Annotated in this window: 109 protein-coding genes (1 of these 109 running past the window's edge); 53 read left to right on the top strand and 56 right to left on the bottom strand. The window is 32.4% G+C overall.

Annotation, left to right across the window (positions count from 1 at the left end):
- The 3 genes from TD29_RS02150 to TD29_RS02140 all read right to left on the bottom strand — a co-directional run.
- A protein-coding gene (locus tag TD29_RS02150) for an outer membrane beta-barrel protein (RefSeq protein WP_040278588.1) crosses the window boundary here: on the bottom strand, nucleotides 1–82 show its 5' portion. 539 nt of this gene lie to the left of the window's left edge; 82 of the gene's 621 nt are visible here — the first part of the coding sequence; it begins with the start codon at nucleotides 80–82; the stop codon falls past the left edge of the window.
- Between the two features lie 191 nt (nucleotides 83–273).
- On the bottom strand, nucleotides 274–876 hold the full coding sequence (locus tag TD29_RS02145) for a porin family protein (protein WP_040278587.1): 603 nt from the start codon (nucleotides 874–876) through the stop codon (nucleotides 274–276).
- A gap of 157 nt (nucleotides 877–1033) precedes the next feature.
- Nucleotides 1034–1912: a hypothetical protein gene (locus TD29_RS02140; RefSeq protein ID WP_052466945.1), complete on the bottom strand. Its 879-nt coding sequence runs from the start codon at nucleotides 1910–1912 to the stop codon at nucleotides 1034–1036.
- Between the two features lie 40 nt (nucleotides 1913–1952).
- Between TD29_RS02140 and TD29_RS02135 the strand changes: the two genes are divergently transcribed.
- From TD29_RS02135 to TD29_RS02095, 9 genes are all read left to right on the top strand, one after another.
- Nucleotides 1953–2291, top strand: coding sequence for a TM2 domain-containing protein (locus TD29_RS02135; protein WP_040278586.1), 339 nt, complete (start codon nucleotides 1953–1955; stop codon nucleotides 2289–2291).
- Nucleotides 2292–2358: 67 nt separating this feature from the next.
- Nucleotides 2359–3267 carry a site-specific tyrosine recombinase/integron integrase gene (gene xerA / locus TD29_RS02130; RefSeq protein ID WP_040278585.1) on the top strand — a complete coding sequence of 303 codons (909 nt, stop codon included), beginning with the start codon at nucleotides 2359–2361 and terminating at the stop codon, nucleotides 3265–3267.
- Between the two features lie 116 nt (nucleotides 3268–3383).
- Complete coding sequence (locus TD29_RS02125; RefSeq protein WP_040278584.1) at nucleotides 3384–4529, top strand: sensor histidine kinase; 1146 nt, start codon at nucleotides 3384–3386, stop codon at nucleotides 4527–4529.
- 262 nt (nucleotides 4530–4791) lie between these two features.
- The gene (locus TD29_RS02120) at nucleotides 4792–5952 is read left to right on the top strand and encodes a sensor histidine kinase (RefSeq protein ID WP_084203370.1); all 1161 of its coding nucleotides are present in this window, start codon (nucleotides 4792–4794) and stop codon (nucleotides 5950–5952) included.
- Nucleotides 5953–6145: 193 nt separating this feature from the next.
- Nucleotides 6146–6574 (top strand): DUF6146 family protein, encoded by a 429-nt coding sequence (locus TD29_RS02115; RefSeq protein WP_040278583.1) that lies wholly within the window; start codon nucleotides 6146–6148, stop codon nucleotides 6572–6574.
- A 30-nt stretch (nucleotides 6575–6604) separates the two neighbouring features.
- A complete protein-coding gene (locus TD29_RS02110) occupies nucleotides 6605–7102 on the top strand; it encodes a DUF6787 family protein (protein ID WP_040278582.1) in 498 nt (165 codons plus the stop codon).
- Nucleotides 7102–7437: a hypothetical protein gene (locus tag TD29_RS02105; RefSeq protein ID WP_052466944.1), complete on the top strand. Its 336-nt coding sequence runs from the start codon at nucleotides 7102–7104 to the stop codon at nucleotides 7435–7437. The genes TD29_RS02110 and TD29_RS02105 overlap by 1 nt, the downstream gene beginning before the upstream one ends.
- Before the next feature lie 40 nt (nucleotides 7438–7477).
- On the top strand, nucleotides 7478–9877 hold the full coding sequence (locus TD29_RS02100; protein ID WP_040278581.1) for a TonB-dependent receptor: 2400 nt from the start codon (nucleotides 7478–7480) through the stop codon (nucleotides 9875–9877).
- A gap of 29 nt (nucleotides 9878–9906) precedes the next feature.
- A complete protein-coding gene (locus TD29_RS02095) occupies nucleotides 9907–10461 on the top strand; it encodes a hypothetical protein (protein ID WP_040278579.1) in 555 nt (184 codons plus the stop codon).
- Nucleotides 10462–10536: 75 nt separating this feature from the next.
- Here the strand turns inward: TD29_RS02095 and TD29_RS02090 are convergent, their stop codons facing one another.
- Complete coding sequence (locus TD29_RS02090) at nucleotides 10537–10833, bottom strand: hypothetical protein (RefSeq protein WP_040278578.1); 297 nt, start codon at nucleotides 10831–10833, stop codon at nucleotides 10537–10539.
- A gap of 54 nt (nucleotides 10834–10887) precedes the next feature.
- Nucleotides 10888–11484: a GTP cyclohydrolase I FolE gene (gene folE, locus TD29_RS02085; protein ID WP_040278577.1), complete on the bottom strand. Its 597-nt coding sequence runs from the start codon at nucleotides 11482–11484 to the stop codon at nucleotides 10888–10890.
- Nucleotides 11485–11699: 215 nt separating this feature from the next.
- Between folE and TD29_RS02080 the strand changes: the two genes are divergently transcribed.
- Both TD29_RS02080 and TD29_RS02075 read left to right on the top strand, forming a co-directional pair.
- Nucleotides 11700–14201 (top strand): DUF5916 domain-containing protein, encoded by a 2502-nt coding sequence (locus TD29_RS02080; protein ID WP_040278575.1) that lies wholly within the window; start codon nucleotides 11700–11702, stop codon nucleotides 14199–14201.
- Between the two features lie 50 nt (nucleotides 14202–14251).
- Nucleotides 14252–14914: an ABC transporter ATP-binding protein gene (locus tag TD29_RS02075; protein WP_040278574.1), complete on the top strand. Its 663-nt coding sequence runs from the start codon at nucleotides 14252–14254 to the stop codon at nucleotides 14912–14914.
- Nucleotides 14915–14962: 48 nt separating this feature from the next.
- On the opposite strand, the gene TD29_RS02070 is transcribed toward TD29_RS02075, so the two are convergent.
- Complete coding sequence (locus TD29_RS02070) at nucleotides 14963–15418, bottom strand: hypothetical protein (protein WP_052466943.1); 456 nt, start codon at nucleotides 15416–15418, stop codon at nucleotides 14963–14965.
- A 103-nt stretch (nucleotides 15419–15521) separates the two neighbouring features.
- Here TD29_RS02070 and TD29_RS02065 point away from each other — a divergent pair, with 103 nt between their 5' ends.
- Nucleotides 15522–16286, top strand: coding sequence for a TIGR02757 family protein (locus tag TD29_RS02065; protein ID WP_040278572.1), 765 nt, complete (start codon nucleotides 15522–15524; stop codon nucleotides 16284–16286).
- 58 nt (nucleotides 16287–16344) lie between these two features.
- The gene (locus tag TD29_RS02060) at nucleotides 16345–17532 is read left to right on the top strand and encodes a sensor histidine kinase (protein WP_040278571.1); all 1188 of its coding nucleotides are present in this window, start codon (nucleotides 16345–16347) and stop codon (nucleotides 17530–17532) included.
- 89 nt (nucleotides 17533–17621) lie between these two features.
- Here TD29_RS02060 and TD29_RS02055 read toward each other — a convergent pair whose 3' ends face one another.
- On the bottom strand, nucleotides 17622–19511 hold the full coding sequence (locus tag TD29_RS02055; RefSeq protein ID WP_040278570.1) for a M61 family metallopeptidase: 1890 nt from the start codon (nucleotides 19509–19511) through the stop codon (nucleotides 17622–17624).
- A gap of 100 nt (nucleotides 19512–19611) precedes the next feature.
- Here TD29_RS02055 and TD29_RS02050 point away from each other — a divergent pair, with 100 nt between their 5' ends.
- The 6 genes from TD29_RS02050 (at nucleotide 19612) to TD29_RS02025 (ending at nucleotide 25597) form a co-directional block, all read left to right on the top strand.
- Nucleotides 19612–20619: a glycosyltransferase family 2 protein gene (locus TD29_RS02050; protein ID WP_040278568.1), complete on the top strand. Its 1008-nt coding sequence runs from the start codon at nucleotides 19612–19614 to the stop codon at nucleotides 20617–20619.
- Nucleotides 20620–20765: 146 nt separating this feature from the next.
- Nucleotides 20766–22691 carry a BatA domain-containing protein gene (locus tag TD29_RS02045; protein WP_040278567.1) on the top strand — a complete coding sequence of 642 codons (1926 nt, stop codon included), beginning with the start codon at nucleotides 20766–20768 and terminating at the stop codon, nucleotides 22689–22691.
- On the top strand, nucleotides 22688–23941 hold the full coding sequence (locus TD29_RS02040) for a dihydroorotase (RefSeq protein WP_040278565.1): 1254 nt from the start codon (nucleotides 22688–22690) through the stop codon (nucleotides 23939–23941). The genes TD29_RS02045 and TD29_RS02040 overlap by 4 nt, the downstream gene beginning before the upstream one ends.
- A 4-nt stretch (nucleotides 23942–23945) precedes the next feature.
- On the top strand, nucleotides 23946–24275 hold the full coding sequence (locus tag TD29_RS02035; RefSeq protein ID WP_040278564.1) for a membrane protein: 330 nt from the start codon (nucleotides 23946–23948) through the stop codon (nucleotides 24273–24275).
- Nucleotides 24276–24281: 6 nt separating this feature from the next.
- On the top strand, nucleotides 24282–24923 hold the full coding sequence (locus TD29_RS02030; RefSeq protein WP_040278563.1) for an alpha/beta hydrolase: 642 nt from the start codon (nucleotides 24282–24284) through the stop codon (nucleotides 24921–24923).
- A 146-nt stretch (nucleotides 24924–25069) separates the two neighbouring features.
- Nucleotides 25070–25597: a GNAT family N-acetyltransferase gene (locus TD29_RS02025; protein WP_052466942.1), complete on the top strand. Its 528-nt coding sequence runs from the start codon at nucleotides 25070–25072 to the stop codon at nucleotides 25595–25597.
- 26 nt (nucleotides 25598–25623) lie between these two features.
- Here the strand turns inward: TD29_RS02025 and TD29_RS02020 are convergent, their stop codons facing one another.
- The 3 genes from TD29_RS02020 to TD29_RS02010 form a co-directional block, all read right to left on the bottom strand.
- Nucleotides 25624–26118: a hypothetical protein gene (locus tag TD29_RS02020; protein ID WP_040278561.1), complete on the bottom strand. Its 495-nt coding sequence runs from the start codon at nucleotides 26116–26118 to the stop codon at nucleotides 25624–25626.
- 14 nt (nucleotides 26119–26132) lie between these two features.
- Nucleotides 26133–26636 (bottom strand): hydrolase, encoded by a 504-nt coding sequence (locus TD29_RS02015; RefSeq protein ID WP_241485196.1) that lies wholly within the window; start codon nucleotides 26634–26636, stop codon nucleotides 26133–26135.
- Between the two features lie 96 nt (nucleotides 26637–26732).
- Entirely contained in the window at nucleotides 26733–27494 is a 762-nt protein-coding gene (locus TD29_RS02010; protein ID WP_040278557.1) for an MBL fold metallo-hydrolase, read from the bottom strand.
- 95 nt (nucleotides 27495–27589) lie between these two features.
- Between TD29_RS02010 and TD29_RS02005 the strand changes: the two genes are divergently transcribed.
- Nucleotides 27590–29041, top strand: a complete 1452-nt coding sequence (locus TD29_RS02005) for a hypothetical protein (RefSeq protein ID WP_040278556.1) — start codon at nucleotides 27590–27592, stop codon at nucleotides 29039–29041.
- A 107-nt stretch (nucleotides 29042–29148) separates the two neighbouring features.
- Here TD29_RS02005 and bcp read toward each other — a convergent pair whose 3' ends face one another.
- Nucleotides 29149–29604, bottom strand: coding sequence for a thioredoxin-dependent thiol peroxidase (gene bcp / locus TD29_RS02000; RefSeq protein WP_040278554.1), 456 nt, complete (start codon nucleotides 29602–29604; stop codon nucleotides 29149–29151).
- A gap of 35 nt (nucleotides 29605–29639) precedes the next feature.
- Between bcp and TD29_RS01995 the strand changes: the two genes are divergently transcribed.
- Nucleotides 29640–30296 carry an endonuclease III domain-containing protein gene (locus TD29_RS01995; protein WP_040278551.1) on the top strand — a complete coding sequence of 219 codons (657 nt, stop codon included), beginning with the start codon at nucleotides 29640–29642 and terminating at the stop codon, nucleotides 30294–30296.
- Between the two features lie 3 nt (nucleotides 30297–30299).
- Nucleotides 30300–30917, top strand: a complete 618-nt coding sequence (locus tag TD29_RS01990) for a hypothetical protein (RefSeq protein ID WP_040278550.1) — start codon at nucleotides 30300–30302, stop codon at nucleotides 30915–30917.
- Nucleotides 30918–30990: 73 nt separating this feature from the next.
- Here the strand turns inward: TD29_RS01990 and TD29_RS18670 are convergent, their stop codons facing one another.
- Nucleotides 30991–31134 carry a hypothetical protein gene (locus TD29_RS18670; RefSeq protein WP_162835815.1) on the bottom strand — a complete coding sequence of 48 codons (144 nt, stop codon included), beginning with the start codon at nucleotides 31132–31134 and terminating at the stop codon, nucleotides 30991–30993.
- A 57-nt stretch (nucleotides 31135–31191) separates the two neighbouring features.
- On the bottom strand, nucleotides 31192–31776 hold the full coding sequence (locus TD29_RS01985; protein ID WP_040278549.1) for an RNA polymerase sigma factor: 585 nt from the start codon (nucleotides 31774–31776) through the stop codon (nucleotides 31192–31194).
- Between the two features lie 230 nt (nucleotides 31777–32006).
- Here TD29_RS01985 and uvrA point away from each other — a divergent pair, with 230 nt between their 5' ends.
- A complete protein-coding gene (gene uvrA / locus TD29_RS01980; protein WP_040278548.1) occupies nucleotides 32007–34790 on the top strand; it encodes an excinuclease ABC subunit UvrA in 2784 nt (927 codons plus the stop codon).
- An 11-nt stretch (nucleotides 34791–34801) separates the two neighbouring features.
- Here the strand turns inward: uvrA and TD29_RS01975 are convergent, their stop codons facing one another.
- Entirely contained in the window at nucleotides 34802–36001 is a 1200-nt protein-coding gene (locus TD29_RS01975) for a DUF3667 domain-containing protein (protein ID WP_241485195.1), read from the bottom strand.
- Between the two features lie 155 nt (nucleotides 36002–36156).
- Between TD29_RS01975 and TD29_RS01970 the strand changes: the two genes are divergently transcribed.
- Nucleotides 36157–36837 (top strand): hypothetical protein, encoded by a 681-nt coding sequence (locus tag TD29_RS01970; protein ID WP_040278546.1) that lies wholly within the window; start codon nucleotides 36157–36159, stop codon nucleotides 36835–36837.
- Nucleotides 36838–36918: 81 nt separating this feature from the next.
- On the opposite strand, the gene TD29_RS01965 is transcribed toward TD29_RS01970, so the two are convergent.
- The gene (locus TD29_RS01965; protein ID WP_040278545.1) at nucleotides 36919–37533 is read right to left on the bottom strand and encodes an aspartyl/asparaginyl beta-hydroxylase domain-containing protein; all 615 of its coding nucleotides are present in this window, start codon (nucleotides 37531–37533) and stop codon (nucleotides 36919–36921) included.
- 174 nt (nucleotides 37534–37707) lie between these two features.
- Between TD29_RS01965 and TD29_RS01960 the strand changes: the two genes are divergently transcribed.
- Nucleotides 37708–38838, top strand: a complete 1131-nt coding sequence (locus TD29_RS01960; RefSeq protein WP_040278543.1) for a hypothetical protein — start codon at nucleotides 37708–37710, stop codon at nucleotides 38836–38838.
- Between the two features lie 255 nt (nucleotides 38839–39093).
- On the opposite strand, the gene TD29_RS01955 is transcribed toward TD29_RS01960, so the two are convergent.
- From TD29_RS01955 to TD29_RS01935, 4 genes are all read right to left on the bottom strand, one after another.
- Nucleotides 39094–40551 (bottom strand): lipopolysaccharide biosynthesis protein, encoded by a 1458-nt coding sequence (locus tag TD29_RS01955; RefSeq protein WP_040278541.1) that lies wholly within the window; start codon nucleotides 40549–40551, stop codon nucleotides 39094–39096.
- Nucleotides 40551–41828 carry a glycosyltransferase family 4 protein gene (locus TD29_RS01950; protein ID WP_040278539.1) on the bottom strand — a complete coding sequence of 426 codons (1278 nt, stop codon included), beginning with the start codon at nucleotides 41826–41828 and terminating at the stop codon, nucleotides 40551–40553. The genes TD29_RS01955 and TD29_RS01950 overlap by 1 nt, the downstream gene beginning before the upstream one ends.
- A gap of 457 nt (nucleotides 41829–42285) precedes the next feature.
- Complete coding sequence (locus tag TD29_RS01940; RefSeq protein ID WP_040278536.1) at nucleotides 42286–44751, bottom strand: YfhO family protein; 2466 nt, start codon at nucleotides 44749–44751, stop codon at nucleotides 42286–42288.
- Between the two features lie 134 nt (nucleotides 44752–44885).
- Complete coding sequence (locus tag TD29_RS01935) at nucleotides 44886–45167, bottom strand: DUF4834 family protein (RefSeq protein WP_040278535.1); 282 nt, start codon at nucleotides 45165–45167, stop codon at nucleotides 44886–44888.
- 102 nt (nucleotides 45168–45269) lie between these two features.
- Here TD29_RS01935 and TD29_RS01930 point away from each other — a divergent pair, with 102 nt between their 5' ends.
- Genes TD29_RS01930 through TD29_RS01920 form a run of 3 tightly spaced genes read left to right on the top strand, consistent with a single transcriptional unit; the run spans nucleotide 45270 to nucleotide 48696 of the window.
- Nucleotides 45270–46259: a transporter gene (locus tag TD29_RS01930; RefSeq protein ID WP_040278533.1), complete on the top strand. Its 990-nt coding sequence runs from the start codon at nucleotides 45270–45272 to the stop codon at nucleotides 46257–46259.
- A gap of 9 nt (nucleotides 46260–46268) precedes the next feature.
- Entirely contained in the window at nucleotides 46269–47387 is a 1119-nt protein-coding gene (locus TD29_RS01925; protein WP_040278532.1) for a GNAT family N-acetyltransferase, read from the top strand.
- Between the two features lie 22 nt (nucleotides 47388–47409).
- On the top strand, nucleotides 47410–48696 hold the full coding sequence (locus TD29_RS01920) for an APC family permease (RefSeq protein ID WP_040278530.1): 1287 nt from the start codon (nucleotides 47410–47412) through the stop codon (nucleotides 48694–48696).
- 59 nt (nucleotides 48697–48755) lie between these two features.
- On the opposite strand, the gene TD29_RS01915 is transcribed toward TD29_RS01920, so the two are convergent.
- From TD29_RS01915 to TD29_RS01905, 3 genes are all read right to left on the bottom strand, one after another.
- Nucleotides 48756–50015 carry an aminotransferase class I/II-fold pyridoxal phosphate-dependent enzyme gene (locus tag TD29_RS01915; RefSeq protein ID WP_040278529.1) on the bottom strand — a complete coding sequence of 420 codons (1260 nt, stop codon included), beginning with the start codon at nucleotides 50013–50015 and terminating at the stop codon, nucleotides 48756–48758.
- A gap of 211 nt (nucleotides 50016–50226) precedes the next feature.
- Nucleotides 50227–51264: a PLP-dependent cysteine synthase family protein gene (locus tag TD29_RS01910; protein ID WP_040278527.1), complete on the bottom strand. Its 1038-nt coding sequence runs from the start codon at nucleotides 51262–51264 to the stop codon at nucleotides 50227–50229.
- A gap of 74 nt (nucleotides 51265–51338) precedes the next feature.
- On the bottom strand, nucleotides 51339–53399 hold the full coding sequence (locus tag TD29_RS01905) for a S9 family peptidase (RefSeq protein ID WP_040278526.1): 2061 nt from the start codon (nucleotides 53397–53399) through the stop codon (nucleotides 51339–51341).
- A gap of 96 nt (nucleotides 53400–53495) precedes the next feature.
- Here TD29_RS01905 and TD29_RS01900 point away from each other — a divergent pair, with 96 nt between their 5' ends.
- Nucleotides 53496–53819 carry a YbaB/EbfC family nucleoid-associated protein gene (locus TD29_RS01900; RefSeq protein ID WP_040278524.1) on the top strand — a complete coding sequence of 108 codons (324 nt, stop codon included), beginning with the start codon at nucleotides 53496–53498 and terminating at the stop codon, nucleotides 53817–53819.
- A 240-nt stretch (nucleotides 53820–54059) separates the two neighbouring features.
- Nucleotides 54060–54782, top strand: a complete 723-nt coding sequence (locus TD29_RS01895; RefSeq protein WP_040278523.1) for a T9SS type A sorting domain-containing protein — start codon at nucleotides 54060–54062, stop codon at nucleotides 54780–54782.
- Between the two features lies 1 nt (nucleotide 54783).
- Here the strand turns inward: TD29_RS01895 and TD29_RS01890 are convergent, their stop codons facing one another.
- Nucleotides 54784–55800 carry a threonine aldolase family protein gene (locus TD29_RS01890; RefSeq protein ID WP_040278522.1) on the bottom strand — a complete coding sequence of 339 codons (1017 nt, stop codon included), beginning with the start codon at nucleotides 55798–55800 and terminating at the stop codon, nucleotides 54784–54786.
- Between the two features lie 3 nt (nucleotides 55801–55803).
- On the bottom strand, nucleotides 55804–58212 hold the full coding sequence (locus TD29_RS01885) for a zinc-dependent metalloprotease (RefSeq protein WP_040278521.1): 2409 nt from the start codon (nucleotides 58210–58212) through the stop codon (nucleotides 55804–55806).
- Nucleotides 58213–58381: 169 nt separating this feature from the next.
- On the opposite strand from TD29_RS01885, the gene prfB reads away from it, so the two are divergent.
- The 4 genes from prfB to TD29_RS01865 all read left to right on the top strand — a co-directional run bounded on the left by prfB (nucleotide 58382) and on the right by TD29_RS01865 (nucleotide 62894).
- A protein-coding gene (gene prfB / locus TD29_RS01880) for a peptide chain release factor 2 (protein ID WP_152611444.1) occupies nucleotides 58382–59492 on the top strand; the annotation gives its coding sequence in 2 pieces (ribosomal slippage) (nucleotides 58382–58444 and nucleotides 58446–59492; 1110 coding nt in all).
- A gap of 36 nt (nucleotides 59493–59528) precedes the next feature.
- Nucleotides 59529–59870, top strand: coding sequence for an arsenate reductase (glutaredoxin) (gene arsC, locus TD29_RS01875; RefSeq protein WP_040278518.1), 342 nt, complete (start codon nucleotides 59529–59531; stop codon nucleotides 59868–59870).
- A gap of 10 nt (nucleotides 59871–59880) precedes the next feature.
- Nucleotides 59881–60303, top strand: coding sequence for a hypothetical protein (locus TD29_RS01870; protein ID WP_040278514.1), 423 nt, complete (start codon nucleotides 59881–59883; stop codon nucleotides 60301–60303).
- A 161-nt stretch (nucleotides 60304–60464) separates the two neighbouring features.
- Complete coding sequence (locus tag TD29_RS01865; RefSeq protein ID WP_040278512.1) at nucleotides 60465–62894, top strand: TonB-dependent receptor domain-containing protein; 2430 nt, start codon at nucleotides 60465–60467, stop codon at nucleotides 62892–62894.
- Nucleotides 62895–63215: 321 nt separating this feature from the next.
- Here the strand turns inward: TD29_RS01865 and TD29_RS01855 are convergent, their stop codons facing one another.
- Entirely contained in the window at nucleotides 63216–63398 is a 183-nt protein-coding gene (locus TD29_RS01855; protein WP_040278509.1) for a hypothetical protein, read from the bottom strand.
- Nucleotides 63399–63663: 265 nt separating this feature from the next.
- Nucleotides 63664–64137, bottom strand: a complete 474-nt coding sequence (locus TD29_RS01850; protein ID WP_040278508.1) for a hypothetical protein — start codon at nucleotides 64135–64137, stop codon at nucleotides 63664–63666.
- A gap of 442 nt (nucleotides 64138–64579) precedes the next feature.
- On the opposite strand from TD29_RS01850, the gene fumC reads away from it, so the two are divergent.
- The 5 genes from fumC to TD29_RS01825 all read left to right on the top strand — a co-directional run bounded on the left by fumC (nucleotide 64580) and on the right by TD29_RS01825 (nucleotide 71342).
- Complete coding sequence (gene fumC, locus TD29_RS01845; RefSeq protein ID WP_040278507.1) at nucleotides 64580–65977, top strand: class II fumarate hydratase; 1398 nt, start codon at nucleotides 64580–64582, stop codon at nucleotides 65975–65977.
- A 78-nt stretch (nucleotides 65978–66055) separates the two neighbouring features.
- A complete protein-coding gene (locus TD29_RS17780) occupies nucleotides 66056–68014 on the top strand; it encodes a T9SS type A sorting domain-containing protein (RefSeq protein WP_052466941.1) in 1959 nt (652 codons plus the stop codon).
- Nucleotides 68015–68086: 72 nt separating this feature from the next.
- Nucleotides 68087–69499 (top strand): T9SS type A sorting domain-containing protein, encoded by a 1413-nt coding sequence (locus TD29_RS01835; protein ID WP_040278506.1) that lies wholly within the window; start codon nucleotides 68087–68089, stop codon nucleotides 69497–69499.
- 60 nt (nucleotides 69500–69559) lie between these two features.
- Complete coding sequence (hutI, locus tag TD29_RS01830) at nucleotides 69560–70795, top strand: imidazolonepropionase (RefSeq protein ID WP_040278505.1); 1236 nt, start codon at nucleotides 69560–69562, stop codon at nucleotides 70793–70795.
- The gene (locus tag TD29_RS01825; RefSeq protein ID WP_040278504.1) at nucleotides 70779–71342 is read left to right on the top strand and encodes a hypothetical protein; all 564 of its coding nucleotides are present in this window, start codon (nucleotides 70779–70781) and stop codon (nucleotides 71340–71342) included. The genes hutI and TD29_RS01825 overlap by 17 nt, the downstream gene beginning before the upstream one ends.
- A gap of 66 nt (nucleotides 71343–71408) precedes the next feature.
- Here the strand turns inward: TD29_RS01825 and TD29_RS01820 are convergent, their stop codons facing one another.
- Nucleotides 71409–72290 carry a chromosome partitioning protein ParA gene (locus TD29_RS01820; RefSeq protein WP_040278503.1) on the bottom strand — a complete coding sequence of 294 codons (882 nt, stop codon included), beginning with the start codon at nucleotides 72288–72290 and terminating at the stop codon, nucleotides 71409–71411.
- A gap of 117 nt (nucleotides 72291–72407) precedes the next feature.
- On the opposite strand from TD29_RS01820, the gene TD29_RS01815 reads away from it, so the two are divergent.
- Complete coding sequence (locus TD29_RS01815) at nucleotides 72408–73430, top strand: formimidoylglutamase (protein ID WP_040278502.1); 1023 nt, start codon at nucleotides 72408–72410, stop codon at nucleotides 73428–73430.
- Nucleotides 73417–73884, top strand: coding sequence for a GNAT family N-acetyltransferase (locus TD29_RS01810; RefSeq protein WP_040278501.1), 468 nt, complete (start codon nucleotides 73417–73419; stop codon nucleotides 73882–73884). Before TD29_RS01815 ends, TD29_RS01810 begins: the two co-directional genes overlap by 14 nt.
- A gap of 80 nt (nucleotides 73885–73964) precedes the next feature.
- Here the strand turns inward: TD29_RS01810 and TD29_RS01805 are convergent, their stop codons facing one another.
- From TD29_RS01805 to TD29_RS01755, 9 genes are all read right to left on the bottom strand, one after another.
- On the bottom strand, nucleotides 73965–74459 hold the full coding sequence (locus TD29_RS01805) for a hypothetical protein (RefSeq protein WP_040278500.1): 495 nt from the start codon (nucleotides 74457–74459) through the stop codon (nucleotides 73965–73967).
- Between the two features lie 175 nt (nucleotides 74460–74634).
- Nucleotides 74635–75285 (bottom strand): hypothetical protein, encoded by a 651-nt coding sequence (locus TD29_RS01800; RefSeq protein ID WP_152611443.1) that lies wholly within the window; start codon nucleotides 75283–75285, stop codon nucleotides 74635–74637.
- A 505-nt stretch (nucleotides 75286–75790) separates the two neighbouring features.
- Nucleotides 75791–77488, bottom strand: coding sequence for a hypothetical protein (locus TD29_RS01790; protein ID WP_040278497.1), 1698 nt, complete (start codon nucleotides 77486–77488; stop codon nucleotides 75791–75793).
- Between the two features lie 74 nt (nucleotides 77489–77562).
- Nucleotides 77563–78105, bottom strand: a complete 543-nt coding sequence (locus tag TD29_RS01785; RefSeq protein WP_040278495.1) for a hypothetical protein — start codon at nucleotides 78103–78105, stop codon at nucleotides 77563–77565.
- Between the two features lie 126 nt (nucleotides 78106–78231).
- Entirely contained in the window at nucleotides 78232–79467 is a 1236-nt protein-coding gene (locus TD29_RS01780; RefSeq protein ID WP_040278493.1) for a DUF6638 family protein, read from the bottom strand.
- A 60-nt stretch (nucleotides 79468–79527) separates the two neighbouring features.
- Nucleotides 79528–80109 (bottom strand): NUDIX domain-containing protein, encoded by a 582-nt coding sequence (locus TD29_RS01775; protein WP_040278491.1) that lies wholly within the window; start codon nucleotides 80107–80109, stop codon nucleotides 79528–79530.
- A gap of 2 nt (nucleotides 80110–80111) precedes the next feature.
- On the bottom strand, nucleotides 80112–82073 hold the full coding sequence (locus TD29_RS01770; protein WP_040278490.1) for an AAA family ATPase: 1962 nt from the start codon (nucleotides 82071–82073) through the stop codon (nucleotides 80112–80114).
- Between the two features lie 126 nt (nucleotides 82074–82199).
- Nucleotides 82200–83228 carry a hypothetical protein gene (locus TD29_RS01765; protein ID WP_084203367.1) on the bottom strand — a complete coding sequence of 343 codons (1029 nt, stop codon included), beginning with the start codon at nucleotides 83226–83228 and terminating at the stop codon, nucleotides 82200–82202.
- 437 nt (nucleotides 83229–83665) lie between these two features.
- The gene (locus TD29_RS01755; protein ID WP_040278487.1) at nucleotides 83666–85015 is read right to left on the bottom strand and encodes a coiled-coil domain-containing protein; all 1350 of its coding nucleotides are present in this window, start codon (nucleotides 85013–85015) and stop codon (nucleotides 83666–83668) included.
- Between the two features lie 174 nt (nucleotides 85016–85189).
- On the opposite strand from TD29_RS01755, the gene TD29_RS01750 reads away from it, so the two are divergent.
- The 3 genes from TD29_RS01750 to TD29_RS01740 all read left to right on the top strand — a co-directional run bounded on the left by TD29_RS01750 (nucleotide 85190) and on the right by TD29_RS01740 (nucleotide 86549).
- The gene (locus TD29_RS01750) at nucleotides 85190–85987 is read left to right on the top strand and encodes an MBL fold metallo-hydrolase (RefSeq protein WP_040278485.1); all 798 of its coding nucleotides are present in this window, start codon (nucleotides 85190–85192) and stop codon (nucleotides 85985–85987) included.
- Between the two features lie 131 nt (nucleotides 85988–86118).
- Nucleotides 86119–86349 (top strand): hypothetical protein, encoded by a 231-nt coding sequence (locus TD29_RS01745; RefSeq protein ID WP_040278484.1) that lies wholly within the window; start codon nucleotides 86119–86121, stop codon nucleotides 86347–86349.
- A 2-nt stretch (nucleotides 86350–86351) separates the two neighbouring features.
- Entirely contained in the window at nucleotides 86352–86549 is a 198-nt protein-coding gene (locus TD29_RS01740; protein ID WP_040278482.1) for a hypothetical protein, read from the top strand.
- 43 nt (nucleotides 86550–86592) lie between these two features.
- Here TD29_RS01740 and ettA read toward each other — a convergent pair whose 3' ends face one another.
- The 6 genes from ettA to TD29_RS01710 form a co-directional block, all read right to left on the bottom strand.
- On the bottom strand, nucleotides 86593–88284 hold the full coding sequence (ettA, locus tag TD29_RS01735; protein ID WP_040278479.1) for an energy-dependent translational throttle protein EttA: 1692 nt from the start codon (nucleotides 88282–88284) through the stop codon (nucleotides 86593–86595).
- A gap of 41 nt (nucleotides 88285–88325) precedes the next feature.
- Nucleotides 88326–88508, bottom strand: a complete 183-nt coding sequence (locus TD29_RS01730) for a CAL67264 family membrane protein (protein ID WP_040278478.1) — start codon at nucleotides 88506–88508, stop codon at nucleotides 88326–88328.
- A 99-nt stretch (nucleotides 88509–88607) separates the two neighbouring features.
- Complete coding sequence (locus tag TD29_RS01725) at nucleotides 88608–89330, bottom strand: pirin family protein (protein ID WP_040278477.1); 723 nt, start codon at nucleotides 89328–89330, stop codon at nucleotides 88608–88610.
- A 33-nt stretch (nucleotides 89331–89363) separates the two neighbouring features.
- On the bottom strand, nucleotides 89364–89801 hold the full coding sequence (locus TD29_RS01720) for a MarR family winged helix-turn-helix transcriptional regulator (protein WP_040278475.1): 438 nt from the start codon (nucleotides 89799–89801) through the stop codon (nucleotides 89364–89366).
- Between the two features lie 57 nt (nucleotides 89802–89858).
- Nucleotides 89859–90389 carry an NADPH-dependent FMN reductase gene (locus TD29_RS01715; protein ID WP_040278474.1) on the bottom strand — a complete coding sequence of 177 codons (531 nt, stop codon included), beginning with the start codon at nucleotides 90387–90389 and terminating at the stop codon, nucleotides 89859–89861.
- Between the two features lie 5 nt (nucleotides 90390–90394).
- Nucleotides 90395–90751, bottom strand: coding sequence for a DoxX family protein (locus TD29_RS01710; RefSeq protein WP_040278473.1), 357 nt, complete (start codon nucleotides 90749–90751; stop codon nucleotides 90395–90397).
- Nucleotides 90752–90897: 146 nt separating this feature from the next.
- Here TD29_RS01710 and TD29_RS01705 point away from each other — a divergent pair, with 146 nt between their 5' ends.
- The 4 genes from TD29_RS01705 to TD29_RS01690 are packed head-to-tail and all read left to right on the top strand — an operon-like array spanning nucleotide 90898 to nucleotide 95538.
- Complete coding sequence (locus tag TD29_RS01705) at nucleotides 90898–92526, top strand: acyl-CoA carboxylase subunit beta (RefSeq protein ID WP_040278472.1); 1629 nt, start codon at nucleotides 90898–90900, stop codon at nucleotides 92524–92526.
- A 3-nt stretch (nucleotides 92527–92529) separates the two neighbouring features.
- Entirely contained in the window at nucleotides 92530–93369 is an 840-nt protein-coding gene (locus TD29_RS01700; protein WP_040278471.1) for a hypothetical protein, read from the top strand.
- Between the two features lie 10 nt (nucleotides 93370–93379).
- Entirely contained in the window at nucleotides 93380–94261 is an 882-nt protein-coding gene (locus TD29_RS01695) for a hypothetical protein (RefSeq protein WP_040278470.1), read from the top strand.
- Complete coding sequence (locus TD29_RS01690; protein ID WP_040278469.1) at nucleotides 94258–95538, top strand: MFS transporter; 1281 nt, start codon at nucleotides 94258–94260, stop codon at nucleotides 95536–95538. Before TD29_RS01695 ends, TD29_RS01690 begins: the two co-directional genes overlap by 4 nt.
- On the opposite strand, the gene TD29_RS01685 is transcribed toward TD29_RS01690, so the two are convergent.
- From TD29_RS01685 to TD29_RS01670, 4 genes are read right to left on the bottom strand one after another with little or no spacing between them, the layout of a single operon-like run.
- On the bottom strand, nucleotides 95528–96589 hold the full coding sequence (locus TD29_RS01685; RefSeq protein ID WP_040278467.1) for an AMP-binding protein: 1062 nt from the start codon (nucleotides 96587–96589) through the stop codon (nucleotides 95528–95530). The genes TD29_RS01690 and TD29_RS01685 overlap by 11 nt on opposite strands.
- 23 nt (nucleotides 96590–96612) lie before the next feature.
- Complete coding sequence (locus tag TD29_RS01680) at nucleotides 96613–97782, bottom strand: CPBP family glutamic-type intramembrane protease (RefSeq protein ID WP_040278466.1); 1170 nt, start codon at nucleotides 97780–97782, stop codon at nucleotides 96613–96615.
- A 5-nt stretch (nucleotides 97783–97787) separates the two neighbouring features.
- On the bottom strand, nucleotides 97788–98840 hold the full coding sequence (locus tag TD29_RS01675) for an o-succinylbenzoate synthase (protein WP_040278465.1): 1053 nt from the start codon (nucleotides 98838–98840) through the stop codon (nucleotides 97788–97790).
- Between the two features lie 29 nt (nucleotides 98841–98869).
- On the bottom strand, nucleotides 98870–99559 hold the full coding sequence (locus tag TD29_RS01670) for a DUF2490 domain-containing protein (protein WP_040278637.1): 690 nt from the start codon (nucleotides 99557–99559) through the stop codon (nucleotides 98870–98872).
- Nucleotides 99560–99670: 111 nt separating this feature from the next.
- On the opposite strand from TD29_RS01670, the gene TD29_RS01665 reads away from it, so the two are divergent.
- Both TD29_RS01665 and TD29_RS01660 read left to right on the top strand, forming a co-directional pair.
- The gene (locus TD29_RS01665; RefSeq protein ID WP_040278464.1) at nucleotides 99671–100573 is read left to right on the top strand and encodes a sterol desaturase family protein; all 903 of its coding nucleotides are present in this window, start codon (nucleotides 99671–99673) and stop codon (nucleotides 100571–100573) included.
- Between the two features lie 82 nt (nucleotides 100574–100655).
- Nucleotides 100656–101447, top strand: a complete 792-nt coding sequence (locus TD29_RS01660; protein ID WP_040278462.1) for an SDR family oxidoreductase — start codon at nucleotides 100656–100658, stop codon at nucleotides 101445–101447.
- A gap of 120 nt (nucleotides 101448–101567) precedes the next feature.
- Here TD29_RS01660 and TD29_RS01655 read toward each other — a convergent pair whose 3' ends face one another.
- The 4 genes from TD29_RS01655 to TD29_RS01640 form a co-directional block, all read right to left on the bottom strand.
- A complete protein-coding gene (locus TD29_RS01655; RefSeq protein WP_040278461.1) occupies nucleotides 101568–102245 on the bottom strand; it encodes a metal-dependent hydrolase in 678 nt (225 codons plus the stop codon).
- Between the two features lie 28 nt (nucleotides 102246–102273).
- The gene (locus TD29_RS01650; protein ID WP_040278459.1) at nucleotides 102274–103767 is read right to left on the bottom strand and encodes a hypothetical protein; all 1494 of its coding nucleotides are present in this window, start codon (nucleotides 103765–103767) and stop codon (nucleotides 102274–102276) included.
- 183 nt (nucleotides 103768–103950) lie between these two features.
- On the bottom strand, nucleotides 103951–104856 hold the full coding sequence (gene menA / locus TD29_RS01645; RefSeq protein ID WP_040278458.1) for a 1,4-dihydroxy-2-naphthoate octaprenyltransferase: 906 nt from the start codon (nucleotides 104854–104856) through the stop codon (nucleotides 103951–103953).
- A gap of 15 nt (nucleotides 104857–104871) precedes the next feature.
- Nucleotides 104872–105711: a 1,4-dihydroxy-2-naphthoyl-CoA synthase gene (locus TD29_RS01640; protein ID WP_040278455.1), complete on the bottom strand. Its 840-nt coding sequence runs from the start codon at nucleotides 105709–105711 to the stop codon at nucleotides 104872–104874.
- Nucleotides 105712–105764: 53 nt separating this feature from the next.
- On the opposite strand from TD29_RS01640, the gene TD29_RS01635 reads away from it, so the two are divergent.
- Nucleotides 105765–106871 (top strand): C1 family peptidase, encoded by a 1107-nt coding sequence (locus tag TD29_RS01635; RefSeq protein ID WP_040278453.1) that lies wholly within the window; start codon nucleotides 105765–105767, stop codon nucleotides 106869–106871.
- Between the two features lie 171 nt (nucleotides 106872–107042).
- Nucleotides 107043–107471 carry a hypothetical protein gene (locus tag TD29_RS01630; RefSeq protein WP_040278452.1) on the top strand — a complete coding sequence of 143 codons (429 nt, stop codon included), beginning with the start codon at nucleotides 107043–107045 and terminating at the stop codon, nucleotides 107469–107471.
- On the opposite strand, the gene TD29_RS01625 is transcribed toward TD29_RS01630, so the two are convergent.
- From TD29_RS01625 to TD29_RS01605, 5 genes are all read right to left on the bottom strand, one after another.
- Entirely contained in the window at nucleotides 107460–108296 is an 837-nt protein-coding gene (locus TD29_RS01625; protein ID WP_040278451.1) for a CvfB family protein, read from the bottom strand. The two genes, TD29_RS01630 and TD29_RS01625, sit on opposite strands and share 12 nt — an antisense overlap.
- 185 nt (nucleotides 108297–108481) lie before the next feature.
- Nucleotides 108482–108823 (bottom strand): DUF2853 family protein, encoded by a 342-nt coding sequence (locus tag TD29_RS01620; RefSeq protein ID WP_040278449.1) that lies wholly within the window; start codon nucleotides 108821–108823, stop codon nucleotides 108482–108484.
- An 88-nt stretch (nucleotides 108824–108911) separates the two neighbouring features.
- The gene (gene menD, locus TD29_RS01615) at nucleotides 108912–110672 is read right to left on the bottom strand and encodes a 2-succinyl-5-enolpyruvyl-6-hydroxy-3-cyclohexene-1-carboxylate synthase (protein WP_040278448.1); all 1761 of its coding nucleotides are present in this window, start codon (nucleotides 110670–110672) and stop codon (nucleotides 108912–108914) included.
- 157 nt (nucleotides 110673–110829) lie between these two features.
- Nucleotides 110830–111963 (bottom strand): chorismate-binding protein, encoded by a 1134-nt coding sequence (locus tag TD29_RS01610; RefSeq protein WP_040278446.1) that lies wholly within the window; start codon nucleotides 111961–111963, stop codon nucleotides 110830–110832.
- A gap of 6 nt (nucleotides 111964–111969) precedes the next feature.
- Nucleotides 111970–112392 carry a PaaI family thioesterase gene (locus TD29_RS01605; RefSeq protein WP_040278445.1) on the bottom strand — a complete coding sequence of 141 codons (423 nt, stop codon included), beginning with the start codon at nucleotides 112390–112392 and terminating at the stop codon, nucleotides 111970–111972.
- Between the two features lie 50 nt (nucleotides 112393–112442).
- Here TD29_RS01605 and TD29_RS01600 point away from each other — a divergent pair, with 50 nt between their 5' ends.
- Nucleotides 112443–113084 carry an alpha/beta hydrolase gene (locus tag TD29_RS01600; protein WP_040278636.1) on the top strand — a complete coding sequence of 214 codons (642 nt, stop codon included), beginning with the start codon at nucleotides 112443–112445 and terminating at the stop codon, nucleotides 113082–113084.
- A 75-nt stretch (nucleotides 113085–113159) separates the two neighbouring features.
- Here the strand turns inward: TD29_RS01600 and TD29_RS18450 are convergent.
- The coding region (locus TD29_RS18450) for a T9SS type A sorting domain-containing protein (RefSeq protein WP_040278444.1) at nucleotides 113160–115343 on the bottom strand (2184 nt) is incomplete at its 5' end.

Below are 115343 nucleotides of genomic sequence, written 5' to 3'. Positions count from 1 at the left end.
TGAAAGTTGGTTGCTCATCTTGAGCGTTTACATTTGATAATCCGAAAACTGCTACTGCAGCCATAAGTAATAATTTTTTCATAATAATAATGTTTAAATAATTTGAGATTTGATTTTTTTAATGGTCGGCAAACTTATATCTATTTTTTATAACACACAAGTTAAATAACATAAATTTAAGCGCTTTAACGATAAAATAACACCTTTTATCGATTTTAGCAAAAAAAAAAGGAAACCGTTAAGTTTCCTTTTTTTAATGAATATTTTTACTTATTAGTTGAAGAAATACCCAACTGATATTTGAAAAACGTTGTTTTGAATACTGTAATCATCAGACTCTTCTCCATCTGCAATATTAGATAAACCTAATACATATCTAGCAGAGAAATTTAATCCACTATCCATTTTGTATCCAGCTCCAATACCAAATCCAAAGTCTATTCCTTTAAACCCGTCTTTAACATCTTCTTCACCAGACTCTCCACCACCTTCAAATTCTTCATTTGCAGATAATAAAAGACCAATCTGTGGTCCTGCTTCTACACTAAAACCTTCAGCTACATAATATTTCGCCATAATTGGAATATTAAGATAGTCAAGCTTTAATTTAGATTCAAAAGTAATACCTTCAAATGTTTCTTCATTTTTAGCACCTTGAGCAGAATATACTAATTCTGGTTGTACCGAAAATTTATCAGAAATCACAATCTCTGCAACACCACCTAAATGAAAAGATGTAAGACCATCTAAATCATCAGCATCTCCACCGATATTAGACATATTAAGACCAGCTTTGGCTCCAAATTTCACTTCCTGAGCATTTACACTCGATAATCCAAATACTGCAACTGCAGCTAATAACATTAATTTTTTCATAAAAAAAAGTTTTAAAATTGATTAGTACAAACTAAACGCTTTTTTTTCAGACTATCAACAAATCCCCACAACTTATTAACAATTTTATAAACATATTTTATCAAACACTCTATTTTTTAGGGATGTACAAAATATAGTTATTAACAATTTGAATATCTCAATGTCTCTTTAGTATATGGATTAACGTAGATTGATTTTTCTCAAGATTAGTCATAGCTTTTATTTTATTTTTACTATCCTGGATTTCTAAAACAGCCGTGTTGGTTGTTACGCTACCCACTCCATCTGCAATTATCTCGATAACTGTTTTTTTTGAAGTAAGTGGTATTGTTAATACTTTGATCTCTTTAGAAATTGTATGTCTTCTAAGTATGATGTTGCCATTTACTTTAATAGATATCATATCTCCATCTTCTTGTCCGCCATCATATATATGTAAAGACACCTTTTGATCGCTAGAAAAAACACTTGTCACTTGAGAGGTCTTTAAAATATTCATATTGAGTTTTTCCAAAATCTTTAACTCATTTGTTTTTTGTTTTATACTATCTGGTACACGGTTGGATCTATTGATTTTTTTAGTCATTTTTTCCATGCGTTTTTCAACATTCTCTGCCGAATTAAGAAATAGTTCGCCACTTATACACTCTTCACCGTCTGAAAACTCACCTTTAAAATCACCTTTAAAATATTTTGTTTTACCTGGTTTGAAATACGTAGGTTTAAAATGCACGAAACAAAAATCATCATGAATAACATCAGATTTGGTGTATATAATATCATATTCATTAAAAGACAACTCTCTGGTAGCAGAATTGTAAGTTCCCGTTATTTTTGACTTTGTTTCATGATCTCCTCCAAAATCTGTAACAGAATATCCTTCAACTTGATCATAATTAATATCAAACTTAACCTTATAGGTAATGATTGCAGAATCATTTAATTTTATAGCTCCAATATATTCATTCGATTCTTGCCCAATGAGTTGTAAACTTGATAATAAAATAAAGAGAATTCTTACACTATAATTTGCCATATTTTCATATTATTGTTGGACAAACTTAAACCAATATTATATGAAATTTAAATTTTTACTTTCGTTTTTACTCTTTTTTGGGGCAATATCTTTGTCTCATGCTTCATTTCCTGTTAAAAGAACTGTTGCTACCGTAACTACAACTAACATCTCTACATCAAATGATGCTGGAGCTAGTGATTTATACTCTCCAGCTGCAAAATCTGGTAAGGATAAATGGGTTGGAGTTGCCTTATGGTTTTTCTTAGGTGTATTTGCTGCACATAGATGGTATTATAAAAAACCTGTTGGTTGGAATATTTTATTTATTGTAACTTTAGGAGGATTAGGTGTATGGGCAATTATTGATTTAATCAATATGCTTACAGATAATTTCTAAAACTTTTTTCAAAATAATCTTAAAACCATTCTATCTTGTATAGAATGGTTTTTTATTTTTATATCATATGAAATGGCAAAATGCCCTTAACGATTACAAATACTATCTTAAAATTGAGCGAGGTTTATCAAATAACTCTATCGTAAACTATGCATTAGATGTAGAGAAGCTTATGAGTTATCTTGAAACAAATGATATCATTGTTTCTCCTGTTAAAATTGATCACGATCAAGTACAAGCGTTTATATACGATGTTTCAAAGCAATTAAATTCGAGATCACAATCTCGAGTCATTTCGGGTTTACGAAGCTTTTTTAATTACTTAGTTTTTGAAGATTACCGTGAAACAAACCCTTTAGATCAAATTGAATCTCCTAAAATAGGTAGAAAATTACCAGACACCTTATCTATAGACGATATTGACAATCTTATTAATGCTATTGACCTTACTAAAACCTATAATGGTGTTCATATTGGAGAACGTAATAGAGCCATTTTAGAAACGTTATATAGTTGCGGACTAAGAGTAAGCGAACTCACAAATTTGAAGATTTCAGATTTATTTTTTGATGAAGGTTTTATTAAAGTAACAGGTAAAGGTGACAAACAGCGCTTTGTCCCAATTGGACTTAATACCCAAAAATATATTAATATTTGGAGAGATATGAGAACTCACATTACTGTACATCCTGATTATACAGATACACTCTTTTTAAACAACAGAGGCAAACAGTTAACAAGAGCAATGATTTTTACAATTATAAAGGATCTTGCAAAAGCAATTAATTTAAATAAAATAATTTCTCCTCATACCTTTAGACATTCATTTGCGACGCATCTTTTAGAAAATGGTGCCGATTTAAGAGCCATTCAACTTATGCTTGGCCATGAAAGCATTACCACAACTGAGATTTATATGCATGTTGATAGATCGCATCTTAAAGATGCACTCATGCAATTTCACCCTAGACGATAGAAAAACTTAATTTATCTTGCTGCTTTACAGTTAATTAACTATTTTTAATCCCATAACTAAATTAATTAATAAATAAAGAATTAAAGTCCCTAACGCTATTCTTATAATACACTGTTATGACTTTTTTTAATTTGGAACTTCACAATGGTTTTAAAAATCTTGACTACAAAGAAGATTTAAAATCTAAACTTGCATTAGAATACTCTAGCATAGGCGTTTGGGAATATAACGCTCAAGAAAACCGCGTATATTTCTCAGAAGGCTCCATACAAATAATTGGAATTAATGATCCAGATTTTGGCAAAAACCCTCAAGACTGGAATAATCGTGTTCATCCAGACGATCAAACAAAATATTTTCAAGATTTTCAAGACCATTTAAATGGAAAAAAAGCGATGTACGACAATGTGCATAGAGTAAGATGTGAAAACGGTAAATATAAATGGATTAGAGATCGAGGGAAAGTTATCGAGTGGTTGCCAAATGGCAAGTGCAAAAGAGCTATTGGCACACATACCGATATTACCATACTTAAAAACAATGAGAAGAAAATTAACAACGCACTCACTATAGCCTCAGAACAAAATAATCGACTTAAAAATTTTGCTCACATAGTAACACATAATCTCAAACAGCACACAGGTAACCTAGAAAGCCTACTAGACTTTTACCAAGAAGAAACCAACGATAATGAAAAAGCAAACATTTTTAATCACCTGTTAACACTCTCTAGTTCATTAAGTAAAACCATAAAAGATTTAAACAATATAGTCTCTGTACAAACCAATAAAAATAAACGTGTAGAAAAAATATATATCTCAAATGAAGTAGACCGCATTCTCAATACATTAGACTATGTAATTAAAGAATCTAATGCTATAATCCATAATAATATCAATAAAAAACTGTACATACTTTACAACAAATCTTATTTTGAAAGTATCGTTCAAAACCTGCTTACCAATGCATTAAAATACAAACATCCAGATAGAGATCCTGTGATACATATAGACAGTACATTTAATCATAAAACCATTGAGTTAAGCGTGGCAGACAATGGTACAGGTATAGATCTAGAAAAATTTGGAAAAGACATTTTTGGCCTCTATAAAACGTTTCATCCCAATAAAGACTCTGAAGGTGTTGGCTTGTACCTCATTAAAAATCAAATAGAAAGTTTTAATGGTCAAATTAAAGTTGAGAGTACGTTAGGTAAAGGGACTACCTTTAAAATTATAGCACCTAATTTGAGAGAAAATTAAATAATTTCTAAGTTTTTTTTCTTCGGAAATGTTAAAACTACACCTCAATCGCATCCTAAATAAAACTAAAAACACCTATCACAAAACACGCCAACTATCTCGATACAAATACATTAACAAAACAGTTTTAAATATAGCATGGATTACCTTTAAAAAACAACAATCTCATAATCAATGATATCGTATTGTATAAACAAAAAATGATATATTTTTGAGTGACGTTTTTAAAAAAAAAGTGTCCAAATAAAAAAAAAGCCTCAGCATGTTTTGGAAAAAAAAAGAACCAAATCCTCAACCTAAAATTGAGAATCAAGATTCTATTAATGATAAGAGATGGCAAATAGCATTAGAAAACACTAATGTTGGTCTATGGGATTATGACATCATTAAAAATGAAGTGTATTATTCTAAAGAGTCTAAAATGCTTCTTGGTTTTGAAGAACACGAGCTATCCAACTCTGTAACAGAATGGGATCGTAGAGTACATCCTGAAGATTCTGAAACCTATTTCAATGATTTTAATGCACATGTAAATGGATCGTTAGATACCTATAGAAACGAACATCGCATCCTTTGTCGTGATGGCCAATACAAATGGATTTTAGATAAAGGTAAAATTATTGAAAAAAATGCTCAAGGCAAACCAACACGTATTATTGGTACACATACCGATATCACTTACAGAAAGAAAAAAGAAGTACAGTCTGAACGTTATCTTCAGCTAATCACAAGTCAAAATGAACGCTTACATAATTTCACCCATATTGTATCTCATAATTTAAAAACACATATTGGAAATTTTAAAAATATTCTAGAATTTTATGACGAAGCAGTTTCCGAAGAAGAAAAACATGAACTTATTGATCATCTCAAGACGATTTCCGGAGCACTCTCAACAACAATTGTAGACTTAGATGATATCATTAGTATTAAGTCTAAATCAAATGCTAAAGAACTCAATGAGCGTGTAAGTATATACAATTGTGCAGAAAAAGTTATTCATAGTTTAAAAATGGATATTGCGCATAATAATATTGCCATTTACAATTCAATTAGAAAAAATGATATTATAAACGTAAATAGTTCTTATTTAGAAAGTATACTTTACAATTTGATTTCAAATGGCATCAAGTACAGAGCAGATGATCGTAATTCTAAAATTATGTTACAATCTTTACATACTAAAGACGAACTTAAAATATTAATTTCAGATAATGGTATAGGGATTGATACCAATAAATATAAAAATCAACTTTTTGAAATTTATCAAACCTTTCATGGTACTAGTAGAGACGATTCTCGTGGTGTAGGATTGTATATTACTAAAACTCAAATGGAGACCATAGGCGGCACAATAAAGGTAGAAAGCGCTTTGGGTGAAGGCTCAACATTTATTCTTACATTTAAAAAACAGACGACATGATGGTTAACAAACCTGTTGTTATATTGTTTACACATTAAAAAAACCACATAACTCATTCATAAGTGCGGTTCACTCATTACAGTTTTATCAAGTTAGATTTACATTATATTTTTGGCTTATTATAACAAAAAAATGATTTTTGTGGCTATTTGCTTCAGAATGATTTTTGTAACTTTAAAACATATATAGCATCATGACACGTATTACTCAACTTTTTATCATAACACTACTTTTAGTAAGTTGTGGATCTTATCAAACAACTCCAGAAACCAATTTAACAAATGTCCCTGAAGAAGATATTGTTAGAATTGCGAATGACGATATAGAATATGAAATTATCATCATAGAACCTGGTTTTAATACTTGGTTAGCCTCAATGGCAAGACCAGAAGGTTACTACTCACAATCTTATATGGAAGCTAGAAACAATGTAAATGTAAAAGAATGGAACAATAGAGTGTTACAACCACATCAATACGATTCAAACCTTTATGAATTGCGCATAGATTACAATCCTAGTATAGATTATGGTTACGATGTTAATTATAAACTATTTAACTATTTTACTTACTTTCAAATCACTTATAAGCAACGATTATCGTCTTTTGTTCCTAGAATTTAAATTACTTTTGCAGTTAGACTCTTGTAATCTATGTTAAAAACGTTTAAACAAAATTGGGAGATACAACACAATTGGCAATTACTATTTCCTATTCTTGGTGTTTTAGGTCTAGCTTATAGCAGCTATAAACTTGCATTTAACTTTGCCAAAAACCTCCCTATAGTTCTCAAAATTAGCTTAACCCTTATTGTATGCTTCATACTATTAAAAGTCTCTTTATTTCTATTTAAAAAACTAGAAAAAAAATGGATTGTAGAGCAACGTTGGGAAATGATTAGAATTTTTATCGTTTTTGCTGTTACTGGATCATCTTCTCTTTTTGTTGGCAAACCAATTATTAGAGCTATAGGAATTACTAAAGAAAACTTAAACCCTATACTTTATTGGGTTTTATTCATTATCATTGGCCTTATTTTTTACCAAATTCTCTTAGTAACTTTTGGATGGTTATTTGGCCAGTTTAAATTTTTCTGGGAATTTGAAAAGAAAATGTTACGACGATTTGGTCTCGGTAGATTTATAGAGTAATGCAAAACAACAACTTACATCCTATGTTAAGGCTATTCACAGCATTTGTGATAGTGGCTTTATTGATGCCAATTGTTGTAAAATCTACTTTTATTTTTGAAGAGCATCATCATGATATTTGTATTGATGATCTTACAGATTCTCATTTCCACACCAAAGATTTACACTGTGAACTTTATAAATTTACAGCTTATAACAACTTTGTAACGTTTCAAAATTATAATGAACTTCTTATACAGGAGTTTACTCAACAAAGTATCAATTCAAATTATTATTTCTTAAATAATCATCGGTCTTTATCTTTTTCTCTTAGAGGACCACCACGTTTAATTTAAATACTCGCATCAAAGATATTTAATTAAACAAATTAACTAAATGAAGTTTTTTGTAACGCTATGCGCTATATGCTTTTCTGCTGTAGTAATGGCTCAAAATTGCAATTCTAAACTCAGTGGTACAATAGATGATTTTCATGACGGTAGCAAAATTATTGGAGCGTCCTTGTATATTGAATCACTAGATGTTTATGCTGTTACAGATTTAAATGGAGATTTTAAATTCTCAAAACTCTGCGACGGAAATTATAACATAAAAGTCTCTCACATTGCTTGTGAAACTAAAATCTTAAACATAGAAGTTAAAGGTAATACAGTATATAATATTACTTTAGAGCATCATGTTGAAGAACTAGAACTAGTTAATGTAAAGGGTTCTGCTATAAAAACACAAACGCATTCTAGCCAAGAAACTGTGCTTAAATCTAAAGATTTAGAAACTTACAGCTCTGGTAGTTTAGGCGATGCTTTAAAGCAAATAAGTGGTGTTAACTCGTTAAATACTGGTAATACAATAGTAAAACCAGTTATTAATGGTTTACATAGTAGTAGAATTATTGTGATGACTAATGGTGTAAGACTTCAAGATCAAGAATGGGGAATTGAACATGCACCAAATATTGATATCAATTCTGCAGAAACGATCTCTGTTATTAAAGGCTCTGGCGCTCTAGCTTTTGGAGGTGATGCACTAGGAGGAGTAGTCGTAATGAGTCCGCAACGTGTATTTTTAAAAGACTCACTATTTGGAAAAACCATTGCAACAACTCAAAATAATGGAAGAGGATTTAGTTTATCTAGCAAGCTCACTAAAACGTATACTGAAGGATGGTATGTTTCAGGGCAAGGAACTTTAAAAAAATATGGAGATTTTAAAGCTCCAAATTACAGCCTTACTAATACTGGTTTAAATTCAAATGGCTTTTCAATACATGCTGGATTTAAAACATTTGAGCAAGGATTTAATGTCTTTTATAGTTATCTAAATAATGAAATTGCCATTTTAAGATCATCACATATTGGTAATATTGAAGATTTGGTAAATGCAATTAATAGTCAACAACCATCAATAGTCGAAGATTTTAGTTATGATATCAATGCGCCAAGACAAGATGTAACTCATCAAATTTTTAAAGCAGAATTTTACAAACGTTTCAAAAAATTTGGACGATTAGAAATTCAGTATGATTTTCAAAATAATCAACGATTTGAGTATGACATTCGTGTTGGTGATGACAGAGATAAAGCTGCCATAGATCTAAAATTAAAAACACATAGTATAAAAACAGCCTTAAAATTAGATAGCAATCACGGTAACACTTATGAAATTGGATTAAGTGCCAATTATCAAAATAATTTTGCTAATCCTAATACTGGTGTTCGTCGACTTATCCCAGATTATGATAAATATGATTTTGGTATTTATGCCATCACAGATATTACAATCAATGATAATTTACGATTAGATTTTGGAGTACGTTATGATTTTAATTATTATGATGCTCAAAAATTTTACCTAACATCACGATGGGAAGAACGAGGTTATGACGTAGATTTTGCAGATTTAGTTATAGACGATTTAGGCACACAACTACTAGTCAATCCAAAATTTAAGTATCATAATATATCTGCATCTGCAGGTACAACGTATAAGATAAATGATGAACATAGTATTTTGTTTAATTATAGTTTATCTAATCGCGCGCCAAATCCGTCAGAGTTATTTAGCGACGGTTTACATCACTCTGCTGCAAGAATTGAATTGGGAGATTTAAGGATTGATCAAGAAACCTCAAATCGTTTTGCGCTTTCTTATCTTTTTTCTTCGGAAAAGTTGATAGTTAACATAGAAACGTTCTACAACCATATAACAGATTTTATTTATATAGAACCAACTGGTACAGAGCAAACCTTAAGAGGCGCCTTTCCTGTATGGAGCTATAAACAAACAAATGCATCGTTAATTGGTTTAGACTTTTCTCTTGATTATAACATTTCAAAAGATTGGTCATTTAAAAATAGGTCTTCGGTTTTAAGAGGACGAAACTTAGAATTAAATAGGCCATTAATAGATATGCCTTCTAACAAAACAGTAAATAGCTTTCAGTATTCAAATAAAAAGTGGCTCAATTTTAACGCGTCTATAGAAAGTGAATTAGTATTACGTCAAAATGACTTTCCTAATAACAATTTTGAAGCGTTTATACCAACTACAAATGAAACTGTTTTAGTAGATATTAGTACACCTCCTCCAACATATCACTTATTACATTTTAATAGTGATATCACATTTGCTTTAAATCACAAAACAAATTTAAATGTTGGTCTAAGTGTACAAAACGTATTAAACACCTCTTATAGAAATTATTTAAATCGATTAAGATATTTTGCCGATGATCTTGGACGAAACATAATGCTTCAATTAAAATTAAATTATTAAACAAACAAATAACATTAAAATTATAAATAATGAAAAATTTAAAATCAATATTCGCCATAGCTTTAATATCAATAGCTTTTGTATCATGTTCAAGTGATGATGATGCTCCTGCTCCTGTTAATGAAGAAGAAATAATCACAACATTAACCGCTACTCTAACTACAGCAGGAAGTACAATTACATTAACCTCTCAAGATTTAGATGGTGATGGACCTGATGCACCAGTTATAAATGTATCATCGCCTTTAGTATCAAACACGACGTATACTGGTAGCTTAGATCTTTTAAACGAAACTGAAAATCCTGCAGAGTCTATTACAGAAGAAATTGAAGAAGAAGATGATGAACACCAGTTTTTCTTTTCTAGTGGTTTAGTGAGCACAACCTATGCAGATATGGATGAAGATGGTAACCCAGTTGGATTATTATTTACTGTAACAACAACAGATGCAGGAACAGGTAATTTAACGATTACTTTACGTCATGAGCCTGCAAAATCGGCTGAAGGTGTAAGTAATGGTGACATCACAAATGCTGGTGGAGAAACAGATATTTCTGTAACATTCCCAATAACTGTGCAATAAAACATAGGTTACTCTATTAAATTAAAACGCTCAACTTTAAAAAGTTGAGCGTTTTTTATTATTTAATATTAATTTTTAATTAAGATCGATAACGGTCTCGCCTTTTCCTTTTTCCGAAGAAAAAACAAACGTGTATAACCACATGAGCGTAAATGTAGGTACAATATCTAAAAATGGTAAGGCTTCTTCTACAAACGAAATTGCTGCAGCTATTTTCCCCTTTTTCCCTTTATAGAGCTTGGTCATTAACCAAGCCGATGCTGGTGCCCAAACAAAATCAAATGGTGGAAAAATAAATGAAACATAACCTAAAGCATCAAATAATATACTTAAAGCTAGTTTTTTTGTTTTGGATGTGTTTTCTAATGTCATAAAATGAATTGTAATTTACTTATAGTAAAGCAAATAGTATTCCAAAAAATAAAATTAAGACAACTTTGCGTTAATAAGGTTTAGAAATTCGGTTCTAGTTTCTATGTTTTCAAAAGCACCTCTAAATCCTGAGGTTGTAGTTACCGAGTTCTGCTTTTGTACACCTCGCATCATCATACACATGTGAGAAGCTTCTATCACGACTGCCACTCCTGCAGGTTTTAGTGTATCATTTATACAATCTAAAATTTGATGTGTTAAGCGTTCTTGTACTTGAAGTCTTCGAGCAAAAACATCTACGATTCGTGGTAATTTACTTAAACCAACTATATGTCCATTAGGTATATATGCAATGTGCGCTTTTCCGAAGAAAGGAAGAATATGATGCTCACAAAGTGAATACAGTTCAATATCTTTTACTATAACCATATCATTATATGATTCTTTAAACATGGCTCCTTTAAGTATCTCAGCAGCATTTTGGTGGTAGCCTTGCGTTAAAAACTGCATAGCTTTTGAGGCACGTTCAGGTGTTTTTAACAAGCCTTCTCGTTGAGTATCTTCTCCTAACTCTTCAATTATTTGCTTATAACGTTGCTTGACGTCATCTGTAACTTGCATGTTATATTCTTCAAAATTTTTATAAGGCATGGTATGGGTCTATTAATTTTTAATAAAAATAAGTAAAAAAAATCACACAAAACACAGGCTCCAATTGCATAATTGACAATTATAAGCTGCTTTTTAACGTTTGTTTATGAAAAAAAAGGGCTCTCATTGCTAGATTTGTAACGCCTAACTGTAACACGCTAAATTTATTGGTGTCTTTATTTTAATAAAGTCACTAATCATCAATCAACAATCCAATGAATTTTCAAACATTCTTTGCTGCCTTATTGCTGCTATGCAACTACTCATACGCGCAAGAGAAAAAACAATTACAAATAGAACGCACTACAACTCCTCCAAAAATTGATGGTATTTTAAATGATGCGGTTTGGCAAACTGCAAAAGAAGCAAAAGGGTTTACTCAATTTAAACCAGATGCAGGTGTTAAAGATTCTCTAGAAAATCGCAGCATTATAAAAATGACCTATGACGACAAAGCTATTTATGTCGCTGCATATTTATATGATGATCCTACTAAAATAATGAGTCAATTAACAAGTAGAGATGATTTTGGTCAAGCCGACTTTTTTGGGCTCATCCTGAACCCAAATAACGATGCCCAAAATGACACAGAGTTTTTTGTATTTAGCTCTGGAACTCAAGCAGATGCTCTAGCAACGCCTAGTAACGGTGAAGATTTTGGATGGAATGCTGTTTGGGACAGTAAAGTTAAAATTAACAATGATGGTTGGGTTGTAGAGATGGAAATCCCGTATCGATGCCTTCGGTTTTCTAACCAAGATATACAAACTTGGGGCATCCAATTTCATAGGCAATTTAGACGTCATCGCTCTCAATATACCTGGAATCCTATAGACATCACCATAGGAAACACGAGCTTATATCATGGTGAACTCACCGGAATTCAAAATATAGAACCTCCTACTCGACTGGCTTTTTATCCGTTTTCTACAGGAATTATAAACAGTTTTGATGGCGTAACAGAAACCGATTTAAAATTTGGCCTAGATGTAAAATATGGAATCACAGAAAATTTCACACTTGATATGACTTTGGTACCCGATTTTAGCCAAGCTGGTTTTGATAACTTATCATTAAACTTAGGGCCTTTTGAACAAACGTTTTCTGAGCAGCGACAATTTTTTACCGAAGGTGTTGACCTCTTTAGTAAAGGTAACTTATTTTTTTCTAGACGTGTAGGTAGTAGACCTAGCGGAAATGTAACACTCAATGATAATGAAGTCATTATTGATAGACCTCACACTGTAAAAGTATTAAATGCAGCTAAAATTTCTGGACGAACAAAAAACGGTCTTGGAATTGGGTTTTTTAATGCAGTAACAGAAAAAACATACGCTACATCGAGAGATACAATTACTGGAGACCATAGAGAACAACTTATAGAACCGCTCTCAAACTATAATATATTGGTTTTAGACCAGCAGTTTAATAAAAACTCATCAATTAGTTTGGTGAACACAAATGTAACTAGAGATGGTCATTTTAGAGATGCAAATGTAACAGCTTTAATTGCAGATCTCACCAATAAAAGAAACACGTATAACATATATGGCCAAGCAAAAATGAGTCATGTTAATCATGTAGAAGGTACAACGTCTGGTTATAGCACATTTGCTCTTATTAGCAAAACCCATGGAAATTATAGATATAGTTTTGATCACAGTTATGCAGATACTAAATTTGATATCAATGATTTAGGATTGCTTAATAGAAATAACTACAATAATTTTGGAGTTGATTTTAGCCACAGAATTTTTGAACCTACCAAAAACTTTATTAGTAGAAATTGGAGCACTTATATTAACTACACACGATTAGCTAATCCTGATGAGTTTACTGGGTTCGGTTTTGGAGGAAACATCAACTTTCAGCTTAAAGATAAACTACATGGTTTTGGTGGTAATTTAAATTTGCTAGCAGGCAAACAATATGATTATTTTGAAGCTAGAAAAGATAATCGCTTTTTTGTATATGAAAATCGTGCAAATGGTAGCCTATACTTCTCATCAAATTATAATAAAACCTTTGCTTATGATATTAATGTTGGAGGTGTGTTGTTTTTTGAAGATGGTAGAGACACCAAAGAATATTGGCTTGGTCTAGACCCAAGAGTTAGAATTAACGATAACTTTTTAGTGATCTATTCATTTGATATTAATAAAGTTTATAAAGATCGAGGCTTTGCAAATAACTCTAACAGCTTAGATGATGAGATTGTGTTTGGACAACGAAATCAAACAACCATTGTAAATCAAGTACGTGGCACTTATAACTTTAACCCATTTCACGCATTAGGATTAACCTTTAGAAATTATTGGTCTACAGTAGAATATGAAGACAATGTGTATTTTTTAGAAGAAAATGGCCAGCTTCAAAACACAGGCAGCACTTATGACAGTTTAGGCTTAGATAGCTCTGACATAAATTTTAGTACATGGAATTTGGACCTAAACTATACCTGGCAATTTGCTCCAGGAAGTTTTTTAACAGCTTTATATAGAAATCAATTATTTAATAGCGATAGAGAGGCTTCTAGACGTTATAGTCAAAGTTTAAACACTCTTTTTGAAGAGCCAATTTTACACTCGTTTTCTTTACGCTTACAATATTTTATAGATTACAATAATTTAAAAGGGATCTTTAAAAAGAACGACAAAAACATTGATAAACTAAGTAGTATCTCCCAGTTTAATCAAAGCAGTTCTCGCTATTTATAAATTACAATAAGTCAGATTAAAGTAGTATTTTCGAGATTCATTCTAATAACATGATTAAAGCAAAAAACATACATAAATATTACGGAGATCTACAGGTTTTAAAAGGTGTAGATTTAGCCATAAAAAAAGGAGAAGTTGTGTCTATTGTTGGTGCTTCTGGAGCAGGAAAAACGACACTACTTCAAATAATTGGTACTTTAGATCAAATTGATAAAAACACAGCTAGTGAGTTAGTGATTAATAATGTATCAATTCCGCAATTAGGAGACAAGGCTTTAGCTAAATTTAGAAATGAACATATCGGGTTTATATTTCAATTTCATCAATTATTACCAGAATTTACAGCTTTAGAAAACGTGTGTATTCCTGCTTATATCTTCGGAAAATCGCAATCGCAAGCCGAAACTCGCGCCAAAGAATTATTAGACTTTTTAGGACTTTCTCATCGATACCATCACAAGCCTAATGAGCTCTCAGGAGGCGAACAACAGCGCGTTGCTGTAGCAAGAGCTTTAGTTAATAATCCCAGTTTAATTTTTGCCGATGAACCTTCAGGAAACCTAGATAGTGAAGCTGCCGAAAATCTTCATAATCTCTTTTTTAAGCTGCGTGATGAATTTGGACAAACTTTCGTAATCGTTACACATAACGACGAATTAGCTGATATGGCAGATCGTAAGTTAACCATGGTTGACGGTAAAATTATGGGATAATGATTATCAGGTAATACCACAAAATTATCCCAACACCAGTCTTAATACTTACTCAATTACAATGAGACTTCTATTTTCTATTTGAACACGTTTTCCAAAGGTGAAATCAAAATAGCCAGCATCACCCTTAATTTCATTAATTTCTAATTTAGCACGACCTGTTTCTAGTCCGTTTTTATCATAAACTTTTATTCTAAGTATCTCATTAAAATCTCTATTAAAAATAAGGTATAACGTTAGTAAATTATCTTTACCTCCTAATGGGTTATCAGTAATCTCAAACTTTCCTGTAGCCAATCCGTTTTCTACTAAAAGAGGTGATAATTTTATTTTGGCCTCTAAGGTTTCATCTATACCTTCAGATATACCCTCAACAAACTCTGTAGCAGATTTCCCAACAACTTCACCTCCAGCATTTATGGTTTCATGCGTCTTATTTTTAACACGCTCACAAGAGAACAAGAGCAAAAATGAACAGGCGAATAGGTATATTAAAGATTTCATAAAAATTAGTTTATATGGCAAAAATACAAGAATTTTAAGTCTTTATTGATGTTAATTTATGTTGTAAAGAAACATAAATTTAATAAAAAAACGTTATAAACACTTGAACAAAAAAGATCTCAAAGAATTTCTAGACACTAAAGTAGAACAATACAATCATCCTAGATTTATTGAGAGTGATCCTATTCAAATTCCACATCAATTTTCTAAAAAGAAAGATATTGAAATTTCAGGGTTTTTAACGGCAACTATTGCTTGGGGAAATCGTAAAAGCATCATCAATAACGCTAGTAAAATGATGAATTTTCTCGATCAATCGCCTCACGATTTTGTTATAAATCACGAAGACGCAGATTTAGAAAAACTCTTGCCGTTTGTTCACAGAACTTTTAATGGTAATGATTTTATTCAGTTTATAACCAGTTTAAAACATATTTATACGAATCATAACGGATTAGAATCTGTGTTTTCTAAAAATTTAAAAACGCAAAATCTTCAAGAAGCCATTCATGATTTTAAAACTATTTTTTTTGAGATTAATCATTTAGAACGTACTAAAAAGCATGTAAGTGATCCGCTTAAAAATTCAGCAGCCAAACGCATTAACATGTATTTACGTTGGATGGTAAGACAAGATAATCACGGTGTAGATTTTGGAATTTGGAACAGCATATCTCCTGCTCTTTTATCATGCCCTTTAGATGTACATTCAGGAAATGTAGCTAGAAAATTAAAACTATTAACACGTAAACAAAATGATGGTAAAGCCTTATTTGAACTCGATTCAGCCTTAAGAAAACTAGACCCTAAAGATCCTGTAAAATACGATTTTGCCCTGTTTGGATTAGGGGTTTTTGAAGGATTTTAAATTACAAAACCAATAACATTTATATTACGTACATATTTCACCCAAATTAATTAACGACATGCAAAGCCCAAAAGTACCAGAAAATGAGCTACAGCGTTTAGATGCAGTAAAATCTTATAATATTTTAGACTCACTTCCTGAAAGTGACTATGATAATATTACTAAATTAATTGCCAATATTTGTGATGTTCCTATTTCATTAATCACAGTGCTTGATGAAAACCGAAACTATTTTAAGTCACATTACGGCATTCCTTTTAGAGATTCTCCAAGAGATATTTCTTTTTGTGGACATGCTATTTTACAAGATGACATCTTAATAGTTCCTGATGCTCGCTTAGATGAACGTTTTATAAACAATCCTTTAATTACAGACCTAGATGCTATTTTTTATGCTGGTATGCCTTTAATAAATCCGGAAGGTTATCAATTAGGCAGTCTTTGCGTTTTTGATCACAAACCTAGAGTACTTAGTACGACCCAAATTGAGGCTTTAAGAACTTTAAGTAAACAAGTGATTAATCTTTTTGAACTACGAAAGAAAAACACAGTACTTGAAAAAGCGAAACAAGAATTAGAAAAACGAAATAGTAAACTTAATTCATTTGCAAGTCATGTGTCTCATGATTTAAAATCACCTTTGGCAAATATTATTTCACTTACCGATTTACTTCGTGATGACGATGCAAACAAATTATCTAAAGAATCTATTGAGTATATTAAATACATTGAAGAATCCACTAAAGTGCTTAGTGATTATATAGATGGTATTTTATTACATTATAAAGCCGATGACCTTTTAAAATCAAAAAGAGAAGATGTTAGACTTGATGAACTTTCCGAAGATATAAAACAAATACTCATCTCTAAAACTGATGAATTAATTTTTCCTAATGATTTAATTGTCTATAATATTAATAAAGCGGCACTGTCTCAAATATTAATAAACCTCGTTGACAATGCTCTAAAATATAACGATAAACCTAATCGTTTGATTGAAATCACCTATACATCTAATTTGTTTAAGCACAAGTTTAGTGTTAGGGATAATGGTATTGGCATTCCAAAAGACAAACAAGAGGACATTTTTGAAATTTTTAAAACGGTTAAAAATGACTTCGGAAAATCAAGTACCGGAATTGGTTTAAGTACTGTAAAAGATTTAGTTGAGAAATTGGGTGGTGATATTTCCGTAGAATCCACAGAAGGTGTAGGAAGTACATTTTCATTTACTCTTGCTAAATAACTATTGTTGAAATAGTTGATTTTTAAGAAACCAAAAGCCGATAAACAGTAATGTCTATCGGCTTTTCAATAATTAATAATGATAAGTTATTAGCCCTTTAACCAAGCTTTTCTTAACTCAATTTGTTTAGCAGTTGCGTTTTCCATTTCTACTAATTTCACAACCATTGTATAAGCTTGAGTTAATGTTGTTTCAATAACCACTTCACTTCCATCTCTATCAAGCACAACAGTAATGTCTTGACCAGGAGCCCATTGATACATTGCGCCAATCACAGCTTGAGCATTAACTACTGTTAACGCTTCTCCATTCACCGTTTTTATAACATCACCTGGCAATACACCTTGGTCTGACCAAAAACTATTATTCTTTACTCCTTCAGAAAAGAAAATCACCATTTTTTCTCGATCTCCATCAAAAATAAATCCGTTACCATCTTGTATAAAAGAGGTTTCTACATTCACATCTTTATATTGCAAACCTGCCTTCTCAAAATACATACTATAATCAATTGGAGTTGTACCAACCACATGCGTATTTAAAAACGCTCCTACTGATGGGTAAGTCATTGCAGTAATTTCTGCAATCAAATTATCGTCTACAAATGGTTTTTCTTTACCATATTTAGCAGATAATTCTTTCATTAGTGATAACATACTTCTATTACCATTACTCTCTTCACGCATTAAAATATCAATACACATACCAATTAATGCTCCTTTTTGATACACATTATAATAATTAGATGCATATGGCTCATCAATAACATTTTCACTCATTGTTGTGAAACTCATGGTGTCATCCATTCGTAATGAACCTCTAATTTTTTGATCCATCGTATTATAAAAAGTCTCTGCATCTACTAATCCTTCATACACTTGAAAATGCTGAGCAAAATACTCGGTTACACCTTCATACATCCATAAATGTTTAGAAAAAGTAGGTTCATAATAATCAAAATAATGCACATCTTCAGAATGAACAGATAAAGGCGTTACAATATGAAAAAACTCATGCGCAACAACATCTATAATTGATGCAGCTAATTGATCTTTTGTCGATTGCTCTGGCAATACAACAACTGTAGAGGTATGATGCTCTAAAGCACCAAAGCCTTTAGGTGCACCTTGGCTACCATCAGATAAATATAAATAAATGTCATAACGAGGTGTCGTGTTTACATCGCCTAAATACGATTTTTGAGCCTCCATCATATTAAAAACCGTCTCCTTCATACTTACTGCAGTATGCATGTTATTTGGTGAATACACACTCAACACAATGTTGATATCACCAACCATAAACTCTTCAACATCTAATTTCCCATACATCATTGGGTTATCGGTAATATCAAAATAACGTGGAGCCACATAAGATGTAGTAATTTGAGTACCATCACTACTAGAGGTTGTATTTGTAGTTTGTAACGCAGATGTACGTACAAAATTTGCTGGAGCGGTCACATCTAAAGTATATTGTGCATTTTTTAAAGAATCAAAATATCCAATAAACCCATGAAGATTAAGCACATAATTATCGGGTTCTATATTAGTTCCTGAAGGTGAAAAAGGTTGTTCACCTCCAATGCCTCCAACAGCTTCTTGATCAAACGTATCGTTAACTAAATATTCTATTTTATCAAGATTTTTTGCATCAGCTATCGTCCAAGTGTTGTCATCTACACGAGTTACTGTCATTTCATTACCGTTGTAATCTAAGGCCTTAAAACCATCTATATATTTACCAAAATTACTAATAGAGTACGTTCCTTGAACAACTTTAGGCAACCTATAGGTTACTGTCTCTTCAACAAATCGACCTGGATTTATGGTCACAGGTGCTTTATCGTCTTTAACAGATGATAGGTGTATTGCTGTAGAAATTGGGTTGGCTGTCGCCAAATCATTTACAGTAGATTTTGATCCTCCACAAGAGAATAATAAAGCGCCTAATGCAAACGTTGATAAAATGTGTTTCATTATAAAATAATTAATTTTTGTTTTTATTTTAGTCACGCAAAACTACAATCTGTTACTACTATTTTAGCTAAGGTTTTGTTAAATATGGTACTTTTGTAACATGGAAAATCCTCTTATTAGCATCCTTACACCTTTTAAAAACACATCACAATTTTTAACAGAATGCTTAGAATCTATTGTGAATCAAAGCCATACCAATTGGGAGCTAATTATTGTTGACGATCACTCTACAGATGACAGTTATGCTATTGTTTTCGCTTTCGCGGAAATGGATAAACGCATAAAACTGATAAAAAATTCAGGAGCAGGCATTATTGATGCATTACGTTTAGCATATTCTAAAAGTAACGGAACGTACATCACAAGAATGGATAGTGACGATATCATGCATCCAAACAAATTGAGCATTATGCTCAACGATTTACAAACGCATGGACCTAAACATATAGCATTAGGGTTGGTGAACTATTTTAGTAAAGCTGGTATTGGAGACGGTTATGCCAAATATGAATCTTGGTTAAACGCATTAACCTCGAAAGGTGATAACTACTCAGAAATTTATAAAGAATGTGTCATACCCTCACCTTGTTGGATGTTACATCGCAATGATTTTGAGTTATGCGGAGCCTTTACACCTAACCGTTACCCTGAAGATTACGACCTAGCTTTCAGGTTTTATAAAAATGAAATGTGCTGCATACCAACCACATCTGTTTTACACTATTGGAGAGATTATAGCACAAGAGCATCAAGAACCGATGACCATTATGCCGAAAATCATTTTTTAGAACTCAAAGTCGATTATTTTTTAGAACTCAATTATGAACCTTCGCGACCATTAACCATTTGGGGAGCAGGACAAAAAGGTAAAAAAGTAGCAAAACTTTTAAAAGAAAGAAACGTTCCTTTTATATGGATTTGTGACAATCCAAAAAAAATTGGTAAACATATATATGATGAGCTACTCTATAGTTTTGAACATTTAAACACCTTAAAACATCCTCAAAGCATTGTAAGTGTCGCCAATACTGAAGCTCAATTAGAAATTAAACAGTATTTAAAATCATTACAAATGGCATCCATGATGGATTATTTCTTTTTCTGTTAACTAAATTATGATACCAAGACGTTTTTACCAAAATAAAAGTCATAACGAAAAAATAACTAAAAGTTAAATTTCTCAAAACCAAAACCTACAAATCCCTCATCATTTTCTATATTTGAGCATTATCAATAACAATCCCAAAAACAGGAATGCAGTTTAAACATCCAGAACTACTTTACGCTTTACTTCTGCTCATTATTCCTATTATTGTTCACTTATTTCAACTTAGAAAATTTAAAAGTGTTGCGTTTACTAATGTTCAGTTTTTAAAAGAATTGACAATACAAACACGTAAAAGCTCACAACTAAAAAAATGGCTGACCTTAATAACGAGAATGTTATTATTGGCTTTTGTGATTATTGCATTTGCACAACCTTATATATCAAACTCTAATAGTTTTAATACCAAAAGTGAAACCGTTATTTATCTCGATAATTCGTTTAGTATGCAATCTCCTAGTACTAATGGGAGTTTACTTAATATAGCTATCCAAGATATAATTGAGAATATTGATGAGAATGAGCCTATATCCATTTTCACTAATGACGCTAATTTTAATAAAACAACGGTAAAAGCTATTAAAAATGATTTAATTCAACTCAAGCATTCTCCAAACCAATTGGCTTATGATGCAGCCGTTTTAAAAGGAAAAAAGCTGTTTTCTAATGATGAGAGTGCTATTAAAAATTTAGTTTTAGTCTCAGATTTTCAACAAAAAAACGAAAGTCTTACAGCTACAAATGATAGTTTAATTAAGCTTAAATTAGTACAACTTAAACCAGTAAACCAAAATAATATTACTGTTGATAGTGTTTACATTAGTAAAACAACAGTAGAAAATTTAGAACTTACAGTTCATGTTAAAAACCAAGGTGATGCTATTGAAACCTTACCTGTATCACTTTTTAACGATGATAAGCTTATTGCAAAAACTGCAGTAACTATTACAGATGAAGCCACAACAAGCTTTACAATACCTACAAATTCGGTGTTTAATGGTAAACTAGTTATTGAAGATCGTAATTTGCAATATGATAATACACTCTATTTTAATATAGATCAACGCGAAAAAATTAATGTGTTAGCCATTAACGAAGTTGATGATACATTTCTTCAAAAAATTTATACAAGTGATGAATTTAACTATACAGCATCAAAGTTTAGTGCTTTAAATTATAACACGTTAGAACAACAGAATTTAATTATTTTAAATGAGTTGGTAGATATTCCCAGCTCATTAACTACTGCTTTAAAATCGTTTACTGAAAATGGAGGGAAATTACTAGTAATCCCTTCAAATAACATTAGAGTTAACACCTATAATCAACTTTTTAATGGTTATGGGTTTTCTCAATTTAGCACACTAAATACGGTAGAAAAGAAAATTACGACAATTAATTATGCGCATCCATTATTGTCTAATGTTTTTGATAAACAAGTGTCTAATTTTCAATATCCAAAAGTAAATGGCTTTTATACAAATATCACGAGCTCTGTGTCTTCGATTTTAAGCTATGAAGATGGCACATCCTTTCTCGCTCAAAGTGGTAACGCCTTTAGATTTTCCGCAGCTATAGATACTAAAAATTCTAATTTTAAGAACTCACCTTTAATCGTTCCTGTGTTATATAATATTGGAAAACAGAGTTTAAAAACCGGAAATTTATACTATACTATTGGAGAAGAAAACACCATTGATATCGCTACACAACTACAACAGGACGATATTTTGACTTTGGTAAATGGTGAGAATTCTGTAATACCGTTGCAACAAACCTATGATAATAAAGTAGAACTGATTACGAATACGTATCCTGATGTTGCCGGAATTATTTCAGTAAAAAATAAAGACACCTTTCTTAAAAATTTGAGTTTTAATTTTAATCGTAAGGAAAGTCATCTCAATTATTTTGATACTCAAAGCATCACAAATGTGACTATAGACAATTCTGTAGCATCTGCAATAAGTGAGATTAAAAGTGCTACAAATGTTAATGAACTATGGAAATGGTTTGTTATTTTTGCAGTGATTTTTTTAATCATTGAAATGCTCATCTTAAAATTTCTAAAATGAACGTACTTGTAAAATCTGCCATTATAGTTGACCCTAAAAGCGATTTTCACAATCAAACCGTTGATATTCTAATTGAAAAGGGATTAATTTCTCAAATATCTAAACACATTCAAAATCCAAAAAACTATAAAGAGATTACACTAGATAACCTTCATGTATCTCAAGGTTGGTTTGATAGTTCGGTAAGTTTTGGTGAACCAGGTTATGAAGAACGTGAGACGATTGAAAACGGACTTAAAACTGCTGCACTTTCTGGATTTACTTCGGTTGCTGTGAATGCTAACACCAATCCTGTGATTGATAGTTATGCCGATATTGCTTTCTTGAAATCTAAATCGGCAAAAAATGCTGTCCAATTATTACCCATTGGTGCATTAACAAAAGATAGTGCAGGTGTTGACTTAGCAGAGTTATTTGATATGACATCAGCAGGAGCTGTAGCATTTTATGATTATCAAAAACCAATCACTAATCCAAACTTAATGAAAGTTGCCTTACAGTACGCAAGCAATTTTGGTGGTTTGGTGTGCTCATTTCCGCAGGAATCAAAAATTAGCGGTTTAGGTGTCATGAATGAAAATGTGACAAGTACCTCTCTAGGTTTAAAAGGAAATCCTGCTTTAGCCGAAGAATTACAAATTGCTCGAGATCTATTCATCTTAGAATATACCGAAGGTAAATTGCATATCCCAACCATATCTACTGCAAAATCGGTAGAATTAATACGAGCAGCGAAACTTAAAAAACTAGATGTGACATGTAGCGTTGCCATTCATAATTTGGTGTTTACAGATGAGAATTTAACAACATTTGATACCAATTTTAAAGTGTTGCCACCTCTGAGAACTCAAAGCGATATCGAGGCATTAATTGAGGGTCTTAAAGATGGAACTATTGACATGGTCACAAGCGATCATAACCCGATAGACATCGAGCATAAAAAGATAGAATTTGATTACGCCAAATACGGAACCATTGGTTTAGAAAGTGCTTTTGGAGCCTTAAATTCTATATTCACCATTAAAAAAACTATTGAATTACTCACCAAAGGAAAAGAGCGTTTTAATATTGAAAACACATCTGTTTCAATAGGAAACGAAGCAAATTTAACTTTGTTTAATCCAAATGACACGTCTACTTTTTCTTCGGAAAATATCTTATCTACATCCAAAAATTCTATGTTTTTAGATAGAGAATTAAAAGGAACGGTTTACGGCATTTTCTCTAACAATCAATTGATATTAAAATAAATACATGCAACATACAGCTGAAAACAACAACGACAACTTAGCAATTATAGCCTATATAACGCTTATCGGAACTCTAATTGCCTTTTTTTTGAATCGTGATAAACCAAACCCTTTAGTCTCTTTTCACATTCGCCAAGCCTTAGGTTTATGGTTACTACAAATGCTATTAGGGTATTTTATTGGCGCATTTAATAGCTGGATGATTTCAATGTCATTTTGGATATTTTTTATTGCCCTTTTTATCTACGGAATTATTGGAGCTGTAGGAAAAAAAATGAATGAAGTTCCAATTTTAGGACCATTGTTTCAAAAATGGTTTTCTAACATAGGTTAATAAAATATGACGTTACACCACATCACAAGACCTTCGTCTTTAAAAGAAAATGCACCATTACTCATCATGTTACATGGATATGGAAGCGACGAGAACGATTTATTTTCGTTTGCTCAAGAATTGCCAGAAGAGTTATTTATCATTTCTGTGAGAGCTCCTCACCCAATGCAACCCTACGGAAATGCTTGGTATGCTATTAATTTTGACGCCAATCAAAACAAATGGAATGATGTTGAACAAGCTCTAGAATCTCGTGATAACATCGCCAAATTTATTGATGAAGCTTGTGCAAAATACCCAGTAAATAAAGATAACGTGACGCTTTTAGGATTTAGTCAAGGTACCATTTTAAGTTATGCTGTGGCACTCACCTATCCTGAAAAAGTGAAGAACATTATTGCACTAAGCGGTTATGTTAGTGACGATATGCTCAACGATAATTTAGCAGATAACGATTACTCTCATCTAGATTTTTATTGTTCTCATGGTAGCGCAGATCAAGTGATACCTATAAGTTGGGCTAGAAAAGCACCTGAGTTTTTAAACAACTTAAATATTAAAAATACATTTTCAGAATTTCCTGTTGGCCATGGCGTTGCGCCTCAAAACTTTTATGAGTTTAAGAGTTGGTTGGATACGAAGATATAGATTTATTGTAATTGAGTAAGTAGTGAAAATTGAAAACTTCTACATTAGATTCTTTGCTACGCTCTGAATGACATTTAAACTGCTATTGTCATTCCGAGGGACGAGGAATCTCATTGTATATTCTTAAATTGTCTGAAAATTAACAGATGAACCTTCTTCTTACAGATCAAGAATCTAATCGATTACAATTTAGACGCGTTAAAAAAGACGATTACAATTTATGGTTGCCTTTATTTAAAGAAAAAAATGTAGACAAATTTCTAGGTATGCCAACTGGTTTATCCCAAAAAGAACAATGTGATTTTTGGTTTAATAAAGTTTGGCATCGTTATGAAAACAATCTTGGAGGAATGAATGCCCTCATTGATAAAGCAACTGGTCATTTTATTGGGCAAGCAGGATTATTAATACAAACCGTAGACCATGAAAAACGCCTAGAAGTTGGTTACTCTATACTGCCTGAGTTTTGGGGACAAGGTTACGCTCAAGAAGCAGCCAAAACATGCAGAGATTTTTGTTTTAAAAACGAATTCTCAAATCATCTTATTTCTATGATGCATGTAGATAATATAGCTTCGGAAATGGTCGCTATTAAAAATGGTATGTCACTTGAAAAACAAGTAGACGAATTTAAGGTGTTTAGTATGACAAGAGCTGAATGGTTGCTGCTTTAATATAAATAAAAACAACAGCATTACCTTTAGGACTTACGATTAGCTTTCCCTTTTAAAAGGGTTTCTAAAGCTTCAATCCCTTTTTTCTTTTCGCTATCAAAGCCGTAATTCATTAAACCATAAGCAAAAACAATCATTATCAATGGACCAAACGCTGCTATTGGATTTAAGTCTTGCCTTAAAACTGCGTATATTGAAACAAAAAAACCGAAACAAACCATACCAAGCCAAATCAAAATAAAAGTGATTACAAAATGATTCATTTTAAGCGATGCGCTTAATAGAGTACCATTATTATGACTTTTAATATCACCTTTTATGTATGGTTTAAATGAATTTCTCCCTCTAATAATGCGTTGTATCTCAAAAGTATCTTGTTCTATAAAACCTTCAAAAATCTTATGATTTTTAGAAAATTTAAATTTCATTTTTGGCTCAATATTATGAGCTAAAAGCTCTCTAATTTGATCGATAGAAAGCGAAGATTTAATTTCAATAGTTTCTGAAGGAATTAATTTCATAGAGATGATAGTAACTAAGGCTGATACAAAATAGATTCAACAACCTTAAACTTCAAATTCTCTTTGTTTTCAATGTCATAAGCTAATAGCATTTCTCCCCAATATGTACCATCTGTAAAGCTTGCGATAATCCATTTATGATTTAAAATTCTAATTTGTTCAATAAGCATTTTTTTACCAGTCATTGAAGCATATGGCACTAAAGGATGATCTTCGGTTTCATAAATATTAAGACTCATAAGTTGGTCTTTTAAAAAAGGCACAAACTCAGAGATACGATAGCCTTCATTTTCCCAATAGGTCATGGCATCATCATTTGTATCAAATCTAAAGGTGTATAAATCTGTTGTTAAATTATCTTCAATTGAGGTAATAGAATCCTTTAACTGCTTATTTTTTTCTATATAAGTTGTGAGTTTCTGATCGTAATTTTCAATAATGTTTTTTGAATTTACGAATTGAAAAATCACAAGTAATAACGTGAAAATAAACAGGTACATAAACAATCTTTTTTTCATCTGATAGTTTTATTTTTTGAGTTGTAATAAGGTTTAGTTAATAATTGTTTTTAATAATAAACGTCTAAACTATAGCGTCTATTTTTTATAATTTTTTTATAATTCTATGACTAAATTATCGTAGGCTAATTTAACGTTTTCTGGTAAGGTTTGTTGCACGACATCATGAAAACCTAAATAATGACTTATATGTGTTAAATACGCCGTTTTTGGTTGTACTTTATTAATAAAATTTAAAGCTTCTTTTAGGTTGAAATGTGATAGATGTTCTTTTTCTCGCAATGCATTAACTACTAATACTTTTACACCTTTAAGCTTTTCAATTTCCTCTTTGGCTACGGTTTTCATATCTGTGAGATAAGCAAAATCACCAAAACGAAACCCAAAAACCTGAAGTTTATGATGGTAGCCATTTATTGGTAATACCGTTACATTTCCGAGGAGAAAAGGTTCATTTTTTATTTCATGCTGAATTACGCTAGGCACTCCAGGATATTTTTCTTCTTTAGTAAAAATATAGTCAAATCGCTTTTGTAACTCACCAAATACACGTTTATGTGCATAAAACGGAATATCACCTTGACGAAAATAAAACGGACGAATATCATCTAAACCTGCTGTGTGATCTGCATGTTCATGAGTAAAAACAATACCATCAATTTTATGGCAATTTGTTCTCAGCATCTGCTGTCTAAAATCGGGTCCGCAATCAATTACAAAAGCATAATCATCCCATTCTATTAAAACAGAAACTCGTAGACGTTTATCCTTTGGATTTGTACTCAAACACACAGGATGATCGCTTCCAATTACTGGAATTCCTTGAGATGTACCTGTACCTAAAAATGTTACTTTCAACCTTGAATATGTTTAGAACAAAAATAAAACTAATTTTTTTAGTTTGACCTGCTAATTTAATACCTTTGTGTAGTTGATAAAACCCAGACTATAAAATGGAAATAACCTTAAAAGGAGATAGAGAGTTTGATGAAATTCCGTCGTTGAGGACGAAATGCCTACGCATCAACTTAAATGAAAACATCTACGGAACCTTCGCCGAGATTGGTGCAGGTCAAGAAACTGTACGTCAGTTTTTTAGAGCTGGTGGTGCATCAGGTACGATTGCAAAAGCAATGTCGGCTTATGATAAAGCCTTTAGTGATGCCATTTATGGTATTGAGGATGATAAACGCTATGTAACCGAAGCGCGACTTAGAAAAATGCTAGATCACGAAGTGAACCTCGTTGAAGAGCGTATTAAAAGAGAAACGCATCCCAATAAAATGTTTTTTGCCTATGCCAATACAGTAGCCACAATTGACTTTGCTAAAAAATATAAAGGTCATGGTTGGGTAGGAATAAAATACCAAGTTGACCCAGATCAAGGCTATAACGAAATTGTTTTACACCTAAGATTTAAAGAAACAGATGCGAGATTACAGCAAGAAACATTAGGTGTTTTAGGTACTAATTTAATTTATGGTGCTTTTTATAAGTATAATGAACCTAAAAAATTGTTACGCTATTTATATGATCATCTAGATAAAGATCAAGTAGAAATTGATACCATTAATTTTGAAGGTCCTGTTTTTGATAATGTAGATAATCGTTTAATGAGCTTGCAACTGGTAAAAAATGGAATGACAGATGCTGTCATGTTTGCTCCAGATGGAAACAACGTATTACCGGCTAGAGTGCTTTATAAAAAGAATATTTTAGCTCTACGTGGTAGTTTTAGACCAGTTACGAAAGTCAATATGGACATGTATAAGAAATCTTATGAAATGTTCATTAAAGAAAATAAGGTTGATCTAGAAAAAACTCAAGTTATTTTTGAAATTACACTGTCTAATCTTCGTGCCGAAGGAGAAATAGACGAACAAGATTTCATGGATCGTGCAAAACTATTGTGCTCTTTAGGTCAAACTGTTTTGATTTCAAATTTCCAAGAATATTACAAACTTGTTGAGTATTTCTCTCAATATACTAGAGCTCGTATGGGATTAGCAATGGGTGTAAATAACCTTGTTGATATTTTTGATGAGAAATACTATCGTCATTTAAGTGGTGGTATTTTAGAAGCTTTTGGTAAATTATTCTACAAAGATTTAAGAGTATACTTATATCCAATGAAAAATGAAGATGGCACGCTCACAAACAGTGAAAACTTAAAAGTACATCCTCGTATGAAAGAACTGTATAAGTTTTTCAAATACAATGGTAAAGTTGTAGATATTGCAGATTATGATGAATCTACATTGTCTGTATTCTCAAGAAAAGTATTAAAAATGATTGCTCAAAGTGATGAGGGTTGGGAAACCATGTTGCCAGAAGGTGTATCAAACCTTATAAAAGAGAAAAGCCTATTTGGTTGTGAAACCGAACAAGCTTATTTAGGAGAATAATCTTTATGATTAGATATTTAAAAAACCACATGACATTCATGTGGTTTTTTTATTTTAAAGCATTACTTCTAAATGTTGTTACTTCGGAAATCGTCTAAGCTTTGAAATTACTCTGATAATATTTGATTGGTATGATCTTTAGTTTTTACTTTGGTTATTACATTTTCAATCACACCGTTTTCGTCGATTACAAATGTAGTTCTATGAATACCATCATATTCTCTTCCCATAAACTTCTTTGGTCCCCAAACGCCAAATGCTTCAATGACAGCTTTATCTTCGTCTGCTAACAATGGGTATTGAAATCCGTATTTAGTTTTAAAATTAGTTTGACGTTTTTCACTATCTGCACTAACACCCAAAATCTCATAACCTAACGATTGAAAACGCTCAAAATTATCGTTTAAATTACAGGCTTCAACAGTACAACCTGGCGTACTCGCCTTAGGATAAAAGAAAACAACCAATTTTTTTCCTTTATAATCGTTTAAAGAAATCGTATTACCTTGTTCATCCTTTGCTGTAAAATTTGGAGCTTGATCTCCTGCTTTTAATTGTGTCATATTTGTTAACTTTGATTTTAGTAAAAATACAACTTATGACTAAGCAAGAAAAGGTAGATTTTGTTATTAATACGTTAAAAGAATTATATCCAACGATTCCTATTCCGTTAGATCATAAAGACCCTTACACCTTATTAATTGCAGTATTAATGTCTGCCCAAAGCACAGATGTTCGCGTTAATAAAATCACTCCTCTCCTATTTGCAAAAGCAGATAATCCTTATGATATGATTAAATTATCTATAGAAGAGATTAGAGAGATTATCAAACCTGTAGGGTTATCTCCAATGAAAAGTAAAGGTATACATGGCTTATCACATATTTTAATTGATAAACATAATGGAGAAGTACCTCAAAATTATGCCGATTTAGAGGAGTTACCAGCCGTTGGACATAAAACAGCTGCTGTTGTGCTATCGCAAGCTTTTGGAATTCCTGCTTTTCCTGTAGATACACATATTCATCGATTAATGTACCGTTGGAATCTCACTAACGGAAAAAATGTGGTACAGACCGAAAAAGATGCAAAACGCCTATTTCCGAAGGAATTATGGAATGATTTACACCTTCAAATCATTTGGTACGGACGAGAATACTCGCCTGCCAGAAGTTGGGATTTAGAAAAAGATGTCATTACTAAAACCATTGGAAGATCCACTGTATTGAAAGATTACTATGCGAAGAAAAAGTAAACTATGACCATATTTAGGACTTGCACAACTGTTGTATTACTCCTCATCATTTTCTCATGTGCTAAAAGAGAAGATGATAATAGATATGAGATCTACTTAGCGCATTATCAACGCTCCGTTTCTATTAATTTACCAAAGCAATATGACACTCTCAATATTTGGAATAATTACTCTGATAATATCATGGATGATAGAAAATATTATAGAGTTCAAAACTCAAATTTACCACTATTAATGGAATCTGGTTTCGCTTTTTCAACCGATATTACTCAATTTGAACAGTTCACTATTTCAGAACCATTATCATTAGGCGACGAAAAATTTTTCCCACCATTTGAATCAAAAACTTGGGCTTCAGAAAAAAAACAAATGTTAGAAGAGGAAAAAGTAAATATTGAGGTAATTATAGATTCCATAACCATAAATAATACTGACTTTGGCGTTTTAAAGGTCATTTCACCTTATAGCGATAGTATTGAAAAGATCATCATTTTTGCTACAAATTTGGATAATGAGCGCATTGAATTCACTTTTTTCACTAATTTACCTCAAACAGATCACTTCTTTCAAGAAAGTTTAGCTGCAATGAAAACGTTAGAAATATATGAAGATAGAATTTAAATGTTGTATTAAATACTATTTCTTTAGACATAAAAAAAAGTCCCAAAACCTAATGTTTTGGGACATTTTAAATTTAGTTTTGAAGTGCTTCAAACTTCAAATTATTACAATGTATAACACTTAAAGCCTTGCTATAATTCAAAAGAAAATCCACTGTCTCTTCTTTTGGGTTGAGTTCGTATTGTTTTAGGGTGCATTCTGAGTAAAGTTTTGCCATTTTACGTTTTTTAGTTTGTTATAAACTCAATAACGCAATAAAATATACTTTATTATATCAGTTTGTTAAAACGATATTATTTTGATCTATCACCTTTCTTAAATTAATGAGTGCATAACGCATTCTTCCCAAAGCTGTATTGATACTCACACCTGTACGCTCAGAAATTTCCTTAAAACTCATATCTTTATACATACGCATAACCAAAACCTCTTTTTGATCATTAGGTAGTTCTTGTATAAGTCGTCGTAAATCACATTCTACTTGATCTTTAATTAACCGCTTTTCTGCATTTAGAGCAGGATCACCAAGCACAGAAAAAATATTAAAATCTCCAGTATTATCAAATTTTGGCATTCTATTATTTCTACGGAAATGATCTATAACCAAATTATGAGAAATACGCATAACCCAAGGTAAAAACTTACCTTCTTCGTTGTATTTACCTAATTTTAAATTCTTAATCACCTTAATAAAGGCATCTTGAAAAATATCTTCAGTGATATCTCTATCAAATACTTTTGAATAAATAAAACTGTAAATGCGTTGTTTGTGTCTGTTGATAAGGATTGATAGAGCGCTTTCGTCTCCATTCATGTAGTTCTTAACTAAAACAGCGTCCGTGATAAGCTCGTGTCTCATAATAATTACTTTAATGGCAAAGAATTTAATCTTAGCTTGGGGTTAAATGTTTAAAGTAATATTATTTTATAAGCACTCTGTTTTAATAGTTTATGTTCCCAAATATAACAACAATCATTCCGTAATTCCAAAAAAAACGATCAAACTTTAACATTTTTGTCAATAATAATCCATTTTTTAGGCATTTATAAAAGACTTATCTTTGCATCTTTATATTCGCCAAAACACCTATGAACATTAATATTCTAGATCTTAATCCAAAAGAAAACATCATCATAAAAGGTGCAAAACTGCACAATTTAAAAAATATCGATGTGGTTATCCCAAGAAATAAATTAGTGGTAATCACTGGTTTATCAGGATCTGGAAAATCTAGTTTAGCGTTTGACACTTTGTATGCAGAGGGCCAACGACGTTATGTAGAAAGTTTATCTAGTTATGCTCGTCAATTTTTAGGCCGACTTAATAAACCAAAAGTTGATGTTATAAAAGGAATTGCTCCTGCCATTGCTATTGAGCAAAAAGTGAATAGTACAAATCCAAGGTCTACGGTTGGTACCACAACAGAAATTTACGATTATTTAAAACTGTTATTTGCTAGAGTAGGAAAAACATACTCTCCTATTTCGGGTAATATAGTCAAAAAACATCGCACTAAAGATGTTTTAGAATTAGTAAAGTCATTTGACGAGCGGGAAAAACTCTTACTCCTATCTCCCATTATTCTTGAAGAAGGACGAACAATGAAAGACAAACTCAATGTTCTTAAACAACAAGGATATGCTAGAGTTCAATACAAAAATGATGTTTTAAGAATTGATGATGCTATAGAGAAAGACATAAAAAAAGATGTTTTTTTAGTGGTTGATCGAATTATCGTTAAACACGAAGAAGATTTTTATAACAGGCTAGCAGATGCCATTGAAACAGCTTTTTTTGAAGGTAAAGGAACAACCATTATAGAAGTACTTTCTAATAGACAACGAACAGAATTCAATAATAAATTTGAATTAGATGGGATGACGTTTTTAGAACCTAATCCGCATTTATTTAGTTTCAACAACCCTTATGGAGCATGTCCAAAATGTGAAGGTTATGGTGATGTTATAGGTATTGATGAAGAGTTAGTCATCCCAAATACAGGATTATCAGTTTATGAAAATGCCATTTTTCCATGGAGAGGTGAAAGTATGAGCTACTATCGTGATCAATTAGTAAATAACTGTCATAAATTTGATTTCCCTATTCATAAGCCATTTTTTGAACTCACCACAGAACAAAAACAATTGGTTTGGGATGGGAATCAATATTTTGAAGGACTTCATTCTTTTTTTTCAGAACTAGAATCTAAAGCCTATAAAATCCAAAATCGCGTAATGTTATCTCGCTATCGCGGAAAAACAAAATGTACGGTTTGTAAAGGTAAACGCCTACGTGAAGAAGCTAATTATGTGAAAGTTGCCAATGTAACAATTACAGATTTGGTTGAAATGCCTCTAGATCAATTAGCGTCATTTTTCAAACAATTAGAATTAGATGATCATGATACAACCATTGCCAAGCGCTTATTAAAAGAAATTAATAATAGACTCACATTTTTAAGTAATGTAGGTTTAGATTATTTAACGCTTAATAGAAAATCAAACACACTTTCTGGTGGTGAAAGTCAACGAATAAATCTAGCAACATCTCTTGGTAGTAGCCTTGTTGGTTCAATGTATATTTTAGATGAACCCAGTATTGGTCTACATCCAAAAGATACCGAAAAATTAATTAAAGTGCTCATTGCGCTTCGTGATTTAGGCAATACTGTAATTGTTGTTGAGCATGATGAAGACATCATGAAAGCTGCAGACGAAATCATAGATATTGGTCCTAAAGCTGGAACATTAGGTGGCGAAGTTGTCGCTACCGGAACGTTTAAAGACATTCTAAAATCTAAATCATTAACAGCACAATATTTAAATGAAACGCTTCAAATTGAGCTTCCGCAGAAAAGAAGAACCTCAAAATACCAAGTCGAGATTGTTGGTGCCAAAGCTAATAACCTTAAAAATATAGATGTTATTTTTCCGTTGGAAATGTTAACGGTCATCACAGGTGTTTCTGGTAGTGGAAAAAGTACGCTAGTTAAAAAAATATTGTTTCCAGCCATGCAAAAAAAGCTAACTGGTTTTGGTGATAAACCTGGTCAGTTTACAGAACTTAAAGGCAATTTCGCGAATATAAAACATATTGAATTTGTTGATCAAAATCCAATAGGACGATCATCTCGTTCTAATCCTGTGACATACATTAAAGCATATGATGATATTAGAGCGTTATACGCCAAACAAAAATTAAGTAATATTAGAAACTACCAGGCTAAACATTTTAGTTTCAATGTTGATGGTGGTCGATGTGAAACTTGTAAAGGTGATGGTGAAGTTACCATAGAAATGCAATTTATGGCAGATGTGCATTTAACTTGTGAAACTTGTCATGGTAAACGTTTCAAAAAAGATGTGCTCGAGGTAACTTTTGAAGGCAAAAACATTGATGATATTTTAACCATGACCATTGATGATGCTATTGCATTTTTTGACACTCATAATGTCACAAAAATTAAAAATAAGCTACAACCTCTTCAAGATGTTGGTTTGGGTTATGTGGCTTTAGGGCAAAGTTCTTCAACGCTTTCTGGTGGTGAAGCCCAACGTATTAAATTGGCTTCTTTCCTCGGAAAAGGGAGTAAAAGCGATAATGCGCTATTTATTTTTGATGAGCCAACTACAGGATTACACTTTCATGATATTAAGAAACTTTTGAAATCATTTCAAGCCCTCATCAAAAAAGGTCATTCTATCATTGTTATAGAACATAATTTAGATTTAATAAAAAGTGCCGATTATATTATTGACTTGGGTCCTGAAGGAGGAATTCGAGGCGGACAGCTTATGGCTCAAGGTACACCAGAAGACATTGCTAAAAACAAAAAGTCAATTACAGGTGTTTATTTAAAAGACAAATTATAATCTAAAACCTTTTAATACATCATAAAAGATAATAAGCCAATAATCATCACTGCTGTTGGTACCACTAAGGTCATAAATGTGAATGTTGCCACGCTACATTTAAAGAAACTCAAAAACCAACCTTGACCATAAAACCGTTTGAGCGCTATAAATAAGTAAAAAAACGTTGAAAGCGCTATTAACCAATCTATTCCGTCTGGCACATCCCAAAAAATGTTTATTCCAAAAATGAAACTAAATACCATAAAAAGGAATGAGAAGTAATAAAAGCTAAACACGAGGTGATGAGCATACCTTCCTTTTCTAAAATATAAAACTTTTAAAATGAGTGCAAAAATTGGTAATAAGAAGAACATTGCTAGTGGTACGGTATCATAAAACGCTTTTAAAATATTACCTCCATCTCTAGCTTTATAAAATTTTAAAGCTTGTGCATACAATTTTCTTGTCATCCAACCATCATCTGGTTCTAATCCCATGGCTGTATAAATCTCCTTATCTGAAGCATTTATTGCTATTAGAGAGTCCATATCTTTAGTTGCAAAATCAAAATGTGTGGCTTTATTTTTTCTATAATCATCTCTAGTCACAATGGAATCTATTTGCTTTTCATCCATACCTGTGAGCCATTTATTATCCACTAATGCCTCTTTAACTTGGGCTCGTCCAATAGAATCTTTACGCCTAGCTTCAACCCTATTTAACGAATCCTTTTTGCGTTGCTTTAATGAATCGGTGAATACAACAGCATTTTCATTAGACAGTTCTTTTTTTAATTCTCTATTAAGGGTTTCGGTTTGGTTACGTACTGTAAAAGAAAATATAAAGAAAAAAACAACAGTAATAAACAAATACATTTGAGCAGGATGCAGATACAATAAACGTTTACCTTCAAGAAATTTTCTAGCTAAGTATCCTGGTCTAAACATTAAAGGAATAAAGCTTTTTAAAAAACGAGCATCAAATGAAAAGTAGTTACTTATGGTATTATAGAATAAAACGCCTAAGGTGAGATCTTCATTTACTTTTTGTCCGCATTTGGGACAAAATTCAAATTCTTCTTTAATCTCAGATTCGCAATTCTGACATGTGATTAATTGGCTTCCCATTACTATAGATTGGTTGTTGCCATAAATGTAATAAAAATGATGGTTTTGTGTATGAGATATTTCCGAAGAAAAAATAAATAACCCTAAATAAAATAATATCATACCGATAAAGGCAGTTATTTGACAAACAACAACAAATTGATTATTAACTATTTATGATTTTTGGCACACAAGTTGTTTTATTCCTTTCAAATAGCGTAAGTCTGAAAGTTTCTAAAAGAGTTAGAAATTAAGACGAAATCTAAAAACCTATAATTATGAAAAAGCAAGTACTTTTTATTGCAGCCGTGTTAATAGGATTAACATCTGCACAGGCAACTTCAACAGGATATGTTGTGAGTCATGGGGAAGATTTAAATAATACACGCTATCGTTTTGCCGAACCAATTGTGTTCATTGAACGTGGTGTAGAATTTTTAATTTTTCCTGATGGAAGCTTTGATTTCAATACAGAAATTCAAAACAATGTTTCCCAAATGTATTACAGATCATCTCCAACTAGACGAAGTTCGGTAAATACAACTTATGGAGCTCCAGGAACTGTAAATCGAGTTCGTTTTTCTACACCAAGACCAAGAGGTGTAATTATTACACATGATCGTAATGGTAAGGTACGTAGAATTGGAAATGTATTTATCAATTATGATAGAGAAGGTAGAATTAAACGTGCAGGATCTGTATATATGAGTTACCAACGAACTACTGGGTTAATTCGTCAGGTTGGCGGATTAAAAATTAATTACAACAATTGGGGAGAAATTATTCATGCTACTGGTGTTGTAAACCATAGTAATGCCAACCATAATTATGGTATTAATCATGGAGATAACGTACAACATTATGATGGTTATGATACTAATTATAATACTAATGAAGACTATTATTACTATCGTAAAGATGGTCATGTAAAAAAGCAAACAAAATATAAAAGAAGTTAAAATGTAGTAGTTAGGTTGATTGTTCACTTTTTGGTGAACAGGACTAAAATCCCGAAGCGTTTCCACAAACCTTCGGGATTTTTATGTTATCGTTATTGTACCACAAAAACTTTCTTCAATTAATTCTTTAATATTTTTATTTGGTATCATATCCATGGTTAAATTTACCCGCTCTGTATCTCCAGAGTTTACAACACGATGTGCATCGGTTAATTTTAAATACCAACATTCACCAGGTTGCATATTTACAGGACTATTATTTAAATAAAAAGTTGTTTCATTAGTGCTTAAAATTGGTATTGTTAAACGTATTACAGACTCTTCAATTTCTAATCCAAGGGTTGGGTCTTTGTGTTCTTTAACTTCAGATTTTGGAGCTAGACGAAGCAGTCTCACTAATGTGACAGTAGTAATCTCTTTGAAACTATCTACTATACTTTTCAAATATGGAGATGCGTTTAACTCATCTGTATCTAACCAATTTGTCCATGATCCATTTGCATAATCTTTTGCTGGTGGCGGAACTGGTAATGACGTATCTACCATATGTGCTGGAGCTCTTAATTGTATAACGTTATAATATTCAAATGCATTGAGCTGTAACTTTAAATAGTCTTCCTGCATAAGAGTTGCATCAAAATTAAAGGGTAGTTTAATACGATCTTTTTCTAATATTATCTCCTGTAACGTTTTCATATAAATTGTATCTCATATTTTAGTTTGTACAATTTAATTATCTATCGGCTTCCATTTATAGGTAAATACACCTGATTTTACAAAATACTAGAAGTCAACACAATAAGTATTGTTTTCGATTTTTGGCACGCTAATTGTTTTATATACAACGTAATCAAAAAACACTTTACAATTATGAAAAAGATACTATCAATATTTACCCTTTTGCTCCTAGCAGGAACAACGGTAAGCGCAACAACCACCAACACGGCAAAATCTAATACTACAAACAACTATGTTAGAGGTTATGGCAATTCTTTCATATTTGTTGAAGGAGGTGTTGAGTTTTCGGTGTTTCCTGATGGGCAATTTGATTTCTACATGCAAAATTACGGTCCAGATGTAACTGTCGGAATTAATACACCAGGACTCTCTATTAGTTTTAACTCTGGTTTTGACTACAATCCTTATGTACAATATGACGATTTTGGAGCCATCATACAAGTTGAAAACACAGCAATTTATTACGATCATTATGGTCGAGTAACTCAAATTGGCAATGTGAATATTAACTATAATTCGTTTGGACGTATCACTCGATTAGGAGGTTTGTATGTACATTATAATAGAAACAGAGTTTATACGCATTATACTGGTTTTATAAATGCATATAATAGAGCTTATGTATATAGACCATGGCATACTTATTATGTGGTTCCACCGGTAAATTACTGTGTTGTATATGCAAGACCATATAGACAATATTATACACCTGTGAGACATACATATTACAGACCTTACAGAGATAATTTTAGACAACCTGTAAGGGTGAATAGTAGACGTGGTACAGTTGCTACAACGAGTCGTAGACAAACTACAATGAATAATCGTTATAGACAAGAAGCAACGCCTAGACGCACTTCTAATAGAAATGTAACGTCCTCTCCAAGAACGTCAACTAGAAATAATAGAGCAACAACATCAACACGAAGCACGTCTCATAGACAAACATCTACTCCACGAGTACATAGAAATAACACAAAAGTAACTCCTAGAACATCAACACCTAGAACAGTTACTCCTAGAACATCGACACCAAGAACTCCAAATGTGACCAAATCACCTAGAGCAGTGTCTAATAAAAAAACGAGTGTTAGAAAACCAAATACAACTAATTCTCGTATATCTAATAACAAGCGAAGTACAACTTCAAGAAGTGCGACACAATCTAGAAGTACGCGTAGCTCGCAAATAAAAAAATCAAGTTCAAGAACGTCTTCTAATTCTAGAAGTTCTGGAACGAGCAGATCGAGATCTCGCTCATAACATCATAAAGTTTTGGTTGGTTAGTAGATCGTCCCATAAGCGTATGCCTCAAAGCACCTTATGGGACTTTCTCATTTATAATCACAAATGAGTATCTCATTTTAAACTTAACACATAACGTCTTGTGGAATTTTTAAGAGAAGTGATTTAACTATTAAAGCTTACCCCTTTCGTGTTTCGTTTGAGTAAACGTAATCCACCTTTCCTCGAGAAGGGAAACCTATTATTCTAGATGATTAAAGAATCTTACTCACATCATTTAAGTTTCAAATATTTTCTAATAGCTTCGGAAATATCTACAGACACATTTAATTTAAAAATTAACAAGCCATAGACGATACTAATTACCAAAGATTTTAGAGCAATATTCATATAGGCATTAAACGGAAATTCCCAAAAATAGAACCCAACTACCAATAGTATCAAAAGGATTGTGATTTTTAAAGTTTCCGAAGTAAAAGGAAGCATTTTAAATTTTTGCTTCACAAATATGATTTTAATCGTATTGTAAACCACAATGGCAATAAATGTGGCCAATCCTGCACCATTAATACCAAATCTAGGAATTAAAATCAAATTAAGAATAATTGCCAATACAGCCAAAATAACACCAAAAACCAATACCATTCTATAATAATCGCTATTAAATAAAATCGCGTTGTTATTTCCCAAGAGGTTGTCATAAAGCTTAGCAATACTTATGAGAAAAACAACAACTAAGCCACCACTAAATTCCGAAGGAATAATGACATACAGTTGATTGATATTTAAAACGATTAACAGAAAAATTAATCCGCTAATGATATAAAGTGTTAGTGAACTTCTTTGATACAAATTTTTAAGCCCTTCCTTGTTGTTTTCATTCAAAAACTGAGCTGTGAGCGGTAATAATATTTGATGCATTGCGCGTTGCGGAACCGCAATTACCGTCGCAATAAAAACAGCGACACTGTAGTAAGCAACCTTCTCGATATCTATATAATTATTAAGCATAAATTTATCAAGATCTAAGATGATTGTTGCAATAGAACCTGCAATAATAATTAGTGATGAGTATTTTAAAATAGCACTTAATTTATCAATTCTATTAAATCTAAATACAGGAAGTCTTGTGCTAAATGCATAACACATCATAATGAGCGCTCTTAATATATACACACCTACTATACCCAACATAAATTGATCTATATCTATAAATTTAAAGTAGATTGCAAATAACAATAACATGGCTCCTACACGATGAAATATTTCTTTCATAAAATTACCAAATACAGTTTGCATTTGTACCTTCATCCAAGCATAGAACACTTCAAAATACGCCATAGATAAGGCAGTAAGAAAAATATACCATAGGTAATCTCTAACGATTTCGTTTTTTGTTGTTAAAGCATCTGCAATCGTATCATAAGCCACATAACCAACAAATGCCAACGGAATTGACAACACTATTGGTAAAAAAAGCATCAATGTTAAAAAACTATTGAGTGCATTTTTGGTTTTAAAAGTTGAGTAGAATTTTACAATTGTATTATGCGCTCCAAAAGCCATTAATGGCATCATAATATTGGCTGCAGAAAGGATGTATGCTACAAGACCGTAATATTCATCACTTATAAAATTGGTATATAAAAACAGTGCATTAATTGCTCCTAAACCAAACCCAAGATAGGTGGTTATTGTGTTTTTTAAGGATTGATTAAGTACAATTCCCATTAGATAATTCTAGACAATACTTTGGTTAGTGATTTTCTGCTATATTGCTCCAACCCTATTGCATTTACTGTTAAAGTGTTGGATTTATAAGCATCAAAATACGACAAAATTTGTGATTTCATCTGTTCCTTGTCACTGTAATAAAAATACTGACCAGTATTTGTAGATTTTAAAATGGTTTCTACATCAGAGTCGGTTGGACCAACAGCAATAATTGGAGTACCCGAAGCCATGTATTCAAACAATTTTCCTGGAATAATCACTTTAGTATCATCAGAATCTATCTCAACCATCAACAACACACGAGATGCCATTTGCGCTTTTATAGCGTCCTTATGCGTTACATAACCAACAGAATTGATGTGGGATTCTAATCCAAATGCTTTAAGCGTATGCAACACATCTTCACTCACAACACCTATTAATTTGAGTTCAAATTCACTTCGGAAATTTTCATTCTCATCAATAAGTTCTTTTATTGAAGCCCATAATTGCTTTGGGTTTCTTTCACTTAATAAAGAGCCAATATGTGCTAACGTGAATTTTTTATCTTTTTCTGGACGTTCAATCTTATGAGCATCATAACCATTAGTGATAACCGTTACAGGCTGTTTTGTTTTAGACAAAAATTCTTTTTTTGTGTTCTCACTAGTAACAATAATTTCGTCTGCAGTTTGCAGTGCTTGAGCTTCTAATGTTTTATGTTTTTCTGCTGAAGATGGAGATAACTTCAACGCTTTGTGATACCCAATGGTTGTCCAAGGATCTCTAAAATCGGCAATCCACTTTACGCCTAGTTGCGCTTTTAATTGCAAACCAATAAGATGTAAACTATGAGGTGGACCCGTTGTAATTATGGTTTCAATATTATTTTCTTGAATATATTTCGCAAGAAATTGCACAGACGGTTTTACCCAACCCTTTCGCGCATCAGGTATAAAAAAATTACCTCTAACATACAATAGTAAACGTTGCACGACGCTTTGCTTTTTTTTCTTCGGAATTACGCCAGAGCTAATCTGTTTAGAATCTTTTTTTGATAATAAATTTGCAAAACGGTAAGGCTCGCTAATAGGTTGTTTTAAAATTTTAATTTCCGAAGAAACTTCATTTAATAAACTCTCATCTACAATTGGGTAGCTTGGATTTTCAGGGCAATAGACAATGGGTTCAATGCCAAACTCAGGCAAGTATTTCACAAACTTCAACCATCGTTGAACGCCTGGACCTCCAGCTGGTGGCCAATAGTATGTGATGATTAGGGTTTGTTTTTTCATAACTCAACAGAAATTTCTTCCAATTATACCATATATAATTGCAATTGTCATTATGGGAGACGCCATTATAAAAGTTGAATACCGAAAGTGATAGAAGAAGTTTTTGTTATTCCATTCATTTTTAATCCAAATTCCATGAATAGGCTCTTTCCCTTGAGAAACGAAAAATGGTTCTTTTTTAAATACAAATTCGAACAATTTCATAATACTTTTAACTATAATCAAAGTAATACAAGGAGAAAATGTCATTAATAACAACTGTCTTTTACAAAGATAATTCCAACCAAAGTATTGCATTACAACTCCAATCCATCCAATTAAAAAAGTGATTTTAAAAAAGCGTATAAAATATTTTCTAATTTTTAAATCTTCAGAAAAAAAAACAATTAACACACTAAAAATCACGTATATGATAATTAGCATATAAAAGTAAACTTCTGAGAGCGTCATAAAAACCTTAATTAGTTTTAGTCTCTTTCGTTCTAAACCCAAACCAAACACCAGCAATTAACAACAATCCAAAAACCACAGAACTTCCAAGCGCAATCATGCTTCCGGTTTGTACGACTTTAGGTTCAAATTTAAATTCGATATCATGAGTTCCTGCAGGAATTTGTAAACCTCTTAGTGTGTAATCAACGCGTTGTATTGGTGTTTCTTTTCCGTCTATGGTTGCTATCCAACCGTTTCCGTAGTACATTTCAGAAAACACAGCAAAACCTTCATTTGAGTTTGATGACTTGTAGGTTAATTTATTGGGTTGATGTGCTGTTAATGTTATGGTAGCTGTAGAATCTACTTGATAACTTGAAGGCATTGGAAGCGCTTTAATTAATCCTTTCGCTCTAATGGGATATTCATAAATAGCCTCATCCATTGTATTCAAACTATCTAAAGCCGTTATCGCATCATTCGCCGAAGCTACTTGTCTAAGTTTAGATACAAACCACGCATTTCCATTAGCATCTTCATTAACATAGGGAAAGACTTGCCCTTGTTCTTCAGCAATAAAATATTTGGTATTGAGCATATTGAGAACATTCATATTATTTTTTACAATATGAAAATCAAACAACTCATCAAAGCGTTTTAATTTTGCTGCATGATACCCACTTAATGAGTTATGAAAATAGGCTGCTCTTGCTGGAGCTCTACTACCTTCATTTGAAATATCTAAAACTCTAAAGTGGCCTTTATCTTCTAGAATTTCTAAATCTGCCGCATTGGGTTGATAGGGTTTATCAACTTTATATGCTGACACAAAATTATCTGTATTAACGTAACGTCTATCAACTCCTACTAAATCAAACAGAATTAAAATAGCAAAAATCCCAACCACTAGAGGTTCAGAAATTTTCTTTCTAAGGAACATAAAAATTGTTCCTGCAGACAGCAATACCAAAATTAATGTACGCAAGGTATCTTGGGTGAAAAATGCTTTTCTATCTGCTCTAAGGGCATCAATATAACCTTGACCATATTCTCCATAGGCTTGTCTATAATAACCATCATTGGCTCCAACAAATTCAAAGAATGTTGATTTAAAAAGTAGAAATATTAATGCTAAACCTCCAACAATTGCTAGAGAGATTTTAAGTGCTTTAAGTTTATGTTCGTCTTTATCAAAATCATTAAAAAGTCTTACCAAACCAAAAATGGCTAACACAGGTACGCACAATTCTACAATTACTTGTATAGAACTCACGGCTCTAAATTTATTGTACAACGGCACGTAATCGATAAAAAAGTTGGTTAGGAACCCTAGATTTTTTCCGTAGGATAAAAAGAGTGTTAACAGTGTACCACCAACAAGCCACCATTTTAAACGACCTCTCACTAAAAACAAGGCAAATACAAATAAAAATATTAGTACTGCTCCAATATAAGCTGGTGCTTCAACGATTGTTTGTTCTCCCCAATATGTGGGAGCGCTTTGCGATTCTTGTAAGGCTTGAACAGGTGTTGCTCCTATATTTCTAAAAAATTTGTAAATCTCTGAGTCTTTACCTACGTCTTCTCCACTTCCGCCTCCTAAAAACCTTGGGATAAAAAGGTTAAATGTTTCTAATTTACCATAACTGTACTCTGTAATATATTCTTTACTTAAACCTGAGGATACTTCTTTTGGTGAACCATCAGGATTTATGGTTAATTCACTTTGTCCGCGTGTACTTTCTTTAACATATTCTTGGGTGGCAAGAATATTAGTAGCATTGAGTCCAATGGCCAACATTAATGCAACCACCATTAAACCAACCGATTTAAAATAGTGTGGCAACATTTTCTTTCTAAAAGCATCTACTAAATAAGCAAGACCTAAAACCACAACTAACAACATTAAATAATAGGTCATTTGAAAATGGTTGGCTCCAATCTCTAAACCTAAGGCCACTGCTGTAAGCAGAAAACCTGCGATATATTTGTGCCTAAACGTGAGTACAATACCTGCGAGAACTAAAGGCATATAGGCAATGGCATGTGCTTTACTGTTGTGGCCAACACCTAAAATTATAATGAGATATGTAGAAAAACCAAAGGCTAATGCACCTAAAGCTGCGAGTTTAAAATCTACTTTGAGACAAAGTAAGAGTATGTAAAATCCTATAAAATAAATAAAAAGATAATCGGCAGGACGTGGTAAAAAACGCAATACAGTATCTAATTTTTTAATGTAGTTATGAGGATATCGTGCACCTAATTGGTATGTTGGCATACCTCCAAAAGCACTATTGGTCCAATAGGTTTCTTCTCCTGTTGTAGCTTTAAATTCTTTTTGCTGCTCAGCCATACCAATATAATGCATGATATCACTTTGGTAGATTTTTTTTCCTTGTAAAACCGGACTAAAATAGGCTAATGAAATGGCTACAAAACCAACTAAAACCAATAAATGAGGCAGAAATTTTTTAAATGAAAATTGCATGAAACGCTATTAAATAGATTGTTGCTGAAAAGTAGCTATTTTTTTTAAAAGATAAGGTTTAAAAAGGCTACAAAGTGTGAGTCATTAAAATTTCCGAAGAAAAAATGAACTATATAAAACACTATAAAAAGGAATTAATCGACTTCCTCATAATCAATATATTCACCTACTTTTTTGTTTGAACCAGAGTTTCTATTTGGCATTTTATCTATAACAGTTTCACCTTCCCTTTGCTTAGGTTGTTGACGTTGTTGCTGTTGACCAAATTGACCTTCAAACTTTTGCTGCATTTTTTTAGACATGTAACGCATTAAATATGGTGCAAAAAATCGTGACAATATTTTTATAGCGTACCACACCAAAAGTATAATAAGAATGGTTCTTACAAAACCATATAATGATGCTTGTTGTAACATTAAATTAAATTTATTCAAAAATACAATTATCTCTATATAATTACTGTTATTAATACTTAAAAATTATATAAAATCTCTATATTTGAATTTAATCGATAACCTATGAAACCTATCAAAAAAGCACTCATATTTTTTACTTGTCTCTTTGTACAGATTGTGTTTGCCCAATATACTGATGTTATTAATTCTAACAGACCAGGTGTCTCTAAAAGTGCTTTCTCTGTAGGTACAAATGTGGCACAAGTAGAAGTAGGACCTTATATTGTTAATGAAGAGCATACTCCATTAAAATATGAAGTTTCTGGATTTGGTGTTGATTTTACAGCACGCTATGGTTTACTTTTTGAAGAACTAGAACTTAATATAGAAGGAACCTACCAAAACGACACCTTTACTGATAATCGCTCTACAATTTCTTATGAAGACAAGCGCTCAAATTTTAAGCAATTGACCGTTGGAGCAAAATATTTAGTTTATGATCCTTATAAATTAAAAGATGGTGAAGAAGAAGAAAAACCAAATTTATATAGCTATCATGCTAACCATTCATTTAAATGGAAATCACTAATTCCTGCAGTTGCCGTATATGCTGGCGCCAATTTTGACACCAAAAACAACCCATATACAGGACCAGGAATTGAAGGTTTTAGCCCTAAAATAATGGTGGCTTCACAAAATAATTTTTCAGGTGGTTGGGTTTTAGTTACTAACCTATTAATGGATAGAATTGGTACAGACTACTCAGAGTTTCAATACATCATAACTTTGACCCATTCTTTCAATCCGCAATGGGTAATATTTGCAGAAACACAAGGCATTAAAAGTGATTTTTATGCAGATAACCTATTCCGTTTTGGAGGAGGCTATTTATGGAGTAAAGATTTTCAATTAGATACTGCTTTAACCTTTAATAGTAAAGATACACCTTCTGTTTTTGGTGTTAACTTCGGAATGTCTTACCGCTTCGATTTTCATGTAGATAAAGAAACAGACAATGGTAATTCTAGAAAAGATGCCGACAAACGGAAACCAAAAAAGAAAAAAGGCAAAAACAAAAGAGAAAATGATTTTGATGACGACGGAAGCCTTTAAGCATAAACTATGATTACAGTTAAAGAAATTCATTCAAAAAAGGAATTAAAACAATTTGTAAAATTCCCTTTTAAAATTTATCAAGATTCAAAATATTGGGTTCCTCCTATTATTAGACAAGAATTAGAAACCTTTAATAAGGATAAAAACCCCATTTTTGAAGATGCAGAGGCTCGCTTTTTCTTAGCTTATAAAAATGATGAAATTGTTGGTAGAATTGCAGCCATAATAAACTGGTTAGAGGTTAACAACCAAAACCAGAAAAAAATGCGTTTTGGTTGGTTTGATTTTATTGATGATTTAGAAGTTTCAAAAGCACTTTTAAATGAAGTAAACCGTATTGGAAAAGAAAACAATCTCGATTATACCGAAGGTCCTGTAGGATTCTCAAACCTAGATAAAGTTGGTGTTATTACCGAAGGTTTTGATACCATAGCACCAATGATTACATGGTACAACCATCCCTACTATGTTAATCATTACAAAGCTCATGGTTATGCCATAGAAAAAAATTATTCTGAAAGTCGTTTCCCTTTTGAAAACGTAAAACCAGAGTTCTTTAAAAAAGCACAAGAACTTATTAAAAGGCGCTACCAACTCAAAGCACTAAAATTCACCAAAACTTCTGAAGTCATGCCATATGCTGATAAGATGTTTGATTTATTTAACGAAAGCTACTCCTCATTATCATCATTTGTTGCCATAACAGATATTCAAAAAGCCTATTTTAAAAAGAAATTTATTAGTTTTATTAACCCAGACTATATCAAATTTGTTGTCGATAAAGATGATGAACTTGTTGGTTTTGCTATTGTAATGCCTGCATTTTCTAAAGCACTTCAAAAAGCAAATGGTAAATTATTCCCTTTTGGATTTAGACATATCTTAAAAGCGAAAACAAATAGTAAAGACGTTATTTTCTATTTAATTGGGATTCACCCAAAATATCAAAATAAAGGTGTTCATGCTGTAATTTTTAACGAATACTATGAAACCTTTAGAAAACTTGGTATAGAAACGTGTTATAGAACACCAGAGTTAGAAGACAATGAAGCCATTCATAAAATATGGAAACATTTTTTTCCTGAGGTATATAGAAGACGTAAAACATTTAGAAAACCACTTTAGTTAACCCTAACATAGAATTGCAATGAGTGACCAAATAAGTTTAAAAAGTGCAATTTCTATAGGTATTGGTGGCATGGTTGGAGGCGGCATATTTGCTGTGCTTGGCCTTGCTGTATCCTTATCAAAAGGCGCAACTCCATTGGCCTTTCTCTTTGCTGGCATTGTGGCTTTAATCACATCTTACTCCTATGTAAAACTTACACTTAGTTTTCCTGACAATGGAGGTACCGTAAAATATATAAATGAAGGGTTTGGAAAAACCATATTTAGCGGTTCTATAAATAATTTATTATGGATTAGCTATATCATTATGCTATCACTGTATGCTTCGGCATTTGGATCCTATGCACCAAATCTTTTAGAACTAACTGGTAATACCAATATCGATACACATATATACTCTAGTGCTATCGTAATTGTCGCAACTATTATCAATTATTATAGCGTAAAAGTAGTATCTACGATAGAGTCTTATTCCGTAGCTATTAAGCTTATTATTCTATTAGCTTTTATTGTAATAGGTATTTATGGTCTCTTCGGAAATGCTAACTTACCACAACTATCGGCTAAAAATTGGGAAACTCCGCTCCAAATTCTAACTGCAGGGATGGTGATTTTTGTAGCCTATGAAGGATTTGAGCTCATTGCTAATGCTGGATCAAACATAATAAACCCAAAAGTAAATATTCCAAAAGCATATTACTACTCTGTAGGATTTGTAATTTTACTTTACATCATAATTTCTATTGTAACTGTAGGCTCATTATCTTTTGAAACTATAAAATCGGCTGAAGAATATGTTTTAGCCGAAGCCGCTAAACCAATGTTAGGCCAACTAGGCTTTACAGTGATGACAATTGCGGCTTTAATTTCAACGTTTTCTGCAATAAATGCATCGTTATACGGCGGAAGTCGCGTTAGTTTTCAAATTGCTGAAGATGATGAACTACCTCATGAGCTAACCGGTAAATTGTGGAATCAACCTATAGGTCTAATCATTACAGCAATGGCAACCCTAATTCTTGTCAATTTCTTAAAATTAGAGAGTATTTCTACAGCAGGTAGCGTAGGATTTTTAATCATTTTTGCTGTTGTAAATTATGTCGGATTTAAATTAAGTAAACACATCAATGCGAAACGATGGATACCTCTTATTGGTTGTATTCTTTGCATGTTATCATTAATAGTGTTGATTATAAAACAATTTGAATCTAACCAAACAGGAGTTATAGTAGCATTGGCTATTGTTATATTTTGTTTTATAATAGAATACCTTTATAAAACTACAGAAAAGAGAAAGGCATCTTAAACAAAAAAAATCCGAATCAATTAAGAATCGGATATTTTTATCTTTATAAAAGTTTTATACTATTCACCCATTGCAGCCATAACTGAAGCAGATAAGCGTTTGTAAGTTCCGTTTACTAAACGCTCTCTAATAGCATCAAATGCATCAAGTGTATCAGACACATCTTGTAATGTGTGTGTTGCTGTAGGAATCATTCTTAATAAAATTAATCCTTTTGGTATTACTGGATACACAACGATAGAACAGAAAATGCCATAGTTTTCACGCAAATCACGAACTAAAGCCATCGCTTCAGGAATACTACCTTTAAGATATACAGGCGTTACACAACTTTGCGTAGTACCAATATCAAAACCACGTTCTTTTAATCCAGATTGTAAAGCATCGACAATAGTCCATAAATTCTTTTTCAATTCTGGCATTGTACGCAACATATCTAATCGTTTTAATGCACCTACAACAAGTTGCATTTGTAACGATTTAGCAAACATTTGCGAACGCAAATTATATTTCAAATAATCGATAATTTCTTGATCTGCTGCAATAAAAGCTCCAGTACTTGCTAGAGACTTCGCAAATGTTGCAAAATACACATCGATATCATCTTGTACGCCTTGCTCTTCACCTGCTCCTGCTCCTGTTTTTCCTAAGGTTCCAAAACCGTGAGCATCATCAACAAATAATCTAAAATTATATTTCTTTTTAAGCGCTACAATTTCTTTTAAACGACCTTGCTCACCTCTCATTCCAAAGACACCTTCAGAAATTACAAGAATTCCTCCTCCAGTTTGCTCTGCCATTTTAGTAGCACGCTCTAAGTTTTTCTCTAAACTCTCAACATCATTATGCTTATAAGTAAAACGTTTACCCATGTGTAAACGCACACCATCAATAATACAAGCATGAGCATCTACATCATATACAATAATGTCATCTTTAGATACTAAAGCATCTACTGTAGACACCATACCTTGATAACCAAAGTTTAGCAAATATGCTGCTTCTTTATTTACAAACTCAGCAAGTTCGTTTTGCAGTTGTTCGTGAAGTTCAGTGTGACCAGACATCATACGTGCTCCCATTGGATAAGCGGATCCATATTGAGCAGCAGCTTCTGCATCTACTTTACGAACTTCAGGATGATTAGCTAATCCTAAATAGTCATTAATACTCCAAGTAATAACTTCTTTTCCTTGAAATTTCATTCTATTAGAAATTTCTCCTTCTAGCTTAGGAAACACAAAATAGCCTTCTGCTTGAGAAGCCCATTTTCCTAATGGTCCTTTGTCCTTATATATCTTTGCAAATAAATCCTTCATTTATAAGTCAGTTTTAGTCATATTAGTTGTTAGAGTTTGCCTAGGGTTCTAATTTTCCGAAGAAAAAAGAAGACAGACTGTCTGCAAAATTAGTTAATTAAATTATGACAGCATAATATTTTTATGAACCAATGTTCATAATTAATTCAAATACAAAAAATCCTATTACTTTATAGTGTAATAGGATTTTTAAAAGCATCGATGATGCTATTTATTTTACATACTGAATTTTTTCAGCAATTGCTGTTTTACTATCAAAAAATCCTTGATCTTCCATCCATTTGTCACTATATACTTTGCTCATATAACGCGATCCATGATCTGGAAAAATTACAACGACCTTATCGTCTTTTTTAAACTCGCCTTCTTCGCTAAGTTGTTTTAGAGCTTGCATTGCTGCTCCACTAGTATACCCAACAAAAAGACCTTCTGTTTTAGAAATCTCACGTGCTGTATGTGCACTTTCTTCATCTGTAACTTTTACAAACTTGTCTATTAAATCAAAGTCTGTAGCGGTTGGAATTAAGTTTTTACCTAAACCTTCAATACGGTAAGGGTAAATCTCTTTATCATCAAACTCACGAGTTTCATGATATTTTTTTAATACCGAACCATAAGCATCAACTCCAATAACTTTTACGTTTGGATTTTGCTCTTTTAAGTATTTAGATATACCTGAGATGGTTCCTCCTGTCCCACTACAAGCTACTAAATGTGTGATTTGTCCTTCGGTTTGTTCCCAAATTTCTGGACCTGTAGAATGGTAGTGCGCGTCTAAATTTAATTCGTTAAAGTACTGGTTAATATATACAGAACCTTTAATTTCATGATGTAAGCGTTTTGCTACTTGGTAGTATGAACGAGGATCGTCTGCTTTAACATTTGCAGGACACACATAAACTTGTGCTCCCATTGACTTCAACATATCAATCTTATCTGCAGATGATTTTGAACTCACAGCTAAAATACATTCATATCCTTTAATGATACTTACCATAGCAATACTAAAACCTGTATTACCAGATGTTGTTTCTATAATCGTATCACCAGGAGATAAGATACCTTTTCTTTCAGCTTCTTCAATAATGTGAAGTGCAATTCTGTCTTTTGACGAATGACCTGGATTAAATGCTTCAACTTTTGCAAAAAAGTCACCATCAAAACCTTTAGTCACTTTATTTAATTTGATGAGGGGAGTTTTACCTATTAATTGTAAAACGTTATCAAATACTTTAATGTCTTTTTTCATAAATGCTATTTATCAGTTTCCTACTTTTTAAATCTGAAACGTATAACCTTGCAAAATTACGTTATTTTTTTTAATTAGACCAAAATACCTTCTAAATCCAGTAAAAATGCATATTCTTGAGCATCTTCTTTAAGAGATTCGAATCTTCCTGAAGCTCCACCATGACCAGCATCCATATTAGTACTAAAAAATAATTTGTTATTATTTTTCTTTAATGTTCTTAGCTTTGCTACCCACTTTGCTGGCTCCCAATATTGTACTTGAGAATCATTTAAACCAGCAGTAACCAGTAAATGTGGATAATCTTGAGCCTTAACATTATCATAAGGAGAATAACTCTTTATATACTCATAATAGTCTTTATCATTAGGATTTCCCCATTCGTCATATTCTCCTGTTGTTAAAGGGATTGTATCATCTAGCATTGTAGAAATAACATCCACAAAAGGTACTTGTGATATGATACCATTATATAATTGTGGAGCTTCATTAAGGATTACTCCCATTAATAAACCTCCTGCACTTCCTCCCATTGCGTATAAATGTGCTGCAGAAGTATAATTGTTCTCAATTAAATGTTTCGAGCAATCTATAAAATCGGTGAACGTATTCTTCTTTTTTAGGAGTTTTCCGTTTTCATACCAATCTCTGCCTAAGTACTCGCTTCCTCTAACATGAGCTATTACATAAATAAAACCTCTATCTAATAAACTTAATCGTATGGTAGAGAAGTAAGGATCTATTGTAGAACCATAACTTCCGTAGGCATATTGAAGTAAGGGTGCATTACCATTGAGCTTAGTGTCTTTTCGTCTAACAATAGACATTGGGATTTTTGTACCATCATTGGCAGTTGCCCAAATACGCTCAGATGTATAATTATGTTTGTCAAAACTAGCATCTATTACTTGTTGCTCTTTTTTGATTTCTCGTTCTTTGGTGCGCATATTGAAATCAATTACCGAAGCTGGATTAGTTAGCGAATTATAACTAAATCTTAAAATTTCGGTATCAAAATCAACATTGGTTCCAGTATTTGCGGTGTACGTTTCATTATCAAAAGGAAAGTAATAATCTTCGGTTTTATCCCAACGTGTGATTCTAATCTCATTTAAGCCATTGGTACGCTCGTTGATTACTAAATAATCTTTAAATATCTCAATATCTTCTAACAAAACCTCTTCACGATGTGCGATTACCTCAACCCAATTATCAATTTCAGTTTTTGTTTCTGATGTTTTCATCAATTTAAAATTGATGGCTTCGTCTTTATTTGTCAACATATAAAAGTGATCACCAAAATGTGATATACTGTATTCTAGTCCTCGAATTCGTCGTTGAAATAAGTTAAAAGGCTCATCAGGAGTGTCTGCATTTAAAATATGAAATTCATTTGTTAATGTACTGTAACAAGCAATAACAATATATTTTCTAGATTTTGTTTTATAGACTGCTGCGCCAAAGGTATCATCTTCTTCTGTAAAAACTAACACATCTTGCTTTTCAGAATCACCAATTTTATGCTTATAAATTTCATTAGACCTTAAGGTTTGCTCATCTTTTTTAGCATAAAACAAGGTTGAATTATCATTTGCCCAAGTAGAAGAACCTGTCGTATTTTCAATGGCATCTGAAAACACCTCATTTGTAATCAAGCTCTTAATTTGTAATGTATATTGTCGTCTACCAGTGAGATCCATACCAAAAGTAATCATAGTATTATCTGGACTCACACTTAACCCAACTAATTTAAAATAAGCATGGCCTTCTGCCATTTTATTACAATCAAAAAGCAATTCTTCTTCAGCATCTAGCGTTTCTTTTCTTCGTGTATAAATAGGGTAACCTTTCCCTTTTTCATATCTAACAATGTACCAATACCCATTGTATTTATAAGGAACTGAAGAATCATCTTCCTTGATTCTAGCTTTCATTTCTTCAAAAAGCTGCACCTCAAATTCTTTGGTGTGCGCTGTTTCTTTCTCATAATACTCATTTTCTGCATTGAGATAATCTAACACATTTTGATCGTCTCTTTGGTTAAGCCAAAAATAATTATCTATTCTTAAGTCGTTATGGATTTCTAATTCCTTCGGAATTATTCTAGCTACAGGAGCTTCAATGGTTTTCTTCATATATATATCTTCGGAAACTAATGCGATAGCATTTTTTCTTTTTAAAAGCGTTGCAATTTAGTAATTTTGTTGTTTAAATATTTAATACAGATTATTATGTTTGGAGATATGATGGGAATGATGGGCAAACTCAAAGATGCTCAAAAAAAAGTTGAGGAAACGAAAGAACGTTTACACACCGTTTTAATTGACATGAAAAGTCATGACGAGAAGGTAAAAGTTACTATTACTGCAAATCGTACGCTGAAATCTATTGAAATAGATGACGAATTACTTCAAGATAAAGATATGTTAGAAGATTATTTGATTCTTACAATTAACAAAGCTATAGCTCGTGCAACAACTCTACACGAGACTGAAGTAGCTGCTGTTGCAAAAGAAGGTATGCCAAATATTCCTGGTATGGATTTGTTTAAATAATTTATATCTTTAAATAAAATTTAAATCATTGTAATTATGAAGAAATTGCTTCCATTTATCTTATTATTTGTTTCAATTAATCTCTTTTCGCAAAATTCTTCTTGTGATTTCTCTGATGGAAATTATCATTACTCATTGTTATTAATAATAGACAATGAACCTTCCATAGATTTTGATAAAGCTGATTTCATAAGTTAATTAGAAACGAATAGCAATGCTTCAACAGTTGATGTTCAATTTATGAATGAAAACATTATTGATGTATTTAGATCATATCCCTATGCTACAACAGAAACTCTACAAAGAGTATTTTACATAACAGCTACTAACGACTCCTTAGATACTTTTTTAAGTATGTATGTAGATTCTGTAAGCAATGTGACCATATATTGCGATTGCTTATTTACTAGTGGGTTTTACGAATATTATTCGAGATTAGTTATTGACGACATTCCTCCTACGGATTTTGACAAGACCGATTATATCCAACATTTAGAACTAAACAGTTCTATCACAACTGAAGACATTGCATTTTTAAACTCTGTTATTGTAGAAGTCTACAGAACATTTCCTGCATCTTCTCAAGAAAATTTACAACGTGGTTTAACAATTGTATCCAATTCAGATTTATTAGTTCCATTCTTGAAAGATTATTTACAAGCTATCGAATTTATAGAACTAGATTGTAGTGAATCTGGATTATCAATTATTGATATAAATCTTGAAAATAGTATAACCATTTTTCCAAATCCAATTGTGGATGATTTCACAATATCTATTGATGAAGAGCAAACGATCAAAAAATTAATTGTCTTTGACGTCACAGGTAAAACTATAATTACTAAAAAAATTGATGGCTTAAACTATATTGAAATGAATAATTCTAATTTAGAATCAGGCATTTACTTTTTCAAGTTTAGCAATGGAACAAATAGTACAGTGAAAAAGGTTATTGTGAGATAATTTAAAACGCATTCAAAACCTCCAACAATCGCTCATGCATCACATTTGTATAATCCATATGTGTGACCATACGTAACTTGTTGCTTCCCATACCAATAATTTTAATATCCTGTTCTGCTAATTGATTGATAAACTCGCTGTCATCTACATGAGATTCTAACTCAAAAATGACAATATTAGTTTCAATGGGCTCCACTTTTTTAATAATAGACATATCTTCTAATGCGTTACCAATGTCTTTAGCTTTTCTATGATCTTCAGCTAATCGTTCAATATTATGATCTAGAGCATATAATCCAGCTGCAGCCAAATAGCCAACTTGCCTCATATTGCCTCCAAAGAGTTTTCGCAAACTTAATGATTGTTTCATAATTTGCTCGTCACCAATTAATACCGAACCAACAGGACAACCTAAACCTTTACTTAAACACACCGAAATAGTATCAAAAGTATTTCCGTATTGTAAGGCCGTTTCGTTCTTTGCAATCATAGCATTCCAAATACGAGCACCATCAATATGAAACCCTAAATCATGGGTTTTACAAACGTTTTTTATCTTTTCAAATTCTTCAAAATCCCAACAAGCACCTCCTCCTTTATTTGTTGTATTTTCAACTTCAACTAAACTGGATTGACTATAATAATATTCTGGTGGATTAATAGCCTCCTTAACTTGAGCTGCTGTAAACATACCTCTATTTCCATCTATCAATTTACAAGATGCTCCACTATGAAAAGCAACACCTCCAACCTCATAATTATAAATATGTGCATATTTATCACAAATAACTTGTTCTCCAGGATTGGTATGTAATTTAATAGCGATTTGATTAGCCATACTTCCCGATGGAAAAAACAAGGCCTTATCTTTACCAAACATTGTTGTTAAACGTTCTTCTAGCGCAGTCACTGTTGGGTCTTCTTGAAATACATCGTCTCCAACTTCTGCTGTCATCATAGCATCCAACATGCCTTTTGTTGGTTTTGTTACTGTATCACTTCTTAAATCTATAATCATATTTTAATTCTCATTATAATTGCAAAAATCACTTCCAATTGGTGAACCATCTGGTATGTTTGGAGCATTTTCTATTTTAAATTGTTCTGGATGTTCTCTAAATTCTCTTATTAGCAATCTATATTGTGAAGCATATAGCGAAGGTTTTTTCTTGTTAGATAGATAATCTCTAATTAACGTGTTAATTGCATTATTCGCTTTTGCTTTTACTTGAAAAATGGATTGATTACTCACGGCTAAATTCATCATATGTATCAATACACGCTCGTTAATTAGTTGTTGAATTTCATTTAGGTAAGCATCATCATATGTTAATCCGAAGGAATTATTTAAAACCTGTTTCAACAGCTCATCAAATCCCAATTGCTTTTCATCTAAACTTTTTTGCTGAATGATTCTATTGGCTCGTTGCGGATGTAACAATAGTTTCAATGTCATATCACTTGCTGTCACAGCTGTACTCATAGCATCAAAAGCCACTCCTGTTTTTCCTTTAAATGATTCTCGAGTTCTGCTGTACGTGTAAGCTCGTGGTGGAAACAATTGTAATGTTTTCTTCGGAATTGCTAACGCCTCAGCAGAAATCGTGTTTAAAACCTGAGTTAAGGTTTCCTTTTGAATGTTGACATCAACAGGTTCTACAATGGTTTGATTATCACCTTTTACTGCGTAATTATAATCTAAGCCTCCAATAACTTTTGTCGCAGCTTCTACTTGAAAACGATGGAAAAAATATAAAGGCACAAACACATCTTCTAAAACCGAATACGGTTCGCCTTGACGAATATTATCCTTAGAAAAATTTGAAATAGCTTGTGCTCTTACTTCTAATACATTTTTCAACTCTTCGGAAGCACTTTTTCCATTATCCCAAAGATGTGCAAACGCATGAGCTCCTCCTTGTGCTCTAGCATCACTATCTGAGATAAACTGCAAACCTGTTGTATTAGCAGTTTCAAGAATAGCGTTTAACTTCGCGTTTTCGTTTTCATTGTTATTAAATTCCGAATACGAATAGGCTACAGTCACCTTATCCCAAGCTCCTATTCCAACAGCATAAGCGTTTGAGAAGTTGATATTTCCGTCGAGAATAGAAATTGTAGGATGTGGATAATCCATAACTGAAGCTCTACCATTTGCACTCGCAGCAAAATTGTGCGCAAAGCCAATGGTGTGACCAACTTCGTGAGCACTCAACTGGCGAATTCTAGCCAAAGCCATCTCTAACATAGGTTGATAATTATCGTCACGCTCTGCAAACGGTTTGTTCATTAAGGCTTGCGCAATCATAAAATCCTGTCGAATTCGTAAACTCCCTAAACTCACATGACCTTTGATGATTTCTCCTGTTCTTGGGTCTACAACACTTGCACCATAACTCCAGCCTCTAGTTGAACGATGTACCCACTGGATGACATTATAACGACAATCCATTGGATCGGCATCGTCGGGTAACATTTTAACCTGAAATGCATCTTTAAAACCTATAGACTCATAGGCTTGATTCCACCAACGAGCGCCTTCTAATAATGCAGATCGCACAGGCTCTGGAGTTCCAGGATCGAGATAATAAATAATAGGTTCTATAGCGTCACTGATTTGAGCCTTTGGATTTTTCTTTTCTAAACGATGACGAATAATATATCGCTTTTTAATTTGCTCCTGTATTGGTGATGCATAATCTAAAAAAGACATTGAAATGGCTCCACTACGTACATCAAACTCACGCATTTTATAACCATCATCTGGCAGTTCAATAAAACTATGATGTTGTATGACGCTAACTAATGTTGATGTTGGCGTCACACTTTTAATATTTTGGCCTTTAGGACTTCCTTTAAACGTCAATAAAGCTTCAAATTCTACATTTTTTGGAAACGCTTTTGTTCGCTCCAATGATAAGGCACTCTTGCTTAAGTCTAACTTATAACTTCCTTCGCCTTTTAAGCGATTTTCTACACCATGTGCATCTTGAAGTAAAAATGGCGTAAAGTCAATGGTATAAACACCATTATTATTTTCTATAATTTTAAACCCATAAAGTACAGATTTGGCAAAGGCTTGCTCAATACTTGTCTTCTCTAATTGATTATCTGTAATGGCTCTAAATTTTAGGTTGGGCTGTACTAATAATAATTTGTTTCCAGCTTTTTTAAATGCAACCAATCGCTCCTGCCCTATTTGCCCTCTATCTAAACCAATATCATTTGAGCCCACTCCTGTTGCTAGAGAATTAACATATAAAAATTCTTTGTTTAAGTCTTTAACTTCAAGATAAATTTTGTCTGTAGATGCTTCATAATGAAAGTTAAAAAAACCGTTATAATCTTTCAATGTTTTAGACTCTAATTTTTGAGAAAATCCATTTAAAATCATTAAAAAAGCGAGCGCACAAAAGAGATGATGTTTCATAGTTTACGTAAAGCTATAAATTTACTTATTTTTAGCTAAACTTTAGTAGCAAATTAAACCTACATTCTCTTAGTTTTTCTACGGAAATGTTAAAAATCAACAATAAGTTATTCTTGTTTAAATTTTCTACTGAATAATAAAATATTAATTTTACCGAAAATTCCTCATAATGATAACATCAGATCAAATAAAAGATCTCAATACACGCCTCGATAAACTTAGGCACTACCTTTGACATTGATGCCAAATTAATAGAAATTACTAACGAAGAAGAGCAAACCTTTGATCCCAATTTTTGGAATAATTCCAAAGAAGCAGAGTTGGTCATGAAATCAATTAGAACTAAAAAGGCTTGGGTTGAAGATTACAATACTGCACAAACACTTATAGAAGACTTAGAAGTTATTTATGAGTTTTTCAAAGAAGATGAAGCTCCTGCCGAAAATGTACAAAGTAGATATGACAAAGCACTTCTTCTCATTGAGAAATTAGAGTTTAAAAACATGTTGTCTGAAGAAGGGGACTCACTCAGTGCTGTACTTCAAATTACTGCAGGTGCTGGAGGTACAGAGTCTTGTGATTGGGCTAGTATGCTTATGCGTATGTATTTAATGTATGCTGAAAAAAGCGGATTCAAAGTTAAGGAACTCAATTACCAAGAAGGCGATGTTGCAGGTATAAAAACAGTAACTTTAGAAATTGAAGGCGATTATGCTTTTGGCTGGCTTAAAGGTGAAAATGGCGTACACCGTTTGGTGAGAATCTCTCCTTTTGATAGTAATGCCAAACGTCATACTAGTTTTGCATCGGTATATGTATATCCTTTAGTAGATGATACTATCGAAATTGCTATTAATCCTGCCGACATTGAAATTACAACTGCCAGATCTAGTGGTGCTGGAGGACAAAATGTTAATAAAGTAGAAACTAAAGTACAGTTATTACATAAACCTACAGGAATTCAAATACAATGTTCTGAAACGCGTTCACAACACGATAACAGATCTCGAGCTATGCAAATGTTAAAATCTCAGCTTTATGAAATAGAGCTGCAAAAACAAATGGCGCAGCGTGAGGATATCGAAGCTGGAAAAATGAAAATAGAATGGGGAAGCCAAATTAGAAACTATGTCATGCATCCTTATAAATTAGTTAAAGATGTACGGTCTGCGCATGAAACTGGTAATGTAGATGCCGTAATGGATGGTGATATAGAACCATTTTTAAAAGCGTATTTGATGATGATGGGACAAAAAGAAGACAACCCAAACGAATTATAAATTAAAATAAGGTGCCCGCTTTCTCGGGAAATAGCTATGATTACAATACTTCACAACCCAAGATGCTCAAAATCTAGAGAAGGCTTAGCCCTTTTAGAAAATTCTGGCAAAGAATTTGAAGTGATAAAGTATCTGGATGAGCCAATTTCCGAAGAAAAATTAAAAACTATTATTTCTCTTCTAAAAATTGAACCTATTCAACTCGTTAGAAAAAACGAGGCCATTTGGAAATCTGATTTTAAAGGTAAATCGCTAACAAATGCTCAAATTTTAAAGGCTATGATTACGCATCCTAAATTAATAGAACGTCCAATTGTTATCAACGGTAAGAATGCTACAATTGGTCGTCCGCCACAAAACATATTAGACATTATTTAATTTTTACAAAATGAAAACAGTACTTATCTCAATTTTTTGCTCAGTGGTATTTATCAGTAACAGTTTTTCTCAAGCTAAAGCAGAAAAAGACCGCCTTAAATACGAAGCTGAGATGGAAATGAAAAAGAAAGAATATATCAATGATTTTGTTGGAACATTAAAAGTTGATGACTTTCAAAAGGAAATTATCAAACAACAAATGGAAACTTACTTTGTAGAGTTTCAAAAAATTAATATGCTTGGTTTAAAAGAATTTGAAAGAAAAACGTATGTTCAAAATCTCGATGATAACCATTTTAGAGATTTAAAAGCGATGATTACAGAAGAACAAATGTCTAAAATCATGGATGCTTTAAAAGGAAAATGGAATCATAATGAAGAGAAAAAGAAGAAAAAGAAAGAGAAAAAACGTAAAAGAAAAGACAAGTCATAATTAATCAATCTTTTGAGCATCTAAACCAATACTTCATTATAGACTAATTCTATATTTTTAACATAGCTCTCATTTTTGTTTAACAAAACATTAACCGCACACCACCTTTAGTAGTCCTAACTTTGTGTTTTAAAATTAACACAAACCATAACTACTTGAGAATGTTACAAAAAACTACTTATCTACTATTATTATCCTTTTTTAGTTTTGCATTTGGTATCGCACAAAACGAAATTACCGTTTCAGGAACTGTGCTTGATGCTGATGGAAATTATCCATTAGAATATGCTACCATTTCACTTTTTAGCAAAAAATTAAATAAAACTGTTACTGGAGGCATCACAGATGCTAAAGGCGAATTTAAAATTGAAGTAGCACCTGGTGTTTATGATGTGAAAGTTGAATACCTTTCATATAAAACAAAAAGTTATGATAATAAATCACTTTCTAAAGATATTAATTTAGGTACAGTCTCATTATCTCTAAATTTAGAAGCTCTTGATGCTGTTGAAGTTATTGCCGAAAAAACAACAGTAGAAATCAAATTAGATAAAAAGATTTATAATGTTGGAAGTGATTTAACTGTTAGAGGTGGTACTGTAAGCGATGTGCTAGACAACGTGCCATCGGTTTCGGTTGATGTTGAAGGTAATGTTGCTCTACGTGGAAATGATAACGTGACGATACTTATTAACGGTAAACCATCAGGATTAGTTGGTTTAAACTCTACAGACGCACTTAGACAATTACCAGCCGAATCTATTGAACGTGTTGAGGTGATTACATCACCTTCTGCTCGTTATGATGCCGAAGGCACAGCCGGAATTCTAAATATTATTTTGCGTCGTAGTAAACTTCAAGGACTTAATGGTGCAGTTACTTTAAGCGCAGGAGATCCTACAGAAGCCGGTGTTTCTGGAAATATAAATTACAGAACAGGAGATTTCAATTTCTTTAATACATCTGGATATCGATATAGAGAATCTCCAGGAAATGCGACTACAAATACAGAGTATTTTAATGGTGATGATCCAAGTACCTTTTTTAAAGAATCACGAGAATTTGACAGACAAAGTAAAGGTTTTAACACTAATCTAGGGGTAGAATGGTATATCAATGAAACGACATCTGTAGTGACCTCTTTTGTATACAGAGATAGTGATCAAAACAATGATAATTCAAATATAATTCAAGAATTTGATAGTAACAACAATCTTATCTCAGATTCCTTTCGTTTAGATCCTGAAGAAGAAACAGATGCAACACGACAATATGCCGTTAATTTTGACAAACAATTTGATGGCAATAGTCAACATCGTTTAACTATAGATTTTCAGTATGAAGATAATGGTGAAGAAGAAAAATCTATCATTGCACAGGATGGCAGTGCTGCCGAGCGTGTAAGAACAATTGAAAACCAAGATGAAGTTCTTTTACAATTAGACTATACACGTCCTATTGGTGAAAAAAGTAGTTTTGAATTTGGTTTTAGAGGAAATTACGAAGAAACAGATACAGATTATACTCTAGAGTTTAATGAAAATGGTGATTTTGTTTTAGATACAGATGTTAGTAATAACTTAATTTTTCGTCAGTACGTAAACGCTTTATACACTCAATTTGGAAGTAAGGTAAAAGATAAATTCTCCTATTTATTAGGACTTCGTATGGAGCAATCTCGTGTTACTGTTAACCAAATAACTACTAACGATTTACAACGTAAAAATTACACAGGACTTTTCCCTACAATAAATTTAGGTTTTGAAATTAACGAAAAACAAAATTTAACCTTAGGTTATAATCGTAGAATTAGACGTCCAAGATCAAGATTCATTAATCCGTTTCCTTCTAGAAGTAGTGCCACAAATATTTTTCAAGGTAACCCAGATTTAGATCCTAGTTACTCAAACTCATTTGATTTTGGGTATTTAAATCGCTTCGGAAAAATAACACTTAACTCTTCTATCTATTATCAACGAGCTACAGATGTTTTCACGTTTGTAACATTAGACACTGGAGAAACCACTGTCGTTGGAGGAACAGAAGTTCCTATTATTAGACGTTCTCCTATAAATTTAGCTACAGAAGATCGTTTCGGATTTGAATTTACCTTAACCTATAGACCTTCAAAAAAATGGAACCTTAACGGAAACATTAACCTATTTAAAAATAAAACCGAAGGTATATATGAAGGCACCGATTTTGGGGCAGAAAATTTTAGTTGGTTTGCAAGAATCAATAATAAATATACGTTACCAGGAGACATAGATTGGCAAACTCGTGTTTTCTATCGTGGACCAAGAGAAGATGCTCAAAGTACGCAAAAAGGTATTTTATCAACAGATATGGCATTTAGCAAAGATTTATTAGGAGACAGAGCCTCTCTTGCTTTAAATGTTAGAGATTTATTTAATTCTAGAAAACGACAATCAACTTCTACAACAGATACTTTTATTAACGACAGTGAATTTCAATGGAGACAACGTAGTTTTAATGTCTCTTTCACCTATAGATTTAATCAACAAAAATCGCGTCAACGTGATAACCGAGGCGGTGATTCTGGTGGAGATAATTTTGATTTTGAAGGATAGTCAATTTTTAATGTGTAGTGCTTACAGTTATTGTTAAAAGTCTTAGGTGAAAATTGCAATACCTATATTACTAAAATAATTGCTTCACTAATTATAAAAGCGGTTGAATTTAAATTTCATAAAGATTATTGTAGATGGAAAGTTGATTTGAAACAAGCATATCAAATTAACTTTCCATCTTTGTTTTTTCAACTAAGAACAAATAAGGCCTCTTTTAATAAAGAGAAAAGTAAAAAATTAGTTTTATTTAAATTGTGACAATAAAAAAAAGGAAACCAAATTGGTTTCCTTTTTTTTATATGTATTAACTAAAGAGACTACTTAATGTGTTGCAGCTTCTCGTTTTGCTTTTCTTTCTTCTTTCATTTCACCTAAACGTTCAATAAGTGCTCCACCAATCCAGTAAGGAATTACAAAGGTGATGAGGAAAATCATCAACCAGAATCCTAAAGTAAGTATACTTAAAAATGCTAAAAATCCTAAATATTGGTCAAAATCGAACATGTGCTTATTTTTTGTTAAGGCAAAGATATAATAAAGGGTTTTATTTTGCAATAAGAAAATTGAGTTTTATTAACAATGCATTGTTGAATACATAAAAGGCTAATTTAAGGACAACTCAATGACATGATGCTTAAATCTTTAAACACTTAGAGGCATCAACAACATTAGTTTTTAAGTATAAACTCTATAACGTTGCGCATAACAAATATTTTAGTTTGAAATGAAAAGTAATTATTTTGATATAATTTCACACTTACATTAACTTTTATCGTAACCACTGCTTGACTTTAGGAAATTCACTAGCATCACAAATACCCATCCATTCCAAAAGTGGCAATCCCATATAAACTCCACTGCTAAATTGTTCTATAAACCAAGACGAGGCGTTTTTATAACCCTCTGAGTGAAATACAACTTTTGGATCTAGTTGTAAATAACTTAATGCAGCATATGACCATAATATAGCTACAATTTCATCACCCAAACTAGGCCAATCCTCACCTATTGTTTTTGTACCAATTAGTGGTCGTTTTTCTTTTTGTGTAACTGCGATATGACCTGCTTCATGTAATAAATCTCCTGGGTATTTTAATTTTTTCACATCTAATTGTATTGCTTGACCTTTAAGCTCTAATCCTGGTAAAAACGTATCGCTAGGTAATTCTGTTTTAATAACATCGATGTGAATATCGTTTAAAAAATTAATAATTTTATTAAGTATATCGGTATCTAGATTCATTTATAATCGTTTTTCTATAGGTTCTTTTGACCAATGGCATTAGAATTATCCAAATTAACAAAGAGTCAAAAAATTATGTTTTACATCACTTCTATCATCTTTACAACTCTAAAAAACCGTCTATAAAACACTAACGGTCATCACTAAATTGAATGTTATTGATTTTGGGGTGTTGATTTATAAATCTGAAAAATAACTAATAAGAGCATAAAATGTTACCGTATATTTACCTGTTTAGAGCCTACACTTTCAATTAATAGACAAAAAATTAAAGGTTCCAATTTCCGAAGTAATAAAAGAAAAAATCCTTCTAAAAAAACAATCAAAACTCTTAACTTTACCTTGAATTTAAATACACAATTTTAAATGGCTAAAAATTGCTAATTTTTATTACAATTTAAATAGTGTCAACAAATTTATAACTTAAAAAACACAAACAATTATGGAGTATAGAATAGAAAAAGATACAATGGGTAACGTTAATGTGCCTGCAGATAAACTTTGGGGAGCTCAAACTGAGCGTTCTCGCAACAACTTTAAAATTGGAGCAGTTGCATCCATGCCTTTAGAAATTGTTTATGGATTTGCCTATCTTAAAAAAGCTGCTGCTTATACTAATTGTGAATTAGGTGTTTTGGCTAATGAAAAACGTGATTTGATTGCTCAGGTTTGTGAAGAAATTTTAGAAGGCAAGCATGATGATCAATTTCCGTTGGTGATTTGGCAAACGGGTTCTGGCACACAAAGTAATATGAATGTCAATGAAGTTATTGCTAATAGAGCACATCAAATTGCTGGTAAAGTGATTGGTGAAGGTGAAAAAACGATTCAGCCAAATGATGATGTTAATAAATCGCAATCATCTAATGATACGTTTCCTACTGGAATGCATATCGCTATCTATAAAAAAGTGGTAGAAACTACCATCTCTGGTGTGATTCAATTAAGAAATACACTCCATAATAAATCTATCGCATTTAAAGATGTAGTTAAAATTGGTCGTACTCATTTAATGGATGCTACACCTTTAACTTTAGGACAAGAATTTTCGGGATACGTATCACAATTAGATCACGGATTGAAAGCTTTAGAAAACACACTTCCGCATTTAAGTGAACTCGCTCTTGGAGGAACTGCAGTTGGTACAGGTCTAAATACTCCTGATGGATATAGCGAACTTGTTGCAGATTATATTGCAAAATTCACCGATTTACCTTTTGTTTCCGCAGATAATAAGTTTGAAGCTCTTGCTGCTCACGATGCATTGGTAGAAACGCATGGTGCTTTAAAACAATTAGCCGTGTCGTTAAATAAAATCGCGAATGACATTAGAATGATGGCCTCTGGGCCTAGAAGTGGTATTGGAGAAATTATTATTCCTGCTAACGAACCTGGAAGTTCTATTATGCCAGGAAAAGTAAATCCTACGCAATGTGAAGCGTTAACAATGGTGTGTGCTCAAGTTATGGGTAACGACGTTGCTGTCACTGTTGGTGGTACTCAAGGTCATTATGAACTTAACGTCTTTAAACCAATGATGGCTGCAAATGTGTTACAAAGTGCACAACTTATAGGTGATGCTTGTGTGAGTTTTGAAGAACATTGTGCTGCTGGTATTGAGCCTAATCATGAAGTAATAAAGCAATTACTTAACAACTCATTAATGTTGGTTACTGCACTTAATACCAAAATTGGATATTATAAGGCTGCGGAAATAGCTAATACTGCACATAAAAACGGAACAACTTTAAAAGTAGAAGCTATAAATCTTGGGTATGTTACTGCTGAAGAATACGATGAATGGGTAAAACCTGAAAACATGGTTGGCTCTCTAAAATAACGATAAAGCGTTACAAATACCGATTAAACGATGATGTCTAGAGGTTTTTAACTATCTTAGCGTAATAAATCATATACTATGAAACAAAAATTACTTAGCTTTTTAACATTAATTGGTGCTTGTACATCAATATTTGCGCAAACTACTTTTGAACCTAAAGTAACTATTGACGCTAATACTGGAAATAATCCTTACACTATCGCTACAGGATTAATAGATGCTGATCCTTTTTTAGATATTATAATTGGTACAGATGCAGATCATGTTATCGTTTGGTATAAAGGTAATGGAGATGGTACATTTGTAAAGCAAACGCCAATTACAAATACACTTACAAATGTAGGTTCTGTTAAGCTTGTCGATATTAATGGTGATGGTTTTCAAGATGTCCTTGCAAGTGGTTTTGGTAGTTATGTTACTGCAACATACGGTCAAAACAGTAAACTAGTTTGGTATGCAAATGATGGCGCTGGGAATTTTGCTACAGAGCAATTAATTACCGATGCTTATGATGGTTTAAGCGGCTCTTTTGTTGGTAACATAGATAGTGATAGTCACTTAGATATTGCTGTAACGTCTTCAGTTAACAATCAAGTTCTTTGGTTCTCTGGCGATGGCGCAGGAAATTTTGGTAGTCCAAATATTATTGACAATACATTATCATCTCCTGGAGTTGTAAACATGAAAGATATAGATGGTGATGGTGATTTAGATGCAATAGTTGCAACTGCAGCTTATAGTGGAGATGTCATAGAGATTTTTAGAAATGATTTAATTCCTGGTGGCACAGTTGCTTTTATTAAAGATGCTACATCTGTTACTACAGGTAAAAATGGTATTTTCAATGCTACTTTTGAAGATTTAGATGGCGATGCCAATTTAGATATTCTTGTATCAGAAGTTTCATATGGTGGAGGCCCAACTGGTAACTTCTATTGGTATGAAGATGATGGTGCTGGTGGATATACAGAAACCACTTTTGTGACCTCATTAGTAAATCCTGCCTTTGCACAACATCAAGATTTAGATAATGATGGTCTTAAAGATATTATTTTAAGTAGTGGAACTTCGGGTGCTGGTAACGACATTGTTTGGTTTAAAAACAATGGTGGAACTTATGGTACAGAACAAGTTATAGATGATACATCTAGCCAAGCATTTATATTTGATGTTGCAGATTATGATGCAGATGGTGATTTAGACATTGCAAGTTGCGCTTATAACCAAGATGACCTTAATTATTTAGAAAACCTAAAAGTCACTAAAACTAATGCTCTAGTTTTAACTGGTGTTTTTGATGGATCTCTATCTGGAGGATTGCCAAAAGGTGTTGAAATATTTGTTTTACAAGATATTCCAGATTTAAGTGTCTTCGGATTAGGAAGCGCTAACAATGGTGGTGGATCTGACGGACTAGAATTCTCATTTCCTGCAGTAGCAGCTACAACTGGTCAGTTTATATACGTGTCTAGTGAATCAACTCAATTTTCCGCATTTTTTGGACAATCAACTGATTATGCAGACAACGCAATGAACATAAATGGTGATGATGCTATTGAATTATTTGAAAACGGAGTCGTTATAGACACTTATGGAGATATTAATACCAATGGTGATGGTGAAGTTTGGGATTATACCGATGGTTGGGCTTATAGAGTTGTTGCAACAGGTCCTGATGGTGTCGTTTTTGTACCAGGAAACTGGAACTTTAGCGGAATAGACGAATTAGAAGGTGGTACAAATAATGCTACTGCTTCTACACCTTTTCCAATTGGCACATATTCATCAACATTATCAATAGATTTCATTGATTCTAACAATTTTATCATTTACCCAAATCCAGCTACAGATAAATTAACCTTCGCTGGTAATTTTAATAATGTATTAGATATTTCAGTATATAATGCCTTAGGTCAAGTTGTTTTATCAAATAAAATTACTTCTGGAGACCACGTAGATGTGTCCCAATTAAATAATGGAATCTATTTTATAAAAGATAACAACTCTAATTTTACAAGAAAGTTTATCAAACAATAAAAATTCATTCATACCATAAAACAAGCAAGTGAATCTCTATTTACTTGCTTGTTTAGTTTCAACCCATTTTCTATGAACTTACAAAATTTTTTATTCTATAGTATTTTAATTTTCTTCGGAAATTTTAATGGTTATTCCCAAACTATATTTAATAAAACGCAGTCTATTGCGTTGCCTCAACCTGGTGGAAACGCGCCTTATAACATCGCATCTGGATTAATTGATGATGACGCTTTTCCTGATTTAGTAGTAAGCACAACCATTGGAGGCACTGTATATTGGTTAAAAAATGATGGTGCAGGTAATTTTAACATACAATCAACTCCTATTGGATTATTAAGTAACGCAGGAGGCGTTGCAATCGCCGATATAAACGGAAATGGATTTAATGATGTCGTATCTACATCATCTGGTGACGGTACCTTAGTATGGTTCGCCAATGATGGTCTAGGAAATTTTGGCGCTGCTCAAATAATTAGCGCTACGATTAATGGTCCAGGTCAAGTTTACGTTAGAACCATAGATAATAATACAACTTTAGATGTTGCTGTTGCAGCGTATAATGGAAATGAAGTCATTTGGTTTGCAAATGATGGCTCAGGAAATTTTGGAACAAAAAATATTATTAACAATACCATTATAAATCCAGGAGCCTTTGCCATGAAAGATATAGATTTTGATGGTGATATTGATAGTGTCATTGGTAATGCAATTGCTTATGGTGTCCCAAATGATTGTAGAATTGAAGTATTCTATAATGATGGCGACGGTAATTTCACAGCAGATACCAATGTAGTGTCTCTAAATACTAAAGACTATATTTTTAGTATCATGGCAGAAGATGTCGATAACGATTCTAGCTTAGATATTTTAGTGACAGATATTACAGGAGATGCCTCTTGGTTTAAACGCACCGAAATATCTCCTGGTACGGCAACCTATGCAGAAACTGTTATAAGTACAAGTATCTCCAATCCTGCATGTTTAGATTTAAGAGATTTAGATAACGATAATTTAAATGATTTTATTTTGACCAGTGCAGCTTCTGGTGCTGGAAACGACATCGTTTGGTTTAAAAGCGATGGTGTTGGTGGTTTTGGACCAGAACAAATTATTGATGCTACTCAAAGTCAAGCCTATACCATTACATTTGCCGACTTTGAAAATGATGGCGATTTAGACATCTCAACCATAGCTTATAATGACGATGCAGTAAATATGTTTAACAACCAAAACATAGTATTATCGGTATCAGATATTAAGCAAGCTAACATCACTATGTTTCCTAACCCAACACAGGATAAACTCTATTTTACAGGAATGACTGAAACCTCAAAAATTACTGTTTTTAATAGTCTTGGTAACATCATAACATCTCAACACGTGCAATTACATGACGCATTGGATGTTTCAGAATTAACAACAGGTATCTACTATCTAAAAATTAACAATGCTAATACCGTATTTAAGTTTATTAAAAAATAGAGACCTCTAGCCTACTTTAGTTTTAGATTAATTTATAAATTTATAATCTAGAACTATACTATGCTATTACTTATTAAAAACATCAAAGAACTTCTTCAAGTTAGAGATACAAATGTAACCATCGTTAAAGGTAAAGACATGAAGGTCTTGCCGATACTAAAAAATGCCTATGTTTTAATTGAACATGATACTATTGTTGAATTTGGTAGCATGGATGATTTTGAAGATCTTGATGCAGATGAAGTTATTGATGCCACTGGTAAAATTGTATTGCCAACTTGGTGTGATTCACACACACATATTGTCTATGCAGGAGATCGCACTCAAGAGTTTGTTGATAGAATTAATGGCTTATCCTATGAAGATATAGCAAATCGTGGTGGTGGAATTTTAAATTCTGCGGAAACGTTACAAAATACTTCAGAAGATGCGTTGTATGACCAAGCAGCTAAACGACTTCACAATGTTATAAAACTAGGAACAGGAGCTATTGAAATAAAATCTGGTTATGGTTTGACTGTAGAAGCCGAATTAAAAATGCTTCGGGTTATCAAAAAACTAAAACATGATTTCCCAATAAGTATTAAACCTACACTATTAGCAGCGCATGCCATTCCTGAAGGGTTTAAAGATAATAAAACTGGTTTTATTGATGTGGTAGTTAATGAAATGATTCCTGCAGTTGCAAAAGAACATTTAGCGGATTATATAGATGTCTTTTGTGAAAAAGGATATTTTGATTTAGAAGATACCGAACGTATTTTAAAAGCAGGCATTGAACACGGAATGATACCAAAAATTCATGTGAATCAATTTAACGCCTTTGGTGGTATTGCCATTGGTGTAAAATACAATGCACTTTCTGTAGACCATTTAGAAGAACTGAATGACGACGATATTTCTGTATTAAAAACATCAAATACCATACCTGTCGCTTTACCTTCTTGCTCGTATTTTTTAAGTATTCCATATACACCAGGACGACAAATTATAGATGCAGGATTGCCTCTCGCTTTAGCAACAGATTATAATCCTGGTTCTACGCCTAGTGGAAATATGAATTTTGTAGTCTCTACAGCATGTATTAAAATGAAATTAACTCCAGAAGAAGCTATCAATGCTGCAACCATAAATGGAGCACATGCAATGGGAATTTCAAACCGATACGGAAGTATTTGTAGAGGAAAAATTGCAAACTTAATCATTACCAAAGAGCTTCCTAGTTATTATCATTTACCATATGCTTTTGGTGATAATCACATTGAAACTGTCATTATCAATGGTCAAGTATTTTAATTTACTGGATAGCAAACCGCTTTCTAAACAATGTATTGCTTTAGGTCTCACTAATTTTGAGTCTGTATATGAATTTGTTAAGCAATTACCTTATGGTCGTAATACCAACCGAAGTGATTACACACTTATTTTAAAAGAACGAAAGGGTACTTGCTCTACAAAACACGCATTTTTAAAGGCTATTGCCCTCGAAAACAATTATGAAGATTTACAATTGTATATGGGTATTTTTAAAATGAATAAGGAGAATACATCAAAAATTAGCTCCATACTAGATGCTCATAAATTAGATTACATTCCAGAAGCGCATTGCTATTTAAAATTAAACAACGTCATTAAAGACATCACATTCAATACTAATGAAGCACCCATTTTTGCTAAAACGTTAGTACACGAGGCATTAATCACACCAGAGCAAATTGGAGACTATAAGTTAAAATGGCATCAAGCTTACTTAAAATCTTGGTTAGTAAATCAAAATATATCATTAAGTTATAACGACCTTTGGAAAGTAAGAGAATTATGCATTGCTCAACTTTCAGAATAAAGCAAAAAAAAACCTGAAAGCTCAATTGAACCTCCAGATTTTTCAACCTAACCTACTCTATTTTTCTTATTTCATTATAAATTCTGAAGAAGAAATTAATTCTTTATTGTTAAAAACGTTTACAATATAACGTCCTTTTTCAAAATCATCATTTGGAGCGACATACTCACAAATATTTAAATTTCTATTTTCATAATTAAATTTACTAATTAAGCTATAGTTTAAAATGGTATCATCAAACTGAATTTGGTCATTAGAGCCCAAAACATTGTTTTTAGGATCTAAAACTTGCACATATAATTCTTTATCTCCAGCTCCTACCAATCTATTTTTTGCAACCGTATAACATACTTTTATTTTATCACTACGTTTAGCACGTTCTGTTGGTATCAATTTACCTGAGCTTCTTTCAATCACCCCAAACCCTTTAAGATCTGTAGTTTGTAAAACTGCTGCATTCTCAACAACCTCTGCTAGTTGTGTGTTTTGTACTAATAATGAATCTGTAAAAACAGTACGCTCTGCCAATTGAACTGTAGTACTATCTAAAGATGTTGCCAGTAAAGAGTTTTCAACTTTAAGGTTGTCATTTTCTTTCATTAACACATTCATCTCTTCTTGTAAAGCCATGAATTTCTTTTTATATCTCCAAAGACTACTCACGCTATTTTGAGAAATTTTTAATGAATCCATTAAACCTTGAATACGTCCTCTGGCTTCTTCTAAACGTTCATTAGAAACTTCATTTTCACCAATAGCCACATCATATTGTTTTGCCATTGTGCTCAAATCTGCCATAACTTGCTCTTTCTCACGAGTTAGAGAAGCTTCATTTTCTTTTTTCTCGTTGTACAATTTAGATGTGTAAAATCCGGTACCTAAAAATAAAGCGAGTAAAACACCTAACGCAATTTTTAAACCGATACCATTACTTTTTGAATTATCCATAAGTTACTTTTTGTTTAAATTATATTAACAAGTTAATCATTAATTTAGTGTATAGTTATTGAATTTGAAAATAAAAAAACTGTACTTTTAAATCGCCAAAATTAAACAATTTTGTTAATGGATAACTTAAAACTTTTTACAACTTCAGAATTACAATCTATTCTGAAAAAACGCTCTAAAGAAACCAAACTTGGAGAACATATCTCAATATTTCCTAATTCTAATAATATATACGAACAATTAGTAAAATTAGACGTTTCTTATGTTATTTTAGGTATTAAAGAAGATGTTGGAGTGTTCGCAAATTACGGTAATTCAGGAACTTACAATGCTTGGGATGCTGTCATTAAAATTTTGTTAAACATACAAAGTAATGCCTATACTCATGCAAAACAAATAGCAATTTTAGGATGTTTAGAATTTCCGAAGTACCAAGAACAAATAAGTGCTTTAGATCAACATAAGAAAAAGGACATTGCAAAAGCCAGAAAAAAAGTGGCAGCAATAGATGAATCAGTTTCTTTTTGGGTTTCACAAATAGTTAGCGCAGGTAAAATTCCTATCCTTATTGGAGGTGGTCATAATAATGCCTACGGAAATATTAAAGGCACTGCATTAGCGCTTAAAAAGCCAATAAATGCTATCAATTTTGATGCGCACCACGATTTTAGAGCAGAAGAAGGTCGTCATAGTGGCAACGGTTTTAGTTATGCATTTGCTGAAGGCTTTCTAAAAAACTACTTCATTTTTGGATTGCACGAAAATTATACTTCTGATAGAATTTTTAGAACCTTAAAAAAGGTGAAAAACGTAAAATACAATACATTTGAAAGTATGATGGTGCGACGAGAAAAATCATTTGACGCAGAAATGGAACGTGCCTTAGACCATATTGCATCAAAGCCTTTTGGCTTAGAAATAGATTGTGATGCCATACAAGATATGCCAAGTAGTGCCATGACACCAAGCGGATTTGCCGTCAACAAAACAAGGGCATTTGTTAATTGTTTTGGAAAGCAGGAACAGGTCTCTTATTTACACATTTGTGAAGCTGCTCCTACTCAAGATAACGAAACTCAAGTAGGTAAGCTTATTTCCTACCTTATTACAGATTTTATAAGAGCTCATGAAAGTATTTGAGATTATACCTTTTGATAGAACGTATTCTAAAAACTTCTACCAATTAAATATAGAGTGGCTTAAAACCTATTTCTATGTTGAGCCTTTTGATGAGGAAGTACTAAGTCAACCCGAAACGTATATCATCAATACAGGTGGTCATATTTTTTTTGCAAGATCTGGCCAAACTATTTTAGGGACTGTGGCTTTAATGCCAACTCATAACCCGTTGGTATTTGAACTCACCAAAATGGCAGTTTTACCGAGTCAACGCGGACAAAAAATTGGGCAACGTCTACTCCAACATTGTATTGATTTTGCTAAAGCCAATAATTTTGAGTCGCTCATGCTCTACTCGGCCACCAAATTAGAGAATGCAATTTATATGTATAGAAAGTTTGGTTTTGTAGTATTAGATTTAGAAAAAGATAGTCCTTATAAACGCAGTGATATTAAAATGGAGTTGAAATTTTAGAGCTATCTAGTTCGTCATATTGAACGCAGTGAGATATATCATTTTTATGTGAGATTCCTCCTAACGTCGTAATGACAAACTCATAATGAATTTTCTAAAATGACATGTAATTCATCACAATATGTATTATTATCTTCACACAAAGCTACCAATGTTTCTACTAACAATTGATTAACAAGTTCATCTTTGGGGTAGATAGCTTTTGCTAGTTTAAATTCAGAATGCGCACCAACTAAATTATTTGCTCTTAACCTATTTTGTCCAGAATGCATTAAAAAATTAAAAGTTCCTTTTTTCTTTAACTTTATACGTTCTCGCTTTTGTACATTTCTAATACTATTATATTTTGTAAACTCAGGGATTCTATAATGCAAGCCAACAGCTACTAGTCCAATACATAGAATACTGAATACGATATATAAATTGCTTGATTTTTTTGAAGGCTGAAGTTTGAACGCTCTATCATAAGTTGATAATGTATTACATGTTGGACGTCGCTTTCGTTTAGAAAACGCTTTTCTTGGACCTTGTTTATAAATCCAGGATGACATACCAAATCCCATATAACCTCCCATAATAGACTTTACTTATAAGTCTGAAAACCATAGGTTTTGTTACGAAAATTGTGTGGTATTTTAATGATTTTGGGATGAAGTACGAAATGACAAATATCTGATTATTTAAAACAAGAATATCATAGTAAAACCTAAGACTGCAGCCACAAATTCAACATATCTTAACAACGTAAAGTTATATAATTATCGGGTTCCAAATGTCATCTAGTTCTTTGATTTTTTTATCTCCAATATTTGAAGCTGAAAAAATCCATTGTATAAAATCTATATGGCTAAATCCATTTTGTTCGCAAATAGCGTTAAGTTGTTTTTCAGTAAAATCTGCCATTGATACTACATTAAATTTCCATTTTCCATTTTCTTTTGAAAATTTCAAATTAACATTTGGCGACAAGGTTTTTTCATTTATTGTAAAATCACTGTTAGCGTTTTTGTTTTCAATGCTAATGTTAGTAATCCCTGATTTTTTAATGGAATTTATTTTTATAGTATCCATTGAACTTACCTCAGTATACATTTTAATCATTAACTCCTTTGAACTTATTTTTTTTATAATAGAATCTTCAATTACTGCTCTTGCAGATAATAAATTTACCTTGTCAGATAAGTTTAATTTGGACACTCCAATAGAATCCAATTTTAATATTTTATTCAATAGATTTTTATAGTACTCATGAGAATTTGAGTCGCTCAATTGGTAAATCTTCTCCCCATTTAATTCAATATTAGCTTTGTTAAAATTATTGAAGGTAGTAATCACTTCTTCTTTGTCACTACTACATCCAATAAAAATAATAGAAAGTGCTAAGATTAAAATTTTTCTCATAATTTGATTTAATGGTTTATTACTCATCAAGTGCAAATAACAAATGTCTAATTATTCAAAACAAAAGTTATCATACTAAAACCAATTACAACAGAAATTAAGTTATTTCTAATAAAATTAAATGATTTAAACTTATAAAAATTGCTGATCTCCTTATGGTTACTTAATGCAATAAAACCTAGCATAGCTATTAAAATTATTACAAAATAAATATTAGTGTCTTCCTGATCGCTATAAACTCTAATTAAAATACTAAAAAACAAGACAAACAAATATTGAGTTATCATAAACCAACCTAGAGGTTTTTTTATAAAAACGCCTAGCAACGCAATCGTAGGAAGACTAATAAAATATAATTTTTAAAAAATATAACTTGTTCTAACTTCTGAAATAGAAATTCCTCCTAATTCAAGTAATCTATTAAAATTCCATACATTAATAGTTATTGAAGCAAAAAATATTGCAACAATAAATATATGAAGAACATAGACTAATTTAAACTTTATTAATTACCCTCATCTAAAGCTTTCAAAGAATCTAACTTACGCTGTAATGCTTCAATCTCAGAGGTCTTGTCATTCACTTTTGGTATGACGGTTAATGAATCTACGATGCGCTGTAAATCTTCATCAGTAATTTCTTTTTGGTAGTAATAGCCAATCCCTTCACTTGCTCTCCAAGCTTCTCCTAATTGGTTATATACTTCTTCATCCCAAGTACTAGGATGCTTAACATCAATCCAAATGACATCACGATATTCACTATCAATAAGCACTAAATCTGGTGTTGCCGAACCATCAAATTGTTTAGCATTTGTATCACTAATAGCAGAGATTGTTCCTAAAAAGAACATACGTTTGCGTCCAGCGATATCTTTTATATAAGGTCTAAATTCTACAGGAGTATTGGCTGTCCAGTCAATTTCTTTTCTAGACTCTTTAACTTTTAAAGGCATGGCAGAAACGCCTGCATATCCTTGTTTTTTAGTTGCGTGGTCGTAATAGTATAATTTATCTGTGCCATCTGCTGGTACAAATACACTATAACTCAAACTTGTGCGCTCTTCTCCTACTGGTTCTAAACCGAACCAATGATATAAACCACTGTAAGCATCACTTTCTGAACCTGCAAAATCAAAATCGGTTACGTAAGGTTGTTGGTTTTGATCTTTTGGCATTTCTGGTATTTTAACAGCTGTTTCCATGTTCCATGGTAATGGATCACTAAATCCGCCTAAAAATTTTAAAGATTCGGCTTGTAGCTGTGATACTTTTTCTGATAAGGTATTTTGCTTTGTGAGGTATGGAAATTTATGCATGTCATCTGGAGAAATATACGTTCCTTTTCCTATCGTAATACGCTCCATATAATCGTTAATATCATGCTCTCCACTATCAATAACCATTACACCTCCAAAACTTGGATAAGGAAAGAAAAAGCCTTTCCATTTAATTAAACTCACCACTTGAACCCAATCTCCAGCATCGTTTTTCATGTAAAATGTATCACTTGGTTCATAATTAAAAAGCATCCAAGGGTTAAAACGTTGCACAACTGCATTATACGTATTGCGACTAAATTTTAAGGACTCACCAATTGAGAATGTCACAGGAATACGATTTTCATTAGAAAAACGAGGAAAAGGGGTTGTACTAGATACAGAAAACACCTCTTCGGTATTGTCACTTATTTGTTGCATGACATATTTTTCTGATGGTTGTATGGCCATCGTCCATTTATTTTGATCATCTACACGTACCAAATGAGGTAAGGAGACATCTTTAGTTTCACCAACGCTTTCATTTGCCATAGAAAATATGTTTCGTAATGGTTGAATGCGTTCATTTTGAGTTAATGGCAATTCGTTTATTTCAACCTTATCTAAATCATTAAACACATTGTAGGTTCTCATATAATCATACATCTTATAATGCCATCCTGTAACATAAATGAGGCCAAAAAATATGATGAGTATTGCTAAAACACCTAAGCGCGTTCCTGTACTTGCCGAACTTCGGAATTTTTTAAGTCCGAAAAATAACACCAACAGACTTAATAGTATGATGAAGATATATTTCCGAAGAAATAATAATCCAGGTTGGTAATCATCTCGAAATGCAAATAATGCAATGAGTAAAATTAATCCCAATAAGATGACTATAAATTTTTGCTTTCCGCCTTTATTCCAGTATGATTTGATCATTGAAAACGTATATTTTTTTTGCTATCAAACAGCAAGTGTGTTAGTTTATTATTTAATAATAACAGCAGTTATTGTTACATAAGACCCTTATCTTTCAATCGGTCACGTGCAGACTTTTCTTTTATAGTCTCTGTAGGTTCAGTTTTGATTTCTTTTTTAGCTTCTTCAACAACCTTAGGTTCTTTAGTTTTTAAATCTTCAATAAAATCTTTGCCTTTTTCTACTGCATTCTCAAACTTATCTTCTAACGATTCGCTTTGCTCTTCTATCACTTGACCTGATTTTAAAACAAAGTTGGCAACATAAGTTCCAATTAAAGTACCAACAGCAAATGAAGCAAATGCCGAAATACCTACGTAACTACTAAATATAGAAATAGGCGTTAAAAACTCAACAATTAATGCTGCAATTAATACAACGGTTACAATAAATAATATACGAGGTATGAGTGATTGCTGATAAATGAATCCCTTTTTACTATCTGGAGCCATTTGCAATTCTTTACTATTAACTATTTTATTTACGAAGCGATACATTCCGTTTCCATTGGATTCTCTCCAATAGAGAAAAATCCCAAAAAGTACTGCTGCAATAAATATTATTATTTCTATTCCCATGTTTAAAAAAGTTTAATGTTGTAAGCACGACGTTTAACATTCCCTACCTTACTCAAATTAATTTTGTACTGTCTATTTCAATTTTTTAACGGCTTGACAGTCATCTATAAAATTAGTCTAATTTTATTAAATATTGTTACTAATCCTTTCGATCACCCAGTCTTTTAAAGAATCATCCCAAGTTACATATTGTTTATAAAACTCTTCTTTATCATACCAATATAAAAACAACACATCCTTTGGTGCAATATTAATAAGCAGCTTCCAAATTAAATCTTGATGTGCAGGACTTAAGCTAGAATGTGGTTCGTGCATGGCAGCAAATACATCGTCATCTATAATATCTGAAATTTTATATTGATTACTAGATTCTAGTTTTTCTAAATACCGCTCAACACTCATCACTTTTTTACGCGTATCAATATCAACTTTATTCAAATAACTTTTAAATAATAAAGGATCATTTAAAATATCTCTAATTGGATGTTGCGTATCTTTTAAATGTTGTGAAAATTCAAATTTTTTGATACGTTCATAACGTTTTGTTTGCACAATCTCTTCCAAATCATAGGCGATAATGATATGATCACGAAGTTTCTCCATGAGTTCTGGTTGCGAAATATGAAATATTGTAACCTCTTGAAACGTATCTTTAATAGCTTCTTTATACCATTTCATATCTTCAAACACAACTATTGGTGTAATAAAATCTCTAAGCACGTACACACCTCCAAATGATTTGGTGTAAAATGAGTCTGTAACATAATTTACCGATCGCAATTCTAAATCACGTTCTCTTAAATCACCATATTTATTAGCAGATTCTAATAATTGATTTTGTAAATCTTCATCAATAAAATTATTACCTGTTTTAAACTTTTCTATAAGTGCTAATTGATCCTCTCTTACATGATCTAGATTATCAATAAGATGAAATTTTATTGTCACAATTTGATAACGCAACACATCTAATGGCTCATAAAAAGCATCAATACTTTGATCAAAATCAATACATATTGCAGAATCTCTAGTAATATCATTAATGCGTTCTCCATGAACTTTAAATACAGATTGCATCATTTCTCTATCAAAAGTATGATAAGGAATATACACTGGTTTTTTATGTTGAAGAGGCGAAATAATAATACCATGCGGATTGGATTCTCCATTACATAAATAGTTGCCGTTGTTTTTTTCTTCGGAAATTTCCGGACTCCAACCCATACCATCTATATGAAAATGCGTTAATTTGGTTTCGGTGAAGCCCAACTTTTTTAAGCATTTATTATAACGCTCAACCAGTTTACCACTCACCGGAATTAACTCACTTCTATATAAATTAGCTGCTTTTAGTTTTTGCATCTTGTATCGGTCTTTCGGCTCCGCTTAAGATAAACTTAAGTGGTAATCTATTTAATAATTTTAAAATATTTTTATTTGAGCATGCTGTAATAGCATAATTGTTTTAGCATCGATAATTTTACCATTTTCTAGTAAATCTAAGGCTTCATCAAAAGCCATTTCAATGATTTCGATATCTTCATTTTCAGAATCGAGTCCACCTCCTTTTTCAATTTTCATTGACGCATCATAAGCTCCAACAAAACAAGAAAAACGTTCTGTGCTACCTCCTGGAGTTGCATATGCCTCATATACTTTTTTTAGATTAGTAATATGATAACCTGTTTCTTCAAGAAGTTCTCTTTGCATGGCTATTTTAGAAGATACATCGTTATTATCAATGACTCCTGCAGGAACTTCTAATAAAAAACCAGTGTCGTGACCATTTAAATACGCTGGTAACCTAAACTGTTTTACTAAAATAATGCTACGATTTTCTAAATTATAAAGTAAAGCTGCAGCAGCATTACCACGCTCTAAAACTTCCCACGTATTGGTTACCCATTGCTCATTTTTAAGTTGATAATCAAAGGTTATTTGTGATAGCTTAAAAAACTTATGAGATAAGATGTGACGTTTAATATCTTTTACGCGATTGCTCATGATTATGATTTTTGTCCAAATTGCTCTCTAGCTTCGGTTTCTATATTTAATTGATTAATTCTAGCATCTACTTTTCGTTTAAAATCGGTATCTGCAATCGTTGCTACGTTATCTAAATAGCGCACGACTTCTTGACGTCTAATTTCAGAAAAATCTAAACCTTTCATATTAGCACGCATCAATTCTTGTAACATATTGAACTTGGTATCGTAATCTTTTTTGAAATAAATTTCTGGGTTATTAAACCAATCTTCTTCTAAATCAAAATCTGTTAAACGTAACGACACAGCACTTTGAATATTACGCACATCACGAGATGAAAAGAACGGAAATATATTTTGAATCTCTTTATACAAATTGGCATAAAATAAATGATGATTGGTTTTAAAATGGCTTGCCGCTTTATCATACGCCTCTAAAACACGTTCTTCGGTTGGTTTATCAGATACATTAAAGATTTCTCCCATATTTTTTGCCAAACCTTGATTTTGCAAATAACTGTAGTTTTCTGGACCATGCATGTTTACAAAATCTGGCATTGTCGTGTCTAGTTTTCTCCACCACAAATGATCTTGATCTAGGAAATCATGCTCTGTACGCGCACCATCAATTTTAAAACGACCTTGCACACGAGAAATAACGGCTTTATCTAGCATTTCTGGTAAGTTCGTGAATAATCCTATAGAACTATTTCCGTAGTTAACAGCGTACGCTCCTTCGGTATATCTCAAAAACACACCAATAACTTCTTTTACACCTGCGGAAACTCCCTGAGCTGTACGTTCTTGCAAATTGTTTTCGGCATCGTCTATTGGAGCAAAAATTAATTTACTTGGATCTTGCATTGGTTTCATCCAATCTACCATTTTTTCGGCAGAACCTCCTTGAAATGTAGAAATTAGCGTGTCTGGCATTGGGTGAAACAAAAACGGAATATCGAGATTATCACTATGCTCTTTTAGTCGTGTTGCGATAGCAGCAATCAACATACTTTTTCCTGTTCCTGGAATACCATAACCCATAAATACTGGCATAAAACCACCTAATTCTTGAAACGGATTCTTTTTAGCCTCAAAATCGTAACTCAACATACGCTCTGTTAAACGACGTGCAAAATGCTTAGCATCTCTGTTTCCTACAATTTGCTCAAATTGAATTTTATTAAACTCAACACTTTTAGCGGTTCCTTGAAACACATTATCCCAACCTGAAATTGCAAACTCTGAATTTGCTAATTTGTAGGTTCTATCCACAATAGTTTCTGTATACTCTAAACTGCCTCTGCGCATTTGAATTTCGGCAATTAAGGCTTCAAAATACACGACAGTAAAATCGATAACATCTTTATCTGTTTTAATGATTTCTGGATGCCCTAAATATTTATCATAATAAAATAATGCACATGAAATTCCTTTTAAAGGTGACATTAACGACACTTCTGGGATACCAGCAAACTTGTTTTTCATGACGCTTAAATCGTCTGAAGCAACCGTTTTTAAATCATGTAAAACCTTATAAGCGGTTGAAAACAACATAAAAGCTGTAGCTGTTTGCATTTTACTTTCGTATTCTCGTTTTCCAGAATTATCTAAGGCAGATCTATTTTCTGACAAACTAGATAAACCTGAAGAATCGTAGTAACTGTCTTTAGCCCAAATCCCTAATGTAATACCTTCTTGAACAGCATAAAGGGTTTGGTTTAAACAAATAGGAATTGCAATAGACTCTGGTAACAACCGCTTTTTTAATTCTAAAATTGTTTTTGAAACCGAAGTTACATCTGTTACTCCATTTCCTTTGGCGCGAGATAAATACAATAATATAGACTCATCTTTAGCGTCTTTATCTTTGTTTTTTGCACGCTGACCTTGTTCCCATTGAATACTTTTTATATAGGAAGTAGCTTCATCACGAAGCATATCGAGTTCATTTTGTTTTATAGGAAATGTTGAGTTGTGTTCCATGTTTTAGTCTTCAGTTGGCAGTCTTCAGTTTTCAGTATGTACTCTTACGACTTATTATTATTTAAAATTATCTATTTCATTCTCTTCCTTTTGAAGGAATTGATTCTATTATTTATTTTTTCATTTTCAAGTCTGCAATTTGAATTGGCCTTTAGCTAACTTATTCATAATCTCAGGTGTTTTATTGTATAACAATTGTATAATTCTATGAGGAGCAAACACATAGCGTTGTCTAAAAACGGTACTCCATTTTTGAAAGGTTTGTTTATTAAAAAAACTACCTTCTTTAAACTCGCTTTGTGACGTTACTTCGTCTATTTTAAAGGATATGGCATAAGATTCTAACGGAATTGCTTTTTCGGCAATACCAGTTAAAATAGCATGTGTTACTTTATTTTCATCTTTAGCAAACACATTATGAATTGGCCCTAAATCTACCCGTTTTATAAGCTTTGGAAACAGTTTTGGGAGTCGTTTATCAATGCCATAAGCCATGGTGTCCATAGCCATTTCTCGATCGGCAATTGTTTTTAAAGCATGGTAAATATCACCTCTATCTTTTATAGGGTTGCCATCATAATTAAAATACATGTAGCAAATAAATGGCCTATTGTGTGAGACATCATAAAAACTCCAACTTACCATATATTCAGCAGGAGATTCTTGTGGTGCATCAATGATTTTACCTTGTACAAAACGATTAAATATAAATTCTTTTTTAGCCGATTTATAATATACAATTGATGATGCTTGAAACAACTTACGTTTTGAAATGGGTTCTTTTTTTCTTAAAAGTGTATCTAGAAATTCTTCTTTTAAAACCGCTACATCTGTAAGTTTTTCTAAATAATCATCACGCAAACCCAAATCGTTAAACAAATATCTAAATTCTAAATAATTAGGAAAACCAGAATCGGTTAAATCAACTTTCATATTCTCTTCATCATCATACATGTATTTTACACGCATGGCTTCAATAGAATACAAGAGTAAATCGGAATATTGCTTAAACAATAAAATCTCTGTTTTTTCTAAGATTTGCTTTTGTTGAACGGCAACAATGAGTTCTTTAAGCGAAAAATCTACCATTTTATGGTAAAATATATATTGCTCTTTGGAGTCTAATATTGCAGAATCTAATGGTGTTACAATCATTTTTTTTCGCTCTTAGCTTTTAGTTATTGGCAATTAGCCATAAGCAAACTATGGTTTTTATAAGTTATATGTCTCTTTACAAACGTGTTTGTTTGTTGTTACTGATTTTGTTCGGTCTTCTGAAATTTTAATTTCTTGGATTTGAGAACACTCGTCATGATTATTAGAATCATGTATACAAAGAATTGCGATAATTGAAACTAAAATCACTGATATTGAAAACACAATGGTTTGCTTCATAACTGTTTTTGAGTTTTGAGTGCGTATTTGAGTAAGCGCGTTAAGGATGGAGGCATTTGTTGAAGCTCCTCGAAGAGAGCGACTGCCGAGAGCCTGACCTTTTGCTGTGCTATACTTTAACAAGCTGAATGACCTCAATTGCAAAAGGTAACGCCCAACGTTACTAAAGCGCAGTTGGACTTACCATTACAATTATTTTAAGACAATAAATCGTCGTTGTTAGTTTCTGGTTTTGGCTCACCTGCTGGTTCTCCTGCTCCATCATCTCCTGAAGGTGCATTAGCATCTGCCGAATAGTAATCTTCAAAAATCTCTTTCATATCGATACCGTAACGCTCGGCAAAATTCTTTTGAATAGATTTATCTTTTTCTCTAATTTCGTTAAGAGCCTCGGCATAACTACCATAAACGCCTTGCATTACTTTTTCGTGCACCGGAATATTATCCATCATTTCTTGACGTGCTCTCGCGCTTGCTGTATGCATAGATGCTAAGGTTTCTCCAATATGCTCATCGGTTTTAACACCTAGATGCTCTAAAATTGCAGCAAATTCTTGATCTGTACGTGCTTTTAAAGCTACTACATAACCGTCATAATATTTGAGACGCTCATCGGTATCACTTTTTAACTTTGCACGATGTGTTTGTAAGTTACTACGTAATGATGTTAATACTTTAATGGTTAAATTATGTTTGTGCACAAAACTATCTTTTGAAGCGGCAAGAGTAGTATAGGCGTTTTTAAGTCCTTCTAACTCTTCTACTTTTTGTTCTAGTGTTGTTACTTTGCTTAAGGCTTCTGAATACTCTGTAGATTGTTTGTCTGCAACTTCTTCTAAGGCTTGACGCGCTTGTTTTAAAATAGCGTATTGTTCTTCTAGCTTGTCTTCTACTTCTTTTTTCTTCTGAAGTGCTTTTGTATGGTTATTACTTGCTTCTACAATAGCTGTTTTTAAGCTCTCCTCGACTTCTTTGATTTCAACCTCTCTATCTTTAAGACGCTTAATGGCTGCTTGACTTTTAAATGATAGTTCATTTAATAAGGTTTGAACATCTGCAGTTTCAATACGTTGTTGAAACATTGCTTTTGCTTTATTATCTGCGCCTTCACGAACTTTTTTTGCAGCTGCTAACTCTTGCTCTGCATCTTTTATTTTACCTTTTCTTCCAAAGAGGTTATTCCAAAATGTATCGGGTTTAGCGTTAGCGTCTTCTAATTCTATTTTTGCACGTTCTAATCGCTTTACAGCATCGTCAATGATTTTTTGTTCTGACGCGTTTAAAGCTGAGAACCCTTCAAACATAATACCAACTTCATCTTGATAATCTGTCAAATCCTTAATCGCATCTAGTAAAGTAGAACGATCTTTTTCTGCCATATCAACAACATTATCTAATGTAGCGTTTAAGATTTTTTGACGACTTTCAGGATCATCTTCTTGAGCAAGCTTTGACTTCATTTGGTCAATGGCTTTTCCCCAATTGACATCAACTTTTTCGGTTTTTTCGTTGGAATTTGTTTCTAATAAATCAAAATCATCAGACATATTTATAACATGTATTAAGGTTGAACACTATTTAAGACTAGCAATTTCGTTAAAAAATATGATTTTAAAAACATAAACTACTTAAAATATATGTAGCAAAAGGTAATGTTTTGTTACAAATTATATTCTTCATCGAATAGTTGTTATCTTTAGTTTTTAATAAAAATATCTATTATGAGAAATACTTATTTGCTCTTATTAACATTATGTGTTGTTGTACTTTCATGTAAAACAGAGACTAAAAAACAACCTATTAAAGCTATGACAACCAGCACAAAAGATTTGGTTGCGCAACAATCAACTCAAGACGATACACTATTAATTCACCCTGTTTCTCATGCAACCATGGTATTATCATATGGTGACGATGATATTTATGTAGATCCTACAGGAGGTGCTGATGCTTTTAAAAGTTTTTCTTCTCCGGAAATTGTACTGATCACAGATATTCATGGTGACCATTTAAATATTGAAACTTTACAAGGCTTAGATTTAACTAATGCTACTGTTATAGCTCCAAAAGCTGTAGTTGATAAATTTCCGAAGGATTTAAAAGTAGAAAAAACGGTGACTCTCAATAATGGTGACTCTATAACGTTGAATGGCCACACGTTTGAAGCTATCCCAATGTATAACTTAAGGGAAGAAGCGCTAAAATATCATCCTAAAGGTCGAGGAAACGGATATGTTTTAACAATAAATGATGAACGTATTTATATCTCTGGTGATACTGAAGATATTCCTGAAATGAGAAATCTTAAAGCTATTGACAAAGCTTTTGTATGCATGAATCTACCTTATACAATGACTGTAGAAAGCGCTGTAGGTGCTGTTTTAGAGTTTAAACCTAAGCAAGTTTACCCTTATCATTATAGAGGAACAGATGGGTTAAGTGATATAGAATTATTTAAAACCCTTGTAAATCAGGGTGATGAAAGCATTGAAGTCGTGCAATTAGAATGGTATAAATAGTACAATTGTTAATTATTTTTATTTAATTGTTTATAAGTTTTATCGATAAAGTGTATTTTTTTTCAGACTAAGTGCTTTTATATGCATTTATTTTGTACCTTTGATAACCAAATCATTATAAATATAGCGATATGCTAAAGACTTATATATCAAATACATTACTTGTTAGCACAATGCAGCTTACGATTGTACTTATTGTCACTGCCACGATTTTCTTAGTTTTTATTGCTGTAGCAATAATTAAGATGTATAAATTAAAAGCAGAAAACAAACGTTTACTAGATAACAGTTTTTACAAGTCTGAAATTGACAAGAGCTATCAAGATTTTACTGATGGACATTTATATGATAACAATAATTAGTTATGTTAGATCTTATCGCTCCTAGTGTCTCTGTGCTTATTACTATATTTTTTGCACTTAAAGTAAAAAAACATCTTTATGTTTATGAACACGAACATTCAATACAAAAAGAACAAGACACATTTGAAACCAACTTAGAGACCTTAAAAAAGATAGACCACTCCAATGATTACAAAATGGGTTCAGGTCATATATATTAAAAAGAAAGCCAGCTGGCTTTCTTTTTAATATCCTTAATGCGTTTTATCTCACTAATTTTTTATATTTAATACGCTTAGGCATTAAATCACCTCCTAAACGTTTCTTTTTGTTCTCTTCATAATCTGAGAAACTACCTTCAAAGAAATAGACTTGACTATCTCCTTCAAACGCTAATATATGTGTACAAATACGATCTAAAAACCATCTATCGTGAGAAATCACCACAGCACAACCTGCAAAATTCTCTAAACCTTCTTCTAATGCTCGCAACGTATTAACATCAAGGTCATTGGTAGGCTCATCTAAAAGTAAAACGTTACCTTCTTCTTTTAATGTCATTGCCAAATGCAAACGGTTACGCTCACCACCAGACAATAATTTAACAGCTTTGTTTTGTTCACTTCCAGAGAAATTAAAGCGACTTAAATACGCTCTAGAATTCACCTGCTTTCCTCCCATCATTACCATTTCTTGCTCATCACTAAAGTTTTGCCAAATTGATTTTTCGGGATCAATATTAGAATGTTTTTGATCTACATAGGCTAGTTGAGCTGTTTCACCAACTTTAAATTCACCTTTATCTGGAGTTTCTTCTCCCATTATCATTCTAAAAATTGTTGTTTTACCAGCACCATTTGGTCCAATAACTCCAACAATACCTGCTTGAGGAAGATTAAAATTTAAATCTTCATATAACAATTTATCATCGTAACCTTTGCTAACACCTTTGGCTTCAATAACATTGGTTCCTAAACGAGGGCCATTTGGAATGTAAATTTCAAGTTTTTCGTCAAGTTGTTTTTGATCTTGACTCATCAATTTGTCATAGTTTTTTAAACGTGCTTTTTGCTTTGTTTGACGACCTTTTGCACCTTGTTTAACCCATTCTAACTCACGTTCTAATGTTTTTTGACGCTTAGAAGCGGTTTTACTTTCTTGAGCCATACGTTTAGATTTTTGATCTAACCATGAAGAATAATTTCCTTTCCAAGGAATCCCCTCTCCTCTATCGAGTTCTAAAATCCAACCTGCAACATTATCTAAAAAGTATCTATCGTGAGTCACGGCAATTACTGTTCCTTTATATTGCGCTAAGTGATGCTCTAACCAGTGTACAGATTCAGCATCTAAGTGATTGGTAGGCTCATCTAATAATAAAACATCAGGCTCTTGCAGCAACAAGCGACATAAGGCTACACGACGACGCTCACCACCAGAAAGCACTCCAATTTTTTTATCACCATCTGGAGTACGTAATGCATCCATAGCAATTTCTAATTTGGTATCTAATTCCCATGCATTGGCAGCATCTATTTCATCTTGAAGTACAGCTTGTCTATCCATTAACTTTTGCATCTTATCTGCATCTGAATAGACTTCTTCAAGACCAAACATGTCGTTAATTTTATTATACTCATCAAGTATAGCAACAGTTTCTGCAGCGCCTTCTCGAACAACTTCCATTACTGTTTTCTCATCATCTAATTGAGGCTCTTGCTCTAAATATCCTACTGAGTAGTCCTGTAAAAAGGTAACATCACCCTGGAAATTTTTATCTACACCTGCTATAATTTTTAGCAAGGTCGATTTACCAGAACCATTAAGTCCTAATATTCCAATTTTAGCGCCATAAAAGAAGCTTAAATATATATTTTTTAAAACTGGTGTTTGGGCACTTTGAAATGTCTTGGTTAAACCAGACATTGAGAAGATTACTTTTTTATCGTCAGACATATATGTTTTATTTTGAAATTAAAAAATTGAGTTAAAAATGACTACATCCTGCCTTTTAAAGCATTGAATACCCATGCTATGCAAAAAAATCCACCACCTACTGCTGCAAATCCCCAGCCAGCAACATCATCGTATCTAAAAGCACCTAAAGCGATTAAACTTAAACCAACTATTATCATTATTGTAGTAGCCCAAGCTAATACTGTATTCTTATTCATTGCCATAATCTATTTTTTTAAGCGAATTACAAATATCGTATTTTTTAACCAAAAAAAGCATTCGATTACTGAATGCTTTTTTACAATTTATTAACGAAAGTTCACTCAATTTACTGGAACCTCAATGAACAACAATTCCGAATTTTCATTAGCTAAACACGAAAATTTGTGTGTAGCATAAACTCCTAATGCATCACGAGGTCCTAAAATTTGATTATCCATTGTAACTGCTCCACTTATTACCATAACATAAACGCCATGATTTTCAGTTTTTAAAGTATAATCAAACATGTTACTCTCATCTAAATACAATCGAGATATCTTAGCGTCTTGATGAATTTTTAAGACATCATCATTAGCATCATCCATTGATGACACTAAAATTTGAAGCTTATTCTCTCTATCTTTTTTATTAAAATGTTTTTGATCGTATCGAGGTGATACATTATATTGATTAGGTATAATCCATATTTGAAATAAGCTCAAATGCTCATTAATCGACCCATTAATTTCTGAATGCTGTACACCTGTTCCTGCAGACATTACTTGAACTTCACCTGGCAAAACTTCTTGCCAATCGTCATGAACAATATCATCCTTGTGCTTTAAAACACCCTTTAAAGGAATGGTTATTATTTCCATATTGTCATGAGGATGAGTTCCAAATCCCATTTTTGGCGCAATTATGTCGTCATTTAAAACGCGTAACGCACCAAAATTTATTTTCTCGTTATCATAAAAGCTTGCAAAACTAAACGAATGATGTGCTTGCAACCATCCGTGATTGGCAAAACCTCTATTATTTGCTCTATGTACAATTGTTTTCATATGTATTCAACACCTAAGTGGTTTTTCTTTTAATTATCTAATTCTATCCAATAAATCGCTTAATTGAGTAGCCTCTTCTACTGTAATATTTTCTAACAAATTTTTAGGTTTCTTATTAGATATTGCAATTAATAGATCTAAACCATTTTTAGTAATATTAATATGTACAACACGTCTATCATTTGGGCATGGTAAACGTTCAATGAGTTCTTTGGCACATAATTTATCCATTAATCGCGTCGCATTTGGCGAGCGTTCTAACATTCTATCTTTTATCGTTTGAACATTTAATGGTTCTCCTGCTCCTCTTAAAATTCTAAGTATATTATACTGTTGCTGTGATATACCAAAATCTTTAAAAAATTCATTTTGAGTACTCGTAATCCAGTTTGCAGTATAAATAATGTTGAGCATAGCTTTTACCCTATTATTCTCAAATTTTGAATTGATATCTCTTGCTAAATCTCCCATAAAATTAATAGTCAATGTTTAATAAAGGCATCCAATGTAATTATACTGTAAAACAGTCTATAAACTATCTTGAAATTTTGTAACTTCTTTTAAAAGCTCTTCTCTTAATTTGTTATTCGTTATTTTTCCTTCGGAAAAGTTATCCCCAAACAACGGTAGAGAAAATTGACCAACAATATGTCCTCCCATATAAGGAAAACGACCTTTAGCAATATCTAAAACACTAGCTCCTCCTCGACCTCCTGGAGAAGTTGCCATTAATAACATAGGTTTATCACTCCATAATTTTCCATCAATACGAGACATCCAATCAAAAATATTTTTAAAAACTGTTGCATAAGCTCCATTGTGCTCTGCTAAAGAAAGAAGTAATCCATCTGAAGATTTTATATGCTCCAAAAACACTTTTGCGTTCTCAGGAATACCGTGTTGTACTTCGTAATCTATTCCGTAAACCGGTAATTCAAAATCATTGAGATCTAAAACCGTGACCTCTGCATCTTCTACCAAAGATGATGCATAAACGGCTAATTGCTTATTTATCGATTTTACACTGTTAGTTCCAGCAAATGCTATAATTTTTTTCATGTCTATTATTTATTAATTCTTTTGTAAAATACGTATGATACTCCTAATAATATTAGAGCGACTAAAGCTCCTGTTTGTTCTCCGTCACTTATCATGTAATGCGCAAAAAATGCTAATATAAAAGCAAAAAAGAATGCTGAATAAGCCCATTCCTTTAGTGCTTTGAAATTAGGCATCCACAATGCTACAAGTCCCAATAGTTTGGCTACTGCATAAGGATATATGATATAGGTTGGATAACCAAAATTCCTGAACATTGCCGATACATCATCATGCTTAAAAAAATACATGCTTACCGAAAACAGCATTAACAATGTTAATAATCCAGTTGCGATATAGTAAATAATTTTATCTCTTTTCATTTTATAAGGTGTTAGTTAGGGTACAAATATAAAACAAAATTATTATATATTCCTAGGAAAATATTTCCATGTAAGTTATTTTAACAAAATATTCGCTTTATAATATGTTTAGGGTTTCGTAAATTCGTAGGAAATAAAAAAACACTATGGATTTAAACTTCAATAAAAACGAAGATCACAATAAATTACTACTGTCAGACCTTAAAAAAAGGTTAGCTAAAGTTAAACTTGGAGGTGGTGAAAAGCGCATAGAAAAACACCATGCAAAAGGAAAAATGACAGCTAGAGAACGTGTTAACTTTCTTTTAGACTCAAAAAAACCATCTATCGAAATTGGTGCATTTGCTGGTGAAGGCATGTACGAGGAGCATGGCGGCTGCCCATCTGGAGGCGTTGTAGTAAAAATGGGATACGTTAAAGGCAAGCAATGTATTGTTGTTGCCAATGATGCTACGGTAAAAGCTGGAGCATGGTTTCCTATTACTGGAAAAAAGAATCTTCGTGCTCAAGAAATAGCTATTGAAAATCGTTTACCCATTATATATTTAGTCGATTCCGCTGGTGTGTATTTACCAATGCAGGATGAAATTTTTCCAGATAAAGAACACTTTGGTCGCATATTTAGAAATAATGCGGTGATGAGTAGCATGGGAATAACACAAATTGCAGCCGTTATGGGAAGTTGTGTCGCAGGTGGAGCATACTTGCCAATCATGAGTGATGAAGCTCTCATTGTAGATAAAACTGGAAGTATTTTTCTCGCTGGTAGTTATTTAGTGAAAGCGGCTATTGGAGAATCAATTGATAACGAAACTTTAGGTGGTGCAACTACACATTGCGAGATTTCTGGCGTTACCGATTATAAAGCTAAAGACGATAAAGATGCATTAGAAACCATACAACGATTAATGGATAAAATTGGTGACTATGATAAAGCTGGGTTTAATAAAACTGATGCTAAAAAACCAAAAGAAAATCCTGATGATATCTTCGGAATTTTACCTAAATCTCGTGCAGACCAATACGATATGAAAGAAATCATCAAACGATTGGTTGACAATAGTGAGTTTGATGAATATAAAGAAGGTTACGGAAAAACAATCATTACAGCCTACGCTCGCATTGATGGCTGGGCCGTTGGGATTGTTGCCAACCAACGTAAACTTGTAAAAACCAAAAAAGGCGAAATGCAATTTGGAGGTGTCATATATAATGATAGTGCAGATAAAGCCACACGTTTTATTGCCAATTGTAACCAAAAGAAAATTCCGTTAGTGTTTTTGCAAGATGTTACCGGTTTTATGGTAGGAAGTAAATCTGAACATGGAGGTATTATCAAAGATGGTGCAAAAATGGTAAATGCAGTGAGTAACTCTGTGGTACCAAAATTTACTATTATCCTCGGAAATAGTTATGGTGCAGGAAATTACGCTATGTGCGGAAAAGCTTATGACCCAAGATTAATTGCGGCTTGGCCAAGTGCAGAATTAGCCGTAATGAGTGGAAACTCTGCAGCTAAAGTTTTGCTACAAATTGAAAAAGCATCACTACTTAAAAAGGGTGAGAACATTTCCGAAGAGAAAGAAAAAGAGCTTTTTGACAATATTAAAAATAGATATGATAATCAAGTGTCGCCTTATTATGCTGCATCGCGTATTTGGACAGATGCCGTGATCAATCCGTTAGACACCAGAACTTGGATTAGTATGGGAATAGAAGCTGCCAACCACGCTCCTATTGAAAAACCTTTTAATATGGGCGTTTTACAAGTTTAATTTATGAAATATATTCTCTTTTTATGGTGCCTTTATTCTAGTTTTAGTTTTTCTCAATCTAAAAACAATAGCGTAAATCCTAGATTTGAATTTCATACATTAAATTCAAAACAATTTAACGATACCGCATTGAGTTATACAATTTCTAATAAGGATACATTTTATCTTGAAAAACAGAAATTTCTAGATTTAAGTACATTTCAATATGATAAAGAGAAAACACCAAAGCTAATAGAACGTTATAAAACATCTGTTTTTTTTAATTCGCAAAAACGATCAAAAAGAACATATCGTTTATTACAATGGAAGGTACCTGTGGTCATTTACTTTGATAAAGAAATTCCCAATAGGATAAAAAAAGAAGTTAAAACGTTTTATAAACAAATTGAAAACGTTGACAATTTAAGTGTCTCATTTACAAACAATATAAATAAAGCTAACTATAGAATTAAAATTACAAGCGACACGTTTAATACTAATTCTATAAATTACGATAACCTTGAAAAGTATCAGAAATTTACTCATTTCTTTGATTTTTGCAGCTATTCTGTAATTAAAGATAACAGCGATGGCGTTATTGGTTGTACCTTAAAAATAAACCGCGAACAATTAAAAACAGATGATTATTTACTTTCAAATATAAAACAAGGCATATTTTTAAGCTTAGGTCGCTTTTTCATGAATCCTAAATTAATAGATGAAAGTTTGTTAACTAATACCATTTATGTTAATAATCCTGTACTTAGTGATTTAGATGTATCACTTTTAAAATTACACTATTATCAGTTATATAATAGACGAATTGATGGAACTGATTTTGAAAATCTTTTCCATACCAATTAAACGAGATCATATGAAATCAACACTTAGTTTTGCATTACTTTTTCTCTTTTCTATAACTTGTTTTTCTCAACGAAAACCTAAAGTCGTTGAGCGTCATTATACACCTCTAGAGGTCTACCACGAAACATATAAAACGCCTTTAACCAAAAAGGATTCTCTAAATTTTATAGTTAGAAATGATAAAACATTAGTCTTAATTACAAAAAAAATGAAAACTAAAGGGACTTATGTAGACTATGTGTTTAAAGATTCAACATTTTTAAATCAGTATAAAAAAGTTGCGTTTAATCATAAAAGTGATAGTATAGATAACGAAACAAGCATGAAGTATTGGAAAAAAGACATCAAATTATTTTTTGCTAAGTCTATTTCTAAAAAAGAGAAAAAATCTATTTTATCTTTCGCTAAGGAAATTTCAAAAAAAGTAGATTCGTTACATATATATGAGGCAAAAAACCATTCAGACTCTAATTACACCATCTATTATTCTAGTGATTATGAGTATGATGTCAATTTAAAAAAATACAATAATGCTAATTTTTGGGTGTATTGGTACAATAACAATCAATTATACAAAGGAGCAATAAAAATAAACAATGAGAAATATTTTAGCGAATCACTGAGAATTGCTAAAATCAAAGAACTTCTATTTCAGTCATTAGGATATTTTGAACTATCTAATGAACTTAATTGTAATAGTTATTTTTCAAACTGTTTCTCTGAAAATAAACAAATAACCGATTTTGATTACGAATTACTCCAATACCATTATTGTTATGGAATTTGTAAAGGAACATCACTAGGTACCTTTGAAGCGCAACATGAAAGCGTAAAAGAAACCATGAGTAAACACACGCATTCCATTCATAGATTTCATTATCCAGATAATTGAAAAATAAAACCACTAAATCTCCAGCATACATTATCATCCTTCTAATTTTAGCAGGAGAAGCCGTTTTTATATTACCTTTTGTATTACAACGCATATTTAGACCAACTTTTCTAGAAACATTTGCTATTAACAATGTGCAATTAGGCAGTTGTTTTTCGGTGTATGGCACAGTTGCATTTTTCTCCTATTTTTTTGGAGGACCATTAGCCGACAAATTTAAACCACACGTTTTAATGTCTGTAGCCTTAATGCTCACAGCTTGTGGCGGATTTTATCTTGCCACTTACCCGTCACTCATAAATCTTCATATTTTATATGGGTTTTGGGGATTCACAACCATTTTTCTTTTTTGGGCTGCCATGATTAAAGCCACAAGACTTTGGGGAGGAACAGACAAACAAGGCATTGCTTTTGGGTTTTTAGATGGAGGTCGTGGCTTAGTTGCTGCTCTTTTTGGATCGGTTGGTGTAATTATATTTTCCTTATTTATTACTTCGGAAATTGAACAAACCACACTAATTGAGCGTCAAGAAGCCTTCAAACAAGTCATTATTTATACCTCTTTAGCTATCTGTGTTGTAAGCATACTCGTTTTCTTTTTCTTGAAAGGCCTTAATCCTTCCGAAGAAAATATAAGTATTACAAAACCTAAATTGACTTTTTCAGATTTTAAAATTGTCATGAAAACACCTTCAGTTTGGTTATTGATGATCATTATACTTTGTGCTTACTTCGCATATAAAATGACAGATGTATTTAGTTTATATGCTAAAGGTGTTATGAATTATAATGATATAGAAGCTGCTAAAGTAGGCACATATCTATTGTATATGCGACCCATAATTGGAGTTATCATAGGTGTACTTGCAGATCGAACCAAAGCATCATTATGGATTGTTATAGGCTTTTTGCTTATGCTAATAACTAGTACAGTTTTTGCAAGCGGATTAATAGATGATACCGCAACATTAATGTTTATGCTTTCCATTGGAGTTATGGCCATAGGTGTATATTCTGCAAGAGTACTTTATTTTGCAACCTTAGAAGAAGGCAAAATCCCAATAGCTCTAACAGGTACTGCAGTAGGTTTTATATCTATAGTTGGCTATACTCCAGATATTTTTGCAGGTCCTTTAATGGGATATTATTTAGACAAATATCCAGGAGCATTAGGGTTACAGTATACGTTTGGCATAATGTCTATTTTTGCAGGTATTGGTCTTGTTGCTGCTTATGCATTGTTTCGTTTACCAAAAACTAAAACAACTAAGCTTTAATTTTTTTTAGCGTCTCTTTACGCTGTATTTTCCCTGTATCTGTCATTACAAATTGAGGTACTGCATATGTTTTCTTCGGAATTTCAAGTTTTGCTAATCCGTTAAACACCGTTTTATCCAATGTTGTATCTTCGGCTTCAATAACTAATATAAGTTGCTCTCCTAGAGTGTCATTAGGCTCTGAAGCAATAAAAAATTGTGTTTTAATAAGGCCTTTTAATTGCTCTTCTATTTGCTCTGGAAATAATTTTAATCCACCCGAATTTATAACATTATCAACACGACCAATCCACTCAAAAGTGGTTTTAGAGTGTAATTTCACAATATCATTAGTTACCACTTGTGTTGATGCTACTTTGGGTGCATCAATCACCAAACATTCTCTGTCATCTTGAGAAATGGTCACATTTGGTAAAATTTCAAAATGTGGTTGCTGTTGTCCGTTGTTTAATGGTTTCAAAGCTATATGCGTAGCAGTTTCTGTCATACCGTACGTTGCATATACTCTAGTTTTTAAGTTTTGAGTAGATGCTATAAGATTTTTAGATACCGATGATCCACCTACAATCATAACATCTACATTATGCAAATAACTTAATGTAGATTTTAATTGCATGGGCAACATAGCGCAAAAGCTATATTTCTTTTCATAATCAAATATAGGTTGAGAAGTTGGCTCAACAAGATCTACCTCTAAACCTAAAATCATAGCACGTACCAACATCATTTTACCGGCAATATATTGCGTGGGCAAACAATGTAATGATGTATCACCAGGTTCTAAACCCAAATAATTACCTGTGGCAATACAGGAGTTGACCATAGCCTGCTTGTTTAGCTTTATTATTTTTGGTGTTCCTGTAGATCCAGAGGTTTGCGCTAACACAAAGTCTTTTTCGCTTAACCAATCTAACAAGAAGTCTCCTGTACTCTTTTCAAAAGGCTCACCTTCTTTCACCAAACTATAAGCAACTTCTTTAAGATCCTCATGGTCATAATTGTTTCCGTTGAGTTTAAATTTTAAATGAACTTTATCAAATGTTGGAGTCATAATATTTCGGTTTAAAACAATAATTAACCTATGATTTTATAGTCATCTTTTGGTGGCTCTTCAATTTTACCAAATAATTTTTCTTTCCAATTGGTCCATTTATACACTTTAGAAAACACAAAAAGTATTATTGGAAACATTATAAACACTGGCACTACCATGTCAATTAATTCTAATTTTGGTTCAGCAATATCTTTTAAGATGGAATGCGTTTGAAAAGCCGTCCAATCTGAAGTTACCAATAAGGCCGTAAACAAATTATTAGCGGCATGAAAGCCTAGCGCTAACTCTGTACCTTCATCCATAAGGGTCATAATTCCTAAAAACAAACCTGTACCTATGTAATAAATTAATAACGAGTAACCTAGTTTTCCTATTTCGGGATTGGCAATGTGTAGTAAGCCAAAAATAGCCGATGTTATCAATAGAGGCGACCAATTACGTTGACAAATATTTCTAAGGCTATTGAAAGTTTGAGATTCAAAACCATTCGTTTTTTTAATGATTTGAAATACAATTATACCAACTGTAATTACAGCTATTAACAGTAAGCTATTTTGTAAATATCCAATCGTATATTTAATATTAACAATAATAAACATTGGTATTGTAATCAACGAGATTAAAAATGCAAATGGAAAAAACTTATCTGTAGTTGCCACTCCAAAACCCTGCATTAAGTAACCTCTAAACAAATATTCTTCTAAACTAGTTTGTATTGGGATTAAGGCAATGGCGATGACTGCAAGAATAATAAAGCGTTGCATTTCAAAATTGTAAACATAACCATCGGGAGCTAAGTAAAAATAGTCTACCAAAACGAGTGCAGATGACAAGATTCCCCAAAAGAAAAAAGCAAACCAAATACGTTTCCAATCTAGTTTTGATCTAGAGGTGGCAATGGCTGTCATTTTTTGCTTATGAATAAATTTTACTGCTAAATATAAGCCTATAAAACCAACTGCAAATGACAATAGAGCTAAAAGCAAAAACACATTAGAATCTAATAGAGAATACATAGATGATTCGTCAATTAGTTGCAGGTTTCCACCATCTTGAATCACTTTTATAATTACTGCTCCTAATAATGGAAATTGACCAACTATAGCTGCTATAAAAACAATCATTGATCCCATTAAGTATTTCCAAAAATCATGCTCTACTTTAAAGGCTTGTGCAATAAATTTATTCATTTTTATTAGAGTTTAATATCGAGAAGTGAGGTGTTCCAATCTCGATTATTTTCGTATTGCAATGTACCATTTTTTACAATTAATGGCGAATCAAAATTATTAGAAAACAAACTTCCTGTGCCTAGACCTTGTGGCATTTTATTATGTCGTGTAAATGTCCATTGTGCAATGGCATTTAGTCCAATATTACTTTCTAGTGCGCTTGTAATCCACCATTTGATATTTGCATTTTCTGCTAAGGCAATCCATGATTCGCTACCTTTAAATCCGCCTACCAAAGTTGGTTTTAAAATGATGTATTGCGGATTAATAACCGACAAAAGTTCTTTCTTTTTTTCTTCGGAAACGATACCAATCAACTCTTCGTCTAAAGCAATAGGCAAAGGCGTACTTTCACATAATCTGGCCATAGCTTCCCATTGTCCTTGTTTTATAGGTTGCTCTATAGAATGTAAATCAAATGCAGACAAGTGTTTTAGTTTTTCTAATGCTTCATTAGGAGCAAATGCACCATTAGCATCAACGCGAAGTTCTATATCTTTTGCTGAAAATTCTTGACGAATAGATTTAAGAAGTTCCATTTCCGAAGAAAAATCTATAGCACCAATTTTTAATTTTATACACGTGAAACCAGCATCTAATTTAGTTTTGATTTGCTGTTTCATGAAGGCTTTGTCTCCCATCCAAATCAATCCGTTTATTGAAATTGGCGCTCGGTTTAGAGTAAAACTCGACGGAAACAAATGAAAACCATTCTCACTTTGTAGAGATTTAAACGCCATCTCTAAGCCTATTTGAATGCTCGGAAAATGGATAAGCTCAACAAGAAGTTTTTCTAAACCTAAGTTGATATTGTCACAAGCCCATTGTAGTTTTTGCTCATAATTTGGTGTATCATCAACGCTAAGGCCTTTGAACATGCCACATTCTCCAATACCAGTTTTGCCATCTTTTGTTAAAATGATAAACCAAGTGTCTTTGATTTTTAGTATGCCTCGAGAAGTTCCGCTTGGGTTTTTAAACTGGAGTTTGTAATGTTTAAATGATGCTTGTATCATTGTGCGACCAATAATTAGATATGCTAAATTTAGAAATTATGATGAAAACTCAATTGTAATTGTGCTTTACCAACACTATTTGTTTTTTGGTTCATCCAACCTAATTGAAATTTCATTCCTTTTTTTAAGATGTAACCCACACCTAAATAGGTTCTATTGCGATCAAAAAATTCTACGTCTCTATTATCACCAATATCGCGTTGTCCGTTTACAAAAAGCTCATTGTATAATGCAGCATAAATGGCTCCTTTTTCTAGAGCACTTTTATTAAAAGGTACATTCATAAATAGGTTGTAACGGTAACGCGTTCTAAAATCTTGATCTTCTACAAAACGCTGCTCGTATCTAAAACGATGTGTTAAGTACACACGATTTCCTAATTTTTGTGGAATTAATGCTTCTTGATAAATTCGGCTTTCGGTTGATGTATCATCACTATCTCCAAATGCTCCAGACGTAATATGTGCATAACCTAAGGTAAATTTTGCATTGACGCCTTCTGGTCTATAGGTTAATCCAGAGCGTAATAATAATTGCTCTAAATCGCCTCCAAGATTCCAATTTCGGTATTGAATATCTCCTTGCATACCAAATTTACTGTCTTTAAATTGTGTATCATAAAAATACATATACCATGCACCTGTTTTACCAGATTCTACTTGAGCAAAAGATTTAATTGAGATACATAAAAGAATGAGCAGTGTAAGCTTTAATTTCATAGTTAGTGGTTTTTTTGTAAAAATAATGTGCATAAATTAACTTTAAAAATTGAAAGCATCAAATAACAGATGTTTAACAATTTTGTACTTTAGCTAAAAGTATCAATTCACATGCAAGACCCAAATTTTCCTAATATTATTTTATTTGCCATTCCGTTTTTTGTAATTGCCATGGCATTAGAATTGTATGTAACCATCAAACAAGGTGCTAAAACCTATGAATCTAAAGACGCCTTTTCCTCAATTGCTATGGGATTAGGCAATGTAATTCTTGGTTTTTTTAGCAAAGCCATAGTATTATTGGCCTTTTTTTACATTTATGAACACTTTAGAGTATTCACTATACCTGTTACTTGGTGGAGTTTTATTTTAATATTTTTTGCCGATGATTTTGCTTATTATTGGTTTCATCGCATTTCACATGAATGTCGTTTATTTTGGGCTTCTCATGTGGTACATCACTCGTCCCAACATTACAATTTAAGTACTGCATTACGCCAAACCTGGTCTGGCGGATTTTACTCTTTCGTGTTTTGGTTATGGTTACCACTTTTAGGTTTTCATCCTGGTATGATTTTATTACAAATGTCTATTAGTTTATTGTATCAATTTTGGATTCATACTGAAACCATTGACAAACTCCCAAACTGGTTTGAAGCCGTTTTTAACACGCCTTCTCACCATCGTGTTCATCATGGAAGTAATCCTTTATATCTAGACAGAAATCACGCAGGAATTTTAATTATTTGGGATCGCTTATTTGGTACGTTTCAAGCTGAATTAAAAGAAGAAAAAGTGGTGTATGGCTTGGTGACAAACATTAATAGCTATAATCCAATAACGATTGCTTTTAAAGAATGGTATCACTTATGTAAAGATGCTTTTTTTGGTCGGAAATCGTTAAAATCAAGAATCCTTTATCTATTTAAACCTCCTGGTTGGCGACATGATGGTACAGGACAATCCTCGGATGATTTGAGGCGTGAGTGGATAGAATCTGTGGATAGGAAATAGTGTTTGGTGTTTGGTGTTTGGTGTTTGGTGTTTGGTGTTTGGTGTTTGGTGTTTGGTGTTTGGTAAGTTAAAAAAATAGGATATGACATTTAAAAACAAAGTGGTTTGGATTACTGGAGCTTCTAGCGGAATTGGAAAAAGCTTAGCCATCGCCTTATCACAATATGACTGTAAATTAATCTTGTCTGCCAGAAGAACTGAAGTATTAGAACAGGTGAAATCACTTTGTAAACAGCCTGAAAAGGTTATGGTATTGCCTTTAGATTTGGCAGAAACTGATACTATGACACCAATTGCAGAGCACGCTATTTCGGCATTTGGTCGTATTGATGTTTTGGTTAATAATGGTGGTATTAGTCAGCGTTCTCCAATTATAGACACTACGATTGCTGTAGATCGAAAACTCATGGAAGTTGATTATTTAGGAACCGTTGCTTTATCTAAAGCTGTATTACCTCATTTTATTGCGCAACAATCTGGTCATTATGTGGTGGTATCTAGTTTAATGGGAAAATTTAGTTCGCATTATCGCTCTGCCTATTGTGGTGCAAAACATGCCTTACATGGCTTTTTTGATGCCATGCGTTTAGAACATGATAAAGATAACATAAAAGTGACTTTAATTTGTCCTGGTTTTGTAAATACCAATGTCGCAAGAAATGCTTTAACTGGTGATGGCAGCAAACAAACGCATCAAGATGATATGACAGAAAACGGATTGGATGTGGATGTTTTTGTTAAAAAAATGATTACAGCCATACAAAAAGAAAAATTTGAAGCCTATATTGGCAAGTTTGAACGCTTTGGCGTGCTTGTAAAACGATTGTCACCTAGATTGATTCATAAATTGGTGATGCGCAGTAAAGTTAGGTGACATTTAATTCAAAACGCTCGTTAAGGACGAGCGCTTTAAATCAATTAGGTGATAAGCTACATTCTATTTTGAATAGCAACAGTTTGGTAAGAGTGGATATTTCCGTGGTAATCAAAAAAACTACAACTCAATACTTTCACCAATATCTAATAACATGAGGTCTTTATCTTTGTCAAAGAATTTACGTTTGGCAACTTCGTGATCAATTTCTATATAACCAAAGGTGTCAAAATGGTAACCCAACACTTTGTCACAGCCTACAAAATCACTGGCTAGAATAGCTTCGTCAATTCCCATCGTGAAATTATCACCTATCGGCAGAATGGCTAAATCGAGTTTGGTGAATAATGGGATAAGTTTCATATCCATTGTTAAGGCTGTATCTCCTGCGATGTAAATGTTTTTATGCTCACCTTCTATAATAAAACCTCCTGGTTGCCCACCATAACTACCATCTGGAAAAGATGAGGTGTGTATGGCATTGACGTATTTTACGTTTCCGAATTCAAAATCCCATTGTCCGCCATGATTCATTGGGTGATTTTCTATACCTAATTTATCATAGTGTGTCGCAATTTCAAAATTAGAAACTACAACAGCTCCTGTACGTTTTGCAATGGCTTCAACATCTAAAATATGATCTTGATGTGCGTGCGTAACCAAAATATAGTCGGCTTTAAGTGATTCTATATCAATGTGCGCTGCTTTTGGATTTCCAGAAATAAATGGATCTACGAGAATATGAACATCTTCAATTTTGATGCCTAAACTTGCGTGACCGTAAAATGTAATTTGCATACTCGTGCGTATTAATTTGTTATGGAGATTATTCTAATGTCATAAATTGTTTCTTTTTACTCCTTCTATTACTCATCATGATAAATTTCTCATTTTCAAATGTGCCATAGAATGGTGTATAGAAGGTATTGCCTTTATTATCTTGGATTTTGTCATAACTTACTTCGCCAGAAGCACTATATACAAAATCGTACAATGAAGAGGACTCAAACCAACCTGTAGAGGCTTTTGTACGACCATCTTTTTTCTCTTTTAGGTTTTTACCAGAATTTAAAATGACATGCAATTCTCCATTTTTCATAAATGCATTGTAAGAAGGTGCTGTTGAACGTTTGAAAATACTTCGTCCCCAATCTAGATTACCTTCGGCATTAAATTTAATAATTAATACATCATCATAGTGATACGTGTATGTCCAATAACCACCTGTTGTTCCTGTAGATACATAATGGCTTGTAACGTAAAATTCTTCGGCAAGCATGTACGTGGTACCTTGACCATCTGTTAAGACGTAATCTATATAAAAATTAGATAGTTCTTTATCGTTTTTACGTTTTGCTTTACGGTATCCGTACAAATCATCGTATACTTCTTGAGGTAATGCTAATAGCTTTTTATTTTTTACTGAAAGGTTATTAGTATCAATCATAAAGTTACAACCTCCTTTGATTCGACCTACATTTTTTTCGGAATAGAATCCTATTAAATGTAGTTCATTATCAATATCTGTAATGGTTAGTGATTGGATGTGTTCATCTTCACCTAAGCCAATAAATACGTCTTTAACTGATCCTTTTGAGATTTCATTAAGTACAAATTCATAATTAGCCTCACCTCCTTTTTTTTGTCGTTTTCCTTTTTTAAATAATTTTCCTAACGAGTATACTGTTCCTTCATTAGATACTGTTAAATCATTAGGTTGGTAATAGCGCTCTGCATCTTCTCGATAAGATTGTTTGTACTGCATCTCTAATGTTTGAGCATTATAGACACGAATGGTGTAACTATTTAAGTTTTTCTTTATATCATCTGTAGCCATTGCAAAATATTGACCATCTGGAGACAAGGCGAAGCTGGTTTGACGTTTATTACGTCCTGAAAATAAGCCTTGATTTTTTTCGACTGTAGCACTAAAAATTTCTTTTTTATTATAAGACTTTGTTGCTATATTAAAGGTATGACAATACACAATACGCTCTTTCTTTTTAGGAGAGTAGACTGTAAAGTACTTAATTTCATCACCAAAAAATAACTCGCCAACAAATCGTTCTTTCTTTTCTCTATCTACAACTTTAGAAAACGTTTTTTTAAGGTTGTTATCAAAAATATCAAACAAAATATCTCGCTTACTTTCTCTAACAATTCCTGTTAAATTTGATGTGGTTGTGTGAATGGATTTTATAGAAAACGTTTTGACATCATCTTTATATTGTTCGCTCTCAGTTACATTAAGTTTACTGGTTTTTTGCGCTTGAGCTGTAAGCATTGAAATTGTAAATAAAACAAGGAATAGTCTTTTCATAATAAGGGTTTAATTATAGAACTGAAAAATACAAAAAAAACTCAGACAGATTTTAAAAAATTGTCTGAGTTTTTAAGCCCCAAATTTTATTGTTGACACAATAATAAAATGTATCTACCTACAAAATTTCAGTATAAATATAAAAATTAATAACCTGATAAACAAATATTTATGTTAAAGAAATCATAAAATATAACCTATAGCAAGGAGTATGGAAAACAAAAATGTGGTTAACGAGAGTACTTTTAATTGTGGATCATAATCTATTGGATTCGTTGCTTTTACGACTTTATTTAGATGAATCGTTAAGGGAACAAAAGCGATATAAAACAAAAGATTGAAAGGACTAGAATAGTATAAAATTGAAAACAAAATAGCTATTACCATGGCTAAAACAATAAGAACGATATGATAAGTCTTAGCTTTACTTTTTCCTAATTTGACAGCAAGAGTTTCCTTATTTGATAATTTATCAGACTCGATATCTCTCATATTGTTGAGATTTAAAACTCCCATACTTAACAAACCAATAGAGATTGCTGGTAACCAAACATGATGATCTATTTGTTTTGTGTACAAAAAATAACTACCTACGACGCTTACTATTCCGAAGAAAGTAAAAACGAACACATCTCCTAAACCTTTGTAGCCGTATGGAGAGTTTCCTACGGTATAATTTATTGCAGCATAAACAGAGCAACCTGCTAGTACGAAAAACACTAAAGTATATATTAAATATTTACTACCAAATGATGTGAATACGAGTCCTACTGTGAGAATAATAACAATGAGTATATTCTTTTTAATACCATCAAACATGTCTTCGGGAGTAATTGCTCCACTTTGAATAGCACGCTCTGGTCCTATTCTATTGTCGTTATCTGTACCTCTAATTCCGTCTCCATAATCATTGGCAAGATTTGAAAGGATTTGCAATGCTATCGTTAATAAAATAGCAATGATCATAATGAGACAGTCAAACTTCCCATTATAGTAGGCAAAACAAGAACCAACAATAATCCCAGATACAGAAAGCGGCAAGGTGCGTAATCTAAAAGCAGAAAGCCATGGCTTTATTTTTGTAAACATCAAATAGCTTTATATTTAAGGAATCCATTTTTTATCAAAGTTGGGCTTACGCTTTTCTAAAAACGCATCACGACCTTCTTTTGCTTCATCTGTCATATATGCCAAACGGGTTGCTTCTCCTGCAAATACTTGTTGACCAACCATACCATCATCTGTTAAATTCATAGCGAATTTCAACATTTTAATTGATGTTGGTGATTTTTCTAATATTTCTTGAGCCCATTGAAAAGCTGTATCTTCTAATTCGTCATGAGGAATTACGGCATTGACCATTCCCATCTCATAGGCTTCTTGAGCTGAGTAATTTCTTCCGAGGAAAAAAATCTCACGAGCTCTTTTTTGCCCAACCATTTTAGCTAAATACGCAGATCCATAACCACCATCAAAACTCGTAACATCTGCATCTGTTTGTTTAAAAATAGCATGTTCTTTACTCGCTAAAGTTAAATCACAAACCACATGAAGACTGTGTCCTCCTCCTACTGCCCAACCTGGCACCACTGCAATCACAGCTTTTGGCATAAAACGAATTAAACGTTGTACCTCTAAAATATTAAGTCTATGGTAGCCATCTTCACCAACATATCCTTGATGTCCTCTTGCTTTTTGATCACCTCCAGAGCAAAAACTCCAGATGCCATCTTTTGTTGAAGGACCTTCGGCAGATAATAATACAACACCAATATTTACGTCTTCTCCAGCATCGTAAAACGCATCGTATAATTCTTTAGTCGTTTTTGGTCTAAACGCATTTCTAATATCTGGACGGTTAAATGCTATTCTAGCAACACCATCGCATTTTTTGTAGGTTATGTCTTCATATTCTTTAGCAGTAACCCAATTTGCTTTATTCATTTTTATTATTTTAGTCAAAAATAAAATATTTTACAGTAACGAATTGATTTACCATGAAAAATAATCTTTTACTTTCCCTTTTTACGTTAACTTGTTTGTTTAGCTTTTCTCAATCATATGAGTTTGAAACCACTATTGATTTAGAGACTACAGATGTTATAAGCCAAGGAAATACTGGTACATGTTGGAGTTTTTCTACATCTTCTTTTCTTGAAAGTGAAATCACTAGGCTTACAGGAAAATACATTGATTTATCTGAAATGTATACCGTTAAGCACACCTACGTTGATAAAGCATGGAATTACGTCATGCGCCAAGGTAAAGCACAATTTAGTCAAGGAGGTCTAGGTCATGATGTGATTAATAGTATGTCACAATATGGTCTTGTACCAAATAATGTCTATACAGGTTTATCAAATGATGAGATAAAACACAATCACTCTAAACTTGCAGATTCTTTAAAAACAGTAGTAACCACATATTTAGATGATACTAAAGCCTACCCTTCTAATTGGAAACAAGATGTAGAGCACACCTTAGACTTTTATTTAGGAAAAGATATTAAGACCTTTACATATGATGGTAAAACATATACACCTCAATCATTTTTAGAAATGACGACTCTTAATCCTAAAGATTATATAAGCATTACTTCGTTTACTCATAAACCGTACTACTCAAATTTTGTTTTAAATATTCCTGATAACTTTTCAAATGGTGATTTTTACAATGTCACTTTAGATGATTTAGTTGCCGTTACAAATCACGCTTTACAAAATGGTTTTAGTATAGAGTTAGATTGTGATGTAAGTGAAAAGACGTTTTCATCACAACATGGTCTTGCCATTATTCCTGCTAATGATACTGTAGATGCATTGATAACAGTATCTGAAGAAAAAGACATTACACCAGAATATAGACAACAAGAGTTTGAAAACTTTAATACTACAGACGATCATTTAATGCATATTACAGGTATGCTTAAAGACCAAAACGGCACTACATATTATAAAGTAAAAAATTCTTGGGGCAAAAAAGGAGTTCGTAAAGATGGTTACATTTATATGAGTGAAGCTTATTTTAAGTTAAAAACAATCTCTATTTTAATTCATAAAGACGCTATGCCAAATGCAATTAAAACTAAGCTTTTGGTACATTAAATATCATTTCTGTACAATATTTTTTGATTATTAAACCTAGTAAAATGGTCTCATAATAGTTTAATTACCTCATAATAAAAATTTTATGTGACTTATTAATAATTGTTGTGTCTTAAAATAGGCATCCATTTAAAATGCACAATAATTAGTTAATTAAAATACTTTAGGGACATGACAATTACAAAATCAAACCTTGCGTCACAAATTGTAAAGCAAGAAACCTCTGCTGCAGGAACATTACACTTTTTTAATAATATGGCAGTAGCCGAATTTAATGAAGGCATTCATTTAGACTTAAATTCGGGTAGAAAAATTGTTCACGATCTTCTTAATTACTTCGGAAACACGAAACCTTTTGGGCTTATTTCTAATAGAATAAACTCATACTCTATAGAATTAATAGAAACTAACGAAGTAAAATCTATTTTCCCAAATTTAGTAGCTTATGGCATTGTAAGTCATAATGAAGCCGGACGAATGAACGCTGAAATTGAAAGTCATTACTGCGCATCAAGCAACATCAGTTTTGATAATATCTATGAAGGTATGGATATCGTTTTTAAAAGAGTGCTAAAGCATTTGCCAGTATCAATCAAGTAATCTAATACCATCGGTTTCAATAGTAATTAAACGCTGTTTATACAAGGTTCCAATCGCTTTTTTGAAGGTTTTCTTGCTCATTTGTAGTTCTCGCTTAATCGCCTCAGGATTTGATTTATCATTGAGACCAAGAAAACCATCTGCACTATCTTCAAGATGTTGCATCACTAAATCTGCATTAGGTTCAATTTTTCTATAACCAATTTTACCAAGCACGATATCTAATTTATTATCATTTCGTACTTTTTTAACAAAGCCTTTTAAGCGATCTCCTACACTAACATCTTTAAATATATCTTCGGAAAAAATCAAACCTAAATGTTGGTTATTTACTATAACATTCATTCCTAAATCTGACGGATGAGACACAATCAACTCAACTTCATCAAATTGCTGAACCGTTAGGTCATTATTATCTAAAAATCGATTTGTTTTACTAGAAGCCACCAATCTATCTGTTTTTTCATCGAGATAGCAATGCACGAGATACCAACCACCAGCTTTCATTTTGAACGCTTGCTCACTAAACGGACAGAAAAGTTCTTTAACCATTCCCCAATCTAAAAATGCACCATGTTCGGTAACTTGGTTACAGCGCAGTAATGCAAAATCGTCGCGAATAATATAAGGGTCATCTGTAACAGCTACAAGACGTTCTTCGTTATCTAAATACACGAAAACTTCTAGTTTTTCCCAAATTTGAAAGGTTTCTGGTACGTACCTATTTGGAAGTAAAACCTCATTATCCTCTGCATCTGACAAATAAATGCCTTGCTCACTTTCTCGTATTATTTCTAGTATATTGTAATCTCCTAATCTTATCATGCAGCAAAGATATGCAAAAAAGAGTTTTAGACAGACTTACTTTTTAAGTAAAGGCAACTCTAATTGCTATATTTTTTAAAAGCATCTCATCTTTCTATTTTACTTAACTACAATTGGAGATTTAAATTTTCGGAATAAAAAAAAGCGTCACTTTCGCAACGCTTATTTATAGTTTTAAAACTATTCTATTTATAAACAGATTCTTTTTTGAAATGTGTTGCTAATAAATAATACACAACTGCTCTGTATTTATTTCTATTTGATTTACCATATGTTTCCATTACAGAATCAATAGCCTTATCTAAGTCTGCACTATCTGTTAATCCTAATTTTTTTATTAAGAAATTATTTTTTACGGTAGCTAACTCAGAATCGTCACTTCCAGAAACAGTAGCTGCATCTGCATTATAGATAGATGGTCCACAACCAATCGTTACTTTAGTTAATAAATCCATGTCTGGAGTTACACCACATTTATCTTTTAAATCTGCAGCATATTTTGTAATTAAATCATCTCTTTTACTCATCTTAGTTGTTATTTTTTAGGTTAATACATCTTTTGCTCTATAAATATAGACAATTATTAGACACACAAAAAGTTGGAGCGTCACAAATTTATTTCACAAATTTAAAGTAGTCTAAAAGAATAGTATCGTTTTCTGTTCTAGGTGTAAACACTTCTAAAAGTCGTGGTTGCTTAGATTTATTATAAAATGATTTTAATGCAGTTTCTAAATCTTGATCATTATGAGCTGTAACACACTCAAAGCCATACATTTCGCACAACTGTTTTGCCGTGAGTTGATGTGTCGTTTCAAAGTAGTTATCAAAATTGTTCGTGTTTTTATCACCTGGTAAAATCCTAAAAATCCCACCTCCTTGATTATTGATTAAAATAATTCTAAAGTTATTTGGGATATAATTGTTCCACAGCGCATTACTATCATAGAAAAAGCTTAAATCACCTGTAATAAAAGTAGTTTGCTTCACATTAGCTACAGCACAACCTAATGCTGTAGAGGTGCTACCATCAATTCCACTAGTACCACGATTACAAAACACTTCTAAAGTTGGATTCATATTAAACAACTGTGTATATCTAATTGTAGAACTATTTCCTAGCTGTAAAATAGTTTTATTAGGTATTGATTTTAATATTATACTAAATGCCTTAAAATCACTAAATGCTATTTGCTTTACATATTCTAAATGCTTTTTATGACGTTGTTTTTTTACAATAGCCCAAGTGTTTAAATAATCACTTTTTGCAACATGCGTTATTTTTGGTAGAAAGTCTGCAAAGAAGTCATTAGGTTTTGCAATAATATGTTTGTCTAAACAAAAGAAGGTATTATTCGCATTCTTCTCTCCAACATGCCAATGGTGTTTGGGTTGGTAATGACGTAAAAATGCTTTTATTTTTTTTGACACGATTAAACCACCAATAGTGATTAGTATTTCTGGTTGTAGGTTTTTAAAATCTTCATCATCTAGAGGCGCAATCATTTTATCGATACTCGTGAAAAAATTAGGATGGTGCACATTAGAAGTTGTTTCAGTAAAAACAATCACACTATCATCATTTGCCAAATCATCTAACCATTGTTGCTCAATTTGATGAGGCGACAAAACACCAATTAAAATAATTTTTTTCTTAGCTACATACCATTCATCAATACAATCTTTCAATTCGGCTTGATCAATTTTTATTGGCTTTATATCTAACTCTTCAACTTTCGGGTTCACTGTTAAATCTGTTACAGTTTCATAAAGCGGTTCGTCAAAAGGAATATTAATATGCACAGGCCCTTTTTTAAATTTAGCTAAATTTATGGCTGCATTAATTTCCTTTTCATTGTCTACTTGTATGCCTTGCTGCAAACCTAAAAATCGTTCTAATTTGTTCTCTATACTTTTAAAAATAGGCAAATCCTCTTTATTAGATTGTCTGTTTTCATCCTTTAAATCTAGTTTTAAGTTTGCTGAATATAGGATGTGATTTTCAAAAACGTCTTTTTGGTTGATGGTTTGTCCATCACCAATTCCTATGAGGTGTTTTGGTCTATCTGCTGACAGAACCACCAACGGAATATCGCTATAAAAAGCCTCAGCCACAGCTGGATAATAATTGAGCAACGCACTACCAGAAGTACAAACTACAGCAGTAGGCTCTTTTATTTGCTGTGCTAAACCTAAAGCAAAAAAAGCGGCACAACGTTCATCAACAATACTATAACATTTGAAAAAATCATCATTTGTAAAACCTAGCGTTAATGGTGCATTTCTACTTCCTGGAGAAATAATAATGTGCTTTATATTTTTTAATTTACACAACTCAATTACAGTTTGTGCAAGCGGTATTTTAGAGTATATCATCTTACTGCAAATATAAAACGATTACACTATTTAAGACAAAAAATAGAGTATCAATTTATGAAGTAACTAGCGCTTTATATTTGTTATAATGAGAACATATCAAACTACTTTTCGTTATAGAACTTTTGTAAATAAATAGACTTATCTAACTTAAAAACTAAGCTATAACTTGCATCATTGTACGAGTTTTACTCACGGTTTCCTCCCACTCTTTCTCAGGAGTAGATTGCTTGGTTACACCGCCTCCAACATAAATTAAAATACGATCATCTTTAATTTGCATACATCGCAAATTCACAAATAACGCGCTACTCGTTTTTACTAAATTATAAGCGTTATTCTCTACATTACGACGATTTGTATTTCTTATTTTTGAAGTTTTAATATTAAGTTCTCCCAAAAAACCAGTGTAAAACTCTCTATTATAATGTTCATGTTCTAATATAAAATCTTTCGCCACTGTTTTAGGAAGTCCACAAACTGCAGGCGTCGGATGTAAAGCTTCTATTATAGGTTTTAAATTTTTAGATTTTAAAACACCATCAATACGAGATTGCAAGTGCAATAACTGTCCGGCTTTAATTGTTTTTGCATTTGTAGCTTTTAGTTGATCTACTAAAGGCTGTAATGATTGTAAAACAAAATTGGTAACTAGGTGTTGTTCAACGGTGTTTTTTTCGTCCCAAACAACGTCCATTTCTCCTTTATAAGGTTGTGTTCCTGCCAAAGACATCGTTTTAAGACGCTGACCTTCTAAATGCAATAGTGTTTCTGGTGTTGCTCCCAACCAAAGCCCAATTTCTGGGTGATACCATAAATACACATATGCAGTTGTATAGTTTTTTAATAAAGTTTGAAATGTCTTTATAGGATTTTCTTCGGAAATTGGCACGTCTTCAACCCTTGATAATACTACTTTTTCAAATCTTCCGTTTTGAATGGCTTTAATTCCGCTATCAACTAATTTCAAATGATTTTCACGATTATCTTTTGAGCTATCAAATGATTTTATTTCAGGCTCAAAATTTGAAGTTTTAGATATTTCCGAAGATAATGGTAACGAATAAGACATCGTTTTTGAATGTTCTAACGGAAAAAGGATTGTATCTTTTTTAGAATCAAAAGGCGAAAACACAAAACCGCTTTCGGTAAAATCGGTAACTGTATGAATGGCTTTGTCTTCCTGAAGAATTGCCTTTACACACGAATCATTTGGCTTTCTAAAAGCGACAAAAGGTAATTGAGATTTGTGATGTTTTTCTAGATTTAGAAAAAATTCTTTCTGAATCATTTTCTACTACTTTTTAGGAAGTGCTATCGTTGATAATCTGCAAATTGACACCAAATTATCGTTATCATCTGTTACTCTAATGTCTAACAATTGGGTGGTTCTACCTTTATGCAAAAAAGTGGCTTTGGCATATACATAGCCATTTTTTACACTTTTTAAATGATTGGCTGTAATCTCTAAACCACGAACAAATTTATTTTCTATATCTAAAAAAATATGTGATGCAAAACTACCAACACTTTCGGCTAAAGCTGCAGTTGCTCCTCCATGCAAAACGCCATCTGGCTGATAGACTCTTGATGTCACTGGCATTCTAGCTACCAGAAAATTTTCACCATAATCTACCATTTCAATATTTAAGGTTTCCATCAATGTATTTTTACTGGCAGCATTTGCTTTATCGAGCACATCTTGTTTAGATAATTGCATAGAATTACTGTATTTTTAGCATGAATTTTTTAGAACTACAAAGATACAAAATGAATTCTACAGAAACCGAAATTTCTTATACCATTACTAATAGTTATACGACCTTGAATGAACTCACCTCATCAACCAAAAATGTTTGGTTTGTTTGTCATGGCATGGGTTATTTAAGCAGATATTTTATTAGATATTTTAAAGGTTTACATCCTGATGAAAATTATATTATTGCTCCTCAAGCTCAAAGTAAATATTATAGCACTCCAAAATTTAAACATATTGGAGCCAGTTGGTTAACACGAGAAAACACAGCAATGGAAACCGAAAATATAATGGCTTATTTTGATTCTATTTTTGAGAGAGAGCAAATTTCCGAAGAGAAAAATTTAATCGTTTTAGGCTACTCTCAAGGCGTAAGTGTTGCCATGCGATATGTGGCAAAACGGCAACTACAATGTTCTCAATTAGTGTTACATTCTGGTGGAATTCCGAAGGAATTAAAAAAAGAAGATTTTGATTTTTTCTACGGAAAAGCTAAACTCATTTATGGTGATAAAGATGAATACCTCAGCGATGAACGTATGAGGGAGGAACTTGAAAAAGCTGAAATTTTATTTGGAACTAACTTAGAGGTCATTCCATTTAGTGGCACTCATGAAGTGAATACACAACTTATTGAAAACCTTATAACAATTTAATTAAAACAAAAAAGTAGTCATAAATTATGACTACTTTTTGTTTAAATAAAATTACTAATTAAATTTTACAACTCTTTATTTTTTAGTTGAAGGAACTATTTTCTTTATAATACTTCCTCTATCACTTGTTACTTTTATGATTAACAATTGATCGCTAATTCTACTTAGATCAATTTTAGTTATTCTCTCTGAGTTACTACCATAATCATTAATCTTAATGTCTTTAAGTATCACTCCTCTTACATCAATAACTTGAATTGAAACATCTGTGTCAAAACCAAACTCATATAGAATATTTATAAATTGATCATGTGGTACTGGAAACACCTTCACAACTGATATATCGTTGATGTCCAGATCATTTACTGACAAACTATTATCTTCAGTAATCTTAAGAATTGCGTTGTAAGAACAGCCATTGTCATCTAAAACGTCTACAATAACTGGAGAATCTTCAACAGTATATGTTTCATTTGTAATTGACCACGTATATGAAGCGCCTTCTGCAATAGTTACTTCTTCTTCAATATTTGGTGTTGATTCATAATAATACACTTTAACATAAGCTGATGATCCTGGACAATTTTCTGTTGCTTCAAAAGTATAAACATAATCTCCATTTGAATCCTGACTCCAAACACCTCCTTCATCTGCTGAGCTACCTAATGCTGAAAACAACTCTTCAAATGTTGGTGTTTCGCCAGCACATACAGTTAAAACTCCGTCTTCTCCTGCATTTAATCCTAATGTTTCTGTAATGTATAATGTAGCTGAATATGAACAACCGTTTACATCTTGTAACTCGATTACAACTGGTGAATCTGATACGGAATATGTCATACCATTTAATAACCATGTGTATGTACCGCCTTCACAAACTGTAACATCTTCTTCTATGTTTGGTGTCGATTCATAATAATACAGTTTAACATAAGCTGATGATCCTGGACAATTTTCTGTTGCTTCAAAAGTATAAACATAATCTCCATTTGAATCCTGACTCCAAACACCTCCTTCATCTGCTGAGCTACCTAATGCTGAAAACAACTCTTCAAATGTTGGTGTTTCGCCAGCACATACAGTTAAAACTCCGTCTTCTCCTGCATTTAATCCTAGTGTTTCTGTAATGTATAATGTAGCTGAATATGAACAACCGTTTACATCTTGTAACTCGATTACAACTGGTGAATCTGATACGGAATATGTCATACCATTTAATAACCATGTGTATGTACCGCCTTCACAAACTGTAACATCTTCTTCTATGTTTGGTGTCGATTCATATGAATTAACAGTTAATATAGTTGTATATGTACAACCATTTGCATCTGTTCTTGGGATATCATAAGAGCCTACTGCATATTCTGAACCTTCATAATTAAATGTACTCCCTAAGCAAACTTCTCCTGTAGCTGTGTCGTCTGGTGTAACTTCATATGCCGATACGGTTAAGACTGTTTTGTATGAACATCCATTTACATCTGTTCTTGGGATATCATAAGAGCCTACTACATATTCTGTACCTTCATAATTAAATGTACTCCCTACACAAACTTCTCCTGTAGCGGTGTCGTCTGGTGTAACATCTAAAGGAGTCACTGCTAATTGAATCGCATATGAGCATCCGTTTGCATCTGTTTTTGGTATAGTATATAATCCTACTTCGTATTCAATACCTTCATAATTGAATGTTGTGCCTTCACAAACTAAAGCTAAAAGCGCTAAGTCTGGTGTGGCTTCAAAGTAGTCTACTGTAACTGTTGCAGATACTTCTGGACAAGAGCCTGAGGCTGCAAATGTATACGTATAAACGTCTGACACTGGTCCACTCCATAGTCCTCCTTCATTTGGAACTCCTTCTAAGGAAGCAAATAACTCTTCATTAGTTGGGATAATACCTTCACAGACTGTTAATGTACCGTTTGCTCCTGCGTTTGGTGCATCATCTTCTGTTATCGTTAAAGTTGCTGAATAAGAACAGCCATTTGCGTCTGTAAGATTCAACATAACTGGTGAATCGTTTACACTATAAGTTAAACCATCTACTGACCAAAAATATGAATCACCTTCACAAATCGTCACATCATTTACAATATCTGGTGTGACGTCATAAGCTGTTACGGTTAATACTGTTGTGTATAAACAACCATTTGTATCTATTTTTTCTATATCATATGATCCAACAGCATACTCTATACCTTCATAGTTATAAGTATTACCTACACAAACTTCTCCTGAAACTGTGTCGTCTGGTGTAAC

Source organism: Psychroserpens damuponensis, from assembly GCF_000826655.1.
GTDB lineage: Bacteria > Bacteroidota > Bacteroidia > Flavobacteriales > Flavobacteriaceae > Psychroserpens > Psychroserpens damuponensis.
The sequence above is the reverse complement of the archived record's forward strand: the minus strand, read 5'-3'. Positions and strand labels throughout refer to the sequence as shown.

Excerpts from the sequence above, each read along its gene's own strand:
- TD29_RS02145 (WP_040278587.1), bottom strand. The coding sequence starts at position 876 with ATGAAAAAATTAATGTTATTAGCTGCAGTTGCAGTATTTGGATTATCG.
- TD29_RS02140 (WP_052466945.1), bottom strand. The coding sequence starts at position 1,912 with ATGGCAAATTATAGTGTAAGAATTCTCTTTATTTTATTATCAAGTTTA.
- TD29_RS02135 (WP_040278586.1), top strand. The coding sequence starts at position 1,953 with ATGAAATTTAAATTTTTACTTTCGTTTTTACTCTTTTTTGGGGCAATA.
- xerA (WP_040278585.1), top strand. The coding sequence starts at position 2,359 with ATGAAATGGCAAAATGCCCTTAACGATTACAAATACTATCTTAAAATT.
- TD29_RS02125 (WP_040278584.1), top strand. The coding sequence starts at position 3,384 with ATGACTTTTTTTAATTTGGAACTTCACAATGGTTTTAAAAATCTTGAC.
- TD29_RS02120 (WP_084203370.1), top strand. The coding sequence starts at position 4,792 with ATGTTTTGGAAAAAAAAAGAACCAAATCCTCAACCTAAAATTGAGAAT.
- TD29_RS02115 (WP_040278583.1), top strand. The coding sequence starts at position 6,146 with ATGACACGTATTACTCAACTTTTTATCATAACACTACTTTTAGTAAGT.
- TD29_RS02110 (WP_040278582.1), top strand. The coding sequence starts at position 6,605 with ATGTTAAAAACGTTTAAACAAAATTGGGAGATACAACACAATTGGCAA.
- TD29_RS02105 (WP_052466944.1), top strand. The coding sequence starts at position 7,102 with ATGCAAAACAACAACTTACATCCTATGTTAAGGCTATTCACAGCATTT.
- TD29_RS02100 (WP_040278581.1), top strand. The coding sequence starts at position 7,478 with ATGAAGTTTTTTGTAACGCTATGCGCTATATGCTTTTCTGCTGTAGTA.
- TD29_RS02095 (WP_040278579.1), top strand. The coding sequence starts at position 9,907 with ATGAAAAATTTAAAATCAATATTCGCCATAGCTTTAATATCAATAGCT.
- TD29_RS02090 (WP_040278578.1), bottom strand. The coding sequence starts at position 10,833 with ATGACATTAGAAAACACATCCAAAACAAAAAAACTAGCTTTAAGTATA.
- folE (WP_040278577.1), bottom strand. The coding sequence starts at position 11,484 with ATGCCTTATAAAAATTTTGAAGAATATAACATGCAAGTTACAGATGAC.
- TD29_RS02080 (WP_040278575.1), top strand. The coding sequence starts at position 11,700 with ATGAATTTTCAAACATTCTTTGCTGCCTTATTGCTGCTATGCAACTAC.
- TD29_RS02075 (WP_040278574.1), top strand. The coding sequence starts at position 14,252 with ATGATTAAAGCAAAAAACATACATAAATATTACGGAGATCTACAGGTT.
- TD29_RS02070 (WP_052466943.1), bottom strand. The coding sequence starts at position 15,418 with ATGAAATCTTTAATATACCTATTCGCCTGTTCATTTTTGCTCTTGTTC.
- TD29_RS02060 (WP_040278571.1), top strand. The coding sequence starts at position 16,345 with ATGCAAAGCCCAAAAGTACCAGAAAATGAGCTACAGCGTTTAGATGCA.
- TD29_RS02055 (WP_040278570.1), bottom strand. The coding sequence starts at position 19,511 with ATGAAACACATTTTATCAACGTTTGCATTAGGCGCTTTATTATTCTCT.
- TD29_RS02050 (WP_040278568.1), top strand. The coding sequence starts at position 19,612 with ATGGAAAATCCTCTTATTAGCATCCTTACACCTTTTAAAAACACATCA.
- TD29_RS02045 (WP_040278567.1), top strand. The coding sequence starts at position 20,766 with ATGCAGTTTAAACATCCAGAACTACTTTACGCTTTACTTCTGCTCATT.
- TD29_RS02040 (WP_040278565.1), top strand. The coding sequence starts at position 22,688 with ATGAACGTACTTGTAAAATCTGCCATTATAGTTGACCCTAAAAGCGAT.
- TD29_RS02035 (WP_040278564.1), top strand. The coding sequence starts at position 23,946 with ATGCAACATACAGCTGAAAACAACAACGACAACTTAGCAATTATAGCC.
- TD29_RS02030 (WP_040278563.1), top strand. The coding sequence starts at position 24,282 with ATGACGTTACACCACATCACAAGACCTTCGTCTTTAAAAGAAAATGCA.
- TD29_RS02025 (WP_052466942.1), top strand. The coding sequence starts at position 25,070 with ATGAACCTTCTTCTTACAGATCAAGAATCTAATCGATTACAATTTAGA.
- TD29_RS02020 (WP_040278561.1), bottom strand. The coding sequence starts at position 26,118 with ATGAAATTAATTCCTTCAGAAACTATTGAAATTAAATCTTCGCTTTCT.
- TD29_RS02015 (WP_241485196.1), bottom strand. The coding sequence starts at position 26,636 with ATGAAAAAAAGATTGTTTATGTACCTGTTTATTTTCACGTTATTACTT.
- TD29_RS02005 (WP_040278556.1), top strand. The coding sequence starts at position 27,590 with ATGGAAATAACCTTAAAAGGAGATAGAGAGTTTGATGAAATTCCGTCG.
- bcp (WP_040278554.1), bottom strand. The coding sequence starts at position 29,604 with ATGACACAATTAAAAGCAGGAGATCAAGCTCCAAATTTTACAGCAAAG.
- TD29_RS01995 (WP_040278551.1), top strand. The coding sequence starts at position 29,640 with ATGACTAAGCAAGAAAAGGTAGATTTTGTTATTAATACGTTAAAAGAA.
- TD29_RS01990 (WP_040278550.1), top strand. The coding sequence starts at position 30,300 with ATGACCATATTTAGGACTTGCACAACTGTTGTATTACTCCTCATCATT.
- TD29_RS18670 (WP_162835815.1), bottom strand. The coding sequence starts at position 31,134 with ATGGCAAAACTTTACTCAGAATGCACCCTAAAACAATACGAACTCAAC.
- TD29_RS01985 (WP_040278549.1), bottom strand. The coding sequence starts at position 31,776 with ATGAGACACGAGCTTATCACGGACGCTGTTTTAGTTAAGAACTACATG.
- uvrA (WP_040278548.1), top strand. The coding sequence starts at position 32,007 with ATGAACATTAATATTCTAGATCTTAATCCAAAAGAAAACATCATCATA.
- TD29_RS01975 (WP_241485195.1), bottom strand. The coding sequence starts at position 36,001 with ATGATATTATTTTATTTAGGGTTATTTATTTTTTCTTCGGAAATATCT.
- TD29_RS01970 (WP_040278546.1), top strand. The coding sequence starts at position 36,157 with ATGAAAAAGCAAGTACTTTTTATTGCAGCCGTGTTAATAGGATTAACA.
- TD29_RS01965 (WP_040278545.1), bottom strand. The coding sequence starts at position 37,533 with ATGAAAACGTTACAGGAGATAATATTAGAAAAAGATCGTATTAAACTA.
- TD29_RS01960 (WP_040278543.1), top strand. The coding sequence starts at position 37,708 with ATGAAAAAGATACTATCAATATTTACCCTTTTGCTCCTAGCAGGAACA.
- TD29_RS01955 (WP_040278541.1), bottom strand. The coding sequence starts at position 40,551 with ATGGGAATTGTACTTAATCAATCCTTAAAAAACACAATAACCACCTAT.
- TD29_RS01950 (WP_040278539.1), bottom strand. The coding sequence starts at position 41,828 with ATGAAAAAACAAACCCTAATCATCACATACTATTGGCCACCAGCTGGA.
- TD29_RS01940 (WP_040278536.1), bottom strand. The coding sequence starts at position 44,751 with ATGCAATTTTCATTTAAAAAATTTCTGCCTCATTTATTGGTTTTAGTT.
- TD29_RS01935 (WP_040278535.1), bottom strand. The coding sequence starts at position 45,167 with ATGTTACAACAAGCATCATTATATGGTTTTGTAAGAACCATTCTTATT.
- TD29_RS01930 (WP_040278533.1), top strand. The coding sequence starts at position 45,270 with ATGAAACCTATCAAAAAAGCACTCATATTTTTTACTTGTCTCTTTGTA.
- TD29_RS01925 (WP_040278532.1), top strand. The coding sequence starts at position 46,269 with ATGATTACAGTTAAAGAAATTCATTCAAAAAAGGAATTAAAACAATTT.
- TD29_RS01920 (WP_040278530.1), top strand. The coding sequence starts at position 47,410 with ATGAGTGACCAAATAAGTTTAAAAAGTGCAATTTCTATAGGTATTGGT.
- TD29_RS01915 (WP_040278529.1), bottom strand. The coding sequence starts at position 50,015 with ATGAAGGATTTATTTGCAAAGATATATAAGGACAAAGGACCATTAGGA.
- TD29_RS01910 (WP_040278527.1), bottom strand. The coding sequence starts at position 51,264 with ATGAAAAAAGACATTAAAGTATTTGATAACGTTTTACAATTAATAGGT.
- TD29_RS01905 (WP_040278526.1), bottom strand. The coding sequence starts at position 53,399 with ATGAAGAAAACCATTGAAGCTCCTGTAGCTAGAATAATTCCGAAGGAA.
- TD29_RS01900 (WP_040278524.1), top strand. The coding sequence starts at position 53,496 with ATGTTTGGAGATATGATGGGAATGATGGGCAAACTCAAAGATGCTCAA.
- TD29_RS01895 (WP_040278523.1), top strand. The coding sequence starts at position 54,060 with ATGAATGAAAACATTATTGATGTATTTAGATCATATCCCTATGCTACA.
- TD29_RS01890 (WP_040278522.1), bottom strand. The coding sequence starts at position 55,800 with ATGATTATAGATTTAAGAAGTGATACAGTAACAAAACCAACAAAAGGC.
- TD29_RS01885 (WP_040278521.1), bottom strand. The coding sequence starts at position 58,212 with ATGAAACATCATCTCTTTTGTGCGCTCGCTTTTTTAATGATTTTAAAT.
- arsC (WP_040278518.1), top strand. The coding sequence starts at position 59,529 with ATGATTACAATACTTCACAACCCAAGATGCTCAAAATCTAGAGAAGGC.
- TD29_RS01870 (WP_040278514.1), top strand. The coding sequence starts at position 59,881 with ATGAAAACAGTACTTATCTCAATTTTTTGCTCAGTGGTATTTATCAGT.
- TD29_RS01865 (WP_040278512.1), top strand. The coding sequence starts at position 60,465 with ATGTTACAAAAAACTACTTATCTACTATTATTATCCTTTTTTAGTTTT.
- TD29_RS01855 (WP_040278509.1), bottom strand. The coding sequence starts at position 63,398 with ATGTTCGATTTTGACCAATATTTAGGATTTTTAGCATTTTTAAGTATA.
- TD29_RS01850 (WP_040278508.1), bottom strand. The coding sequence starts at position 64,137 with ATGAATCTAGATACCGATATACTTAATAAAATTATTAATTTTTTAAAC.
- fumC (WP_040278507.1), top strand. The coding sequence starts at position 64,580 with ATGGAGTATAGAATAGAAAAAGATACAATGGGTAACGTTAATGTGCCT.
- TD29_RS17780 (WP_052466941.1), top strand. The coding sequence starts at position 66,056 with ATGAAACAAAAATTACTTAGCTTTTTAACATTAATTGGTGCTTGTACA.
- TD29_RS01835 (WP_040278506.1), top strand. The coding sequence starts at position 68,087 with ATGAACTTACAAAATTTTTTATTCTATAGTATTTTAATTTTCTTCGGA.
- hutI (WP_040278505.1), top strand. The coding sequence starts at position 69,560 with ATGCTATTACTTATTAAAAACATCAAAGAACTTCTTCAAGTTAGAGAT.
- TD29_RS01825 (WP_040278504.1), top strand. The coding sequence starts at position 70,779 with ATGGTCAAGTATTTTAATTTACTGGATAGCAAACCGCTTTCTAAACAA.
- TD29_RS01820 (WP_040278503.1), bottom strand. The coding sequence starts at position 72,290 with ATGGATAATTCAAAAAGTAATGGTATCGGTTTAAAAATTGCGTTAGGT.
- TD29_RS01815 (WP_040278502.1), top strand. The coding sequence starts at position 72,408 with ATGGATAACTTAAAACTTTTTACAACTTCAGAATTACAATCTATTCTG.
- TD29_RS01810 (WP_040278501.1), top strand. The coding sequence starts at position 73,417 with ATGAAAGTATTTGAGATTATACCTTTTGATAGAACGTATTCTAAAAAC.
- TD29_RS01805 (WP_040278500.1), bottom strand. The coding sequence starts at position 74,459 with ATGGGAGGTTATATGGGATTTGGTATGTCATCCTGGATTTATAAACAA.
- TD29_RS01800 (WP_152611443.1), bottom strand. The coding sequence starts at position 75,285 with ATGAGAAAAATTTTAATCTTAGCACTTTCTATTATTTTTATTGGATGT.
- TD29_RS01790 (WP_040278497.1), bottom strand. The coding sequence starts at position 77,488 with ATGATCAAATCATACTGGAATAAAGGCGGAAAGCAAAAATTTATAGTC.
- TD29_RS01785 (WP_040278495.1), bottom strand. The coding sequence starts at position 78,105 with ATGGGAATAGAAATAATAATATTTATTGCAGCAGTACTTTTTGGGATT.
- TD29_RS01780 (WP_040278493.1), bottom strand. The coding sequence starts at position 79,467 with ATGCAAAAACTAAAAGCAGCTAATTTATATAGAAGTGAGTTAATTCCG.
- TD29_RS01775 (WP_040278491.1), bottom strand. The coding sequence starts at position 80,109 with ATGAGCAATCGCGTAAAAGATATTAAACGTCACATCTTATCTCATAAG.
- TD29_RS01770 (WP_040278490.1), bottom strand. The coding sequence starts at position 82,073 with ATGGAACACAACTCAACATTTCCTATAAAACAAAATGAACTCGATATG.
- TD29_RS01765 (WP_084203367.1), bottom strand. The coding sequence starts at position 83,228 with ATGATTGTAACACCATTAGATTCTGCAATATTAGACTCCAAAGAGCAA.
- TD29_RS01755 (WP_040278487.1), bottom strand. The coding sequence starts at position 85,015 with ATGTCTGATGATTTTGATTTATTAGAAACAAATTCCAACGAAAAAACC.
- TD29_RS01750 (WP_040278485.1), top strand. The coding sequence starts at position 85,190 with ATGAGAAATACTTATTTGCTCTTATTAACATTATGTGTTGTTGTACTT.
- TD29_RS01745 (WP_040278484.1), top strand. The coding sequence starts at position 86,119 with ATGCTAAAGACTTATATATCAAATACATTACTTGTTAGCACAATGCAG.
- TD29_RS01740 (WP_040278482.1), top strand. The coding sequence starts at position 86,352 with ATGTTAGATCTTATCGCTCCTAGTGTCTCTGTGCTTATTACTATATTT.
- ettA (WP_040278479.1), bottom strand. The coding sequence starts at position 88,284 with ATGTCTGACGATAAAAAAGTAATCTTCTCAATGTCTGGTTTAACCAAG.
- TD29_RS01730 (WP_040278478.1), bottom strand. The coding sequence starts at position 88,508 with ATGGCAATGAATAAGAATACAGTATTAGCTTGGGCTACTACAATAATG.
- TD29_RS01725 (WP_040278477.1), bottom strand. The coding sequence starts at position 89,330 with ATGAAAACAATTGTACATAGAGCAAATAATAGAGGTTTTGCCAATCAC.
- TD29_RS01720 (WP_040278475.1), bottom strand. The coding sequence starts at position 89,801 with ATGGGAGATTTAGCAAGAGATATCAATTCAAAATTTGAGAATAATAGG.
- TD29_RS01715 (WP_040278474.1), bottom strand. The coding sequence starts at position 90,389 with ATGAAAAAAATTATAGCATTTGCTGGAACTAACAGTGTAAAATCGATA.
- TD29_RS01710 (WP_040278473.1), bottom strand. The coding sequence starts at position 90,751 with ATGAAAAGAGATAAAATTATTTACTATATCGCAACTGGATTATTAACA.
- TD29_RS01705 (WP_040278472.1), top strand. The coding sequence starts at position 90,898 with ATGGATTTAAACTTCAATAAAAACGAAGATCACAATAAATTACTACTG.
- TD29_RS01700 (WP_040278471.1), top strand. The coding sequence starts at position 92,530 with ATGAAATATATTCTCTTTTTATGGTGCCTTTATTCTAGTTTTAGTTTT.
- TD29_RS01695 (WP_040278470.1), top strand. The coding sequence starts at position 93,380 with ATGAAATCAACACTTAGTTTTGCATTACTTTTTCTCTTTTCTATAACT.
- TD29_RS01685 (WP_040278467.1), bottom strand. The coding sequence starts at position 96,589 with ATGACTCCAACATTTGATAAAGTTCATTTAAAATTTAAACTCAACGGA.
- TD29_RS01680 (WP_040278466.1), bottom strand. The coding sequence starts at position 97,782 with ATGAATAAATTTATTGCACAAGCCTTTAAAGTAGAGCATGATTTTTGG.
- TD29_RS01675 (WP_040278465.1), bottom strand. The coding sequence starts at position 98,840 with ATGATACAAGCATCATTTAAACATTACAAACTCCAGTTTAAAAACCCA.
- TD29_RS01670 (WP_040278637.1), bottom strand. The coding sequence starts at position 99,559 with ATGAAATTAAAGCTTACACTGCTCATTCTTTTATGTATCTCAATTAAA.
- TD29_RS01665 (WP_040278464.1), top strand. The coding sequence starts at position 99,671 with ATGCAAGACCCAAATTTTCCTAATATTATTTTATTTGCCATTCCGTTT.
- TD29_RS01660 (WP_040278462.1), top strand. The coding sequence starts at position 100,656 with ATGACATTTAAAAACAAAGTGGTTTGGATTACTGGAGCTTCTAGCGGA.
- TD29_RS01655 (WP_040278461.1), bottom strand. The coding sequence starts at position 102,245 with ATGCAAATTACATTTTACGGTCACGCAAGTTTAGGCATCAAAATTGAA.
- TD29_RS01650 (WP_040278459.1), bottom strand. The coding sequence starts at position 103,767 with ATGAAAAGACTATTCCTTGTTTTATTTACAATTTCAATGCTTACAGCT.
- menA (WP_040278458.1), bottom strand. The coding sequence starts at position 104,856 with ATGTTTACAAAAATAAAGCCATGGCTTTCTGCTTTTAGATTACGCACC.
- TD29_RS01640 (WP_040278455.1), bottom strand. The coding sequence starts at position 105,711 with ATGAATAAAGCAAATTGGGTTACTGCTAAAGAATATGAAGACATAACC.
- TD29_RS01635 (WP_040278453.1), top strand. The coding sequence starts at position 105,765 with ATGAAAAATAATCTTTTACTTTCCCTTTTTACGTTAACTTGTTTGTTT.
- TD29_RS01630 (WP_040278452.1), top strand. The coding sequence starts at position 107,043 with ATGACAATTACAAAATCAAACCTTGCGTCACAAATTGTAAAGCAAGAA.
- TD29_RS01625 (WP_040278451.1), bottom strand. The coding sequence starts at position 108,296 with ATGATAAGATTAGGAGATTACAATATACTAGAAATAATACGAGAAAGT.
- TD29_RS01620 (WP_040278449.1), bottom strand. The coding sequence starts at position 108,823 with ATGAGTAAAAGAGATGATTTAATTACAAAATATGCTGCAGATTTAAAA.
- menD (WP_040278448.1), bottom strand. The coding sequence starts at position 110,672 with ATGATATACTCTAAAATACCGCTTGCACAAACTGTAATTGAGTTGTGT.
- TD29_RS01610 (WP_040278446.1), bottom strand. The coding sequence starts at position 111,963 with ATGATTCAGAAAGAATTTTTTCTAAATCTAGAAAAACATCACAAATCT.
- TD29_RS01605 (WP_040278445.1), bottom strand. The coding sequence starts at position 112,392 with ATGCAATTATCTAAACAAGATGTGCTCGATAAAGCAAATGCTGCCAGT.
- TD29_RS01600 (WP_040278636.1), top strand. The coding sequence starts at position 112,443 with ATGAATTCTACAGAAACCGAAATTTCTTATACCATTACTAATAGTTAT.